At 71.5% G+C, this 114,624-nt stretch carries 95 protein-coding genes and 3 pseudogenes (2 of these 98 running past the window's edge); 50 read left to right on the top strand and 48 right to left on the bottom strand.

Features of this window, described 5'->3' with window-relative positions:
* Window positions 1–436 carry the 5' end (the start) of an MHYT domain-containing protein gene (locus ACZ7L6_RS33020; protein ID WP_471930286.1) on the bottom strand. Its footprint begins 470 nt before the window's first position, so only the first 436 of its 906 coding nucleotides appear in the window; it begins with the start codon at window positions 434–436; the stop codon falls past the left edge of the window.
* A gap of 236 nt (window positions 437–672) precedes the next feature.
* On the opposite strand from ACZ7L6_RS33020, the gene ACZ7L6_RS33025 reads away from it, so the two are divergent.
* The gene (locus ACZ7L6_RS33025; protein WP_471930288.1) at window positions 673–1,572 is read left to right on the top strand and encodes an arginase family protein; all 900 of its coding nucleotides are present in this window, start codon (window positions 673–675) and stop codon (window positions 1,570–1,572) included.
* A 183-nt stretch (window positions 1,573–1,755) separates the two neighbouring features.
* On the opposite strand, the gene ACZ7L6_RS33030 is transcribed toward ACZ7L6_RS33025, so the two are convergent.
* The 3 genes and pseudogenes from ACZ7L6_RS33030 to ACZ7L6_RS33040 all read right to left on the bottom strand — a co-directional run bounded on the left by ACZ7L6_RS33030 (window position 1,756) and on the right by ACZ7L6_RS33040 (window position 4,846).
* Entirely contained in the window at window positions 1,756–2,709 is a 954-nt protein-coding gene (locus ACZ7L6_RS33030; protein WP_471930290.1) for a hypothetical protein, read from the bottom strand.
* A gap of 150 nt (window positions 2,710–2,859) precedes the next feature.
* Window positions 2,860–3,343: pseudogene (locus tag ACZ7L6_RS33035) on the bottom strand (MFS transporter); the annotation flags it as partial.
* A 45-nt stretch (window positions 3,344–3,388) separates the two neighbouring features.
* Window positions 3,389–4,846, bottom strand: a complete 1,458-nt coding sequence (locus ACZ7L6_RS33040) for an alpha/beta fold hydrolase (RefSeq protein ID WP_471930292.1) — start codon at window positions 4,844–4,846, stop codon at window positions 3,389–3,391.
* A gap of 177 nt (window positions 4,847–5,023) precedes the next feature.
* Here ACZ7L6_RS33040 and ACZ7L6_RS33045 point away from each other — a divergent pair, with 177 nt between their 5' ends.
* Window positions 5,024–6,022: an ArsR/SmtB family transcription factor gene (locus ACZ7L6_RS33045; protein ID WP_471930294.1), complete on the top strand. Its 999-nt coding sequence runs from the start codon at window positions 5,024–5,026 to the stop codon at window positions 6,020–6,022.
* 6 nt (window positions 6,023–6,028) lie between these two features.
* On the top strand, window positions 6,029–6,430 hold the full coding sequence (locus ACZ7L6_RS33050) for a DUF2690 domain-containing protein (RefSeq protein WP_471930296.1): 402 nt from the start codon (window positions 6,029–6,031) through the stop codon (window positions 6,428–6,430).
* Here the strand turns inward: ACZ7L6_RS33050 and ACZ7L6_RS33055 are convergent.
* The gene (locus tag ACZ7L6_RS33055) at window positions 6,376–6,993 is read right to left on the bottom strand and encodes a TetR/AcrR family transcriptional regulator (RefSeq protein WP_471930298.1); all 618 of its coding nucleotides are present in this window, start codon (window positions 6,991–6,993) and stop codon (window positions 6,376–6,378) included. The two genes, ACZ7L6_RS33050 and ACZ7L6_RS33055, sit on opposite strands and share 55 nt — an antisense overlap.
* Window positions 6,994–7,100: 107 nt before the next feature.
* Between ACZ7L6_RS33055 and ACZ7L6_RS33060 the strand changes: the two genes are divergently transcribed.
* From ACZ7L6_RS33060 to ACZ7L6_RS33080, 5 genes are read left to right on the top strand one after another with little or no spacing between them, the layout of a single operon-like run.
* On the top strand, window positions 7,101–8,303 hold the full coding sequence (locus tag ACZ7L6_RS33060; RefSeq protein ID WP_471930300.1) for an alpha/beta hydrolase family protein: 1,203 nt from the start codon (window positions 7,101–7,103) through the stop codon (window positions 8,301–8,303).
* Window positions 8,300–9,721 (top strand): MFS transporter, encoded by a 1,422-nt coding sequence (locus tag ACZ7L6_RS33065; RefSeq protein ID WP_471930302.1) that lies wholly within the window; start codon window positions 8,300–8,302, stop codon window positions 9,719–9,721. Before ACZ7L6_RS33060 ends, ACZ7L6_RS33065 begins: the two co-directional genes overlap by 4 nt.
* Window positions 9,722–9,727: 6 nt before the next feature.
* Window positions 9,728–10,903 (top strand): thiolase family protein, encoded by a 1,176-nt coding sequence (locus tag ACZ7L6_RS33070; protein ID WP_471930304.1) that lies wholly within the window; start codon window positions 9,728–9,730, stop codon window positions 10,901–10,903.
* Window positions 10,900–12,843, top strand: coding sequence for an AMP-binding protein (locus ACZ7L6_RS33075; protein WP_471930306.1), 1,944 nt, complete (start codon window positions 10,900–10,902; stop codon window positions 12,841–12,843). The genes ACZ7L6_RS33070 and ACZ7L6_RS33075 overlap by 4 nt, the downstream gene beginning before the upstream one ends.
* A gap of 38 nt (window positions 12,844–12,881) precedes the next feature.
* Window positions 12,882–13,763, top strand: coding sequence for an MBL fold metallo-hydrolase (locus tag ACZ7L6_RS33080; protein WP_471930308.1), 882 nt, complete (start codon window positions 12,882–12,884; stop codon window positions 13,761–13,763).
* On the opposite strand, the gene ACZ7L6_RS33085 is transcribed toward ACZ7L6_RS33080, so the two are convergent.
* From ACZ7L6_RS33085 to ACZ7L6_RS33125, 9 genes are read right to left on the bottom strand one after another with little or no spacing between them, the layout of a single operon-like run.
* The gene (locus tag ACZ7L6_RS33085) at window positions 13,699–14,520 is read right to left on the bottom strand and encodes a thioesterase II family protein (protein WP_471930310.1); all 822 of its coding nucleotides are present in this window, start codon (window positions 14,518–14,520) and stop codon (window positions 13,699–13,701) included. The genes ACZ7L6_RS33080 and ACZ7L6_RS33085 overlap by 65 nt on opposite strands.
* Entirely contained in the window at window positions 14,517–15,626 is a 1,110-nt protein-coding gene (locus ACZ7L6_RS33090; protein WP_471930312.1) for an alpha/beta fold hydrolase, read from the bottom strand. The genes ACZ7L6_RS33085 and ACZ7L6_RS33090 overlap by 4 nt, the downstream gene beginning before the upstream one ends.
* Window positions 15,623–15,847, bottom strand: coding sequence for a hypothetical protein (locus tag ACZ7L6_RS33095; protein WP_471930314.1), 225 nt, complete (start codon window positions 15,845–15,847; stop codon window positions 15,623–15,625). Before ACZ7L6_RS33095 ends, ACZ7L6_RS33090 begins: the two co-directional genes overlap by 4 nt.
* Complete coding sequence (locus ACZ7L6_RS33100) at window positions 15,844–16,083, bottom strand: acyl carrier protein (protein ID WP_471930316.1); 240 nt, start codon at window positions 16,081–16,083, stop codon at window positions 15,844–15,846. The genes ACZ7L6_RS33095 and ACZ7L6_RS33100 overlap by 4 nt, the downstream gene beginning before the upstream one ends.
* Window positions 16,080–18,035, bottom strand: a complete 1,956-nt coding sequence (locus tag ACZ7L6_RS33105) for an HAD-IIIC family phosphatase (RefSeq protein WP_471930318.1) — start codon at window positions 18,033–18,035, stop codon at window positions 16,080–16,082. Before ACZ7L6_RS33105 ends, ACZ7L6_RS33100 begins: the two co-directional genes overlap by 4 nt.
* The gene (locus ACZ7L6_RS33110) at window positions 18,032–19,054 is read right to left on the bottom strand and encodes a 3-oxoacyl-ACP synthase III family protein (protein ID WP_471930320.1); all 1,023 of its coding nucleotides are present in this window, start codon (window positions 19,052–19,054) and stop codon (window positions 18,032–18,034) included. The genes ACZ7L6_RS33105 and ACZ7L6_RS33110 overlap by 4 nt, the downstream gene beginning before the upstream one ends.
* Complete coding sequence (locus ACZ7L6_RS33115) at window positions 19,054–22,104, bottom strand: type I polyketide synthase (RefSeq protein WP_471930322.1); 3,051 nt, start codon at window positions 22,102–22,104, stop codon at window positions 19,054–19,056. The genes ACZ7L6_RS33110 and ACZ7L6_RS33115 overlap by 1 nt, the downstream gene beginning before the upstream one ends.
* On the bottom strand, window positions 22,101–22,436 hold the full coding sequence (locus ACZ7L6_RS33120; RefSeq protein ID WP_471930324.1) for an acyl carrier protein: 336 nt from the start codon (window positions 22,434–22,436) through the stop codon (window positions 22,101–22,103). The genes ACZ7L6_RS33115 and ACZ7L6_RS33120 overlap by 4 nt, the downstream gene beginning before the upstream one ends.
* A 22-nt stretch (window positions 22,437–22,458) precedes the next feature.
* Complete coding sequence (locus ACZ7L6_RS33125) at window positions 22,459–24,276, bottom strand: fatty acyl-AMP ligase (protein ID WP_471930326.1); 1,818 nt, start codon at window positions 24,274–24,276, stop codon at window positions 22,459–22,461.
* A gap of 247 nt (window positions 24,277–24,523) precedes the next feature.
* On the opposite strand from ACZ7L6_RS33125, the gene ACZ7L6_RS33130 reads away from it, so the two are divergent.
* The 5 genes from ACZ7L6_RS33130 (at window position 24,524) to ACZ7L6_RS33150 (ending at window position 30,080) form a co-directional block, all read left to right on the top strand.
* Window positions 24,524–25,294 carry a 4'-phosphopantetheinyl transferase family protein gene (locus ACZ7L6_RS33130; RefSeq protein WP_471930328.1) on the top strand — a complete coding sequence of 257 codons (771 nt, stop codon included), beginning with the start codon at window positions 24,524–24,526 and terminating at the stop codon, window positions 25,292–25,294.
* Between the two features lie 148 nt (window positions 25,295–25,442).
* On the top strand, window positions 25,443–27,047 hold the full coding sequence (locus tag ACZ7L6_RS33135; protein WP_471930330.1) for a DHA2 family efflux MFS transporter permease subunit: 1,605 nt from the start codon (window positions 25,443–25,445) through the stop codon (window positions 27,045–27,047).
* Window positions 27,048–27,052: 5 nt separating this feature from the next.
* Window positions 27,053–27,727 carry a TetR/AcrR family transcriptional regulator gene (locus ACZ7L6_RS33140; RefSeq protein ID WP_471930332.1) on the top strand — a complete coding sequence of 225 codons (675 nt, stop codon included), beginning with the start codon at window positions 27,053–27,055 and terminating at the stop codon, window positions 27,725–27,727.
* Window positions 27,728–27,739: 12 nt separating this feature from the next.
* Window positions 27,740–28,957: an alpha/beta hydrolase family protein gene (locus ACZ7L6_RS33145; protein WP_471930334.1), complete on the top strand. Its 1,218-nt coding sequence runs from the start codon at window positions 27,740–27,742 to the stop codon at window positions 28,955–28,957.
* Window positions 28,958–29,279: 322 nt separating this feature from the next.
* A complete protein-coding gene (locus tag ACZ7L6_RS33150) occupies window positions 29,280–30,080 on the top strand; it encodes an AfsR/SARP family transcriptional regulator (RefSeq protein ID WP_471930336.1) in 801 nt (266 codons plus the stop codon).
* A 594-nt stretch (window positions 30,081–30,674) separates the two neighbouring features.
* Here the strand turns inward: ACZ7L6_RS33150 and ACZ7L6_RS33155 are convergent.
* On the bottom strand, window positions 30,675–31,088 hold the full coding sequence (locus ACZ7L6_RS33155) for a hypothetical protein (protein WP_471930338.1): 414 nt from the start codon (window positions 31,086–31,088) through the stop codon (window positions 30,675–30,677).
* A gap of 134 nt (window positions 31,089–31,222) precedes the next feature.
* Window positions 31,223–32,413 carry an MFS transporter gene (locus tag ACZ7L6_RS33160; protein WP_471930340.1) on the bottom strand — a complete coding sequence of 397 codons (1,191 nt, stop codon included), beginning with the start codon at window positions 32,411–32,413 and terminating at the stop codon, window positions 31,223–31,225.
* Between the two features lie 168 nt (window positions 32,414–32,581).
* Between ACZ7L6_RS33160 and ACZ7L6_RS33165 the strand changes: the two genes are divergently transcribed.
* The 3 genes from ACZ7L6_RS33165 (at window position 32,582) to ACZ7L6_RS33175 (ending at window position 34,093) form a co-directional block, all read left to right on the top strand.
* On the top strand, window positions 32,582–32,923 hold the full coding sequence (locus ACZ7L6_RS33165) for an ArsR/SmtB family transcription factor (protein ID WP_471930342.1): 342 nt from the start codon (window positions 32,582–32,584) through the stop codon (window positions 32,921–32,923).
* On the top strand, window positions 32,920–33,339 hold the full coding sequence (locus ACZ7L6_RS33170) for an SRPBCC family protein (protein ID WP_471930344.1): 420 nt from the start codon (window positions 32,920–32,922) through the stop codon (window positions 33,337–33,339). The genes ACZ7L6_RS33165 and ACZ7L6_RS33170 overlap by 4 nt, the downstream gene beginning before the upstream one ends.
* 139 nt (window positions 33,340–33,478) lie before the next feature.
* Complete coding sequence (locus tag ACZ7L6_RS33175; RefSeq protein WP_471930346.1) at window positions 33,479–34,093, top strand: dihydrofolate reductase family protein; 615 nt, start codon at window positions 33,479–33,481, stop codon at window positions 34,091–34,093.
* Window positions 34,094–34,105: 12 nt separating this feature from the next.
* On the opposite strand, the gene ACZ7L6_RS33180 is transcribed toward ACZ7L6_RS33175, so the two are convergent.
* Both ACZ7L6_RS33180 and ACZ7L6_RS33185 read right to left on the bottom strand, forming a co-directional pair.
* Window positions 34,106–34,861: a dienelactone hydrolase family protein gene (locus ACZ7L6_RS33180; RefSeq protein ID WP_471930348.1), complete on the bottom strand. Its 756-nt coding sequence runs from the start codon at window positions 34,859–34,861 to the stop codon at window positions 34,106–34,108.
* Window positions 34,862–34,983: 122 nt separating this feature from the next.
* On the bottom strand, window positions 34,984–35,604 hold the full coding sequence (locus tag ACZ7L6_RS33185; RefSeq protein ID WP_471930350.1) for an L-threonylcarbamoyladenylate synthase: 621 nt from the start codon (window positions 35,602–35,604) through the stop codon (window positions 34,984–34,986).
* A 272-nt stretch (window positions 35,605–35,876) separates the two neighbouring features.
* Between ACZ7L6_RS33185 and ACZ7L6_RS33190 the strand changes: the two genes are divergently transcribed.
* Window positions 35,877–37,409 carry a helix-turn-helix domain-containing protein gene (locus ACZ7L6_RS33190; protein ID WP_471930352.1) on the top strand — a complete coding sequence of 511 codons (1,533 nt, stop codon included), beginning with the start codon at window positions 35,877–35,879 and terminating at the stop codon, window positions 37,407–37,409.
* A 122-nt stretch (window positions 37,410–37,531) separates the two neighbouring features.
* On the opposite strand, the gene ACZ7L6_RS33195 is transcribed toward ACZ7L6_RS33190, so the two are convergent.
* From ACZ7L6_RS33195 to ACZ7L6_RS33220, 6 genes are read right to left on the bottom strand one after another with little or no spacing between them, the layout of a single operon-like run.
* Window positions 37,532–38,764 (bottom strand): cytochrome P450 family protein, encoded by a 1,233-nt coding sequence (locus tag ACZ7L6_RS33195; protein ID WP_471930354.1) that lies wholly within the window; start codon window positions 38,762–38,764, stop codon window positions 37,532–37,534.
* Window positions 38,761–40,002, bottom strand: a complete 1,242-nt coding sequence (locus ACZ7L6_RS33200) for a cytochrome P450 family protein (RefSeq protein ID WP_471930356.1) — start codon at window positions 40,000–40,002, stop codon at window positions 38,761–38,763. The genes ACZ7L6_RS33195 and ACZ7L6_RS33200 overlap by 4 nt, the downstream gene beginning before the upstream one ends.
* A 5-nt stretch (window positions 40,003–40,007) precedes the next feature.
* The gene (locus ACZ7L6_RS33205) at window positions 40,008–40,661 is read right to left on the bottom strand and encodes a GTP-binding protein (protein WP_471930358.1); all 654 of its coding nucleotides are present in this window, start codon (window positions 40,659–40,661) and stop codon (window positions 40,008–40,010) included.
* Entirely contained in the window at window positions 40,630–40,995 is a 366-nt protein-coding gene (locus tag ACZ7L6_RS33210; RefSeq protein ID WP_471930360.1) for a DUF742 domain-containing protein, read from the bottom strand. Before ACZ7L6_RS33210 ends, ACZ7L6_RS33205 begins: the two co-directional genes overlap by 32 nt.
* Window positions 40,992–41,414, bottom strand: a complete 423-nt coding sequence (locus ACZ7L6_RS33215; protein ID WP_471930362.1) for a roadblock/LC7 domain-containing protein — start codon at window positions 41,412–41,414, stop codon at window positions 40,992–40,994. Before ACZ7L6_RS33215 ends, ACZ7L6_RS33210 begins: the two co-directional genes overlap by 4 nt.
* On the bottom strand, window positions 41,411–42,931 hold the full coding sequence (locus ACZ7L6_RS33220; protein ID WP_471930364.1) for an ATP-binding protein: 1,521 nt from the start codon (window positions 42,929–42,931) through the stop codon (window positions 41,411–41,413). The genes ACZ7L6_RS33215 and ACZ7L6_RS33220 overlap by 4 nt, the downstream gene beginning before the upstream one ends.
* Before the next feature lie 299 nt (window positions 42,932–43,230).
* Between ACZ7L6_RS33220 and ACZ7L6_RS33225 the strand changes: the two genes are divergently transcribed.
* The 7 genes from ACZ7L6_RS33225 (at window position 43,231) to ACZ7L6_RS33255 (ending at window position 65,716) form a co-directional block, all read left to right on the top strand.
* Window positions 43,231–43,467, top strand: a complete 237-nt coding sequence (locus ACZ7L6_RS33225) for a hypothetical protein (protein WP_398826799.1) — start codon at window positions 43,231–43,233, stop codon at window positions 43,465–43,467.
* 358 nt (window positions 43,468–43,825) lie between these two features.
* Complete coding sequence (locus ACZ7L6_RS33230) at window positions 43,826–45,568, top strand: fatty acyl-AMP ligase (RefSeq protein ID WP_471930366.1); 1,743 nt, start codon at window positions 43,826–43,828, stop codon at window positions 45,566–45,568.
* Window positions 45,569–45,676: 108 nt separating this feature from the next.
* A complete protein-coding gene (locus ACZ7L6_RS33235; RefSeq protein WP_471930368.1) occupies window positions 45,677–59,434 on the top strand; it encodes an SDR family NAD(P)-dependent oxidoreductase in 13,758 nt (4,585 codons plus the stop codon).
* A 73-nt stretch (window positions 59,435–59,507) separates the two neighbouring features.
* The gene (locus tag ACZ7L6_RS33240) at window positions 59,508–62,165 is read left to right on the top strand and encodes a thioester reductase domain-containing protein (RefSeq protein ID WP_471930370.1); all 2,658 of its coding nucleotides are present in this window, start codon (window positions 59,508–59,510) and stop codon (window positions 62,163–62,165) included.
* Window positions 62,162–63,301 carry an alpha/beta hydrolase gene (locus ACZ7L6_RS33245; RefSeq protein ID WP_471930372.1) on the top strand — a complete coding sequence of 380 codons (1,140 nt, stop codon included), beginning with the start codon at window positions 62,162–62,164 and terminating at the stop codon, window positions 63,299–63,301. Before ACZ7L6_RS33240 ends, ACZ7L6_RS33245 begins: the two co-directional genes overlap by 4 nt.
* A gap of 63 nt (window positions 63,302–63,364) precedes the next feature.
* On the top strand, window positions 63,365–64,144 hold the full coding sequence (locus tag ACZ7L6_RS33250; protein ID WP_471930374.1) for an alpha/beta fold hydrolase: 780 nt from the start codon (window positions 63,365–63,367) through the stop codon (window positions 64,142–64,144).
* 183 nt (window positions 64,145–64,327) lie between these two features.
* Window positions 64,328–65,716 (top strand): glycoside hydrolase family 10 protein, encoded by a 1,389-nt coding sequence (locus ACZ7L6_RS33255; RefSeq protein WP_471930376.1) that lies wholly within the window; start codon window positions 64,328–64,330, stop codon window positions 65,714–65,716.
* 83 nt (window positions 65,717–65,799) lie between these two features.
* Here ACZ7L6_RS33255 and ACZ7L6_RS33260 read toward each other — a convergent pair whose 3' ends face one another.
* Window positions 65,800–66,522 (bottom strand): lipoprotein, encoded by a 723-nt coding sequence (locus tag ACZ7L6_RS33260; RefSeq protein ID WP_471930378.1) that lies wholly within the window; start codon window positions 66,520–66,522, stop codon window positions 65,800–65,802.
* A gap of 104 nt (window positions 66,523–66,626) precedes the next feature.
* Here ACZ7L6_RS33260 and ACZ7L6_RS33265 point away from each other — a divergent pair, with 104 nt between their 5' ends.
* Window positions 66,627–67,394, top strand: coding sequence for a maleylpyruvate isomerase family mycothiol-dependent enzyme (locus ACZ7L6_RS33265; protein WP_471930380.1), 768 nt, complete (start codon window positions 66,627–66,629; stop codon window positions 67,392–67,394).
* Window positions 67,395–67,412: 18 nt separating this feature from the next.
* Window positions 67,413–67,769, top strand: coding sequence for a hypothetical protein (locus tag ACZ7L6_RS33270; protein WP_471930382.1), 357 nt, complete (start codon window positions 67,413–67,415; stop codon window positions 67,767–67,769).
* 21 nt (window positions 67,770–67,790) lie between these two features.
* On the opposite strand, the gene ACZ7L6_RS33275 is transcribed toward ACZ7L6_RS33270, so the two are convergent.
* On the bottom strand, window positions 67,791–68,468 hold the full coding sequence (locus tag ACZ7L6_RS33275; protein WP_471930384.1) for a DUF4328 domain-containing protein: 678 nt from the start codon (window positions 68,466–68,468) through the stop codon (window positions 67,791–67,793).
* A gap of 173 nt (window positions 68,469–68,641) precedes the next feature.
* Between ACZ7L6_RS33275 and ACZ7L6_RS33280 the strand changes: the two genes are divergently transcribed.
* Window positions 68,642–68,884 carry a hypothetical protein gene (locus ACZ7L6_RS33280; protein WP_471930386.1) on the top strand — a complete coding sequence of 81 codons (243 nt, stop codon included), beginning with the start codon at window positions 68,642–68,644 and terminating at the stop codon, window positions 68,882–68,884.
* A gap of 227 nt (window positions 68,885–69,111) precedes the next feature.
* On the top strand, window positions 69,112–69,738 hold the full coding sequence (locus ACZ7L6_RS33285; RefSeq protein WP_471930388.1) for a class I SAM-dependent methyltransferase: 627 nt from the start codon (window positions 69,112–69,114) through the stop codon (window positions 69,736–69,738).
* A 322-nt stretch (window positions 69,739–70,060) separates the two neighbouring features.
* On the opposite strand, the pseudogene ACZ7L6_RS33290 reads toward ACZ7L6_RS33285, so the two are convergent.
* A pseudogene (locus tag ACZ7L6_RS33290) lies at window positions 70,061–70,324 on the bottom strand (hypothetical protein); the annotation flags it as partial.
* A 273-nt stretch (window positions 70,325–70,597) separates the two neighbouring features.
* Between ACZ7L6_RS33290 and ACZ7L6_RS33295 the strand changes: the two are divergent.
* Window positions 70,598–71,416 carry a hypothetical protein gene (locus tag ACZ7L6_RS33295; RefSeq protein ID WP_471930390.1) on the top strand — a complete coding sequence of 273 codons (819 nt, stop codon included), beginning with the start codon at window positions 70,598–70,600 and terminating at the stop codon, window positions 71,414–71,416.
* Window positions 71,417–71,711: 295 nt separating this feature from the next.
* Here ACZ7L6_RS33295 and ACZ7L6_RS33300 read toward each other — a convergent pair whose 3' ends face one another.
* Window positions 71,712–73,295 carry a glycerol-3-phosphate dehydrogenase/oxidase gene (locus tag ACZ7L6_RS33300; RefSeq protein ID WP_471930392.1) on the bottom strand — a complete coding sequence of 528 codons (1,584 nt, stop codon included), beginning with the start codon at window positions 73,293–73,295 and terminating at the stop codon, window positions 71,712–71,714.
* Window positions 73,292–73,891 (bottom strand): TetR/AcrR family transcriptional regulator, encoded by a 600-nt coding sequence (locus tag ACZ7L6_RS33305; RefSeq protein WP_471930394.1) that lies wholly within the window; start codon window positions 73,889–73,891, stop codon window positions 73,292–73,294. The genes ACZ7L6_RS33300 and ACZ7L6_RS33305 overlap by 4 nt, the downstream gene beginning before the upstream one ends.
* A gap of 73 nt (window positions 73,892–73,964) precedes the next feature.
* Here ACZ7L6_RS33305 and ACZ7L6_RS33310 point away from each other — a divergent pair, with 73 nt between their 5' ends.
* Together ACZ7L6_RS33310 and ACZ7L6_RS33315 are read left to right on the top strand one after the other, a co-directional pair.
* On the top strand, window positions 73,965–75,563 hold the full coding sequence (locus tag ACZ7L6_RS33310) for an FAD-binding oxidoreductase (protein WP_471930546.1): 1,599 nt from the start codon (window positions 73,965–73,967) through the stop codon (window positions 75,561–75,563).
* Window positions 75,564–75,668: 105 nt separating this feature from the next.
* A complete protein-coding gene (locus ACZ7L6_RS33315; RefSeq protein WP_471930396.1) occupies window positions 75,669–76,550 on the top strand; it encodes a YegS/Rv2252/BmrU family lipid kinase in 882 nt (293 codons plus the stop codon).
* A 45-nt stretch (window positions 76,551–76,595) separates the two neighbouring features.
* Here ACZ7L6_RS33315 and ACZ7L6_RS33320 read toward each other — a convergent pair whose 3' ends face one another.
* Entirely contained in the window at window positions 76,596–76,961 is a 366-nt protein-coding gene (locus ACZ7L6_RS33320) for a helix-turn-helix transcriptional regulator (RefSeq protein ID WP_471930398.1), read from the bottom strand.
* 128 nt (window positions 76,962–77,089) lie between these two features.
* Here ACZ7L6_RS33320 and ACZ7L6_RS33325 point away from each other — a divergent pair, with 128 nt between their 5' ends.
* From ACZ7L6_RS33325 to ACZ7L6_RS33335, 3 genes are all read left to right on the top strand, one after another.
* A complete protein-coding gene (locus ACZ7L6_RS33325) occupies window positions 77,090–77,869 on the top strand; it encodes an anti-sigma factor antagonist (RefSeq protein ID WP_471930400.1) in 780 nt (259 codons plus the stop codon).
* A gap of 47 nt (window positions 77,870–77,916) precedes the next feature.
* Complete coding sequence (locus ACZ7L6_RS33330; RefSeq protein ID WP_471930402.1) at window positions 77,917–78,369, top strand: flavodoxin family protein; 453 nt, start codon at window positions 77,917–77,919, stop codon at window positions 78,367–78,369.
* 185 nt (window positions 78,370–78,554) lie between these two features.
* Window positions 78,555–80,519, top strand: coding sequence for a DUF1996 domain-containing protein (locus ACZ7L6_RS33335; protein ID WP_471930548.1), 1,965 nt, complete (start codon window positions 78,555–78,557; stop codon window positions 80,517–80,519).
* A gap of 135 nt (window positions 80,520–80,654) precedes the next feature.
* Here the strand turns inward: ACZ7L6_RS33335 and ACZ7L6_RS33340 are convergent, their stop codons facing one another.
* The 3 genes from ACZ7L6_RS33340 to ACZ7L6_RS33350 form a co-directional block, all read right to left on the bottom strand.
* On the bottom strand, window positions 80,655–81,404 hold the full coding sequence (locus tag ACZ7L6_RS33340) for an SDR family NAD(P)-dependent oxidoreductase (protein ID WP_471930404.1): 750 nt from the start codon (window positions 81,402–81,404) through the stop codon (window positions 80,655–80,657).
* 139 nt (window positions 81,405–81,543) lie between these two features.
* Window positions 81,544–82,305 (bottom strand): YqjF family protein, encoded by a 762-nt coding sequence (locus ACZ7L6_RS33345; RefSeq protein ID WP_471930406.1) that lies wholly within the window; start codon window positions 82,303–82,305, stop codon window positions 81,544–81,546.
* Window positions 82,306–82,342: 37 nt separating this feature from the next.
* Window positions 82,343–83,011, bottom strand: a complete 669-nt coding sequence (locus ACZ7L6_RS33350) for a TetR/AcrR family transcriptional regulator (protein WP_471930408.1) — start codon at window positions 83,009–83,011, stop codon at window positions 82,343–82,345.
* A gap of 57 nt (window positions 83,012–83,068) precedes the next feature.
* On the opposite strand from ACZ7L6_RS33350, the gene ACZ7L6_RS33355 reads away from it, so the two are divergent.
* A complete protein-coding gene (locus tag ACZ7L6_RS33355) occupies window positions 83,069–83,755 on the top strand; it encodes a class II aldolase/adducin family protein (RefSeq protein WP_471930410.1) in 687 nt (228 codons plus the stop codon).
* Window positions 83,752–84,681 (top strand): carbohydrate kinase family protein, encoded by a 930-nt coding sequence (locus ACZ7L6_RS33360; RefSeq protein ID WP_471930412.1) that lies wholly within the window; start codon window positions 83,752–83,754, stop codon window positions 84,679–84,681. The genes ACZ7L6_RS33355 and ACZ7L6_RS33360 overlap by 4 nt, the downstream gene beginning before the upstream one ends.
* Before the next feature lie 21 nt (window positions 84,682–84,702).
* Here ACZ7L6_RS33360 and ACZ7L6_RS33365 read toward each other — a convergent pair whose 3' ends face one another.
* A complete protein-coding gene (locus ACZ7L6_RS33365; RefSeq protein WP_471930414.1) occupies window positions 84,703–85,065 on the bottom strand; it encodes a VOC family protein in 363 nt (120 codons plus the stop codon).
* Window positions 85,066–85,119: 54 nt separating this feature from the next.
* The gene (locus tag ACZ7L6_RS33370) at window positions 85,120–86,103 is read right to left on the bottom strand and encodes an aldo/keto reductase (RefSeq protein WP_471930416.1); all 984 of its coding nucleotides are present in this window, start codon (window positions 86,101–86,103) and stop codon (window positions 85,120–85,122) included.
* A 317-nt stretch (window positions 86,104–86,420) separates the two neighbouring features.
* Here ACZ7L6_RS33370 and ACZ7L6_RS33375 point away from each other — a divergent pair, with 317 nt between their 5' ends.
* Window positions 86,421–87,101 (top strand): hypothetical protein, encoded by a 681-nt coding sequence (locus tag ACZ7L6_RS33375; RefSeq protein WP_471930418.1) that lies wholly within the window; start codon window positions 86,421–86,423, stop codon window positions 87,099–87,101.
* A 320-nt stretch (window positions 87,102–87,421) separates the two neighbouring features.
* Here ACZ7L6_RS33375 and ACZ7L6_RS33380 read toward each other — a convergent pair whose 3' ends face one another.
* The 6 genes from ACZ7L6_RS33380 to ACZ7L6_RS33405 form a co-directional block, all read right to left on the bottom strand.
* Window positions 87,422–88,414, bottom strand: coding sequence for a TAXI family TRAP transporter solute-binding subunit (locus ACZ7L6_RS33380; protein WP_471930420.1), 993 nt, complete (start codon window positions 88,412–88,414; stop codon window positions 87,422–87,424).
* Complete coding sequence (locus ACZ7L6_RS33385; RefSeq protein ID WP_471930422.1) at window positions 88,411–89,829, bottom strand: sensor histidine kinase; 1,419 nt, start codon at window positions 89,827–89,829, stop codon at window positions 88,411–88,413. Before ACZ7L6_RS33385 ends, ACZ7L6_RS33380 begins: the two co-directional genes overlap by 4 nt.
* Window positions 89,830–89,837: 8 nt before the next feature.
* Complete coding sequence (locus ACZ7L6_RS33390) at window positions 89,838–90,497, bottom strand: response regulator transcription factor (protein WP_471930424.1); 660 nt, start codon at window positions 90,495–90,497, stop codon at window positions 89,838–89,840.
* A 17-nt stretch (window positions 90,498–90,514) separates the two neighbouring features.
* The gene (locus tag ACZ7L6_RS33395) at window positions 90,515–91,861 is read right to left on the bottom strand and encodes an MFS transporter (protein ID WP_471930426.1); all 1,347 of its coding nucleotides are present in this window, start codon (window positions 91,859–91,861) and stop codon (window positions 90,515–90,517) included.
* Window positions 91,862–91,970: 109 nt separating this feature from the next.
* A complete protein-coding gene (locus tag ACZ7L6_RS33400) occupies window positions 91,971–92,672 on the bottom strand; it encodes a formylglycine-generating enzyme family protein (RefSeq protein ID WP_471930428.1) in 702 nt (233 codons plus the stop codon).
* Between the two features lie 75 nt (window positions 92,673–92,747).
* Window positions 92,748–93,911 (bottom strand): FAD-dependent monooxygenase, encoded by a 1,164-nt coding sequence (locus tag ACZ7L6_RS33405; RefSeq protein ID WP_471930430.1) that lies wholly within the window; start codon window positions 93,909–93,911, stop codon window positions 92,748–92,750.
* An 83-nt stretch (window positions 93,912–93,994) separates the two neighbouring features.
* Between ACZ7L6_RS33405 and ACZ7L6_RS33410 the strand changes: the two genes are divergently transcribed.
* Window positions 93,995–94,552, top strand: coding sequence for a TetR/AcrR family transcriptional regulator (locus ACZ7L6_RS33410; protein ID WP_471930432.1), 558 nt, complete (start codon window positions 93,995–93,997; stop codon window positions 94,550–94,552).
* 175 nt (window positions 94,553–94,727) lie between these two features.
* Complete coding sequence (locus tag ACZ7L6_RS33415) at window positions 94,728–94,943, top strand: hypothetical protein (RefSeq protein ID WP_471930434.1); 216 nt, start codon at window positions 94,728–94,730, stop codon at window positions 94,941–94,943.
* A 153-nt stretch (window positions 94,944–95,096) separates the two neighbouring features.
* On the opposite strand, the gene ACZ7L6_RS33420 is transcribed toward ACZ7L6_RS33415, so the two are convergent.
* The gene (locus ACZ7L6_RS33420) at window positions 95,097–95,531 is read right to left on the bottom strand and encodes a VOC family protein (protein ID WP_471930436.1); all 435 of its coding nucleotides are present in this window, start codon (window positions 95,529–95,531) and stop codon (window positions 95,097–95,099) included.
* Window positions 95,532–95,661: 130 nt separating this feature from the next.
* The gene (pstS, locus tag ACZ7L6_RS33425; RefSeq protein ID WP_471930438.1) at window positions 95,662–96,807 is read right to left on the bottom strand and encodes a phosphate ABC transporter substrate-binding protein PstS; all 1,146 of its coding nucleotides are present in this window, start codon (window positions 96,805–96,807) and stop codon (window positions 95,662–95,664) included.
* Window positions 96,808–97,087: 280 nt separating this feature from the next.
* On the opposite strand from pstS, the gene ACZ7L6_RS33430 reads away from it, so the two are divergent.
* Both ACZ7L6_RS33430 and ACZ7L6_RS33435 read left to right on the top strand, forming a co-directional pair.
* Window positions 97,088–97,870, top strand: a complete 783-nt coding sequence (locus ACZ7L6_RS33430; protein ID WP_471930440.1) for a DUF899 domain-containing protein — start codon at window positions 97,088–97,090, stop codon at window positions 97,868–97,870.
* A 174-nt stretch (window positions 97,871–98,044) separates the two neighbouring features.
* The gene (locus tag ACZ7L6_RS33435; RefSeq protein WP_471930442.1) at window positions 98,045–98,896 is read left to right on the top strand and encodes a phosphotransferase enzyme family protein; all 852 of its coding nucleotides are present in this window, start codon (window positions 98,045–98,047) and stop codon (window positions 98,894–98,896) included.
* A 95-nt stretch (window positions 98,897–98,991) separates the two neighbouring features.
* On the opposite strand, the gene ACZ7L6_RS33440 is transcribed toward ACZ7L6_RS33435, so the two are convergent.
* Entirely contained in the window at window positions 98,992–99,390 is a 399-nt protein-coding gene (locus tag ACZ7L6_RS33440) for a winged helix-turn-helix transcriptional regulator (protein WP_471930444.1), read from the bottom strand.
* Between the two features lie 87 nt (window positions 99,391–99,477).
* Here ACZ7L6_RS33440 and ACZ7L6_RS33445 point away from each other — a divergent pair, with 87 nt between their 5' ends.
* Window positions 99,478–100,431 (top strand): zinc-binding dehydrogenase, encoded by a 954-nt coding sequence (locus tag ACZ7L6_RS33445; protein ID WP_471930446.1) that lies wholly within the window; start codon window positions 99,478–99,480, stop codon window positions 100,429–100,431.
* A 101-nt stretch (window positions 100,432–100,532) separates the two neighbouring features.
* Here ACZ7L6_RS33445 and ACZ7L6_RS33450 read toward each other — a convergent pair whose 3' ends face one another.
* Window positions 100,533–101,360, bottom strand: a complete 828-nt coding sequence (locus ACZ7L6_RS33450) for a class I SAM-dependent methyltransferase (protein ID WP_471930448.1) — start codon at window positions 101,358–101,360, stop codon at window positions 100,533–100,535.
* Window positions 101,361–101,595: 235 nt separating this feature from the next.
* Here ACZ7L6_RS33450 and ACZ7L6_RS33455 point away from each other — a divergent pair, with 235 nt between their 5' ends.
* Window positions 101,596–102,300: an alpha/beta fold hydrolase gene (locus ACZ7L6_RS33455; protein ID WP_471930450.1), complete on the top strand. Its 705-nt coding sequence runs from the start codon at window positions 101,596–101,598 to the stop codon at window positions 102,298–102,300.
* 425 nt (window positions 102,301–102,725) lie between these two features.
* Here ACZ7L6_RS33455 and ACZ7L6_RS33460 read toward each other — a convergent pair whose 3' ends face one another.
* Window positions 102,726–103,472, bottom strand: coding sequence for a squalene/phytoene synthase family protein (locus tag ACZ7L6_RS33460; RefSeq protein WP_471930452.1), 747 nt, complete (start codon window positions 103,470–103,472; stop codon window positions 102,726–102,728).
* Window positions 103,473–104,255: 783 nt separating this feature from the next.
* Between ACZ7L6_RS33460 and ACZ7L6_RS33465 the strand changes: the two genes are divergently transcribed.
* From ACZ7L6_RS33465 to ACZ7L6_RS33490, 6 genes and pseudogenes are all read left to right on the top strand, one after another.
* Complete coding sequence (locus ACZ7L6_RS33465) at window positions 104,256–104,873, top strand: hypothetical protein (protein ID WP_471930454.1); 618 nt, start codon at window positions 104,256–104,258, stop codon at window positions 104,871–104,873.
* Window positions 104,870–106,435: a helix-turn-helix domain-containing protein gene (locus ACZ7L6_RS33470; protein ID WP_471930456.1), complete on the top strand. Its 1,566-nt coding sequence runs from the start codon at window positions 104,870–104,872 to the stop codon at window positions 106,433–106,435. Before ACZ7L6_RS33465 ends, ACZ7L6_RS33470 begins: the two co-directional genes overlap by 4 nt.
* A gap of 107 nt (window positions 106,436–106,542) precedes the next feature.
* Complete coding sequence (locus ACZ7L6_RS33475; protein WP_471930458.1) at window positions 106,543–107,283, top strand: class I SAM-dependent methyltransferase; 741 nt, start codon at window positions 106,543–106,545, stop codon at window positions 107,281–107,283.
* Between the two features lie 410 nt (window positions 107,284–107,693).
* A pseudogene (locus tag ACZ7L6_RS33480) lies at window positions 107,694–107,846 on the top strand (aquaporin); the annotation flags it as partial.
* Between the two features lie 168 nt (window positions 107,847–108,014).
* Window positions 108,015–110,840: a tetratricopeptide repeat protein gene (locus ACZ7L6_RS33485; RefSeq protein ID WP_471930460.1), complete on the top strand. Its 2,826-nt coding sequence runs from the start codon at window positions 108,015–108,017 to the stop codon at window positions 110,838–110,840.
* A gap of 103 nt (window positions 110,841–110,943) precedes the next feature.
* On the top strand, window positions 110,944–111,168 hold the full coding sequence (locus ACZ7L6_RS33490) for a hypothetical protein (protein ID WP_471930462.1): 225 nt from the start codon (window positions 110,944–110,946) through the stop codon (window positions 111,166–111,168).
* On the opposite strand, the gene ACZ7L6_RS33495 is transcribed toward ACZ7L6_RS33490, so the two are convergent.
* Window positions 111,134–111,997 carry a DUF4394 domain-containing protein gene (locus ACZ7L6_RS33495; protein WP_471930464.1) on the bottom strand — a complete coding sequence of 288 codons (864 nt, stop codon included), beginning with the start codon at window positions 111,995–111,997 and terminating at the stop codon, window positions 111,134–111,136. The two genes, ACZ7L6_RS33490 and ACZ7L6_RS33495, sit on opposite strands and share 35 nt — an antisense overlap.
* Window positions 111,998–112,344: 347 nt before the next feature.
* Between ACZ7L6_RS33495 and ACZ7L6_RS33500 the strand changes: the two genes are divergently transcribed.
* Window positions 112,345–113,595, top strand: coding sequence for a PucR family transcriptional regulator (locus ACZ7L6_RS33500; RefSeq protein WP_471930466.1), 1,251 nt, complete (start codon window positions 112,345–112,347; stop codon window positions 113,593–113,595).
* Between the two features lie 673 nt (window positions 113,596–114,268).
* Here ACZ7L6_RS33500 and ACZ7L6_RS33505 read toward each other — a convergent pair.
* A protein-coding gene (locus tag ACZ7L6_RS33505) for a TetR/AcrR family transcriptional regulator (RefSeq protein ID WP_471930468.1) crosses the window boundary here: on the bottom strand, window positions 114,269–114,624 show its 3' portion. 292 nt of this gene lie beyond the right edge of the window; the window shows 356 of its 648 coding nt (coding positions 293–648); the start codon falls outside the window, past its right edge — the gene reads right to left on this strand; it ends in the stop codon at window positions 114,269–114,271.

A 114,624-nucleotide genomic window follows, 5' to 3' on the forward strand; every position in this document is an offset into this window, starting at 1 on the left:
TCAACGCGTCGTACTGGACGCTGCCGTCGAGACGCATCCCGGCCATGCCCAGATAGTGCATGGCGGCCACCCCGAGTCCGGTGATGACGCCCGCGCCGGTCAGCGCGCCCTTGCCCGCGCCCAGATAGCCGACCATGAACACGCCGATGCCGACCACCACAATGGCCACGGCCAGGCTGAGGACGGTCAGTCCCGCGTCGTAACGGATCCGGGTCTCCTCGACCTGGAAGCCGATCATGGCGATGAAGTGCATCGTCCAGATGCCGCAGCCGATCGACGCGGCGCCCAGCGCCAGCCAGCCCGGCTTCCACGTCTGCTCATCGATCAGGGACCGCACGATGCACCGCAGTCCCAACGCCCCTCCCAGACAGGCCATCAGATAGGCCGCCACAGGGGTCACCGCACCGTAGCGGAACCCGTCAACCGTGCCTTCCATGAGCCAACTCCCCCCAGAGTCTTGGCCAGTTGTCGACAAGGTGTACGGGGCAGAGTTGTGCGAAAGCAAGCCTTTACCGCCGGTAGCAGTTGAACTCGGCATCACCATGAGTGAACTCCGGTCACGTGGGGACGGGTTTCGGCCAGCCGGGGGCACGGCTCGGGAACGCCTGCTATGGGAGGCTGGAGTGAGGGCGGGTGACGGCAGGAGGCGGTCGGCGGCGGAAGGGACCGGACATGCAGGAGCTCGCGATCGTCGAGGCGCCGTCCGTGCTCGGCCTGCGGCCCTCAGGGGTCCAGGAACTGCCGACGGCGCTGCTCGACGCCGGAATGCCGGCCGGCCTCCGTGCGGTACGGGCCGGCCGGGTCGATCCACCGGCGTACGACCCGACGAGGGACGCCGACACCGGGGTTCTCAACCCGCACGCCATCGCGCGGTACTCCAGCAGCCTGGCCGACGCGGTCGGCGGTGTCCTCGACGCCGGCCGCTTCCCCGTCGTCCTCGGCGGGGACTGCAGCATCCTGCTCGGCAACCTCCTTGCCCTGCGCCGGCGAGGACGCCACGGCCTGCTGTTCCTCGACGGGCACACCGACTTCTACCAGCCCTCGGCGGAGCCGAACGGTGAGGCGGCCTCGATGGAACTCGCCCTGGCAACGGGCCGCGGGCCCCGGCTGCTCACCGACCTCGAGGGCCGCGGCCCCCTGGTGCGGGATGAGGACGTCGTCGCCCTCGGTTTCCGCGACGCCGCCGAGTCCGCCCTGGCCGGGATGCAGCCGCTTCCGCCCGGCCTGCGGGCCGTCGACCTCGACGACGTCCGCGCGTCCGGCGCCGCCGCGGCAGCGCGCGAAGCGGTCGGCAGGCTGGCGGCCGGTACGGGTGGCGGCTTCTGGGTCCACCTCGACGTCGACGTCCTGGACGACGCGGTCATGCCCGCCGTCGACTACCGCCAGCCCGACGGTCTGACCTGGGAGGAGCTGGAGAGCGTACTGCGGACGGCCCTGTCCGACCCGCGAGCCGTGGGACTCGACGTCACGATCTTCAACCCCCGCCTCGACCCGGACGGCACCATCGCCGCCCGCCTCGCCGAGTGCCTGCGCCGGGGGCTGTCGGTACGGGCCGCGCCCGCAGGTGACTGAGCACGCGGAGCGTTCTCGGAACATCGGACGTCGTACTCGTCGCGCCGACGCACACCGGGCCGGCCGACCTTGCGCGGCGAGGGGCACCGCGCGGCTCTTCGGCAGTTCTCGTCCTACGAGCAGCCGAACCGGCGGCCTCTCCTCCCGCTTGCGACCGCCCCGCCCAGGCCGCAGTGTGCCGTCCTACCGTCTGCCTTTGGCCAGGCGTTTCACCGCCTGCGCAGCCTCGCGTGCTTCCCGTTCGGCCCGGGTGAGCGCATCTGCGGTCGCGCGGCTGCGTTTCTCCGCCTGCTGCTGTTCGTCGTCGGCTCGCCGGAGCTCTTCCCGGGCCTCCCGCAGTTGCTGGTCGGCGGCCGACACCTGCTGTTCGGCCTGGTCGTGGCGGTCACGGGCCCGCTGCACGGCGTCATCCGCTTCGGCCTTTTCGGCGCGCCTGTCGTGCAGTCGCTGCGTGGCCTCCTCCGCTGCGCTCCGGGCCTGATCGAGCTGCTCCTGCCGCCGACGGCGTCGTTCGGAGAGTTCGTCAGTCGTCCGCGTACTCGTCCGCGTACCGGCCGACGCCGACGGTGCCTTCGGCCGGGTCGGCTTCGGCCTGGCGCCGGACGGTGCGGTGGTGCCGGTGGGGAAGTCCGACGGCGGGGTGAGGGCGCCGGTCAGGCGTCCGCCGGCCCACTGGTCGGCGGCCTCCGGGTCGGCGAGCACCGCGCGCAGGGTGGATTCGACGTCCTGCTGCACCGCGGCCGACACCTGGTGCCCCGCCTGACGGGCCAGCTGTGCGGCCTGCCGGGACAGCGCGGAAACCATGCGCCGTCGCTGCTCCGACAGTTCACTGATGCCGGAGGCGTCCAGAGTGCGGTACGCCTCGCGCAGCACCGGCCCCAGCTCCAGGAGCCGCCTGCTCTCCTCCGGCCGGGAGCGCAGCAGCAGGTTCGCGGTCCAGGCGGCCAGGGTTGGGCGGCGGGCGGCACGGATACGGCGTGCGTCCTCGCCGCGGCCGTCCGCCTTGGCCGCGGCCGCCATCTCCTCACGGCGCGCGACGAAATCGGCCGGAGGCGTGAGGTACAGCTCGTCGAGCACCGCCTCCACGTCGGCCTCCCGGCCGCCTCGCGCGCCCTTGCGCTTGTTCAGGGTGCCCACACCTCTGGCCCGCCTCGCCACGCCACGGCACCAGCCTCTCCCGGAGCCGGCGCCCCCGCATCCCGGATCTCGCGGTTCAGCGGTTCGCACCCCGACTGCCGATCACGTCGGCGGTCGGGGTGGGGCGGCGGCAAGGCGTGTCGGTGAGTCTCAGCAAGGCCGGCCGGTCCGCCGCCCCGGTGACCTGACCTGGTTCGCGGCGATGACCATGATGACGAGGCAGATCAGGACGATCCCGGCGCCCACGTAGAGCGGCGCCGTGCAGCCGAGGTCCGCCGTGATGGCCAGGCCTCCCAGCCAGGCACCGAGGGCCTTGCCGATGTTTGCCGCGGACACAATGGCGCCGGCGGCCACGGGCGCTCCGTGGGCGAAGTCGTTGACGCGAGTGATCACGCCGGGCACACCGGCGAACCCGAACAGCCCCATCAGAAAAGCGAGGATCATCGAGGCGACGGCGCTGCCTGCCAACAGCCCGAACAGGGTCAGGGTGACAGTCAGGCCCAGCAGGGAGCGGACCAGGGCGCGGTCAGGGTCACGGTCGGCCGCTCGCCCGCCGATCAGGTTCCCGACGACGAGGCCGACGCCGTACACCTTGAGCAGCCAGGCGACATCCGCGGGGGGAGAAGCCGCCGACCATCGACGACGCTCGGACAAAGGTTCCCGTTCAACCAGCCGGCGTTCAGCCCCGCAAGAGGAAGTCGAACACCGCCTTGCGCCCCTCGTCGCCCGCCGCCCTGCTCTGCACCGAGTGCGCGGCGCCCCGGACCACCACGACTTCGGCCCGCGGTGTCAGCTTCTTCTGGTCGTACAGCCACTCCAGCGGCGTCGACAGGTCTCTGTCCCCGCCGAGGAGCAGTACCGGTACGCCCGGCAGGCGGCGGTGCTCCGGTGGCAGGGGCGGGGCCGGTGTGCGCGGCCAGTGCAGACAGCTCAGCATCCAGCCGAGGCCCGTGGCCGTGGCGGAGTCGAAGGGGCCGTAGTCGGCCGGCGTCAGTTCTGCGGCTGCCTTGTCCAGGGCCTCCTGCCGCCCGGCCACCGGCGCGTCCGACCTGCCCCATGGATAGCGGCCGTCCAGACACAGCGTCGAGGCGTGCAGCCCCTGGCTCAGCTCCTCGGCTGTCGCCGCGTTCCCTTGCCGCGTACCCGCGATCAGGCCCCGCAGCGGTCCGGGGTCGCCGCCCGCCGCCTTGTGCAGGGCGTCGATCATCGCCGCGTAGTTCGGCTCGACGAACTCCCAGGTGGTCAGCGCGTCCAGGACGTCGACGCCGTTGTCGTAGGTGTCCACCACCTTGGCCAGGTCCGCCGCCGGGTCCGTCGTGCACGCGATCGCCTTGCACGCTGCCGTCAGCACGCGCGGTGCCGCTCGCATCGCTGCGAGGTCCATCGGGTCGCCGCCGGTCTGCGGCACCACCGAGTCCAGCACCAGCCGTGCCACACGCCGCGGGTGGGCCAGTGCGTACCGCTCGGCGGTGTACGTGCCGTACGAGACGCCGTCGAGCGTCATCTTCCGTACGCCCAGCGCCCGGCGCAGCAGCTCCAGATCGGCGACCGTGTCACCCGTACTGTAGAAGCGGCGGTCCGGACCGATGGCCGCGGCGCAGTCCGTCACCGCTTGCGCGGTGGGCGGTGTGAGGTCGGACGCCCCCATCTCCTTCTGCAGTTGCGGGCACTGCAGTGCGCCCGCGCCGGTTCCACGCTGGTCGATCATGACGAGGCGGTAGTCCTTCAGCACCGGCGCCAGCTTCTCGCTCAGCCGTCTCACGTACGGCACACCCGGTTGTCCCGGACCACCCGTCAGAAACAGCAGCACACCCTTCGGGGCCTTGACGTTGTCCGCCATCGCGACCTTCAGGCCCAGCCGGCCCGGCGTGCTGCCGCTGTGGTCGAGCGGGACCGTCAGGGTCGCGCAGGTGTAGCCCTCCAGGCCGGGGCAGGCCGCGGCGCCGGAGAGTCCCCCACTCTCCCCGGAGTGTTCCGCGGCCGCCCCGCCCTGTCGGTCCTGCGCCGCCGAGGTGCAGGTCCCCGACAGCAGCAGGACGCCTGCGGCGGCCAGGGCGATCGCCGCCGACGATCCGGGCCGTCGCGTCCCCCGTGCCCGCTGTGTTCTTCGCAGCCCCGCCACGCGTGTCCGTCGCACGTCCGTTCCCCCTCGGCTCGGCTCCATGACCAGGCCAACAGACTGCGGGAAGCGGGCCTGCCACCGCGAGCTTCCGTGCCACGATTCGAGCAGGTTCGAACAGACAGCGGGGGAGACATGACAGCAGGGGAGCGATGAGGACAGCAGGGGAGCGATGAAGGGGGCAGTGGGAGGGTCATGATCGAGCTCACCGTGGACGCCGCCGGGCTTGCCCACTCCCGGTTCGCCGTCTCGCCGTTGCACGAGGCCGCCGCCACGCTGCTGCCCTGGGGCCTGCGGCCGGGCCCGGAGGCCGATCCATGGGTCGCGCGCGCCCGCCGTGTGCTGCGGCGGGCGCGACTGCCGTTGCTGTCGGAACTGGCCCTGGACGGCGGTGGCTACGTGCCGGACTTCCTCAGCCCCCATCCGGCCGGGCCCTCGCCCACCCCGGAGGAAGAGCTGGAGCGCATCCGGGCCACTCCGCCCGAACGGGTCCTGGGCGAGCTGGAGGTGCTGCGCGACGGACGCCCGCACAACGGCTTGACGGGTGCCGAACTGCCCTCTGCCGTGCGGCGGGCGATGGCGCGCGGCGGCGGATACGTGGCCCGGCAGGCGGCCGACGAAATGCGGCGCTACTGGGACCTGGCCTTCGCCCCGCACTGGGAGGCCGCGAAAGCCGTCCTCGACGCGGAGGTCGACCGCTGCGCCGGCGTGCTGGCCCGGCACGGAGCGGCGGGGCTCTTCAACTCACTGCATCCCGGCATCCGTTGGGACGGCGGCACGCTCTACGTCGACAGCCGGTTCACCGTCGCCCTGCCTGTGCCCCTGATGGTCGTGGTGCCCTCACTGGTGGCCGCGGGGCCGGGCGTGGCCGTGGACCCGACGCGGGGCGGACGGAGGCCGCCCATGCTGGTCTACCCCGTGCGCGGCCGAGCCGTCGCCGAGTCCATCGCCCCGGCGGCCCCCTCCGCCGAGATGGCCAGGCTGCTCGGCCCGACCCGCGCCGGGCTGCTCACCGCGCTGGCGCAACCGGCCTCCACCACGCAGCTGGCGGCACGTCACTTCCTCAGCCCCGCCACCGTGTCGTACCACCTGGGCGTGCTGCACAACGCCGGTCTCGTCGCCCGCGCCCGGTCCGGCCGGTCCGTGCTCTACCGCCGTACACCGGAGGGCTCCCGCCTGGCCGGGAACCGCTAGACACGCATGCCTTCCGAAGGCCTCGCCCGGCTCCGGCACCACCGCCACCTCCTCCGTCGGCCGAAGCGACTCAGCAGGGCTCGGTCTCGCCCCGCCCCTCGCGCCAGCGGAGCGGGGATCGAGATGCGGCACAGCGCGCGCTGTGATGCGGCCTGGGGGCGGATCTGGCAGTCGCGGCCCGGTGACCGGGTCGAGGTCGCCGCGCCCGGCAGCCGCACCCGACGAGCCACGGTCGCCGACAGGTTCGACACCGAAGGGCACTTGATCACGCCGATGATCCCGGTGCAGCACCTCTCCGTGCTCCGGTCCTGCCTCCTGGCCGCGTCCGGCGCCGCGCCGAGGCGTGTCGCCGCTCAGTGGCTGGCGGCCAGCGCCGCCAGGACGGCGTGGGTGAGGCGGGTGACGTAGGCGTCGTCGGTGGGGCCGCCGACCGCGAGCATCCGGAAGTACAGCGGGGCGCCGAAGAGGTCGACGGCCAGGCCCATGTCGATGTCCGAGGGCAGTTCACCGCGGTCCACCGCCTGCCGAAGGAGCTCCGCGACCGCCGCGCGCCGGGGGGCGAGCACCGCCTGATGTAGCGCCTCCTGCAGGGAGGGGTTGCGGACGGATTCGGCCACCAGGTCGGGGATGATCCGGCCGACGAGGGGGTGGCGCAGGTCCGCCATCGTGTCCCGGACGAACCGCTCGACGTCCTTGTGCAGGGAGCCGGAGTCGGCCGTCGAGGGGAGGTGCGCGGCGGCGGCCTCGGAGACCAGCTCCACCACCATCGCCTCCTTCGACGGCCAGCGGCGGTACAGCGCCGCCTTGCCGACGTGGGCCCGTCGGGTGACGGCCTCCATCGACATCCGGGCGTACCCCGTCTCGGCCAGTTCCTCGAACACCGCGCGCCTGATCGTCTCGGTCACGGATTCCCGCAGCACCGCGGAACCCGTGGGCTTGCGGTCGAGTGCGTTCCGGCTGGTCGAGTCCACTGCGGGAGATTAACACCGGACGGAACGGTTGCGTTCCGTCCGGGCCGGGTGTACGTTCCGCGCCGAGACGGAACGGACCCGTTCCGTTCCGCAGGAGAGGGGGCCGGATGAAGTTCCTCTTCGACGACAAGGCGTTCTCCTTCCAGACACTGCGCACGGCCGGGCGTGCCGCCTACGGGGGTGCGGATCTCGGCGAGGTCCTCATGACCTGCCGGAACATCCCCGACGGGGACGAAGAGGCCTGGTGCCGGGAGTGGACCGCCACCGCCGAACGCCTGCACCGCGTGGGCGAGGAGGCGCTCGCCGCGGGCCACCGGGTCAGCGCCCGGGAAGCCCTGCTGCGCGCGTCGAACTACTACCGCACCGCCGACTTCTTCCGCGTCGACGACCGGGACGCCGACGTCGAATCGGCCCACCTGGCCCGCTGCTCGCGGGAGACCTTCGCGCAGGCGGCCGTGCTGCTCGACACGCCGGTGCTGCCCGTGCGGATCCCGTACGAGGACACCGTGCTGCCGGGCTACCTGTTCCTCACCGACGACACGGGCCGGCGCCGGCCCACCGTGATCCACCACGGCGGCTACGACTCCACCCTGGAGGAGCTGTACTTCATGGTGGCCGCCGGGGCGCTGCGCCGTGGCTACCACGTGCTCGCCTTCGAAGGACCGGGCCAGCAGTCCGTCCGGCGGGAGCAGGGGCTGGTTTTCCGGCCGGACTGGGAGCACGTGGTCACTCCCGTGGTGGACCACATCCTGACCCGCCCGGAGGCGCACCCCGAGAAGCTGGTGCTGTTCGGCACGAGCTTCGGCGGACTGCTGGCCGCCCGGGCCGCCGCCTTCGAGCACCGCATCGCCGCCTGCGTTCTGCACAACGGCGTCTACGACTTCTGTGAGGCCCCGCTCCGCGGCATCCCGCCCCATCTGGGCGAATGGGTGATGGAGTGCCGCGACGACGTGGCCGGGCCCGTGCTCGCCGCCGGCATGAGCGAGAGCACGCAGATGCGCTGGTTCCTGCGCCATGCCATGTGGGTCTTCGGGGCCAAGACACCCCCCGAGGCGCTGCGCGCCTGTGCCCCGTACAACCTCGACACCGTGGCCCAGCACATCACCTGCCCCACGCTCGTCCTCGACGCGGAGGGCGACGATGCCTTCCTCGGCCAGCCGCAGCGGGTGCACGACGCCCTGCGCTGCGAGAAGGAACTGATGGTGTTCACCTCCGCCGAAGGAGCCGGCGCACACTGCCAGGAGGGCGCCACGCTCCGCTTCCACCAGAGGGTCTTCGACTGGCTCGACGAACGGCTGGGCCGCGCATGACCATGGAGACCCGGCCGCTGGCGGCCACGGCGGACGGCACCCGGCGTCAGGCCCGTGCCGTGCTGGCCGCGCTGGCGCTGTTCATCGTGATCAACGCCGCCGACAAGGCGGTGCTCGGACTGACCGCGGACCCCATCAGGGACGAACTCCGCCTCACCGCCACCGAGTTCGGGCTGATAGCCAGCAGCTTCTACCTGCTGTTCAGCATCTCGGCGGTCGCCGTCGGATTCCTCGGCGACCGGATCCGCCCCCGGCCCCTCCTCGGCGCGCTCGCCCTGGTCTGGGCGGCGGCGCAACTGCCGATCCTCCTCCCCGCCGCAGGATTCGGGGCGCTCGTCGCCACCCGGGTGGTGCTCGGTGCGGGCGAGGGGCCGGGCTATCCGCTGGCCAACTACACCGCCTTCACCTGGTTTCCGGCGGGGCGCCGTGCCCTGCCCTCTGCGGTCGTCGTCGCGGGTGGCGCGGGCGGCACCGTGGTCGCCGCACCGTTGGTCGTTCTGGTCAGCAGCACTCTCGGCTGGCGGGCGGCGTTCGGTCTGCTCGGGGCCGCCGGGCTGGTGTGGGCCGCCGTGTGGCTGCGGATCGGGGGCGGCGGCCCTTACAGCGCCAGGCTGAGTCCCGACGAACCGTCAGACACAGACCGACCTGCAGAAACAGACCGATCGACAGACACGGACCGATCGACAGACACGGATACGACGGTGGACGTGCCCCTGTGGCGCATCGTCACCACCGGCACCTGGCTGGGCGCCACCTTCTCCACCTTCGCCGTCATGTGGACCCTGGCCCTGGGCTTCTCCTGGCTGCCGCTGTACCTGGAGGAGCAGGCCGGCTTCAGCGAGGCGGAGATCAGCGGGATCGTCGGCCTGCCCGCACTGTCGATGGCCGTGCTGGTCCTCACCGCCGGCGCCCTGGCACACAGGTTGCTGCGCCGCGGGGTGAGCGCCCGGATCGCCCAGGGACTGCTCGGCGCGCTGCTGCCGCTGCTCGCCGGGGCGTGCCTGTTGCTGACCTCTCGCCTCGGCCTCACTGTGCTCCTGCTGCCGGTGCTGGTGCTGGCCTTCTCCGCGGCCAACGGACAGACACCGCTCACCAACGCGGCGATCGCGGACATCTGCCCGCCCGGCCGGCGCAGTGCGGCCCTCGGACTGTCGTACGCCCTCGCCGCCCTCTCCAGCCTGCTCGCCCCCTACGTCACCGGCCGGATCATCGACGCGGCGCCGACCGAGGCCGTCGGCTACGGCCGGGCCTTCGACCTGGCCGCCGGACTGCTGCTCGCGGGTGCGGTGCTCTCGGCGCTCCTGATCCGGCCCGACCGGGACGCCCTCGCCCTGTGCCGTCCCGGCTCCGCACCGTCCTCGCCGCCCGCACCGTCCTCGCCGCCCGCCGCGGCCTCTGAGCCCTCAGCGAAGGAGTGACCTCCGATGCCTGTAGACATCGCCGTCGTTCAGGGGGCCCGCACCCCGATCGGCCGGTACAACGGCGCACTGGGCCTTGTTCCCGCGCACCAGTTGGGCGCCGTCGCGATCCGGGCGGCCGTCGTGCGGGCGGGCAGGGAGCCGCAGGACGTCGACGAGGTGGTCCTGGGCTGCGTGGGTCAGGTCGGTCCGGACGCCTTCAACGCCCGGCGCGCGGCTCTGGCCGCCAGGCTGCCCGTGCGGACCACGGCGTACAACGTCAACAGGCTGTGCGGCTCCGGTCTGCAGGCGGTCTGGTCGGCCGCGCAGAGCCTGGCTCTCGGGGCGGCGGACGTCGTCGTGGCCGGCGGGAACGAGTCGATGACGCGGCAGCCGCTGCTCGACTACGGCGAGCGCGCCCCCGACGAACTGTGCGGCCCCACCACCATCGACGGCACTCTTTCCCTGGTCACCGATCCCTTCGGCCACTACCCCATGGGCATGACCGGCGAGCAGGTGGCCGTGCGCTTCCGCGTCTCGCGCGACCGCCAGGACCGCTGGGCAGCCGAGAGCCAGCGCCGGGCCGCCGTGGCGGTCGACGAGGGCAGGTTCGCCGACCAGATCGTGCCGGTGGAAACCCCTGGCGGGCTCGCCGACCGCGACGAACACCCGCGCCCTTCCACGACGGTGGAGAAGCTCGCCGCCCTGCCTGCCGTCTTCACGCAGGACGGCACGGTCACCGCCGGCAACTCCGCCGGCATCAACGACGGTGCCGCCGCCGTGCTCCTCATGCGGGAGGCCGATCTCGCCCCCGGCTCGCCACCGCTGTGCCGGCTGCGCGACGTGGTCGTGCGGGCCCTGAAGCCGGAGATCATGGGGGTCGCGCCCGTCGAGGCGATCCGCGCTCTGCTGCACCGCACCTCCCTCACCCTCGACGACATCGACGTGATCGAGCTCAACGAGGCGTTCGCCGCCCAGGTCCTGGCCGTCATGGACGAGCTCAAGCTCGACCCCGACCGGGTCAACCCCAACGGCGGTGCGATCGCCCTGGGCCATCCCATCGGCGCCACCGGAGCCGTACTGCTGCTCAAGGCCGCGCACGAACTGCGCCGCACCGGGGGCCGGTTCGCGGTGATCGCCTTGTGCATCGGCGGCGGGCAGGGCATCGCCGCGTTGATCGAGAACCCGGACGTGGCCGGATGAGCGGATACGTCTGGCACCCGACGCCGGAACTCGCCGAGCACAGCAACGTCGCGGCCTTCTGCCGGGAACACGGCATCGACGGCGGCTACCGCGAGCTGCAGCGCCGCTCCGCCGCCGCCCCCGAGTGGTTCTGGAGCCGGGCGCTGGAGGACATCGGGATCGTCTGGCACGTACGTCCGCTGCGCATCCGGGACGCCGGCGGGGGCATCGCCGCGACCCGCTGGTTCCCGGGCGGGCGGACCAACCTCGTCGACTCCTGCCTGCAACGCCAGGTGCGGCACGGGCGGAGCGAGGCGCCTGCCCTGCGTTGGGAACGCGAGGACGGGACCAAGGGCGTCCTCACCTACGGCGAACTGGCCGCGTACAGCGCCCGGGTCGCGGGCGGTCTGCGCGAGCTGGGAGTGACGGTGGGAGATCGGGTGGCGGCCTATCTGCCGGCCGGTCCCGAGGCCTTCGTGCTGCTCTTCGCCTGCGCCCGCATCGGCGCCGTGCTGGTGCCCCTCTTCTCCGGCTTCGGCGCGGAGGCCGTCGCCCTCCGGCTCACCGACGCCGGGGCGCGGGTGCTCGTCACCACCAGGGCCTCCGTACGGCGCGGGCGGCGGCACGACATGGAGAGCGTCGCCCGCAAGGCGGCGGAGAGCTCCCCGTGCGTTCGGCAACTCGTCGTCACCGACGAGTTCACCGCACACCACGGCTCCGGGTCGGTGGCGACTCCCTGGCACACCCTGGCCACCGCCGAGCCCGCCGAAGCCGTCTCGGTCTCCGCCGACACCCCGTTCCTGCTGCTGCACACCTCCGGCACGACCGGCCGCCCGAAGGGCGCGGTCCACACCCATGGTGGCTTTCCGGCACAGGTGGGCTGCGAGACCCGCTACAACCTCGATCTGCGGCCGGACGACGTGGCGTTCTGGGTGACCGACCCCGGCTGGATCATGTTCCCCCTCGTCGCCGTCGGCGCCACCCTCGCGGGCGCCTGCGTCCTGACGTACGAGGGCGCGGTCGACCACCCGGACACCGACCGTTTGTGGCGGCTGCTCGACGACCACCAGGTCACCGTCTTCGGCAGCTCGCCCAGCCTCTCCCGCGCGTTGATGGGGCGCGGCCCGCAGCCGGCCGCGCCCGACCGGCTGCGGATCCTCGGCTCCACGGGCGAGCCCTGGTCGGAGGAGGCGTGGCGCTGGTACTTCGCCGCGATCGGCGGCACACGCTGCCCGGTCATCAACATCTGCGGTGGCACCGAGGTCGGCGGATCCCTGCTCGCCTCCGCGCCCACCGTCCCCCAGTCGCCCTGCGGTTTCGCGGGACCGTGCCTGGGCATCGACGCGGCGATCGAGGACGACTCCGGTGCGCAGCCTCCCGAAGGGCGGCTCGGCGAACTGGTCGTGCGGCGCTCCTGGCCCGGTATGACGCAGGGACTGTGGCGGGCACCCGAGCGCTTCGCCGAGGCCTACTTCGGCCGGAGACCGGGCCGTTGGTCGCACGGGGACCTGGTGTCGCGGGTCGGCGAGGAGTGGTTCGTCCACGGACGGCTGGACGACGTCATCAAGGTCGCCGGAAAGCGCCTGGGCCCCGCAGAGGTCGAGGACGCCGTCGTCGGGGACCCGGCCGTTGCCGAGGCGGCCGCCGTCGGCGTACCGGACGCCGTCAAGGGCGAATCCCTGTGGTGCTTCGCGGTTCCGGCGGACGGCCGTCTCCTCGGCGCCGCCGACGCCGAACGGATCCGCGGCCGAGTGGCCGACGCCCTGGGAGCCGCCTTCCGGCCCAGCAGGGTGATCGCCGTACCCGAGCTGCCGCGGACCCGCAACGGCAAGGTCATGCGGCGGATCATCCGGGACCTCGTCACCGGCGAGGCACCCGGCGACCTGTCCACGCTCGTCAACCCCGGCGGCCTCGACGCGATCCGTACGGCCGTGCACAGCACACCGGACCACCGACCGTGAGCCCTGTCGCGCACAACGCTCACCGACCAAGGAGTTCCATGCCGACGATCGACATCCTCCTGCCCGGATTCGCCATCGACACCGACCAGGGCTATCCCGCCTTCTGCGGGGTGTTCCTGGTCCAAGGGCGGGATGCCGCCGGACGCCCGCGGAACGTCCTCGTCGACGCCGCGCACGTCGGACGCCGCCCCTTCCTGTGGCAGGCGCTCGCCACACGCGGCCTGACCGCCGACGACATCGACACCGTGGTCCTCACCCACGCCCACTGGGACCACGTACAGAACATCGACCTGTTCCCGCGGGCCACCCTGGTGCTGCACGCCGACGAGCGCCGGTACGCCCACACCCCGCATGCCAACGACTGGGCCACGCCCGCCTGGACCGGGCTGCTGCTGGAGCAGCTCCCCGTCCGTGAGGTCGCCGACGGGGACGAGATCATGCCGGGCGTGCACATCATCGCCCTTCCCGGGCACTCGCCCGGCAGCATCGGCGTGGTGGTCGAGACGGAGGCGGGCCGTGCCACGATCACGGGCGACGCGCTGCACTTCGCGTACGTCGCCAGGACCCGGCGCAATCCGCTCGTCTTCTGGGATGCCGACCAGGCCGCCCGCAGCATCGACCGGGTCCTGGCCGAGTCCGACGTCATCTACCCCGGCCACGACCGCCCCTTCCGGCTCGCCGCGGACGGTGGCATCGACTACCAGGGGCGCTTCGAGCTCACCCTGACCGGACTACGCCCCGACACCCCGGGCCTCGCCTTCGCCGACGGCGCCGCACGGCCGCTGTGGACCATGCCCGGTATTCAGGAGCAGCGCTCCCTGTACGAGAAGAACGCCGGCGAAAGCCGGCGCCGTATCAGCCGGGTCCCGCGGGTGGTGCGTCCGCACGGGGAGGACGCGGGGGCGAAAGAAGCCGGGTGAGGGAGCGGTTGAACCGTTCGAAGAACGCGTCGGGGGCCTCTCGGGGAAAGAAGTGGCCGCCGGGGACGCGAGTCATGCGGAAGCTGCGCACGTACCGCTCCCAGGCCCGCACCGCGCCCGCGTCCACGAGCGGGTCGTCGGTCCCGGCGAAGCCTTCGACGTGCAGCGGCAGCCGGGCCAGTTCGTCGCCCGGGTCGGGCAGCCCCGCCCGGTGGTGGCTGGCGCAGATGCGCAGATCGTCCCGGAGGATCGGCAGCAGCACCCGAAGCCAGTCGTCGCGTTCGAGGAACAGCGGGTCCAGACTGCCGAAGTCCACGAGCAGGCGGGCCAGTTCACGGTCCTCGTACCCGTCGGGCGGCGGCAGCGTCGGCGCCGTATGGGGGGCCGCGTACGCCCCGAGGAACAGCGCTTCCGGGCCGCGGCGGCCCTGGCGCAGACGGGCCGCCGCGAGCGAGAACGCCACCAGGGCGCCCATGCTGTGCCCGTATGCCGCCCAGGGCTCCTCGTCGAGCAGCGGGCCCATCTCCCGCCCGAGGGCCTCGACCACCTCCCCGGCGTCCCGGAGGCGCGGCTCGCGGTAGCGGGCCTCGCGTCCGGGCAACTGCACGGGCAGGACGTCGACGCCGGGCGGGACGCGTGCGGCCCAGGAACCGAAGAACGAGGCGCCCCCGCCCGCATGATGGAAGCAGAACAGCCGCAGCCGGGCGCCCTCCCGGGGCGCCCGGCTCAGGCAGGGCACGGTGGCGCTGGTGGTCATGCGGGGTCCCCGGCCGAGGTACGGGCCAGCCGGTGGCGGGCGCGCAGCACCCGGGCCCGGGCCGAGGCGGCCCGACGTACGCGGCTCGCCGTACCGGCCATCCGCAGCGCCTGCGACAGCAGCCACAGCCGGGTCTCGGCCGCGCGCTCGGGCTCGGCGCCCAGCACGTCGTGTTCGACCAGGCGCAGCCGTGGGACGGTGCGCTGGAGCAGCTCGGCGTCGGAGTGCGGTACCACCTCGTCGCTCCGGCTCGCCGCGTACGCGACCGGGATCCGCAGCCGGGACAGCTCGTCCTCCTCCAGGACCCAGTCGGCGAGGGCGGCCGGGATCCGGTCCGCCGGCGTCCGCATGACGTGGGACAGGGTCGACGTCACCAGGTGTGGCAGTGGCGTGCTGTGCGCGGCCCGGACGAAGAAGTCGCGCACCGGGGCCCCGACGGTGGCCAGGCCCCTGATGCGCTCGTCGTCCAGGGCCTGGCGCAGGGCCAGATGCCCGCCCAGGCTCAGGCCCACGACGCAGGTGCGGGTCGTGTCGGCGGCGCGGCCGAGCAGGTCGACGAGATACATGAGCATGCGTGTGCTGTCCGTTCCGTAGGTGAGTGTGTTCTCGCCGACACCGGGCAGCTCGGTGACCACGACGGCCGCGCCGAACCGGTCGGCGCCCGCCAGGACCGGCGCCCACTGCTCCTTGACGGCGGTGATGCCGCCGAGGACCAGGATGAGCGGAAGCCTGTTGTGCTGGGACAGGCCGGTGGCCCAGCAGGCGAAGCCCTCGCTGCCGAAGGGCAGATCGAGCCGTGAGATGCCGCGCACCCGCTTGCGCCAGCGGTCGAAGGCCGCCACACAGGCGTCCTGTGCCTCGCGGCGGTCCGGGCCGTCGACGTAGGGGAAGCGGGCCATCGTGTAGTAGCGGACCGCGTCCAGGTCGCGGCCGCGCGCCTCGGACGCCATGGCCAGCGACGACCACTCGTGCGTCCAGGCGTCGGGGCCTTTGCCCTGGACATCCTCGCTCAGGTTCCGCAGGACGCGGTGCAGGACATCGCGGGGGATGCCCTGGGCGTGCGCGTGCGGCAGCGCGAACCTCCGCAGTTCGTGCAGGGGGATCATCGGGCCGCTCCCTTCTCTTCCGGGGCAGGTGTGGGGACATCGGAGCTGGGGGGTGTACTGCGGGCCGCGGACGCGTCACCGCGCCCGGGGACGAGACGGGCGAGGCCCGCGCGGATCCGCCTGCCGAGGGCGGGGGAGCAGACCACGTCCAGCTGCGTGTCGAGGAACAGGGCGCGGAAGTGCAGGCAGCCGTCGGGCGTGCGGTCGGGCTCCGGTGTCATCGGCCCGTCACCACCTCGTGCACCTGCCGGAACGTCCGCGCCTGCAACAGCTCGGCCACAGGGACGCGCCGTCCGCTGATGCTCTCCACGACGGTCACCAGCCTCAGCAGGAGCACCGAGTCCCAGTCGGGGAAGTCGTCCAGGGGGCGGTCGAGGTCCTCGGGCAGGACGAACAGGGCGAGTTCCTCCTCCAGGAGGGTGAGGAACTGTTCGGTGTCGGCGAGCGCGGTGGTCATGTCGGGTCTCCGTCTGACGGCCCGAACGCGGCACGCAGCCGCACATGGGCGGGGGCGGGGGCGATGTCGCTGAGGTCGTGCCGGAAGAAGACGGCGTCGGGATCGTCCGGGTCGGTACCGGCGGAGGCGAACCCGTGCTCGGAGTAGAAGGAGGCGAAGGCGGCGTTGCGTGGCGACGGCAGATAGCGGCCGGTCACGGCCGCCGCCCCGGTGTCCCGGGCGAACTCCAGTACCGCGGCGACGCAGGCGCTCTCGATGCCCCGGGAGAACACCCGGCAGCTGAGGGCGAAGTTGTCGATACGCAGGCGCGTTCCGTCGCGGCGCAGGAATACGGCGCCGACCAGGCCGTGGTCGCCGAACCGGTCGCGGGCGCGCACCGCGATCACATGGTGACCGGGCCGCTCCAGCCGCGCCGCCACCTCCGGGGCCTGCAGACGCTCGGTGGCCAGGTGGAACTGGTTGGTGCGCAGGGTGAGTTGGGACACCCGGGAGATCTCGGAGCCGTCCGGAGGGCGCAGGATCACCTCGATGCCGAGCCCGTCGAGGTACTCCTGGTAGGAGTCGAAGTCCGCGCGGAACTCCTGCCGCCGCGCCTCGGTGCGGTAGCGGCCCGTCCGTTCAAGGTCCGCCTCGGTGAGCTCGAACAGGTCGAACCAGCCGTCGGCCAGCAGGGTCGACGGATGCAGGGCCGGTTCCTCGTCGACCCTGACCACGGCGACCTCGGGCAGCTGCTCGCCGACCAGCCCGCATTCGAAGAGGCTGTCGTCGACGAAGACGAAGCTGTCCAGGCCCAGCCCGAGCCGCTCGGCGATGTCCTGCAGATTGTCGTGCTTGGCGTGCCAGTTGGCGTTGACGCACACGAAGTCGTCCTCGCGCAGCACCATCGCCGGGTGCGTGCGCAGCGTCCGACGTACCCCGTCGGCGTCGTTCTTGCTGCTCACCGCGAGCAGCACACCCTGCGAGCCGAGCTGCTTGAGCACCCGCTGGAAGGTCTGGAAGGCCTCGCCCCGCAGCCCTTGGCCGAGTTCGATGCCGTCAGTGCCGTCCTCGCCGAGTACCCCGCCCCACAGTGTGCCGTCGAGGTCCAGCACCAGGCACTTGCGGGTCCGGCCCAGCCGGGCGCGCACGATGTGGGCCGTCTCCCGGGCGTAGGCGGCCAGCAGGGCGTCGGAGAGCCGGGCTCCCGCGTACTGTGCGGTGCGCGGTTCGCACGCCGGTATGCCCTCGCTCAGCAGCGGGTCCAGGTCCACGGTGACGACGCCGGGATGCTCCTCGGCGAGGGCGAGCAGCCCGCCGTTGAACTCCCGCCAGGCCCGGCCGAGCCGGGCCCGGGAGCGCAGATCGACCAACTGGTGGGTATACGAGCGCTGCAGCGGCACCGTGTTGAGGACGAGCAGTCCGCGGCCCGCGCCCTGATGCATGCGCACCGCGCCGGCGATCAGCGGCAGCCGGGCGCGTACGGCGCCTTCGACGTCTTCGGCCCGCCACGGCACCGTGATGTCGCCGAAGACCGTGTACGGGTCGAGGAGACAGAGCGTGACCTGGGGCTCGGCGTCGCCCGTCGGAGCGTCAGGCGGTCGCATCAGGTCTTGCAGATACGACCCGTAGGGGGACACCCGAGCGTCGAGCACGAGCCCGTGCCGGGCCAGTTCGGCGGTGAGCGGAGCCACCAGCGGAGCCACGGTGGACTGGCCGGTGATCGCGACGGGGACGACACTTACGCCGGCGAGGCCCGCGAGGTCCTCCGGGGCCAGCCGGGCAAGTAGCCGGCCTGCGGCCGGGAGGTCGCCCGGGAGCATGCGGGACAGCAGCGGGCGTACCGCCGCGTACTCCGCGGTGAGCTTGCCCGACCGGGACAGCAGGCGCAGGGTGCGCAGCGCCTCCGGGTCGCGCCAGGTGCCGGACGGGCCGCCGGTGGCGGTGTCCGGGAGACGGTCCTCGGTGTGGGTCATGAACGCTCCAGCGCGATACCGGACTTGATCCACTTGCTGGACTCGACGGTGACGACGACGGCGCGGCCCGGGCCGTCCCACTGCCGCAGCAGTTCGGCGAGCTGGACGAACGGCAGCGCGTTGCCGTTGTTGCCGACGTTGCGTACCACGTTGATCCGGCGGGCGTCCGGGGCGGGCATGTCCGCGGAGATGCGGTCGCTCATCCGGCCGGACAGCTGTGGGGGCAGCAGGAAGTCCACCTGGTCGGCGCCCCAGCCCAGGTCGTCGAGGAGGTCCCAGAACATCTGCCGGGCCAGGGCCGGCACACTCTCCTCGATGGCCTTGTAGTCCTCGGCGATCGCCGTGCGGTCGCTGTGCCGGTCGCCGAGTCCGAACCAGTCGATGACCTGGCCGGGCTTCCGGCCCAGGCCCACCAGCCGGTTGAGCACCTGACGGATCTCGATGCCCTGGCCGAGCGACTCGGAGCTGAGCACGGCCGCACCGGCCCCGTCGCCGAAGAGCACGTAGTTGACGAGTTCCGCGGAGGAGCGGCGCCCGGGGTCGAAGTCCGTCTCGAGGTGTTTGGCGCACACGTCGCCGCCGATCACCAGCACGGTGCCGCAGCGCCCGCCGAGCAGCAGGGTGCGGGCCAGGTCCAAGGCCTGCACCGCGCCGGCGCACCCGGACTGGAGCTGGTATGTGGGGACGTTGTCGATGCCGAGCCGGTCGGCCACCAGGTTCACCGTGGCCGGCATCAGGTGGTCGGGGGTGGCCGTGCCCATGACGACGCAGTCGATGTCCTGGGGCTCCAGCCCGGCCTCGGCCAGTGCCTCGTCGGCGGCGGTCGCCGCGATGTCGGCAAGAGTGTGCCGCACCTGACCGGTCGCCAGGTCCATGGCGAAGTACCGGGTGGTGTTGCCGATGAACATCTCGGCCCATGACTCGTCGACCCCGATCAGTTTGGCCAGCGTCGCGAGGTCCACCGGGTCGCCCGGCAGACAGGTACCGACCGAGGCCAGGTACGCGGTGGGAGCGGTCATCAACGGATTCCTTCCGGGGTCGCGGGTACGGGGCCGCCCTCGGCGAGGTGCCGGGCGCGCAGATACCCGTTGAGGTCGCCCACGGTGCGCAGGCTGGCGAGCAGCTCGTCGACCGGGAGCGTGCCGAGTTGCGGCAGCGCCTGCTCGATCCGGGCCTTCAGCTCCACGACCTGGATGGAGTCGAAGCCCAGGTCCTCGTGCAGGCGGGCGTGGTCGGGCACGAGGGCCGGGTCGTGCCCGCCGACCCGGCACACCAACTGCCGTGTCAGGACGGCGAGGGAGTCCGGCGGGTCCCCCGCCGGGGCCGGCGGGCACGATGTCCCGCGGTCCGTACCATGCGGTACCGCGGTGTCCGCGCCAGGGGGGACGGGTGGCGCGGACGGTTCGGGGAGCCCTGGGGCGGCACCGGAGCGCCAGGCGCGGAACGAGTCGTCGAACACGTACGGCGGCAGCCGCCGCGGCGACCGGTCCGCCTCGGCGTACAGTACGTCCCAGTCCGGGGCGAGGCCCGCGCACCACAGCTCGCCGAACAACTGCTGGGGGCGGTGGCCGGGGGCGTTCTCGCCGGGGTGCGCCGCGTGCAGACAGACCGCGCGCCCGCCGGCCGCCCGCAGCCGGGCCAGCAACGGGGTGAGCACCGCACGCGGGCCGATCTCCACCACGTGGGTGACCCCGGTGGCCAGCAGCGCCCCGGCGGCCTCGGCGAATCGGACCGGCTCGGTGATCTGCCGAGCCCAGTAACCGGCGTCCATGCTCTCCGCGTCGGCCAGCTCCCGGCCGTGCACCGTGGAGAAGACCGGCAGGGCCGGGCGGCGCGCAGGCAGGTCCGCGCAGGCGCGACGGAACTCCTCGACCACGGGCCGCATCAGTGGCGAGTGGAAGGCGTGCGAGACGGTGAGGCGCCGGGCGGTCACCCCTCGCTCGGCCAACTGACGCTCGACAAGGGACAGTTCCCCGAGATCGCCGGCGATCACCGTGCTGCGCGGGCCGTTGACGGCGGCGAGGCCGAGCTGCCGCCGCCCCGTCAGCAGCGGCTCCACCTCCGCGGCGTCCAGGCTCACCGAGAGCATCCCGCCGCCCTCGGGCAGGGTCTCCATCAGAGCCCCGCGCCGGGCCACCAGCCGGGCGGCGTCCGCCGTGTCGAGCGCCCCGGCCGCGCAGGCTGCGGCGAACTCGCCGATGCTGTGGCCGATGACGTACGACGGCCGGATCCCGGCATCGATCAGGGTGGCGGCCATCGCGTGCGCCACCGCGAACAGCGCGGGCTGGGCCAGCCCCGCACGGTGGACGTCCGGATCGCCGTCGAGCACCAGGTCGCGCACCGAGCGCCCGACGTGCGGGGCGAGTTCCTTGTCGAGCTCGTCGAAGTGCCGTGCGTAGGCGGGGCATGACCGGTACCAGGACGCCGCCATCCCGGGGTGCTGAGCACCCTGCCCGGTGAACGCGAACGCCACCGACGGCGCCGTGCGGCGCCCCACGTCGCCCTGAGTCGTCTCCTCGCCGTGCTCCGCGGCCTTGCGTAACTCCGCGACCAGTGTGGGCAGATCGGCGGCGGCCACGGCCACCCGGTGCGGGAGCCGGGACTTGACGTGGTTGCTGGTCCAGCACAGCTGGGCCAGCTGGCTTTGCGGGCGGCGGGCCAGGGCGTCGGCCTGGGCGAGCAGATTGGCGCGCAGCCGCTCCGGGGTGCGGGCGGAGACCGTGAACACCCCCGGTGCCCCGGGGCGGGTCCGGGGGACGGCCCGGGGCGCGGAGGCCAGGAGCGCATGGGCGTTGCTGCCGCCCATGCCGAAACTGCTGACCGCGGCGTGCACCGGGCCCGACGGAAGCCGCAGCGGCGACTTGAGCAGAGTCAGCCGGCGCCCGGCCAGGTCGAGCTTGGGGTTCGCGTCGTCCGCGAACCGGCTCGGCGGCACCGTGCGATGGTGCAGCGCCAGGACGGCCTTGACGAGCCCGGCGATACCGGCCGCGCCCTCGGCATGCCCGAAGTTGCTCTTGACCGAGCCCAGCGCGACGCTGCCGCCGCTGCGTCCGCTGGTCAGCTCGCCGAGGGCCTGGGCCTCGATGAAGTCGCCGAGCAGGGTCCCGGTGCCGTGCGCCTCGATGAAGTGGATGTCGTCGGCCGTCACGCCGGCCTGTTGCCACACCGTCTCGATCAGCTGTTGCTGGGCCCAGCGGTTGGGCGCGGTGATTCCGTTGCTGCGCCCGTCCTGGTTCATGCCGGTCTCCTTCAGCACCGCGTACACCGGCTGCCGGTCGGCCACCGCGTCGCTGAGCCTGCGCAGCAGCAGCACCGCCACGCCCTCGGCGCGGCCGATGCCGTCGGCCGAGGCGCTGAACGGCTTGCAGCGGCCGTCCGGTGCGGAGAGGCCGGCCTGGGCGTAGAAGATGTTGATGACCGGCGTCATGATCAAGTTGGTGCCGGCTGCCAGCGCGTGGTCGCACTCGCCCGAGCGCAGGGAGTTCACCGCGAGGTGGACGGCGACGAGCGAGGAGGAGCAGGCCGTGTCCACGGCCATGCTGGGGCCCTTGAGATCGAGGTGGTACGAGACGCGGTTGGCGCCCATGAAGTAGCCGTTGCCGGAGCCGTAGCGGGCGGTGATCCGGTCGTAGTCGGCGAGCTGCAGGTACGCCCACTCGTTGGCCATCACACCGACGAACACGCCGGTGTCGGTGCCGGCCAGATCCTGTGGGGCGATGGCGGCGTCCTCGATCGCCCGCCACGCACACTGCAGCAGCAGCCGCTGTTGGGGGTCCATCGCGGCGGCCTCCCGCGGCGCGATCCCGAAGAAGCCGGGGTCGAAGGCGTCGGGGTCGTGGATGAAGCCGCCGCGCACGGTGTTGGTCCGGCCCGGCGGCCGGGCGCCGGAGGCGCTGCGCGGGCCGTCCGGTACAGCGGCGTGGTAGCGGTCGGCGTCCCAGCGCTGTTCGGGCACGCGGTCGGTGCCGTCCCGGCCGTCCATCAGCAGCGACCAGTACTCCTGGGCGTCCCGGGCTCCGGGGAAACGGCAGTCGAGGCCGACGACCGCGATGGGTTCACGCTCGTTCATGAGGGGGCCTCGCCGTGCTTCGCCCTGCCGGCCAGGCGTGCCGCGAGGTGGTCACCGATGGCGCGCACGGTCGGGAAGTCGTACGCGATGGTGGGGGAGACCGCGAGCTGGTAGTGCTCCTCGATCTCGCCGCAAATGCTGATCGCCGCGACCGAGTCGATGCCGTAGTCGGCGAGCGGCGTGTCCGGGTCGATCTCCTCGGGCGCCTTGTGCAGGTGGAAGGCCACGCGTTCGGTCAGCCACAGTTCGAGGTCCGGGGCGTCGTGGCGCGGCAACGGGTGTTCCCGGGGTTCGGCGGCGAGGGGCGTGCGGGTGTCGGGGACGATGCTCATGACGTGCTTTCCTCTCTGGATCTCAGCTGCGGGTGGACACGACGGTGGTCGGCTCGGCGGCTGCCGGCGTGGTGGGGAGCAGGGCGGCGACCGCGGGCTGAAGGCGCTGGTGCAGGACCGGCAGGGCGCCGGCGAGGAAGAGCTGCCGCATGAGCGTGCGTTGCGTCTTGCCGCTGGTGGTCTTGCGGATCACCCCGGGGCGCACCAGGACCACGCTCGCACTGGGCAGTTGGAACTGACGGCTGACCAGCGCCTGCACGCTCGAGGCCAGGTGGGCCAGGTCCTCCTCGCCGCGTGTGGCCGACCGCAGCTCCTGGACCACGACGACGTGGGCGCGCTCGGCCGCCTCGTCGGCGACCGTGAACACCGCGCCGCCGCCCCGCCGGAACGCGTCCCCGGACTCCTGTACGGCCTGCTCGATGTCCTGTGGGTAGAGGTTGCGGCCGTGCTGGATGAGCATCTCCTTGATCCGTCCGGTGACGTACAGCTCCTCGTCGAGCAGGGCGCCGAGATCGCCGGTGCGGAAGTAGCCCGCCCGGCCGTCCGCGGTCACCGCACGGAAGGTCTCGGCGGTCAGGTCGCTCCGGTTCCAGTAGCCGGCGGCCACCGAGGCGCCGCGCAGCCATATCTCGCCGACCCGGCCACCGGGCAGTACCTGAAGGGTCATCGGGTCCACGATCAGCACTTCGGTGTCCTTCGGCCGACCGCAGCCGACGAGGGTGCGGGTGGGGCGGTCGCTGCGGGCGGGCCGCAGGTCGTCCTGCTCCAGGGCGTGGGCGTCGACGGTGAGTTCGATGTGCGGGGCGTCCGGGTCGCCGCTGGAGACCAGCAGGGTGTTCTCGGCCAGGCCGTAGCAGGGCAGGAGGGCTTTGGGGCGCAGTCCGTTGCCGGCGAATCGGCGGACGAAGGCGCGCAGGGTCTCGGCACGCACCGGCTCGGCCCCGTTGAGCGCCACCCGCAGGCTGGACAGGTCCAGCCCCGCGGACTGCTCCTCGGTGACCCGCCGGACGCACAGCTCGTAGCCGAAGTTGGGCGAGGCGGTGCCCTCGACCCGGTAGTCGTGGATCATTCGCAGCCAGCGGTGCGGCTGCTTGATGAACGCGAGCGGCGACATCTGCACACTGGTGCCGCCCACCCACAGGGGCTGCAGCGTCATGCCGATGAGCCCCATGTCGTGGTACAGCGGCAGCCAGCTCCCGGCCACGACCCCCTCCGGGGTCGCCATCGCGGTGCGGATGGCCTCCTCGTTGGCGGCGAGGTTGGCATGCGTGACCATGACGCCCTTGGGCTCGCTCGTGGAACCCGAGCTGTACTGCAGGAAGGCCACATCGGTGGCGCGGACCCGAGGCGGGGTCCACAGGTCGGGATCGGTGTCGGCCTCGTCGTCCCCGCCCGTCGACAGGCATGCCACGTCGTGCTCCCCGGCGGCGGCCAGCCAGGCGCCGATGGGCTGCCGGTACTGAGGAAGCGTCAGCACCGCACCCACCTTGGCATCCCGCAGGATGCCGCTGACGCGGGCCAGCCGCTCGCCGGGTTCGTCGGGCAGCGGTGCCGGGATGGCCGTACGCCCGGCGTAGAAGCAGCCCAGGAAGGCCGTGACGAAGTCCAGCGTGGGCGGGTAGAGCAGCAGGACCGGGCGGGACCCGTCGCCCCGCGACGCGTGCCGCAGGCGGGTGGCCACGAGTCGCGCTCGCCGGTCCAGTTCCGCGTAGCTGAGCTCTTCGGGCCGCATGTCCTGACCGTCCTGGTGCAGGTACACGAACGCGGCACGTTCGGGATGGCGGTCGACGCCGGCGCGTACGGCGTCCGCCAACGTTCGGTGCTGAGGCTGGTGCGGCACAGGCTGTGTCCTTTCCGCGGTCGGTGACGGTAGCGGTGCGGAACGTTCCGGAGGCACGGGATGCCATCCGAGGGCTTCAGCCTTGAGGCGTCACGAAAAGGAGGCGTAAAGCGGCAATTGGTGAGCACGTCGCAGGTTTGGCGTTCTCCGGATGGCCGTGGGACGAGCCGGTACAACGGTGGGTGCGTGACGCGACGCAGCGCGTGGTGGCACGCGGTGCCTGCGATGGGTGGCGAAGGAGGTCGTCGTGGTCGATCACCGTGCACCGGCCGGCGGGGAGCCGCTGGGCGTCTCGGCGGGGAGCGGCCCGTGGCCGGTGGTGCGTGAGGCCGTGATGCGGCACGGCTATGCCGTCTGCCACGGACGACTCGCCGACTGGGGGAATGTACCGAGCCCGTGCCCGCGTGAGCTGCTCGGCGCCGACTGGCCCCGCTACCGCACCGCTCGCGAACCAGCCGTCCGGGCACGGCTGTCGGGTTCCCGGCTGATGCTGCGTCACATGGTGGCCGCCGTGAGCGGCACGGAACCGGGCCGGGTGGTGATGGACCGCGACAGCCGTGGGCGGCCGGTCCTGCATGAACCCGCCGGGCTCGACGTGGGCATCAGCCACACGGCAGGGGTGCTGGTGGTCGGTGTCGCTCGCCGCCGCCGGATCGGGGTGGACGTGGAGGCGTGGGACCGGTCGCTGCTGACGCCCGGGCTCGCCGAGAAGTTCTGTCATCCGCGGGAGCTGGCGGAGCTGGCCGCACTGCCGCCCGCCGAGCGGAACCGCGGGCTGGTGCGTCTGTGGACGCTTAAGGAGGCCTATGTGAAGGCACTCGGCGTCGGGTTGACCCAGGATCTCTCGCGGCTGCGTGTGCGTCCCGCCCCGGATGGCGCGGGTTGGTGGCTGGGCCCGGCCGCGCCAGGGTGGCGTCTGCGCTGTGATCTCGTCACGGGGGAGTACGTCGTTGCGTGTGCGCTGGGCCCGGACGACTGCGGGAGCTGGGGCAGACTCGCCGTTCCAGCGGCCGGCTGACGGCGGATCAAGAAGCGGCAGCAATCGAGTCAATGATGTTTCGATACACCGTTGACTCGATTGGGCGGCGGGTCTAGCGTCGGCCTCACACGGCACGCGCACGGCATCCCGATCACGCAGCACCCTCTTCTTCCGAGGAGCGGAAACCGTGACATCCCAGCCTCGCCTCACCCTCGCCGACCAGACGTCCCAGCCCGCGCACCCGCACCGGTGGCGCGTCCTCGCGGTGCTGCTGGTCAGCCTTCTCCTGGTCGTCCTGGACACGTCGATCCTGAACGTGGCGCTGAAGACCCTCGCCGAACCGGCGCCCGTGGGCCTCGGGGCCTCACAGAGCGAACTTCAGTGGGCGATCGACTCCTACACCCTCGTCTTCGCCGCCCTGCTGTTCACCACCGGCGTGCTTGCCGACCGCTGGGGGCGCAAACGCACCCTGCTGGCCGGCCTGTTCGTCTTCGGTGGCTGTTCGCTGTGGTCCGCCTACGCGCACTCCGCCGGCGAACTGGTCGTCGCCCGGGCAGGACTGGGCATCGGGGGCGCACTGGTCCTGCCCGCGACCCTGGCGATCATCATGGCCGTCTTCCCGCCCGCCGAACGCGCGAAGGCCATCGGCATCTGGGCCGGTGCCGCCGGACTGGCCGTCGCCCTCGGACCCATCACCGGTGGGGCGTTGCTCGAGCACTTCTGGTGGGGCTCGGTGTTCCTGATCAACCTGCCCATCGGCCTGATCGGCGTCATCGCCGTGCTGTACGTGGTGCCCGAGTCCAGGGACCCCGGACGCGGCGGCTTCGACCCGGTCGGCGTCGCCCTGTCCATCGCGGGCCTGACCTCTCTCGTGTACGGCGTGATCAAGGGCGGTGAGACGGACGACTGGGCGGACGCCGCGGTGTGGGGGCCGGTCCTCGGCGGCCTCGCCGTCCTTGGCCTGTTCGCCCTGTGGGAGCGGCGCAGCAGGCGCCCGGCGCTCGACCTCGCCCTGTTCACCAGCCGCCGGTTCTCGGTCGCGGTGACCGTCATCGCCCTGGTCTTCTTCGCCCTGCTCGGCGCCACCTTCTTCCTGGTCTTCTACCTCCAGAGCGTGCGCGGCTGGACCCCGTTGGAAGCCGGGTGCCTGCTGCTCCCCCTGGCCGTGGCCCAGTTGGCGTGCTCGCCGGCCGCCACGCTCGCCGCCAAACGGATCGGATTCCGGCCGGTGTGCTCCGCCGGGCTGCTGCTCACCTCGCTCGCCTTCCTCGCCGTGGCCACCGTCGACGAGCACACCGAGGTATGGGTGATCGAGACCGTCCTCTTCGCCATGGGCGTCGGCATCGCCGGTGTCATGCCACCCGCGACGTCGGCCGCGATGTCCGCCGTCTCCCAGGACCGAGCGGGCACGGGTTCCGCGGTCAGCACCACCTTCCGTCAGGTGGGCGGCGCCCTCGGGGTCGCGGTCCTGGGCTCGGTGCTCTCCGTCGCCTACCGCTCCCGCATCCAGGACCACCTCCCGCCGCTGCCCGCCCCGGTCCGCGACACGGCGGACGACTCCGTGGCGACCACCCTCACCGTGGCCGAGGAGCTGGGTCCGCGCGGGGCCGCACTCGCGGCCCGGGCCGCCGACGCGTTCGTCACGGCCATGCATCTGACGGCGCTTGTCGCCGCCGGCGTCACCTTCCTCGGCGCCGCCCTCGCCCTGCTGCTCCTGCCTGCCCGCACGGCTGCCGAGAGGTCCGGCGCCGAGGGGGCGGCCACCAGAGAAGTCCACACCACGGAGGTCTGATCCGCATGCCGCCACACGACGTCGATCAGTCGGCGGCCGCCCCGGGGCACACCCCCCGGGGCGGCCGCCAGCGCGATCCCGCCGCCGACCGGGCGATTCTGGACAGCACCCTGGGTCTGCTCGGCGACGGGTGCAGTTTCGGCGACCTGTCCATGGACATGGTCGCCCAGCGGGCGGGCGTCGCCCGCGCCACCATCTACCGCCGCTGGCGCAACAAGGAGGAACTGGTGCTCGCCGCGCTGGGCAGTCTGGACCTGCCCGTGCCGCCGCTGGACGGCCTCAGCCTGCGGGACAAGCTGGTGACCCTCGTGGACCAGCTGCGGCACCGGGGCCAGGACACCAATCTGCACCGGCTGATCGGCAGCCTGCTCGGCGAAGCGGTGCGCCGCCCCCAGCTGGTGGAGCGGTTCGAGAACACCGTCACCGCCGCACGGGGCGAGGCCCTGCTGCGGACCCTGCGGGAAGGTGTCGACAGCGGCGAACTGCGCGCCGACCTCAACCCGGACGACGCCGTCGAGCTGCTCACCGGACCGATGGCCGCCCGGCTGATCCTCAGACAACGCCCCGTGGAGTCCGCGGCGTTCGCCGAGACGATCGTCGACACGTTCCTGAACGGAACCCGTACGACCCGTGCCGGGACGTGCCCCGGCACGGCACCGGAGCACCTCCCACCAGCTTGAGGAGCCGCAGCCATGAAATTCCTCTTCGACGACCTCGCCTTCGACTACCAGGCGCTGCGCACCGCCGGCTACGCCGATTACGGCGGTGCGCAGCTCGGCGAGGTCATCACGATCGCCTCCCACGTCCCCGACGGCGACACCGAAGCGTGGCGGAACGCGTGGACGCAGCTCGCCGACCGCACCCGGCGGCTGGCCACAGCGGCCGTCGGCCAGGGACGGACGGACGACGCCCGTGCCGCCCTGCTGCGCGCGCACAACTACTACCGGACGGCCGAGTTCTTCCAGCGGGACGACCCACAGGACCTGGAAGCCCGGCGGCTGATGCGGCTGTCCCAGGAGACCTTCGCCGACGCGGCCGAACTCATGGAGCGTCCGCCCGAGTTCATCCGCATTCCCTATGAGGACACCTCGCTGCCCGGCTACTTCTACCGGGCGGACGACTCGGGCGAGCCGCGGCCGACGCTCATCCACCACGGCGGCCTCGACTCCACGGTCGAAGAGGGCTACTTCTTCGTGGCCGCCGCGGCCCTCGCCCACGGCTACCACTGCCTGTGCTTCGAGGGACCCGGGCAGGGCTCGGTCCTGCGCGACCAGGGACTGGTGTTCCGGCCCGACTGGGAGAACGTCGTCACCCCGGTCGTGGACCACGCGCTGACCCTGCCGGGCGTGGACCCCGAGCGCCTGGCACTGGTCGGGACGAGCCTCGGCGGGCTGCTCGCCGTACGGGCCGCCGCGTTCGAGCACCGGCTGGCCGGCTGCGTGGCCCACGACGCGGTCTGGCAGCTCGGTGACGTCGTGGCGCTGCCGCCGTTCGTGCTGGAGTGGGTCGACCACGGGTGCGACGACTTCGCCAACCCGGTGATGTGGGGGATCGCCGCCCAGCAGACCTTCACCCGCTGGCTGCTGCGGCACGCGATGTGGACCTTCGGCGCGGACACTCCCGCCCAGCTGCTGCGCACGATGCCCGCGTTCGGGCTCTCCGAGGTCATCGGTGAGGTGCGCTGCCCGGTCCTCGTCCTGGACGCCGAGGAGGACCTGTTCTTCGCCGGCCTGGAGCATGCGAAGAAGGTGTACACGGGGCTGAACTGCCCCAAGACGCTGCACGTGTTCACGGCGGACGAGGGCGGTGGGGCGCACTGCCACTCCGGTGCCATGCGACTCTTCCACGATCGGCTCTTCTCGTGGCTGGCGGAGACCGTGGAGGCGAAACAGGTGCCCGCGGTGGCCTGACGGCGGCGGGAAACCGTGACCCGACCTGTTCGCACAGCCCGGCCCGCCTCCCCATGGGCCGGGCTGTGCGTCGAATGCGGGCCGACGGGCCAAAGGAATTCTCGGTGGAATTTCCGCCACACGCCCGGGGTGTTCGGACTTTCGCGTCCATTTAATAACCGCGTAACGGCCAGTTATTGGTATCCCGGAACAGGCTCGCATATGCTCCACGTGCAGGTAGTAACACCGCATGTTGTGGCGCCCCGAGTGCGGGGCGGACGGGGGAATCGGAATTAGTTGAATGCGTGTCACGCATTCGGGGGGTACCGTGTCCCTGTCCTGTGTGCAGGCCGACCATCCACTGCGTTACGAGCTGCTGGGGCGGCTGCGGGTGACCCGCGGCACCCTCGACCTGACGCCGGAGCCGCCCAAAATCGCCAAACTGCTCGCTTTGCTGCTGGTGCGGGCAGGTGAGGCCGTCCCCGGTGAAACACTCGTGGCGGAGCTGTGGGAACAACGCCCGCCGCGGTGCGCCTCCGCGAGCCTGCGGGTGTACGTCTCCCAGTTGCGGAAACTTCTGACCATCCCGCAGGAAGACTCCCCCATCGTCACCGCACCGGTGGGATACATTCTCGACCTGAGCGCCGCCGGAGCGGACTTCCAGGATTTCGAGACCCTCTACACGCGTGGCCGAGAACTCTATCTCACGGCTGATTTCATGCGGGCCTCCGAACTTCTCCGCAGGGCACTGGCCCTATGGCGTGGCCCGGTCCTCGAGGGCATTCCGGCCTCCCTGGATCTCGCTGCGTTCAAGGCCGTCCAGGAGGAGAGGCGGCTGAATTGTGCCGAGCTGAGTTTCGACGCCGCGCTGGCCCTCGGCCATCACCATGTAGTGATCGAGGACCTGAAGGGACTGATCGTGCGCCATCCCCTGAGGGAGCCCTTCTACCGTCAGTTGATGATCGCCCTCTACCGCGCGGGGCGTCAGGGGGACGCGCTCGACGTGTACCGCAGGGCCCGCCGGGTGATCAGAGAGGAGCTGGGCGTCGAACCGGGGCCGCCGCTGAGGCTCGCTCAGGAAGCCATTCTCCGGGCCGATCCGGCGCGGCTGGAGGCCGCCGGATTCCTTCCCGCCGTCCACTGACCTGGTCCCGAGCGTTCACAGACCTGCTCCGACTCCCATGCGCTCAGCGGCTCGTGGAGCGAGTCCCACGTGATGGCCGGCAGCGGATCCTCTTCCGCAGCCGGCCGGTGGAGCACATGACCGGTGACGGACGGCGTGAGGCGACCGCGCCGACGATCACTCGGCAGCTGGGAAAGGCGAGCCGGAACTGCCCGCCCGTGTCGGAGCCGACGGCGCTGAGGCGTGGCAGGCCAGCCATGCCGTTCAGCCGATGACAGGGACTGTTCGGAACCGGCAGGCCCCTGCTCCGGACCGCTTCGAGGGCGTCGGACCCGAAGATCAGATTCCTGCCCCCGAACGCATGGACAGTGCGATCAGGGCGTCTGGTCCGTGCCGGCGGACGGTTCCGGCACACCACGGCGGTTGCTGCGCGACGCCCATTCCCCCGCCGCGCTCCGCTGAACATCCATGTACGCGAACCTGAAGAGACGGAGAGCGCCGGTGCTCCTCCCCGTGAGGTCCTGGCCGGCGCTCCTTGGCTCCTCCTACCGGCCTGACCCGCACGCTGCGCTTTGCCGTCCTGGATGCACCGCCGGTCTCGCCCCAAAGCCCTGCCTACGCCTGTATCCACCGCCTGAGTGCATCGACCGTGTTTTCAGGCGTCGTGTTGAAGCACAATCGGATCCCGGGCGCTTCCTCGGTCAGGACGTTGACCAACCGCTCGAACAGCAGGGTGTTCTCCGGCAGCATGCGTACGCCGCCGCCGATCATCGCCAGGCCGAACGTGTGCTCCTGCAACTGCTTACGGACGGTCGCCTCGGCGTGGTCCGGAGCGATGCCGATCAGGCACGGAACAGCATCGAATCCCGCCTCGCGCAGGGCCGCGTTCGCCGACGTGATCCGAGCGGCGAGCGCCGCCTCGTCGACTCCGTCCGGCATCCGGGTGTAGTCGAGCGCGCTCGGATGCAGCCCGATGGACAGGACCTTGGTGTTGCTCGGCAGCGGACTCGCGGTCGTCGGTCGGCCCATGTGCGGTGCCCTCTCTGCTCGCGTCGGGGTGATCTTCCCGGTGTATCACGGAAGTTGGGCAGAGGGCCCACCAGATGACGGCACCTCAGGTCCACCTAGCGTGACCATCAATCGGCCACCGCCTCCCTGCGCGCTCACGTCCTCGCCGGTACCGGCCGCCGGAGCAGATAGGCGGCTGCAGTGGAGACCAGGACGGCCATGCAGGCGATGAAGACCAGCCCTGCCTTCTCCAGGCCGATCGTTTCCGACAGGATCCCCACACCGATCACCGGCACCGAAATACCCGCGTAGGCCACCACAAACAGCGTCGAGATCACCGCCGCGCGCCGGTCCGCCGGAGACGCCCCGGCGACCGCGGCCAGCGCCCCGCGGAAGGCCAGCCCCTGCCCGCCCCCGCCGACGAGGGCGCTCAGCACCACCAGCGACATCAGGTTCCACCGCAGCGCCCCCGCGAGCAGCGCCAGCCCGGCGAGGAGGGCGGCGCAGCCCAGCGGCAGCGACCGCCCGACTCCGACGCGGCCGACCGCCAGTTGCCCGGCCGTCGAGGAGAAGAAGGCCAGCGCGACGACCAGCCCGCTCACGGCGTGGTCGTGCACGTCCAGGGACTGGGCGAGGAACTCCGGGCTGACCGAAGTGAACACCCCGAACAGGGCGAACCCCACGAAGGAGGCGATCGCCGCGGGCCCGAACACCGCCCGCACGGACGCGGGCAGAGCGGGCCGCTGCGGCCGTACGGTGCTCAGGGGCACCCGTTCCCGTACCGTCTCCGGAAGCCGCAACAGGACGGCCGCCGAACCGGCCACCAGTGCCAGGTGCACGGCGAACGGCAGGTACAGCGGCCAGGCTGCGTACTGCGCGAGCACCCCCGCGAGCAGCGGACCGCAGCCCAGTCCGCCCATGTTGGCGGCCGTCGCCACGAACGTGGCCCGCGAGGCGCCGCCGTACGGCGCCAGCTCCATCACATACGCCGTCGCCGCCCCGGTGAACAGCCCGGCGGACAGCCCCGAAAGCAGCCGCCCCGCATAAAGCCACCCCAGGCCGGTGGTGCACAGGAAGCAGACAGCGCTCGCCGCCGCGAACCCGAGACCGCACATCAGCACCGCCCGCCTGCCCACGGCGTCAGAGGCGTTGCCCATGAGCAGCAGCACGCCGATGACCCCGAAGGCGTAAAGGGCGTACACGACGGTCACCGTCAACTCGGAGAACCCGAACTTCTCCTGGTACAGGGGATAGAGCGGAGTCGGCAGCGTGGTGCCGGCCATGCAAACGGCGAACACCGCCCCGCCGAGCAGACACGCCCGCCACCCTCGCCGATCACCGTCCATCCCGCCGACGATAACGCCGCAAGCGGTACCTCTCGCACATTGAAGGCACCGAAGGGAATCGAAGGCACTGAACGGATCCAAGGCATCGAAGGCACCGCAGGCATCGAAGGGCGGCTGACGCGTCGGAAAAAGTTGACACGTCGGAGACTCCCGACGCATTCTGTGGGCATGCCACCAGTCGACGTGTACAGCGCACTGGCCAACCCGGTCCGGCGCAAGCTGCTCGAAGGCCTGATAGGAGGAGCGCGTGCGGCCGGGGACCTGGCCGGGGAGTTCTCGCTCAGCCGTCCCGCCGTCTCTGAACACCTCTCCGTGCTGAGGAAGGCCGGACTGGTTCGTGAGGAACCCCGTGGCCGCCACCGCTACTACCACCTGCAGCCCGAGCCCCTCGCCGAGGTCGGCGCATGGCTGCACCCCTTCGAGCGCTACTGGCGGGCGCGCATGGGCGCCCTGAGCGACGTACTGGACGAGATCAGCACCACCAGCGACAGCAAGGACGACTCCCCATGACCGTGGAACCCCGGACCATCCACTGCGACCAGTTCATCGCCCACCCTCCCCGGGCCGTGTGGCGTGCGCTCACCGACCCGGAGCTGCACGCGCGGTGGTGGGCCGCCGGAGACGTACGCCCGGAAGTCGGGCACCGGTTCACCCTGGACATGGGGCCGTGGGGCCATCAGGAGTGCGAGGTGCTCGCGGTGGAACCGGAGCGTCTGTTGCGTTACAGCTTCGCCCCGGGCACCTTGGACACCACCATCACCTGGCGCCTGGAGCCCGAGGGGACGGGCACGCGGCTCTTCCTCGAGCATTCGGGCTTCGATCTCGACTCGCCGCTCGCCAAGACCGCATACGACGGCATGGGCAGCGGCTGGCCGGGTGTGCTGGAGCGGATCGAGCCCGCGCTGGACGCTGTGGCCGGCCGATAGCCCGCGCGTGATCGGCCGACGGGGTCCTCAGCCGCAAAGCTCACTGGCCGACTGAAGTCAGAGGCTTGTCGAATTCGCCGATTCTCGATCGACGGGAGAGTGAAGGCATCACATCCCACGACTTCAGGAGCGTCCCATCATGACCGTCACCGCGGATATGGCCATCTCCGTCGACGGCTACGTCGCCGGCACCGACGTCACCATCGACAACCCGGGTGGCGACGGTGCCGAGCCGCTCTTCGAGTGGATTCACAACCTGGCGAGCTGGCGGGAGCGTCAGGGGATGACCGGTGGCGAGGAGAACCGGGACTCTGAGCTGATGCGCGAGTGGTTCGATGCCACCGGAGCGGTGGTCATGGGCCGGATGATGTACGACACCGGGGAGGAGTTCTGGGGGGACAACCCACCGTTCAGGACTCCTGTGTTCGTTCTCACCCACCGCCCGCGGCCGACGCTCGTCAAGGAGGGCGGCACCACCTTCACCTTCGTCACCGACGGCATCCACAGTGCCCTCGACCGGGCGAAGGCCGCCGCCGGTGACAGGAACGTCGACATCGCGGGCGGCGCGAGCACGGTGCGGCAGTACCTCCGGGAAGGGCTCATCGACGAACTGCAGCTGCACGTGGTGCCCGCGCTCCTCGGTGGGGGACTGCGGCTCTTCGAGGGACTGGGCGTCCGGCTGCGGCACCTTCAGCCGGTCAGGGTGGTCGACACGCCGCTGGCCACCCACGTGAAGTACCGCATCCCGAAGTGATCGCCGAGTCGCTCAGAACGTCCGCCTGAGCAGGTCGAGCAGCGCCGCCCAGTGCCGCTCGGCCGCGGCCTCGTCGTACGCGGAGGTGTCGGCCTGCGTGTAACCGTGGTGGGCACCTTCGTAGACCTCGTACCGGTGACGGACGCCCGCCGCGGTGAGCGCGTCGGCGAGGCGTTCAATCTGCTCGGGAGGCATCGACTGGTCCGCGTCGGCGTGTCCGAAGTACAGCTCCGCGGTGATGTGTTCGGCGACCAGATGCGGGCTGTCCGGCGCGTCGGTCGCCAACTGCCCGCCGTGGAAACCGGCCGCGGCGGCCACCCGGTCCGGGTAGGTACCGGCGGTGCGCAGGGCCAGCCGTGCGCCCATGCAGTAGCCGGTGAGGGCGACGGGACCGTCGGCGACCTCGGGCCGCTCGGCCATCCAGCGCAGATAGGCGCCGGCGTCCCGCATCGCCGGTTCGGGCGTCAGGGACCGCATGACCGGGACGATCTTCTCCCACAGCTCCGGCCGCGCGGCGGGGTCGATGAACTCGGGCAGTTCGAAGACGGGGCTGCGCCCGTGACGGTAGAAGACGTTGGGGACGAGGGCCGTGTAACCGGCCTCGGCGAGCCGGTCGGCCATCGACCGCAGATGGGGGCGCAGCCCGAAGGCGTCCTGGTAGAGGAGGACGCCCGGCCGGGGAAGACCGTCGCGCGGGTGGGCCAGGTAGGCGTCCGCCACGCCGTCCTCGGTGGGGATGTCCACGTCTGTTGCCTGTACGGAGGTCATGGGGGTGCCTCTCTGTGCAGTCCACGGCGAGCAGCTCGCCGACCCGGCGGAACCGGGCCGTCGGCATGGTTACACGCACCATGCAACCGGGCCGCGGCACCCCCTGCCGCTTGGCGACGGCTTTACTCGAACCGGGACGTGTCGCCCGCTCCCTTCCGGACGATCTCGGCTTCGCCGCCCGAGAAGTCGATCACCGTGGTCGGCTCGGTACCGCAGTCCCCCGAGTCGACGACTGCGTCCAGTACATGGTCGAGCCGGTCCTTGATCTCCCAGCCCTGCGTCATCGGCTCCTCCTCGTCGGGCAGGAGCAGTGTGCTGGACAGCAGCGGCTCACCGAGCTCGGCCAGCAGCGCCTGGGTGACGACGTGGTCGGGGATGCGCACGCCGACCGTCTTCTTCTTCGGGTGCTGAAGCATGCGCGGCACCTCCTTCGTCGCGGGCAGGATGAACGTGTAGCTTCCCGGCGTCGACGCCTTGATCGCGCGGAACACGTCCTTGTCGACCAGGACGAACTGGCCGAGCTGCGCGAAGTCCTGGCAGACGAGGGTGAAGTGGTGCCGGTCGTCCAGGCGGCGAATGGTCCGGATCCGGTCGATGCCGTCACGGCTGCCCAGCCGGCAGCCCAGCGCATAGCAGGAGTCCGTGGGATACGCGATGAGCGCACCGGAGCGGACGCTGTCGGCGACCTGAGCGATGGTGCGCGGCTGAGGATTGTCGGGGTGCACGTCGAAGTACTTCGCCATTGGACGAGCCTATGCCCTGGACACCCGGCAGCCGCGCATGCCATGACAGGTACACCCACGGAGTGCGGCCTTCGCCGGCGCCTGAGTCGCCGGCAGGCTGAGCGATCTCCCGTGCGGCCGTCCGGTCAGGCGGTGCCGTGAACCGGTCGGGATGAGCGCCGAGTTCCGGGGAACCCAGTCCGGAACGAACGTCGGCGTACGGGCTGGGGCGGGTGAGGTAGCGTACCGAGCGGTATGTCGTGAAGGAAGTGCAGGACGAGGTGAAAGCCGACGTGGCTGGCAGGGAGGACGCGGGCCGTCAGGCGGGGATGAGGAGGGCCGACGGTTCGGCGTGGGCGGAGGAGTTGCTGGACCATCTGCGGCCGACCGGGCGCGACGTCCGCCGGGTCGTCGCCTGGCTCGCGAACGCCGTGGAGGGAACCGCCGCCCTGCGGGACGACAGCGGCACGCTCCTGTCCGGCACGTCGATGCCCCTGGACGACGACCTCGTCGCGGCCGTCGCCGCCGGCCGCATCGCCTCCGCCGCCTGGGAGGGTCAGGGGCGTCACCTGCGTCTGGTCAGGGTGGAGTGGCCGAACCGGCCGTCGGCGGGCGTCCTCGCGGTGTCACGGGAGGCGCCCTTCGACCGGCGCGCCTCCGACATCGTCACGCGCACCGTGCAGGTGATCGAACTCCTGCTCAGGGCGGGCGAGACGGCCGTCGCCGGACGCCGGCTCGCACAGGCGACGTCCGATCTGCGGCTGGCGATCCTGCAGTTGCTGATGGTGGAGGACACCGTCTCCGCACGCCGCGTCGCCGCGGGACTGTGGCCCGGCCTGCTCGACACGGACACCGCCTGCGTCTACGTCGTCGAGGGCACCGCGGAGGATCGCGACCGGCTCGCCGAGGAGTGCGTCGACGCGACGGGCGAGCGGGCGCTGGTCGTGCTCTGCCCGGCGGTCGAGGAGCATGTGATCGTCGTGACGCCCGGCGAGGCCGAGGCCCGGGAACTGCGGTCGCTGATCGGGCCGCGCCCGCACACGTTCCTCGGCGGCAGCGCCCGGCAGAACCTGGCCCGCACCGCCACCGCGTACGGGCAGGCCGTGAGCGCCCTCGCCGTCGCGCACTTCCGCCCGGACAAGTCCGCCGTCTACGCCGAACGCACCCACCCCGAGCGCCTGATCGACCCCACGGCACTGCGCGGCTGGACGGACCGGCTGCTGCGCCCGCTCGACACCCTGCCGCACCACACGCGGGCCGAACTGCTCGCCACCACCCGGCTGGGCCTGGAGTTCACCGCGGTGAACGCGGCCAAGGTCCTCGGCGTCAGCCGCAACACCGTCCGCGCCCGCATGGAGCGCGTGGAGGCCCTGTTGCGCGTGGACTTCGCCGACCTCACCGCCCGCGCCGTGGTCCACCTGGCGCTGAACATCCAGGTGAGCCTGGCCGACGTACCGGCCGGCACCGGCGCGTCGGACGCGTCCCCCGTCTCGCTGTGCGACCTGCTCTCCGGGCCCGCCATGCGAACCTGGGCGCAGGACCTCCTCGCCCGCCTGGACCGGAACACCCGGGACCTGCGCCGCACCGTCCGCACCTGGATCGCCGAAGGCGGCAACGCCGAACGCGCCGCCCAGACCCTCGGGGTCCACGCCCAGACCGTGCGCGAGCACGTCCGCAGCGCGGAACCCGTCCTCGAACGGCAGCTCCTCGCCGGGGGCACCGACCTGTACGAGGTGGTCCTGGCCCATCTCGCCGTGGGTGACCTGGATCAGCCCGCCCTGCACGGGGCGAAATCGGGCCTTCCGGACTCACTTGTGCACAGGTGAGCCCTGAGGAGGGTCCAGCGGGCATAAATGCGATACCAATCCGGCCGCCCTAGACGTAAGTTCGACCTGCCGCGGGGGCACGACCGGAACGGGGGACCGGTCGCGTCCCCGCACCCGGGCGCTCAGGCCCCGAACCGCACCGGAATCTCCTGCCAGCCGAACGCGATGAACGACGGCACCTGACGCAACTCGTCCTCCCCGACGGCCAGCCGCAGGTCCGGGAAGCGGTCGAAGAGGGCAGGCAGGGCCGTCAGGGCCTCGACCCGGGCCAGCGGAGCGCCGATGCAGCGGTGCGCACCGATCCCGAACGCCAGATGGTCGTCGGCCCCGCGCGAGGCGTCGAAGGTGTCCGCGTCCGGCCCGTAGTGCACGGGATCCAATCCGGCCGCGGCGTACGTCGTGATGATGGCGTCCCCTGCCGGAACGGTCACGTCGCCGACCTTGAGGTCGCTGACGGCGAACCGCAGGGGCAGTGACGCGATCGACGGGTGCACCCGCAGCGTCTCGTCGATCACCGCGTCCCAGCCGATCTCCCCGGATCGCACCGCCGCCAGCTGCTCGGGGTGGGTCAGCAGGGCGACGACCGCGTTGCCGATGAGATTGACGGTCGTCTCGAAACCCGCGCCGATCACCAGCAGCAGCGTGTACAGCAACTCCTCGTCGCTGAGCCGGTCACCGTCCTCGTCCCGCACCCGGATCAGCTCGGTCGTCAGATCGTCCCCGGGCCGCTCGCTGCGGTGGGCGATCAGCGCTCCCAGCACCGTACCGATCTGCTGCTGCACGAACGCCGCGTGCTCCGGACTCGGGTCGGAGGTGTCCATGATGGCCGCGATGAGCGTCCTGGTGGCCTCCCTCAACTCCTCCGGGACGCCGAAGAGTTCGCAGATCATCCGCATCGGCAGGGGATGGGCGAAGGAGGCCTTCAGATCGACCACCGCACCACCCTTGTCAAGCGCGTCCAGCAGTTCCGCGGTGATCGCCTCCACACGCGGACGCATCATCTCGGTGCGCCGCTGGGTGAAGCTCGGCGCGACCAGCTTGCGCAGCCGTGTGTGGTCGGCGCCGTACGTCGAGAGCATGTTGACCACGCCGACCCAGCCCAGGATCCACTGCCAGGAGGGGTGTTCACCGATCTCGGGCCACAGCTTCCCGTGCAGCCGGGGGTCCTTGCTGACCTGCGGGTCGAGGATGAGTTCCTTGAGGGTGTCGTAGTCCGTCGGCGCCCAGGCGGGGATGCCGCCGGGCAGCTCCACGGGCACGATCGGGCCCAGCGCGCGCAGCCGGGCGCTCTCCCCGGCGATGTCGGCGCCGAACGGGTCGATGGCGAAGCGGTCGATGCGGTCGGTCACGGTCACGTCGGTACTCCTGGCTGGTCGGGGGAGCGAGGGCTGAACCGGACGGGCAGGGAGGTCAGCGAGCGGTGGAAGGGGCCGGGCCGCCAGGTCAGGCGGTTCCGGGGCAGGACCGGCTCCAGGTCGGGAAGCCACTGCGTGAGCCGCTCGATCGCCTCGGTGGCGATGAGCAGCGTGTGCTGCCGGACCGGGCAGGCGTGCGGGCCGGCCGACCAGGACAGGTGCGAGGCGTCCTGGGGGTGACGGCCGCTGGTGACCTCCCGCTCGGCGAAGTACGCGAGCGCCCCGTACGAGACCACCACCGGCACCGCGGCCCTGATCCACGTCCCGTGGAAGGACACGGGCGTGCGCGCGTAGTGGATGCCGTAGTTGGCCAGCGGCGTCTCGTGATGGAGCACCTCCACCACCGCGTCCGTCACGGGGCGCGCCCCGCTGGTCAGCGTCGAGTAGTACTGGGGGTTGCCGAGGATGCGGGACAGCGCGTTCGACACAAGGTTGGCCGTCGGCTCGTGCCCGGCCCCGAGGGTGAGGAACACCTGCCAGGTGACCTCCTCCGGGGTGAGCCCGGCAGGATGGTCCAGCAGCCGACTCGGCAGGTCGTCGCCCCGCCGCTCGGACTTGGCGGCGATCAGCTCCAGTACGTAGCCGCCGAACTCCGCCTCGCCCTCGGCCGCTTCGTCGCCGCCCTCCATCATCTTGCCGAGCGCCACGTGGAGCCGGTCGCTCCGGCTGTCCGGCAGTCCGAAGAGGTTGTTGAACACCAGCGCCATCAGCGGCCGCGCGAACTCGCCCACCAGATCGGCCTCGCCCTTCGGCCCGATCCGGCCCACCAGTACCCGCACCGCGTGGTGCACCCGCGCCCGCAGATCGTGCGGCTCGATCAGATCGAACGTGTCGATCAGCGAGGTGCGGTAGCGGACATGTGCGGTGCCGTCGGCGAACAGTGTGTTGGGCCGCCAGCGCATCATGCCCAGGACCGGCGAGTCGTCGGCGACCGTCGCCTCCCACGGCCGGGGGTCGTGCGAGAACGTGTCCGTGTCGTGCAGCAGATCCAGCGCCGCCCGCCGTTCGGTGACGACATACGCCGGCACGCCCGGCGCCAACTCCGCCCAGCCGACCGGGCCTTGGGCGCGCAGGTCGTCGTAGTAGCGACACGGATCCAGCGCGAAGCCGTCCTCCCACAGCCGCACGGGCGCCGAGCGGGAGAAGGCCTGCCCGTCGGGGGAGTGGGTGGTCGTCATCCGGGTCACCGGCCTTCCGGAGCGTGACGGTCGATCAGGTGCTGGACCAGCGCGAGCAGCGCGTCGACGGACGAGTCGGCGTCCCGCGCGTCACACGTCACCATCGGCGTGCCCGCCTCCAGATCCAGGGCGGCGCGCAACTGCTCCCCCGTGTGGTGCCGGGGCGCGTCCGGGAACGCGTTGAACGCGACGGCGTACGGCAGTCCCGTCTCCTCCACCAGCCCCAGCACGTCGAAGGATGCGTCGATCCGACGGCCGTCGACCAGGACCAGGGCACCCAGCGCGCCGTACGCGATGTCGTCCCAGAGTGCCCGGAACCGCTCCTGCCCGGGCGTGCCGAACAGATACAGCACGACCCCGCCCGGCAGGCTGATCCGCCCGAAGTCGACGGCGACGGTCGTCGTCGACTTGTCCCGCACCCCGGCGAGATCGTCCACCTGCGCGGACGCCTCGCTGAGCGGCTCCTCGGTGTGCAGCGGCCGGATCTCGGAGACCGAGTCGATCAGGGTCGTCTTGCCCACCCCGAAGGGCCCGGCGACCAGGATCTTGACCAGGTCGCGGGCGGTGTCGGGCAGGTGGACGTCCGCGGTCCTCCCGCGTGCCGTGTCGCGGGCGCGGGCGCGGGTGTCACTGGGTGTGCTTGAGGGCGCGAAGGCCATCGGCCACTCTCTTCAGCAGGTCGGGGTCGAAGCGCTCGGCGGGCGGGATCGGCGCACGGGCCAGCACCAGGTCCCGGTCGATCAGCTCGGCCGCCAGGACGCGCACCGCGGACACCGGCAACCGCAGCAGCGCCGCGGCCTCCACGACCGTCAGTGGGCCCTCGTCCAAGGCGTCCAGCAGGGCGAGTCGGGCGGCGGGCAGATCGGCGGGGGCGGGTGTGCGGGTGGTCGTGAGCACCGACAGCCGCTCCAGGTGGGTCCGGCCGGTCCGGGCCACGCCGCCGGTGGACAGATACGCGGGGACCAAGGGGCGGCCGCCACGGCGGCCGGTCATGCCGGCGCGCCGCCGTCGGCGCCCCGGGGCGCGGCGACCATCGCCTTCTCGCCCAGCCGGGCCACCTGCGAGTGCACCCGGTGCGCGAGCAGATCCAGGCGCACCTCCCCGTCGCCGTACGCGGCCACGCACGTGCCGTGGTCCGTCGGCACGATCAGCACATAGCCGTGGTCCGACTCGATGACGACCTGCCGCACCTCGGCCCGCTCCCGGTCGGCGAACGCGGCCGCCGCGGTACGGCATGCCCCCTGCACGGTGCTGGTGATCGCGGCCACCCGCTCGGCCGAGGGCCGGCTGAGCGCGTCCGTGTAGCCGGTCACCAGGCCGTCCCGCGTGAGCAGCACGGCGGCCACCACGTGCGGCACCTGCAGGATCGGTTCGAGCACCCATGCCGTGTCTCCCGCGTCGCGGCTGGTCATCGAGCCGTTCCTCCTTCGTGGTCGGTGTGCTCGGTGTCGTCCGTGGCGGCTTCGGCCCGCTGCCGCGCGGCTCGCGCGGTTTCCGGTACGGCGGTGGCGGCGTCGGCCGCTCCTTCGCCGGCCGCGGACCGGGCGGCGGCGGTCCCGGCCTGCAAGGCGCCCAATGCGGCGGCGGCCTGCTCCGGGCTGCGTTCAGCGGGCCGCGGGGCCGGCGTGTCGGCGGAAGCGGCCGTGACCCGAGTGCGGCGCCGGCGCTGGGGCAGACCGCCGGCGTCACGCCGAGCGTGATGCCCGGGTACGGCGCCGGAGGCATCGTCGTCATGGTCGGCCCCGTATCCGTGCGAGGGGGCGGACGCCTCGCTCGGGGAGTCGACGGATGCCTCGCCCGGGGAGCCGACGGGTGCCGCGTCCGGGGAGCCGGCGGACGGCGCGTGCCGGGAGGCCGAGCGCGTGGAGCGTGGCGCGCTGGCCGCGGGCGGTCGCTCGTCGGGGTCGATACGGCTGAGCAGGTGGCTGTCGATCCGCAGCACCGCCCGCACCCCGCCGTACGGCGACGGCGACGACAGGTCCACGCCCAGGTCGAACTGCCGGGTCAGCTGCCCGATCGCGGCGAACCCCATGCGCGGCGGATCGCCCAGCTCGGTGAGGAGGATCGGCTCGGAACCCGCCACCAGCTGCTGCGCCCGGGCGCGTTCGTCCTGGGTCATGCCCAGCCCCGCGTCGTCGACCGTGACGCAGACGCCGTGATGCACATGCTCCAGGTTGACCACGACGTCCGTGTCCGGCGCGGAGTGCCGCAGGGCGTTGTCGAGAAGTTCGGCGACGATGATCGCGACCGGCTCCACGGCGTGGGACACCAGCCCGGTCCCCGCCTCCAGGTGGTTGTGGATCCGGACCCGCCGGTAGCCGGCGAGCCGGGCCTGGCCGCCGGTCACCGCGTCCACCAGGTGCGACTCCTCGCGGGCGAGCCCGACCCATGCCCCGCACACCACGGCGGCGACCTGCGCGCGCCGCAGCGACTGCTCGTTCTCGTGGTCGAGCCGGAACAGGGTCTGCGCCAACTCGGGGTCGTCGTACGTCTGCTGAAGCCCGCGTAGCGCGTCCTGCAGCCGGTACAGGGCCGCCTGGATCTCGCGTGTCGCCCCGCGCATACCGGCCTGTGCGGCCGCGTCGATCCGGGTGCGCTGTGCGGCCAGCTCGGTGCGCAGCCCGGCCAGGACGTGCTCCAGCGCGAGGCCCAGCGGTGTGTCCGCGGTCTGCGGATGCAGCGGACCCGGCTCGGTGACATGGGGATGCGCCGGCTGCCGGGCGGCGGCCGGGACACGCCGCGCCGCAAGATGCTCGACCTCGGCCGTGAACACCCGTAGCGCTCCGTCGACTTGGCGGCGCAAGGCGGCGATCTCGGCGCGCTGACGCGCCTGTTGCCGCTGCGCGTGCAGCAGGCCGCCGCCCAGGGCGAGCGCGGACACCATGCCGACGGCGAGAGCACCGGTCGCCAGGTCCGGTAATTCGATCATCGAGGCGGTTCCCAGGGGTCGGTTCGGGAGCGGTCGGGCAGGGCTGGTTCCGAGGCCGTGGGGCGAGGCGCTCGGAGCACAGTACACACCGTCATCGACCGGTCTCGCACGGTCGATCGATACTTCGTTCCGAAAGTGCCGGGACTCTGCTCGCTTCTGTGTCGAGTGTCTGAATTGCGTACGGGGTGGGGGAGTTGGCGCAGGCCCCCGTCTTCGGCGGGGCGGTGTGTGTCCGGGCCGACGGCGGGTACTCGGCGAGCTCAGGAACGAGAACGCGAGAACGCCGGAGGAGGCCTAGCGTGACCAGTGGCACCGAGACCGGTGGCGTGACCGGTACGCAGGACAAGGACTACAACCTGATCTGGTACGTGGAGGCGTGCCTGAGCAACGCGCTGCGGCTGGAGACCTACATCGAGGACGCGGAACGCGGCAAGGACACCGAGGTGGCCGACCTGTTCCGCAAGGCCCAGGCGGACAGCCGCAAGGGCGCCGAGATGGGCAAGGCACTCCTGCGCGCGCGACTGAACGGCGGCTGACCAACCCCGCCCGCGCGGCCCGGACACCCGGGGAAGCCGAGGTGTCCGGGCTTTCGCCTGTGCGGGCGCCGAACGGCGCGCGTGCCGCACCCTCGCTTGGTCAACAACCTTTGGACACGTAGGGTTTACATCCGTTCGGCCTGCCGGACCGAACGGAGTTGCTATGGTGCTACTCGCCGGTAGCAAGTTGTACGGGGAATGCGAGGAGTCTGCCGCCCGGCGGCACAGCTCCTCGACGGGGTCGAGACGGAAAGTCCGGCAAGGGGGCCGGCCGGCCGTGGTGTCCGCGGGCATCCAGCACATCCCGCTCGAACTCCAGTTCCCCTCGCCCACGGATCCAGACAGGTGAGACTCGTACATGGTTCGATCACTGGTCGATCTGCTGACCAAGCATGCCGCGCACCACCCCGACCGAACCGCCTACCGCTACCTGGTCACCGGCGATGCCGACGGCGAGACGCAGGAGCTCTCGTACGGCCGTCTCGCCCGGCGTTCCCAGGCCGTCGCGGCCTGGCTGCAGGAGCGCGGCCTGGCCGGTGCCCGCGCCATGCTGCTGTACCCGCCCGGCCTGGAGTTCATCTGCGGCTACCTGGGCTGCCTCGCGGCCGGCGTCGTCGCCGTACCGGGCGTCCCTCCGCAGGGCCGCGCGCAGAACCACCGGGCCCTGATCCGGATGAAGCGCCTCATCGCCGACGCCGACGCCAAGGTGATCCTCGGTGGCCGCGAGGTGATCACGGCCCTGTCCGGCATGGCGGAGTTCCTGCCGGAGCTCGACGGCATCACCTGCGTCGCCACCGAGGACATTCCCGACGAGGCGGCCGCCTCCTGGCGCGAGCCCGACCTCACCGCCGACTCGGTCGCCTTCCTCCAGTACACCTCCGGTTCCACCTCCGCCCCGCGCGGTGTGATGGTCACCCACGGCAACCTGCTGGACAACGAGCGGGTCATCACCGAGCGCATGGGCCACACCCCGGACGCCATCGCCGAGCACGGCCATGAGATGTTCGTCAGCTGGCTGCCCGTGTACCACGACATGGGCCTCATAGGACCGGTCCTCAACACCGTCCATCTCGGTGTGACCGCCACCCTCTTCTCGCCGCTGCACTTCCTGCAGCAGCCCCGGCGCTGGCTCACCGCGATCAGCCGCTACAGACCGCACACGAGCGGCGGCCCCAACTTCGCCTACGAGCTCTGCCTCAAGCACGCCGGACCCGACCTCCTCGACGGCCTCGACCTCAGCAGTTGGAAGGTCGCCTTCAACGGCGCCGAACCCGTACGTGCCGCCACCCTGCGCCGCTTCGCCGAGACCTTCGCCCCGGCCGGCTTCCGCCGCGAAGCCCTCTATCCCTGCTACGGCCTGGCCGAGGCCACCCTCATGGTCACCGGCAGCACCGTCCACACACCGCCCACGCTGCTTCACGCCCCCGCGTCCGGCCCGCACGCCGGGCAGGCCGACGCGGCGGCCGTCAGCTGCGGCCGGCCCGGCCCCGAGGTCACCGTCGCCATCGCCGACCCCGAACGGCACGAGGAACTGCCCGAGGGCGAGGCCGGCGAGATCTGGGTGCGAAGCGCGAGCGTCGCCAAGGGCTACTGGCGCAACGCCCTCGCCACCCGCGAGACCTTCCGCGCCACCCTGACCGGCCACGAAGGCCGCTTCCTGCGCACCGGCGACCTCGGCTTCCTGCGCGACGGCGAACTGTTCGTCACCGGCCGCCTGAAGGACCTCATCGTCATCGACGGACGCAACCACTATCCGCAGGACCTTGAACTGACCGCCGAGATGGCCCACCCGGCCCTGCGCCCCGGCTGCACCGCCGCGTTCTCCGTCGACGGGAAGGGCGCCGAGGACGGGGGAGCGGACGGCGAACAGACCGTCGTCGTCGCCGAGATCGCCCCGGACGCGGCGTCCGAGGCGGAGAAGATCATCGACGTCATCCGCAGCGGGATCGGCGAGTCCCACGGTCTGTCGGTACGCGACGTCGTCCTGGTCCAGCCGGGCACCATCCCCAAGACGTCCAGCGGCAAGATCCAGCGCCATGCCACCCGGGCGGCGTACCTGGACGGGACCCTCGCCGTGGCCGACGCGCCCGCTCTGAGCTGACACCGCCGGTCCACCGTCGTCGCCGACGCCTCCGCTGTACCGCCACGCGAGCCCTACGAGCCGTACGGCCACCCCGACCTGCCCGAATCCATGAGGACGCCTGTCTAGATGCCTGCGCACGAGTCCCCGAAACAGTCCCCCGAGCCGTCACTCACGACACCCGACGGCGTGCGGGCCTGGCTGGAGTCGGCCGTCGCCGAGGCGGCCGGGCTCGACCCGCTGACTGTCGACCCGGACCGCCCCGTCGCCGAATTCGGCCTGGGATCCCGGCAGTTGGTGGCCCTGGCCGTAGAGCTCTCGACGGCTACGGGCAGGATGCTGGACCCCTCACTGATCTTCAACCACCCCACCATCGCGGCACTGGCCGAGGCGGTGTTCGACGACGGACCCTCGCGCCCAGGGACACCGGCCGCTGCTCGGGCCGAGGCGCCCGCACGACCGGACGACGACATCGCCATCATCTCCATGGCCTGCCGTTTCCCGGGCGGCGCCGACAACCCCGAGGCCCTCTGGCAGCTCCTGGCGGCCGGTGAGGACGCCATCACCGAGGTTCCGGCGGGCCGTTGGGACACGCAAGGGCTGCACGACCCCGATCCCGAGGTCCCCGGCAAGGCGTACTCCCTGCACGGCGGCTACCTCTCCGCCATCGACCGCTTCGACGCGAGCTTCTTCGGGATCTCGCCGCGCGAGGCCGCGGCCATGGACCCCCAGCAGCGGCTGCTCCTGCAGACCGGCTGGGAAGCGATCGAACGCGCCGGGATCGTCCCGGAGACGCTGAACGGCAGCTCCACGGGCGTCTACATCGGCCTGTACGACAGCGGATACCTGGCCTCGGCCGCCCTGGACCAGCTCGACGGCCACGTCGGCACCGGCTCGGCGTCAAGTGTGGCGTCCGGCCGCATCGCCTACACCCTCGGCCTCCAGGGCCCGGCGGTCACCGTCGACACCGCTTGCTCCTCCTCCCTGGTCGCCCTGCATCTGGCGGCGCAGGCGCTGGCGGGCGGCGAGTGCGACCTGGCGCTGGCCGGCGGCGCCACACTGCTGGTGACCCCGCGCGGGCACGTCGAGTTCAGCAGGCTGCGTGGCCTGTCGCCGTCCGGGCGGTGCAGCCCGTTCTCGGCGGACGCCGACGGCGTGGTGTGGGCCGAGGGCTGCGGCGTGGTGCTGCTCAAGCGGCTCGCCGACGCGCGCCGCGACGGGGACCGGATCCTCGCCGTCGTCAAGGGCTCGGCGATCAACCAGGACGGCCGCAGCCAGGGACTGAGCGCCCCCAACGGCCCCGCCCAGGAGCGGGTCCTGCGCGCCGCTCTCGACGCCGCCGGGCTCCGGCCGCACGACCTGGACCACATCGAGGCGCACGGCACCGGCACCCGGCTGGGCGACCCCATCGAGGGCCGGGCCCTGGCCGCCGTGTTCGGACCGGACCGCCCCGCCGACCGCCCGCTCGGCGTCGGCTCCCTGAAGTCCAACATCGGCCACACCCAGGCCGCCGCGGGCATCGCCGGCGTCATCAAGACCGTACTGGCGCTCCAGCACGGGCGGATACCGGCGTCCCTGCACGCCGAGACCCCCACCGAGCACATCGACTGGGCGCACAGCGGTCTGCGCGTCCTCGGCGGGGCTCAGCCCTGGTCACGGCACCCCGAGCGGGTACGGCGGGCCGGGGTGAGCGCCTTCGGGATCAGCGGCACCAACGCCCATGTGGTGCTGGAGGAAGCGCCCGAGGAACCGGCGCAGCCGCTGGTGACGCCGGGGGAAGCACCTGAGGAGCCGGCGCCCTCACTCACCGCCCCCTCCGGCAGGACCCTCTTCCCGCTCTCCGCCCGCTCCCTCCCCGCACTCCGAAGACAGGCAGGCCGCCTCCTCGAAGCCCTCCGTCAGCGGCCCGAGTTGCCGCTCCCGGCCGTGGCCGCGACCCTGGCCCACCACCGCACCCACTTCGAGCACCGAGCCGTCGTCCGGGCGAGCGACCGCGCCGAACTGCTCACCGCCCTGCACGCCCTCACCGAGGACCGGCCCGACACCGACCTGACCGTCGGCCCCCAACAGGCGGCCCCCGCAGGCAAGGTGGCGTTCGTCTTCCCCGGGCAGGGATCCCAGTGGCCCGGCATGGCGCGCGATCTGCTCGACCGCGACCCGGTGTTCGCCGACGAACTCGACCGCTGCGACGCCGCCCTGCGCCCGTTCACCGACTGGTCGGTGACGTCCGTGCTGTGCGGCGACGCGGGAGCCCCGCCCCTGGACCGTGTCGACGTCGTCCAGCCGGTCCTCTTCGCCGTGATGGTGTCCCTTGCAGCCGTCTGGCGCGCTCGCGGCATACGGCCGGACGCGGTCGTCGGACACAGCCAGGGCGAGGTGGCCGCGGCCTGCGTCGCCGGAGCGCTCAGCCTCAACGACGCGGCAGCGGTGGTCGCCCTGCGCAGTCAGGCCCTGACCGAACTGTCCGGCACCGGCACGATGGCCGTCGTCGCCCTCCCGCACACGGAGGTCCAGGACCGACTCGCCGACCACGGCGGCACCGTCACCGTCGCCGCCGTCAACAGCGGTCGCTCGACCGTCGTCGCCGGTGCCGTGGACGCGGTGGAAGCCCTGCTCGCCGACCTCGACCGGCACCAGATCTTCGCCCGCCGCCTCGACGTCGACTACGCCTCCCACAGCGACCGGGTCGAGCCGGTCCGCACGGCGATCCTCGACGAACTCGACGGAGTCACCACCTGCCCCACGTCCGTCGCCTGGTACTCCACGGTCACCGGCGAACCGGTCACCGAGGAACTCGAAGCCGACTACTGGTACACCAACCTGCGCGAACCCGTCCGCTTCGCGCCCACCGTCGAGCGCATGGCCGCCGACGGCTACCGCTGCTTCGTCGAACTGAGCCCGCATCCCTCGCTGCTCACCGCCCTGCGCACCATCGACGAGGACCTGACAGCGGTCGGATCGCTGCGCCGCGACGAGGACGGCCCCGCCTGCCTGGACCGCGCCGCCGCCGAACTCCACGTCCACGGACGGCGGATCGACTGGCGCCGCCTGGTTACGGACACCGCTCCCGCGGACCTGCCGACGTACGCCTGGGACGCACAGCGGCACTGGATCGAGCCCGCCGCCTCCGCCACCGGCCCCGGCCTTTTCGACCGCGCCGCCCACCCGTTGCTCGGCATCCAGCTCCAGTCGGCCGACGAGACCCGCTGGACCTTCCGCGGCGAGTGGTCCCGGGCCACCGCCGACTGGCTGCCCGACCACGCCGTCTTCGGCCGGACCGTCGTCTCCGGCACCACCCTGATCGAACTCTGCCGCGCCGCCCTCGCCGTGGCCCGCCCGGACACCCCGGCCGATGTCACCGACCTCCTCCTCCTGGCCCCCCTCACCCTTCCCGACACCGGCACGGTCGAGGTGTCCGTCGAGGTGGTCACGGCTGGGAGTGCACCGGAGATCACGGTCCACAGCCGTCCCCGCGGCAAGGACGCCACGGACTGGACCCTGCACGCCACCGCCTCCGCCGGCGACTCCACCCCGGCCCCGGCCGACGAGCCACCCACATGGCCCAAGACCGCCGAACCTGCCTGGGACGAGGACACCTACGAGCGACTGACCGCACTCGGCCTCGCCTACGGTCCCGCCTTCCAGGGCGTACGACAGGCCGCCGCGACCGGCGACGGCACCGTGCTGGCCCGCCTCTCGCTGCCGGCCGTGGCCCGCGACGCGGCCGACCCCTACCCGGTGCACCCGGCGCTCCTGGACGCCGCCCTCCACGTCGCCGCCGCCCTCGACGCCTCCGACCAAGGCGTGCTGTTGCCGGTCGCGGTGGCACGCTGCGTGTTGCCGCCCGGCGGCGCGACGGACCTCATCGCATCCGTACGCCGGACGGCCGCTTCCGGGACGGACCTCACGCTGGACGTCAGCCTGTGGGACGCGGACGGCTTCCCGGCAGGCCGCCTGGAGGGTGTGCGCCTGCGGGCCGCGCACCCGGCCGACCTGAGCAGCGAATCGGAGAACGGCCGGCACCTGTACGAGGTGGCGTGGACGGCCGTACCGGAGAAGCCGGCCGAAGCGCCCGGCACCCGGTGGGCCGTCCACGGCGACCCGGATGACCCGGCGGTTGCCGCGGCCGTACGCGAGCTGCGTGCGGCGGGCGTCCAGGTCACCGACGAGGGCGCCGAGACCGTCGTACGGCTCTGGCCCCGACCGGCGGCCGACACCGAACCGGTCGCCGCAGCGCACGCATTGGCCGCGTCGGCCCTGGCCGAACTGCAGGCGCTGATCGCTCTGCCGTCGGACGAGGCGCCCGCCCGCACGATCTGGGTGACCCGCGGGGCGATCGCAGCCGCTGACGGGGACACGGTTCCCGGGTTCGCCCAGTCGGTGCTGTGGGGCCTGGCGCGCAGCGCCCGCACCGAACATCCGGACCTCGGGCTGACCTTGCTCGATCTCCACGGCGACGAACCGCTGCCGCTTTCGGCTCTCACGTACGCCGACGAGCCGGAACTCGCCGTGCGCGAGGGTGAGTTGCTCGTACCGCGCCTCGTGCGTGCCCGTCCCGCCCCCTCCGCCCGCCCCGCTCGGATCCCCACCGAGGGAACCGTGCTGGTCACCGGGGGCCTGGGCGCGGTGGGCCGTCAGATTGCCCGCCTGCTGGCCGAGAACGGCGTCCCCCGCCTGCTGCTGACGTCCCGCCAGGGACCCGGCGACCCCCGCACAGCCGAAGTCACCGCCGAACTGACCGCACTCGGCGCCGAGGTCGAGGTCGCCGCATGCGACGTAGCGGACGCGGCAGCCGTGGCCGACGTGCTGGCCCGCATCGGCGACGAGTCGCCCCTGCGCGGCGTCGTCCACTGCGCCGGAGTCCTCGCCGACGGCGTGGTGGCCGAACTGACCCCCGAGCGTCTCGCGCAGGTGCTGGCCCCCAAGGTCGACGGCGCCGCCCACCTGCACCGGCTCACCGCCGACCACCCGCTCGACCTCTTCCTGCTGGTCTCCTCCGCCGCCGGAGTCGTCGGCAACGCGGGCCAGGCCAACTACGCGGCCGCCAACGCCTTCCTCGACCAACTCGCCCACCACCGCGGAGCCTTGGGCCTGCCCGGCCTCTCGGTCTCCTTCGGCGCATGGGCGGGAGAAGGGCTCGCAGCCGAGCACGCCGACCTGGAGCGGATGGCCCGCGTCGGCCACCGCGCCCTCACCCCCGACCAGGGCCGTGAGCTGACCGCACTCTCCCTGCGACGCGACGTTCCAAACCTGGTCGCCTGGGCCCTTGACCTGCCGCGGCTGCGCGCCGCCGCACCGACGGCGGCACTGTGGCGCTCCCTGCTCCCCGCACCCCACCCCGGCCGCCCCGACGGCCACACCCTGGCGGACCGGCTGGCCCGGCTGCCGGAGCCCGAACGCGCCGCACGCGTCCTCGCCCTGGTCCGCGAGGAGGCGGCGCACGCCCTCGGCCTGCGCTCGGCGGAGTCCGTCCGTGCCGACCAGCCGCTGCGCGAGCTCGGCATGGACTCCGTGACGGCGGTCGACCTGCGCAACCGCATCAGCGCCCGCCTCGGCAGCAAACTCCCCGCCACTTTGCTCTTCGACCACCCCACACCCAGCCGTCTCGCCGAGTACCTGCTGACCAGTGCCCTGGCGGCAACCGGCCGCGGGAGCCGCGAGGCCGCGCCCGTGTCCAGGCCCTCCGCGGAGGAGCCGGTGGCCCTCGTCGCCATGGCCTGCCGTCTGCCGGGCGGAGTGAGCGACCCGGAGGGGCTGTGGCGCCTGGTCGCGGAGGGACGGGACGCGGTCGGACCGTTCCCGGCGGGCCGGTGGGACGTCGAGGCGCTGTACGACCCCGACCCCGACGCGCTCGGCAAGTCCTACGCCCGCGAGGGCGGTTTCCTCGACGACATCGACTCCTTCGACGCGGGCTTCTTCGGCATCACCCCGAAGGAGGCGGCGGCGATGGACCCGCAGCAGCGGCTGCTGCTGGAGACGGCCTGGGAGTCGCTGGAGCGCGCCGGAATCGTGCCCGCCGACCTGGCGGGCAGCGCCACGGGCGTGTACGTCGGCATGTTCGGCAGCGACTACCTCTCCGGCACCCGGCTCGACCAGCTGGACGGCTACGTCGGTACGGGCTCGGCCCTCAGCGTCGCCTCGGGCCGCCTCGCGTACACACTCGGGCTGAACGGTCCCGCCCTGACGGTGGACACCGCGTGCTCGTCGTCGCTGGTGGCCGTGCATCTGGCGGCGCAGGCGCTGCGCGCGGGGGAGTGCGATCTGGCGCTCGCCGGCGGTGTCACGCTGATGGTCACGCCGCAGACCTTCGTCGAGTTCAGCCGGCTGCGCGGCCTGTCGCCGACGGGGCGCTGCCGCTCCTTCTCCGACGCCGCCGACGGCGCCATCTGGGCCGAGGGCGCCGGCATGGTCGTACTGAAACGACTGAGCGACGCCCGGCGCGACGGTGACCCGGTCCTGGCCGTGCTGCGCGGCACCGCCGTCAACCAGGACGGCCGCAGCCAGGGACTGTCCGCGCCGAACGGGCCCGCGCAGGAGCAGGTGATCCGACGGGCGCTGGAGCGGTCCGGGCTCGGGCCCGCCGACATCGACCACGTCGAGGCGCACGGCACCGGCACGACCCTCGGCGACCCGATCGAGGCGGGTGCCCTCGCGGGGGTCTTCGGCGGCTCACGCCCCGAGGGCCGCCCGCTGTACCTGGGCTCGCTGAAGTCCAACGTCGGGCACGCACAGGCGGCTTCGGGCGTGGTCGGCCTGATCAAGGTCGTGCAGTCGCTGCGGCACCGGACCCTCCCGCGCACCCTGCACGCCGACACACCCAGCCGTCACGTCGACTGGGCCGACAGCGGACTGCACCTGCTGTGGGAGGAGGTGGCCTGGCCCGCGTCGGCGGAGCGGGTGCGGCGCGCGGGGGTGAGCGCCTTCGGGATCAGCGGCACCAACGCGCACGTGATCGTGGAGGAAGCCCCGTCCTCGGCGCGTGAGCCCGCGGCCGAGCTCCCCGGGGGCAAGCACCTGTTCGTCCTCTCCGCCCGCAGCGAGGAGGGCCTGCGCGGACAGGCCGCGGCCCTTGCCCGCCACCTCGCCGACGACTCCGCCCCGCTGCCGGACATCGCCCACACGCTCGCCCGCCACCGCAGCCACTTCGAACGGCGTGCGGCAGTCGTGGCCGAGGACCGTGACGAACTGCGGGCGGCACTGGGCGAGTTGGCGAACGGACGGATCACCCTGCCTCCGCTCCGGGAGGAGCAGGCGGGCAAGGTCGCCTTTGTCTACGCCGGGCACGGCGGTCAGTGGCCCGGCATGGCCCTGGACCTGATGGCCGAGTCGGAGGCGTTCCGCGAGGAGCTGACGCGGATCGACGAGGCGGTGCAACGGCACGTCGGCTGGTCCGTGCTCAACGCGCTGCGGGCGCCTGAGGAGTTCTCCCCGCTGGAGCGGACCGAGTATCTGCAGCCGACGCTGTTCGCGGTGAACGCGGCACTGACGGCCGCCTGGCGCGCACTCGGCATCACCCCGGACGCCGTCACCGGCCACAGCCTGGGCGAGATCGCCGCCGCCTACACCGCGGGCGTCCTCACGCTGGACGACGCCGTGGCCGTGGTGACCGGGCGTGCCCAGGCGGTCGTATCGCTGGCGGGCAAGGGCGGCATGCTCTCCCTGGACCTGCCGCGTCCGCGCGTCGAGGAGCTGCTCGCCCCGTATGCCGGGCGGCTGTTCGTCGCCGCCGTCAACAGCCCGCACTCCACGGCCCTCTCCGGCGACGGAGACGCACTGGCCGAACTGCGCCGGAGCCTCGACGGCCAGGGGATCGAGGCCCGTTCGCTGTCGACCCCGTTCGCCTCGCACACCCCGCTGATGGCCCCGCTGCGCGACGAACTGCTCGACCGCATCTCCGGTGTGCGAGCCACCGCGCACACGGCGACTCCGCTGTACTCGACGGTGCTCGCGGAACCCGTGCCCGGCGACCGCCTGGACCCCGCCTACTGGTACGCCAACCTCAGCGAGCCCGTCCGCTTCGCGGACACGATCACCCGCATGCTGGACGACGGCTACCGCTACTTCGTCGAGCTGAGCCCACACCCCTCGCTCGGCTCGTCCATCGAGGCGGTGGCCGCCGAGGCCGGAGTCGACGCGGTGAGCGTCGGCTCGCTGCGTAGGCAGCAGGGCGGGCGGGACGTACTGCTGCGCAGGCTGGGGGAGTTGTACGCCGCCGGCCACACCCCCGACTGGGCGGCGCTGTTCCCGGCGGGCCGCCGCGTCGACCTGCCGACCTACGCCTTCGCCCGCGAACGCCACTGGCTCGCACCCGCCCCGCCCACCGCGACCGGCGCCTCGCCCCTCCTCGGCACGCATGTCGAGGCCAGCGACGAAGCCGGCCGGCACCTGTTCCAGAGCGAGGTGGACCTGCGCGACAGCCGCTTCGCCTATCTGACCGACCACAAGGTCACCGGCGAGGTGTGGCTGCCCGGCGCCGCCTTCCTCACCATGGCGCTGGAGGCGGGCTCGGTCGTGCAGGGTGGTGGCGCCGTACGACTCGCCGACGTCAGGTTCGTCCGGCCGCTGCGCCTCGACGAGTCCCGGCCGACGCGGCTGCAGCTGGTCCTGCGCCCCGCCGCCGACGGCTTCCGGGACTTCACCGTCGCCTCGGCGTCCACCGGGCGCGGCCGGCGCACGCGCTGGGAACAGCACGTCAACGGACGCATCGCCGTCACCCCCGCCGAGCCCGACGCCGCCCCGAGCGACGCGCCGGCCGCAGTGCGCGCCCGGTGCACGGAGCAGGTCGACCTACCGGTCGTCTACGCCGCTCTCACCGCCCTCGGCATCGACTACGGCCCCGCCTTCCGGGGCCTGGAGTCGGGCCACCGCACCCGCTCGGCGAGCCTCGCCCGACTGGCCGACCAGCCCGCCGCGGGTCATCTGCTGCACCCGGCCGTCCTCGACGCCGCCTTCCACACGGCCGCGCTGCCCGGCGACGCACCCCAGGGGCGTGCGTTCGTGCCCGCCGGGGTCGGCCGCCTCCGCCACACCGGACTGCGCACCGCCCCCGCATGGGTGACATGCCAGCTGCGATCCGTGTCCGGCGACACCGCCACGCTGGACCTTCGGCTGTACGACGAGCGCGACCAACTGCTCCTGGAGGCCGAGGAGTTCCAGCTGGCCGCACTCTCCCCCCTGGACGGGGCGCTGTTCGAGACCCGTTGGCAGCCCCGCCCGGTCGCCAACGAGCCGTCGGGTCAGGGAAGTTGGCTGATCCTGGCCGACGAGTCGGGTGTGGCTTCCGAACTCGTCGAGCGGCTGGGCACCTCGGTGCCGTGTGTGATCGCCCGCAGGGGTGCCGAGTTCGCCGCCGAGGGCCTGGGACGTTACGTCCTTGACCCGGCCGACCCGCAGCACCTGACCCGCCTCCTCGACGAGGCCTTCGCGAGCGGCCCACCCGAGCGAGTCGTCCAGCTGTCGGCACTCGACGCGCCCCCGATCGGGAACGCCGACACGGCCGAGGAGGCCGCCCGGCTGTGCTGTCTGAGCACCCTGCACCTGGTGCGCACGCTCGCCGCACGGACGCAGGGCCCGGCGCCCCGCCTCTTCGTCGTCGCACGGGGCAGCCAGGCCGCCGGTGACAGCACGCAGGTGACACACCCGCAGCAGGCCCTCGCCTGGGGCTTCGGCCTCGCGGCGGCGCAGGAGCACCCGGAGTTCAGGACCACCCTCGTCGACCTGCCGCCGACCGACGGTGTCGACGCCCTGTGGACCCAGCTGCGGCACGCCGACGACGAACGGCTCGTCGCCCTGCGCGAAGCCGGACGACTGGTACCCCGCCTCACCCGCACCCGCCCGGACGACGGCGGACAGGGCGCCATCAGCCCGGACGGCGTGTACCTGATCACCGGTGGCATGGGCGGCCTCGGACGCGTCGTCGCCGAGCGGCTGGTCCGTCGCGGCGCCCGCCGACTGGCCCTGATGGGCCGGAGCACGCCCATCGCGGACGCCGTGGGCTGGATCCGGGATCTGGAGGAGCGGGGTGTGAGCGTGCACCTGGCACGCGCGGACGTCGCCGACCGCGACAGCCTCAGCGCCGCTCTGGACGCCGTACGCCACGCACTCGGCCCGATCACCGGGGTCGTCCACGCGGCCGGCGTCCTGGACGACGCCACGATCACCAACCTGACCGACGAGCGCGTCAGGCGCGTCCTCGCCCCCAAGGTCCTGGGCACGGCCCTGCTCACCGAACTGGCCCCGGACGCACAGGACTTCATCCTGTTCGCCTCGGCGGCCGGACTGCTCGGCTCGGCCGGACAGAGCCCGTACTCGGCGGCCAACGCCTTCCTCGACGCCTGGGCCCACCACCTCTCCCGCACGGACCGCCGGGCACTGAGCCTGGACTGGGGCGCCTGGTCGGGCGTGGGCATGGTGTCCGAGTCCGACGCGCGTGAGGCCGAGACGACCCGCTCGGGTCTGGTCGCCTTCTCCGCGCAGGACGGCGGTGAGCTCTTCGAGCGCGTGCTGACCACGGCCCGCCGTCAGCTCGCCCCCTTGGCTCTGGACTGGGAGATGCTGGCTCTCGATCCCGACGCGGCCCGCACCCGCCCGATCCTGGCCGACCTGGTCAGCGCCCCCACGGGCACGCCCGGCACGGACGACCTCGTCCAGAAGGTGTTCGCCGCGACGACCGACGCCGAACGGGCCGTACGACTGGAGGCATACGTACGCGCCCGGGTCGGCGAGGTCTCCGGCGGGGCCGTCCAGGTCTCCGCGACCACGGCCCTGAAGGAACTCGGCCTCGACTCCCTGATGCTCGTGCGGCTGCGCAACGCCTTCGCCCGCGAACTCGGCGTGGAACTCCCCGCCGCGACCGTCTTCTCGGCCGCCGACGTCCGCGGTCTGGCCCGGGCCCTGGGCGCGGCGTTGCCCGAACAGGACACCCAGGCACCGGACGAGCGGCAGAGCATGGCAGCGGCGCAGCCGCGGCACGACACCGACGTCCCGGCAACCGAACTGCACCCCGCGACCCGCGACGTCGTACGGCTCCTGCGCAGCGCCCAGCCCGGCATGCCGGCCGCCGCCCACGCGGTCGGCCTGGCCGTACGCCTCACGACGCCGACCACCCGCGGGACCCTCACCGGCATCCTCACCCGTCTCACCGCACGGCACGCGGCCCTGCGCACCGCCGTCGTCACCGCCGCCGAGGGCGGACGGCAGCTGCGGGTCGACCGCGACCTGCCGGAACCGCTGCTGCGCTGGACGGTCGTGCCGGACGACGCCGACTTCGACGCGGCCGACCTGCTGCGCGAGCTCCTGGAACCCCCGTTCGACCTGGCGACCGCGCCCCTGTGGCGATTCGAGCTGCTCGACGGCGGGGAACGCGGCCAGATCCTGGTCTACGGCGCCCACCACGCCGTCAGTGATCTGCAGTCGCTGCTGCTGGTCGCGGGCCAGATCGACGCCGAGCTGTCCGGCCACGCGCTCGGCGACACCGCCACCAACCGTGACATCACCCTGCTGACCGCAGCCCAGCAGACGGACGAGCAGGTCACCGGGCAGGCCAACGGGCGAGCTGACGCGGACGAATGGCGCGAGGCGTTCCAAGGCAGCGCCCGCCTCGACCTGACCCTGAGCCGACCGCGCCCGCAGACCCGTACCTACCGCGCCGGCAGCGTCACCGTGCCGATCCCCGACGGCCTCATGGACCGGATCTCGGCCGCCGCGAGCCGCCTCGCGGTGACCCCCGCTGCCTTCTGCCTCGGCACCCTGACCGTCCTGCTGGCCAGGAAACGCGAGCGCGAACGCTTCGTACTCGCCGTGCCGGTCGACACCCGCATCCACGCCGACGCCTACGACGCGGTGGGCTTCTTCGGGGTGCCGGTGCCGTTCCCCGCCGAGGCGAACGCGCAGGAGCGGGTCGAGGAGGTGCTGCGGCGCACCGACGGGCGTCTGCAGAGGGTGCTGACCAAGGGCGCGATGTTCTCCGACGTGCTGCCGGTGCTGGCCGGACAGGGCCTGTACCGGGCGAACGCGCCGCTGGTCGAGGTGTACTTCAACTACGTACGCGCCGCGGGCCGGTTGGCCCACCTGGAGGTGCTCCCGGCGGGAACGGGCCACTCCGATCTCGACCTGATGATCACCATGACGCCGGACGCGGGCCGGATCCGCCTCGACCACAACCTCGACATCCTGGACGCGGCGACGGTCACCGGGCTGGGGGAGGAGCTGCTGCGGCTGCTCGCGGAGACGGCCGAGGATCCGACAGGACAGGTCCGTACGACGCGGACGACATCCGAGGAAGACCGCACGGTGCCGTCCCGCACGCTCGCCCTCGCCGCCACTTTCGCCCTCGGCAACCTGCCCCTGATGTGCGAGACGGCGCTCGACGAGTCGGCGCGGGACGGCAGCGTGACGACCGTCGCGGAAGCTCCGTACCACCATGTCCTGGCGAGCCTGCGCGACCCGTCCGGCGTGTTCGCCGACCCGGCCACCACGGCCGGCGCCGTGCTGCTGCGGGCGGCGGACCTGCAGCGCTTCGGCCCGGTGGACGACGCGGTGCTCGCCGAACTGCGCACCGCCTACCCGGCCGCCCTGCGCGCGGTGGCCGAGCGCACCCGCAAGCCGCTGATCGTCGGCTTCCTGCCCACGGCACGAGGCGAGGACCGCTTCAGCCGGTGGGAACAGGAGATCGCCGCCGAGCTGGCCGACGTACTCGGCATGGCTGTGCTCGGTCCCGACGACTGGACCCGCCACCATCCCGTCGAGGAACGGTTCGACGAGCGGACCGAACGCCTGGCCCACCTCCCGTTCACCCCGCGGTTCCAGGCGGCCGTGGCACTCCGCCTCGCCGAGACCGTCCAGGCGGTACGGCGCCCCGCGCCGAAGGTGATCGTGGTCGACGGCGACGAGACGCTTTGGGGCGGCGTGGCCGGGGAGCTCGGCCCCGAGGCCGTCGACCTGACCGGCCCACGTGCTCAGCTCGCCCGGAGGTTGTTGCAGTGGCGGGCGGCGGGCGCGCTGCTCGTGCTGGTCAGCAACAACGACGAGGCCACGGTCCGCGCCGTACTGGAACGCCCGGACAGCCTTGTGAAGGCGGAGCACTTCAGCGTGCTCTCCGCGGACTGGGGCCCGAAGCCGGCCCGCCTGGCCGAGGCCGCGCGCACCCTCAACCTCGGTCCGGACAGCTTCCTGTTCCTGGACGACAATCCAGCCGAGATCGCCAAGATGCGCGCCGCACTGCCGCAGGTACTGTCGGTGACGTGCCCGCCGAAGGACGAACTGCCCGAGTTCCTCGGCCGGTTGTGGCCGCTGGTTCCTGTGGCGGCGACGGCCGAGGACGCGCTGCGGGCGCGGTTCTACGAGCAGGAGCGGGAGCGGGACGCCGTACGGGAACAGGCCGGTTTCGAGGAGTTCCTGGAGCAGCTTGAACTCGAGGTCGACATCCGGGCCCTGTCCGCTGCCGATGTGCAGCGGGCCGAACAACTCGTCCGCCGCACCAACCAGTTCACCCTCCGCGCCCGCTCCGCCGACGGCGGCGACGTCGCCCGATGGCTTGCCCAGGGCGAGGTCTGGACGGCTGCGGCGCGCGACCGCTTCGGCGACTACGGCCAGATCGGCCTCCTTGCCCTGCGCCGTGAAGGCGACCGACTCGAGGTCCTCGCCTGGCTGATGAGCTGCCGTGCCCTCGGCCGGGGCGTCGAGGAACGCCTGCTGCAGTGGCTGGCCGACCGCGCCGAGGAACTGGACTGCGCCAAGGTCCGCCTGACAGCGGAACGCACCCCGCGCAACACCCCGGCCCGCCGGCTGCTGTCGGCACTGGGAGGCGGGGACCAGGACGACGACCGGCTGGAGACCGTGGTCACGCCGGAGCAACTGCGGGCGTTCCGCTCCTGGCGGCGGCAATGACGGCACCGGGCAGTGCCGGGGACGGTCCGGACAGCAGCGATGAAGGGGCAGGGCAACACCGTGAAGGGCTCTCATGCGTGAGGTGAACGAGAACGTGTCGGCAGCCGCCGACCAGCGGGCGACCGCGGAGGCGATCGAGCGGGGTGGTGTCGGCCTGACCGTGACCGACCTGCTGGCCAAGGTCACGGCATCGGCCGTGTCCGCGCAGCCCGATGCCGCTGATCCAGCGACGCGGCAGCGGATCAGCCCGAGCGTGGCTTCGCCGGACGACAGCACCCCGCTGGTCGACAACACTTCGCTGGCCGACAGCACCACACCGCCGGCCGACAGCGCTCCGTCGGGCGACAACACCCCGCCGGGCGACAACACCCCGCCGGCCGACAACAGTCCGCCGGCCGACGGCGCTCCGCCGCACGACAGCGCCCCGTCGGCCACCAGCGCCCCGTCGGCTGACCTGGTGGCACTTGCGGCCACCATCGCGGCCATAGCCGGTCGCCATGTCCCCGCAGGACACCTCCCGCCCGAGGCGGACTTCTTCGACGCCGGGGGCACCTCCGTGAACGCGGTGGAGCTCGTTGCCGCGCTGGAGGAGGAGCTGGGGATGGAGGTCGACCTGGACGAGGTGTTCGCCGATGCCAGGCCGATCACCTTGGCCCGGCGCCGGCTGGAGGGCACCGGAGCCGGAGCCGCCGTACCGGCGACGGCCGCCTCGGGGATCCCGGCGGCGCAGGATCCGGCAGTGAGCGCGTCCGACAGGCCCCTGGCTTCCGGCGCCCGCCCGCTTCCCGCCCCCGGCGTGCCATCGGCCCTTCCCGCGCCCACCGCCCTCGCCACCCCACCCACCACTGCGGCCCCCGCCCCCGACGCCCCCGACGCCCCCGGCACCCCCGCACACGCCACGGCCCGCCCCGAGGACCTCACCCAGATCCTCGCCGACCTGGCCCTCGCCGACCGCCTCCCCTTCACCGCCTCACCCGACCCCCTGCCACCCCGCCGCGTGCTCCTGACCGGCGCCACCGGCTTCCTCGGCAGCCATATGCTCCTGGACCTGCTGCGCCACAGCGACGCCCATGTCTACTGCCTGGTCCGCGCGGCGGACGAAGAGGCTGCCGTCGCCCGACTCGGTGAAGCCCTCAGGAGCTACGCGCTGCCGTGGTCCTCGGAGGTCCGCCGCCGCATCACCGTGCTCCCCGGCGACATCCGCCACCTCCACCTGGGTCTGACCGACGACGTCTGGAACACCCTCGTCCACGAACTGGACAGCGTCGTCTCGGTCGCGGCCGCCGTGGACTTCCTGCGCGGCTACCAGTCCCTGCGCGCCGGCAACGTCCTCGGGGCCCTCACCCTCGCCGAACTCGCCGCGACCGGCCGCCCCAAGCCCCTGCACCACATCTCCTCGATCGCCGTCTTCAACGAGGTCGGCATCCCCTCCATGGGCGAGGACGACCCGCTCGCGCACATCGACCGGCTCATCGCCGGCTACGACCAGACCAAGTGGGCCGCCGAGGTGGTCCTGCGCCGCGCCCGCGACCACGGCCTCGTCGTCACGGCCCTGCGTCCCGGCGGCATCGGCGGCCACACCAAGACCGGCGCCTACAACCCCCAGGACCTCAGCAGCGGCCTCATCTCGGCCTTCGGCCGCTTCCGCACCGTCCCCGCCTTCCGCCACCTCAACGCCGCCCCCGTCGACTGGGTCAGCCGGGTCGCGGTCGCCGTCATCTGCGAACCCGACGCCTGGGGCTTCGACTACAACCTCACCGGCGTCCCCAACACCCTCGACGACGTCGTACGGGACATGGCGCTCGGCGGCATGCACGTGCGCGTACAGGACTGGGACGAGTGGCGCACCGGCACCCTGGCCCGCCTCCAGGCCGATCCGGTCCCCGAACTCGCCTTCCTCAACCGCGTGTTGCAGAGCCCCACCGCCCTGAAACTGTGCGAGGCGACCCTCACGGGCCCGGCCGCCACGGCCGACCGCACCACCGCCCTCGTCGAAGCCCTCGGCCTCCCGTCGGCCGCCCGCTACGACGCCCGAGCCCAGCTGAAGACGTTCGAACGCCTCGCCGACGACGGCCTGGCCCGCCTCCCGCACAAGGACGACCAGCCCTACCTGTGGTTCACGGAGACCACCGAAGGCACCGTCGGCCCTGTCGGAGCCACCCCCGACACCCCCTGCTCGATGTCCCTCACCCTCTCCATCGCGAGCATGCACCAGCTGGTGACGGACCGCCGCGTCGACGTCCGCGGTGAACTCGCCTGCCCTGCCCTGCACCCCGAGCCGCTCACCGTGACCCGCGGCGACATCTGGATCCGCCCCGACGAAGGCATCCCGCACCGGCACGGCCTGCGTCACCAACTCCTTCGCTACCGCCTTGAGTTGACCGACGTCGACGGCGGCCGCTGGTGGCTGGAGGGCCACAAGTACGCCCGCGCCCGCCGCGATCTGTGGCGCCAGACCCGTGCCCTCACCGTCGAGCTCGGCCGTGAGGGAGCACCGGCGAGCCTGGCCGGCGAGGTCGTCGTCCCCGCCGACTCCTACGTGCGCGACCAGATCGACGGCATCAAGGTCGACCCCCGCCTGACCAGCCAGGAGAAGCGGGCCGCCAAGCTGACCTGGCTCGCCTGGTTCGGCCTGGAGATGGGGCGCGGCCTGCTCGGCCCCTTCGCCCGGGCCGCCGCGGACCTCCTCGACCTGCGCCGCACCCAGACCCCCACGGAGTACCACCGATGATCTTCCGGACGACGAGCCCCAGAACCACCAGGCCGGCCCTGCGCAAGGTCAGGACCACCACGGCCCTGCGCCCCCTCCACCACCGCCTCGCCCCGGCGACGGTCGAGGAGATCCCGTTCCACGCGTCCGACGGCGTACGTCTCGGCCTGACCCGTATCGACACCGGCGACCAGGGCCGCCCGGCCGTGCTGCTCCTGCACGGACACACCGCGTCAGCCGACATGTTCCTGCTGCCCGAGACCCGCAACCTCGTCGACGTCCTCCTGGACGAGGGCTACGAGCCCTGGCTGCTCGACTGGAGGGGCAGCTGCCGCCTGCCGTACAACGAGACGGGCCGCCGCTACACCTACGACGACGTCGCCCTCTACGACATCCCCGAGGCCGTCCGCCACATCCGCACCCGCATCGGCGACCGCCCCCTGTTCGCCGTCGCCCACTGCATAGGCTCCCTCGCCCTGTCCCTGAGCATGACGGCGGGCCTCGTCTCCGGTCTCGCGGGAGTGGTGTCCCAAGGTGTGTTCCTCACACCCAAGCTCGCCGGCCGCACCTCCCTGCGCATGACCCTGGCCGGAGAGCTCCTCAAATCCCGTATCGACCACATCCCCGTCGACTTCCGCAAGGTCGGCCTGTGGTCGAAGTACACCCCGCTGTTCGCCCTGGCCTCCCGCAAGGCCACCTGCCCGGACCCCACCTGCCAGATCCTGCACAACTCGGCCTGGGGGACCGGCGCCTCCCTCTTCGTCCACGAGCACCTGACCGACACCACCCACGGCCGCCTCGCCGAACTCCTCGGCTCCGCCCCGCTGTGGATCCTGCCGCACCTGCGCCGCATCGAACTGGCCCGCACCGTGGTCCGCTGGCACGACACCGACCACCGCTACCGGGCGCTCCCGCAGAACGCCCTGGACGCGGCCGCCCGCATCGACACCCCGGTCCTGCTCCTGGCGGGCAGCGAGAACGGCCTCTGGCTGGACTCACAGAAACTCTGCCGCGACGTCCTCGCCCACCGCCAACCGCAGTTGGACGTGACCTACACCGAGATCCCCGGCTACGGCCACTTGGACACGTTCCTCGGCAGGGGCGCGGCCCTCGACGTGTACGGGCACATCCTCGATTTCCTGGGCGAACGCCGATGACGGCGGCCGGTACGGCCGGATACCGTACCGGTGAGTAACCGGACCGCACTCCAGGAGGAACCCATGTCGCAGCTCGAAGTCGACGGCGCGATGCTGACGTACGACGACGAGGGCCCCCGCGACGGTGACGGCGTGCCCCTGGTGTTCGTCCACGGCTGGACGGCGAACCGGCACCGCTGGGACCACCAGGTGGCCCACTTCTCCGAGAAGCGGCGGGTCGTGCGGCTCGACCTGCGCGGGCACGGCGAGAGTGGCGGGGCGGGCGTGCGCACGATCGACGAGCTGGCGAAGGACGTGCTGGCCCTCCTCGACCACCTGAAGATCGAGCGGTTCGTGATCATCGGCCACTCGATGGGCGGCATGATCGCCCAGACCATCACCCTCGCCCACCCCGAGCGGGTCGAGCGCATGGTGCTGGTGAACTCCATCGGCCGGATGGCCTACAGCCGGGGCCGCGCTCTGCTCATGGCCGCCTCGACGCTCGCCCCCTTCAAGCTGTTCGTCGCCGCCAACATCCAGCGCGCCTTCGCTCCCGGGTACCCGCGCGAGGAGATCCGCGAGTACATCCGCGCCTCCGCCGACACGCCCCGAGAGGTTGTCATGACGCTGTACGGCGCCATGCGTGCCTTCGATGTGCTGGACAGGGTCGGACGGATTCAGGCGCCCACCCTGATGGTGCACGGCTACCACGACATCCAGCTGCCCGTCGCCCAGATGCTGCGCATGGCCAAGGCGTATCCGGACGCGGTGATCCGCATCCTGGACGCCGGCCACGAACTGCCGGTGGAGAAGCCGGCCGAACTGACGACGGCACTGGACCGGTTCCTCACCGACCGCGGTTAGGCAGGCCGCAGCAGTCGCAGAGCGGGTCGAAACTTTCGCACCCTCAGGGGTGCCCATGGCGCTTCTTGAGTCAACTCGGGTTCATGGGTGCGCAGGCTGTTGACGGCAGACGGTTGCGCTCTTACCGTCTGCCGCGCGATTCGGAAACGTGTCCGAAACTTTCGAGCCTGAGAAGGGGACAAGATGGCGACCCCCACTTCCATCGACCCGCCTCCCGAGCGTCGTCCCCGGCGCCCGCGCACCCGCACCCGCACCGCACTGGTCCTCGGCATGGCCGGCCTGCTCGCCGCAGCCGGCGTCACCGCCCTCGCGGGAACCGCCGGAGCCGCCAGCACCCTTGGCGCCGCGGCCGCCGAGAAAGGCCGCTACTTCGGTGCCGCCGTCGCCGCGAACCACCTCGGCGAGGCCCCGTACGTCTCCACGCTCAACACCGAGTTCAACTCCGTGACGCCCGAGAACGAGATGAAGTGGGACGCCACCGAGCGCACCCGCGGCACCTTCACCTTCGGCTCCGCGGACCAGATCGTGAACCATGCCCAGGGCAGGGGCATGAAGGTCCGCGGTCACACCCTGGTGTGGCACTCCCAACTGCCCGGCTGGGTGGGCGGTTTGGGCGCCGCCGACCTCAGATCGGCGATGAACAACCACATCACCCAGGTCATGCAGCACTACAAGGGAAAGATCCACTCCTGGGACGTCGTCAACGAGGCCTTCCAGGACGGCGGCAGCGGCGCCCGGCGCAGCTCGCCCTTCCAGGACAAGCTCGGCGACGGCTTCATCGAGGAGGCGTTCCGCACCGCGCGTGCCGCCGACCCGGCCGCCAAGCTCTGCTACAACGACTACAACACCGACGGCGTCAACGCGAAGAGCAATGCCGTCTACAACATGGTCAGGGACTTCAAGGCCCGCGGCGTACCGATCGACTGCGTCGGCTTCCAGTCCCACTTCAACAGCGCCTCCCCGGTCCCGTCCGACTACCAGGCCAACCTGCAGCGCTTCGCCGCCCTCGGTGTCGACGTGCAGATCACCGAACTGGACATCGAGGGCTCGGGCACCGCACAGGCCAACAGCTACAGCAACGTCGTACGGGCCTGCCTGGCCGTCTCGCGCTGCACAGGCATCACCGTCTGGGGCGTCACCGACAAGTACTCCTGGCGTGCCAGTGGAACGCCCCTGCTCTTCGACGGCAACTACGCCAAGAAGCCCGCCTACAACGCGGTCCTGACCGCGCTCGGCGGCTCCTCCTCCGGCGGCGGCACCCCCGGCGCCGCCTGCACGGCCACCTACAGCAAGGCCGAGGAATGGAGTGACCGCTTCAACGGCAAGGTCACCATCACCGCGGGGAGTTCCGCCATCAGCACCTGGAGCACGACCGTCACCGTGACATCCCCGCAGAAGATCTCCGCCACCTGGAACGGCACGCCCACCTGGGACAGCAGCGGCAACGTCATGACGATGAGGCCGAACGGCAACGGCAGCCTGGCCGCCGGAGCGTCGACGAGCTTCGGCTTCACCGTCATGAAGAACGGCACGGGCACCGCCCCGGCGATCGGCGCCTGCACGGCATCCTGACCAAGCCCGACTCCGGGCCCTGGTCCGTGTCCGGCGCGGCACCGTCCCGTCGGGATGCCGTCCGCGCCGGACACACCCGTTGCTCAGGCGGTGGCGCGCAGGGTCCGCTTGGCGAGTTCGTACGCCGGCAGCATCGCCCGGTGCTCCTCGGTGTCCATCCCACCGAGATGTATGACGACGGGGCCCTTCTTGGTGGTGACAGCGAGGGCGGTCTCCTCCTTCGTCTCCTCCAACAGCTCGCTCGTGTAGAGGTACTTCACCTCGGCTCCGGAGAGGCCGCCCGCCGTGAACGTGCTGTACTTCGCCTTGCTCGTGTTCTTCTCCGCCGCGACGAAGGCCTCCAGCACCCCGCGCGCGTCGTCGCTGCCCGGCTCACCCGTCCAGACGCGGAGGAAGCCGATGTTCCCCGCCGGCTTGGCGTCGACCTCGCACGCGGCCGTGACCGGACCCTGGTGCAGGATCGCGTCGGCGATCTCCTGGGCCAGCTCGTCCTCCTCCGGGTCGGCGGAGCCGCCACCGCTGTCGGCGGCCTTCTCCTTCGCCTCCCCGGCGTCGACGGCCTCCGCCTCCCAGTACTCGGCGATGTCGAAGGTGACCGGCAGTTCGCAGGCCGAGCCGGCGGCGCCGATGGTGCCGCCGCTCTTCACCGCCGTATCGCTGTCACTCGCCGACCCAGCCGAAGCGGAAGCGCTCGCCGACGGCTTCGCGTCGTCGCCGTCCGCCGCCCCCGCGCAGCCCGTCAACACCCCGGCCAGCAAAGCCACTTGGGTCAGCCGAAGCCGCACCTGCCCCGCCCCCACCAGCATTGTGATCTCTCCCCACCCGATCCTGCTTCTGATCTTGCTCAGACGGCACACAGTATCCGAGGCCACTGACAGAGCGGATCCGTGCCCTGCGGCATCATGAGGCGATGACCTCGCTGACCTTCGACCGCTACTGCGACGAGATCGTCACCCAGACCGAACGGCTCACCGCTCACGTACGGGGCGCGGACATGACCGCGCAGGTGCCCTCCTGCCCCGGCTGGAACCTCGGCCAGCTGCTGCGACACGTGGGCGGCGACCACCGGTGGGCGGAGGAGGTCGTACGGACCGGGGACGCCCGTCCGTTCCCCGAGGACCTGTCCGCCCACACCCACGAGAAAGAGTCCTTCCTGACTCCCTGGCTCACCGAGGGCGCCGCCGCCCTGAGCACCACCCTCCGCTCCGCCGGCCCCGACGCACGCGTGTGGACTCCGGCCGAAGACCGGGACTCCGCGTCCTTCTGGGCCCGGCGCATGACCTACGAGACGGTCGTGCACCGGGCCGACGCGGCGTTCGTCACCGGCACGGACTTCACGCTCGACGACGACCTCGCCGTCGACGCGGTGCAGGAGTGGCTGGACTTCTCGACGGTCTCCGAGGCGTTCGAACCCCACCCGGACCTTCCCGACCTGCTCGGCCCCGACCGGACGCTCGGCTTCCACACGACCGACGCCGGAGCATGGCTCGTCGATCTCACCGGCGACCGACCGGCCTGGCGTCCCGGCTCCCACGGCGCCACCGTCGCCGTAAGCGGTCCGGTCACGGATCTGCTCCTGTTCCTCTACCGGCGACCCGCCCCCGCCATCCAGGTGCAGGGCGACATGGCGCTGCTCGACCTCTGGCTGACCCGCACTGGTTTCTGGCTGGAGGCGTGACGCGGGGAGGCCTTCGCGTTGCCCAGCGCCGGAAGGGGAGCTTCGTACCTGGAACTCGGCCGGATCAGCGACACCTTCCGCGTGACCGTCAACGGCACTCGCCTGGCACCCGTCCGCCTCCGTCCCGTGGCCGACGTCGGTCCGCTGCTGCGGCGCGGAGACAACGTCGTCGAGGTGGAGGTGGCGACCCCGCTCGTCAACCGTCTCCGGGCGGTGCGGCCGCAGGTGTTCGGCGCGGTCGAGCGACAGGCGTACGGACTCATGGGACCCGTTCGCCTGGTGCCGTACCGGCAGGCGGTCGTGGAGTGGGAGGGTGCGGCGCGCGGGGTGCTCGCGGGGACCACCGGTCGTCCATGGAAGCCGGAGGTGAGCTGACCCTCGTGACAAGGGCAGGCGTCAGGAGGGCAGCGCAGGGGGTGTCGGAACCGTCCGAGTCCCCTGCACCTCTGAACGCGCGGACTCTCGGGAAGTGAGCGACCGGCTCAGCTGCCACACGAACACGATCGCCGCGAGGCCGGCGAATGCACCGAGAACGTCTGCGAGGATCCCGGCGTGCAAGGCCTCCCTGAGGGCGTCGGCGCTCTCGGCCCTTTCATAGCGGGACTTGGCCGAGCCGCCGACGTACGTCCACGACACGAAGGTGGCCCACCAGACGACGACCCACAGCGGAGAGCGGCAGCGAGCCGTGGCCCGGGGCCGGGCCGACCACATGTCGAGAGCGAGCAGGAGCGGAATCCCGAGGTTGGCTGCGGGGACGAACCACCCGGCCAGCGCCCAGGTGCGGCTCCGCCACCACCGGCGGACGGGGCGCAGGCGTTCGGCCCCGGCATGCTCCCACGCCTGAACGAACCACCCCACGAACACAATGCCCGCCCCTGCGAAGGCGGCCGTCTGCAAGCCCGAGAGGTTTCCCACCCACATCTGCGCTCGCACGACGGGTTCGCCGTGCGCCATGCGCCCGAGGACGGCGTACAGACGCACCTGAGCCATCAGATGCGCCGCCGCCAAGGCGATGTTCGCCCCGAGTGCGGCACACACGACCGCGCCCAGCCCCTTGCCCACCAGTGCCCCCACATTTTCTGCGGCCGATTCCGGTCGGCTTGAGGACGAGCAATGTAAGAGCCGGGGAGAGGCCGTGTCCAGCGGTCACCTGGTGGTGGCCTCCGGCCCGCAGCCGAACGGCGCGGCTGCTCAGCGGGCATGCCGGGCCGGGAACCAAGGCAAAAGCCAAGGCATTTGCCCGCTATGTGAGCGACAACGCGACCAGGGCCGGCTACTCAATCAGCTCTTCGTCAGGAGAAGGCAAGGCCAAGCTGGCCGAAGCGGCGGATGTGTCGGAGGCCGACATATCCAAAGTCCTCGCCGGAGAGTACGAGGTCCCAACCGACCGTGAGCTCGCAGCGCAGCGGCTCGGCATCAAATCCCCGAAGAACGTGGCGGCCTTCGAGACCCTGGTCGCGGCTCTGCTCGACGCTGAGAAGCGGCGATGACCTGGTGAGGGATCACTGAAGAGCTGGGCTCCGCCGTATTCCCCCCGTAATGCCACTTTCCCGCCACTCCGGCGACGTGGCCGAGGGATAGCCGGGGCAGAGGCTTTGCTGAAGCGGCAAGTTGGTTGGCCGTCGTCGGAGCGCTCCCGCAGGCTTCTTCAATGGGGACCGCACAGCCTCCGCGCCTGTCCGGTCCCCGACGAAACCTGCTGCCCTTTGGAGATGCCATGCGCTTGCAAGCCGCCGAGTTCTGGGAGACCCGTTACCGGGACGGCAGCCGTCTGTGGAGCGGCCGCCCCAACGCGCTGCTCGTTCGAGAGGCCACCGACCTCGCGCCGGGCAGCGCGCTCGATCTGGGATGCGGTGAAGGTGCCGACGCGGTGTGGCTGGCGACCCGCGGCTGGCGGGTGACCGGCGTCGACATCGCGCACACGGCTCTGGAGCGTGCCGTTCTGCACGCCGCCGACGCCGGCGTGAGTGACCGTACGGTCTGGGAACGTCACGTGCTGGGAGAGTCGTTTCCGGAGGGCTCCTTCGACCTGGTGAACGCGCAGTACCTGCAGTCGCCGGTCCCACTGGACCAGCAGCGGATTCTGCGGGAGGCCGCGGCGGCGGTCGCCGTGGGCGGCACTCTGCTGATCGTGATGCACGCCGGCTGGCCGTCGTGGCAGAGCGAGCCACCCTTCGAGGCGGAGTTCCCGACACTGCGGAGCGTTCTCGACGAACTCGCCCTGCCGCAGGGCGACTGGACCGTGGAGACGATGGAGACGGTGCGCCGTGTGAGCGTGTCACCCGAGGGCGTGGAGGGCTTCCGCGACGACCACGTGTGGCGGATCCGACGCGGCGACGCCTGACGGAGAGCGCTCCAGACTGCCGCAGCCGCCCCGACCACGGTCTGCCGTTACGACCACGACTACGCGTGTGTTTACGGCAGCCCGCCGGCAGCAGAACCCGCTGGTCTCTGAGCGATTCCGCCCTCCCGCGCCGACCGCCTGCCGCAGCGCTCGCCCTCCGGCGGCCACCGATCGTCCCTCACGGACCTCCCTGGGCCGATCCCGCGGAGCGCATCCACCGGTCCTGGCGCACGAGCTGTTACCAGTGATCGTCCCGCCGCCGTGCTCGTGCGGGCCTCACCCGGTACAGGTGACCGTCGCCCGGCCGCCGGGCGCCGGGGAATCAGGGCGTCAGAACGATCTTGAAGAAGATGATCAGCAGACCGAGCAACAGATTGACCGATGCGGTGGCGGCCAGGAGCGGGCTGACGGTCACCGCGGCGGCCCGCGGGACGGCGACCTTGACGATCGGCCACTCGTCACGGCACACGTGCGCCACGACCTGGCGGTCCGGACTGGAGCCCGCGCCGATCACCACAGAGGCCGCGAGCACGGATCCCCAGACGCCGCCCGTGTAATCCGCGCCGGCCCGGCGCTCGGCGCGGCGCGCCCCGCCAAGTTGCGGGAGCGATACCGCCGTGTGTGCGAGGGCTTGGGAGGGAGGGGAAGGAGGGGAGAAAAGGGTGGGAAATCACTGTGAACTATGGATTGGGGTGATTCATGTTAAATACGGTCTGTGCCACACCTGGAAAATCCGAACACTGCAGGTTCCCGTAAGGAGCCCTCCCCGGAACGCTCGCTGCTGGCGTCAGTCGTCACCGATCCCGAGCACCTCCCCGAACTTCTCGCCGAATTCGCCGTTCGACGCATCGGTCCTACCGTGCCCGAAGCGATCGCCTCGCTTCGGCGGAACCATCCGGACGCCACCGAGGCGGAGCTCCGGGCAAGGGTGGTCGATCGCGGCCGACGGGCCGTCGTATCGGAGGGATCTGTTGTTGGCGGCCCGTTCCTCGTCCTCATTCCCGTCGCGTTCTGTGCGGCGTTGCTCCGCCAGGCGCGTACGGCCCTGGAGCTCGCCGCACTCGGCGGCCGCGACCCCACGGCGAGCTCCCGCGCCTGCGAACTCCTCGTCCTCCAAGGCGCGTACGAGGACACCCGGCAGGCGCAGGAGGCGCTCGCCCGGACGGTACGCACCACCGACGCGCCCACCCGATCGAGGAGATGGGTGACCCTGTGGGACGTCACCCTGCGCATGGCCCACCTCCTCGGCCTGCTCACACCGGGGGAAGAGAGCCAGGCCGCAGGCCGACGCCTGCACCGGCTCGCCGTCCGGACATGGCGGTGGCTGCTCCTCGGCGTGGTCTTCCTGGTCGGACTGGTCGCCCCCCTCGTCTGGCTCCCGTACATGGCGATGGCCTACCAGCGCGCTGACGCCCGCCTGGCAGGCCGTGCCCTCGCCTTCTACTTCGCCGACACCGCACCCCCTTCGCGCCACCGGATCTCCCGCCTCTCACCGGAAGCAGGGGCGGCCGCACTCCGCGCGCTCCTCTCTCTCCTCGTGCCGCTCATCCTGATCGCCGTGACCTTCCTGACGGGTCTGCGCGTCGCCGACAGCCGATGGCCCGTCCTCGGTGTCGTCCTGGCCGCGGCCTCCGCCACGGTCGGCGTGCTCTGGTACTGGCGCCGCCACCGACCATGAGACGTGCAAGCAGCGCCCCACCCGGCGTGTGCTGCCGGTGCGAGACGGCAACAGCCCACTTCCTCGGCCATCAAGACCGCGGACGGCAATCTCATGAGCACGCCACTGGTGCGTGGCCGGCTGGCCGGCATGTTCATCCGGCTGGTGCACCGCACTCCGAGGGCCCACCCCACGGGGCGGCCGCGCGCGCCGGGTCGCCCCGCATCGAGCTGGTGGCCGGCGTTGTGGCTGCAGCGCCCGCAGCTGCCCTCGGGGAAGGCTGCGGGCCGGCTGACCCGCCGGCCCCTCAACGCCCTCAACCCCGCGAGGCCAACGCCTCTCCGAGCACCCCCCGCGCCACGTCCAGCGCCGCCGTGCGATCGGCGGGCACCAGTCCGATCCGGGTGCGCCGGTCCAGCAGGTCGGCCTCGTCCAGCGCGCCCTCGTGGCGTGCGGCCCACAGCAGTTCGGCGGCGGTGACGGGATGCCCCGGCAGCACAGGTTCGTTGAGGCGGGGATCGCGCGCGCCGAGCGCCAGGACGGCCGGGGCCTCGATGCCGTAGCGCTGGACGAGGCGGCGCGGCGCCCGGACGGAGCCGAGCGCGTCGGGCGACGCGGCGCCGACGAGGGGCAGGGCGGCGGTCGGGGAGGGGCCGGCGGTGAGCCGGTGGGTGGCGACGGCGGCGTCGACGGCGTCCTCGGCCATGCGCCGGTAGGTGGTGAGCTTGCCGCCGACCACGGTGATCACGCCGTCCGGCGAGGTGAGGACCGCGTGCCGACGGGAGATGTCGGAGGTCCTGGGCGCCGCCCCGGAGTGCGCGTCCGATGACGTGTCGAGGAGCGGTCGCAGGCCGGCGAACGCGCCGACGACGTCCTCGCGTTGGACCGGGACGTCCAGGACGGAGCCGAGGACGTCCAGGAGGAAGCCGATGTCCGTCTCGGGTACTTCGGGAACGTCCGGGATGTCGCCCTCGACGGGCTCGTCGGTGAGCCCGACGTAGACCCGGCCGTCGCCCTGGGGCAGGACGAGCACGAAGCGGTTGGTCTCGCCGGGGACCGGGACGTGCAGCCCCGCGGGCAGGGGGCCGAGGTGGTCGGAGCGCAGGACGAGGTGGGTGCCGCGTGAGGGGCGGATCCGGATGCCGTCCACCAGGCCGCCCGCCCAGACACCGGACGCGTTGATCACGGTGCGGGCCCTGATCTCGCCTTCCTCGCCGGTGAGTTCGTCACGTATGCGGGCGCCGGACGCGGTGAGCTCCAGCGCCCTGGCACGGGTCAGGATGCGCGCTCCACGGGCGGCGGCGGTGCGGGCGATCGCGGTGACCAGGCGGGCGTCGTCGGTGAGCCGGCCGTCCCAGGACAGCAGGCCGCCGCGCAGGCCCTGGGTGCGCAGGGCGGGGGCGAGGTGCCGGGTCTCCACCGCGGAGAGGCGGCGCGGGGCGGGCAGGGTGGCGCGGGCCGTGCGGGCCGCCAGGCGCAGGGTGTCGCCGGCCCGGAAACCGGCCCAGGCCAGGGCGGACTGACCGCGCGAGACCAGGGGAGTGAGCGGGAGCACGAAGGGCTGGGCCCGCACCAGATGCGGTGCCGTGCGCTCCATCAGCACCCCGCGCTCGACCGCGCTCTCGTGGGCCACGTCGAGCTGGGCCGAGGCGAGATAGCGCAGGCCGCCGTGGATGAGCTTGCTGCTGAAGCGGGACGTGCCGAAGGCCAGGTCGTGGGCGTCGACGGCGGCCACCGTCAGGCCCCGGGCCGCGGCGTCCAGGGCGGCTCCGGCGCCGGTCGCGCCCAGCCCGACGACCAGGACGTCCACGGCCGGACCGCCGACGGTCTCGGCCAGTTCGCGCGAGCGCCGGGCGGCGGACAGCGACGATCCGGGAACCGGGGGAGTGGCTGTGCTCATGGGGTGAGGGTCCTCTCCAGGATGCTGCGCAGTTCCGCCAGGAAGGCCTCACTGCTCAGGTCGGGGTCGTCCTCGTCGGTCATCGTCCGCAGGGACAGCGTGAAGGACTGGACGATCAGCAGCAGGGACCGCGCCTGCCGCTCGACGTGGCCGGCGCGCACCGACCCGTCGGCGTGGCCCTCCCGCAGGGCGTCGGCCAGCAGGGCGATGAGGGCCTCCTGGCTCGCGCCGCGGCGGTCGAGGACGTAAGGGAGGAGCAGTTCCGGATCGACGTCGACGATCTTCTGGAAGAGCGGGTGGACGCGGAAGGCCTCGACCCCGGCCACGAGCCCGTCGACGATCAGGCCGCGCGTGGCCGTCCCGGGCCGCCGCTCGGGCATGGCCCCGGTGGCCGCGGCGACCCACTCCCGGGTCATCAAGTCCCCCACGAGTGAGCGCACATCGGGCCACCGCCGGTACAGCGTCATCCGGGAGACACCCGCGCGGCGGGCCACGTCGGTCAGCGTCGTACGGCGGACACCGACGGCCAGGACACAGTCGCGCACCGCGTCGAGCACCGCATCGCTGTCCGAGTGGTTGTGACGAATAGGCGTCATGTGTCACAGTGTAACGCCTGCGAGGCCGTCCGGGACACGGCATCGCTCGAATCGACCGGTGAGGACGACAGTCATGGACATGCTGTGGAGCGGCTGGGGCGACCCGGCCAAGGCGGCGCCGCTGCCCGAGACCGTGACCGGGCTGCTGCGCGATCTGCTCGGCGTCAAGCCGCGCGCCGCCGGGGTGGTCGCTCTTCAGGACATCGCCGTACCCGAGCCGCGCCTCGAACCCGCCGCCCGCCAGGCCCTGTTCACCGCCGTCGGCGGCGAGGAACACGTCCGCTTCGACGCGGAGACCCGCATCCGGCACACCCGCGGGAAGTCCACCCCCGACCTGTTGCGGATCCGTGAGGGCGAAGTCGACGACATCCCCGCAGCCGTCGTGCTCCCGGCCGAGCACGACGAGGTGCTCGCCGTGCTGCGTGCCTGCGCCGAACACGGCCTGTCCGTGGTTCCGTTCGGCGGCGGCACCTCCGTCGTCGGCGGTCTCGCCCCCACCCGGCGCGGCCCCTTCGTCGCCCTCGACCTGCGCCGCATGGACCAGTTGCTCGCCCTCGACCCGGTCTCCCGCACCGCCACCCTGCAACCGGGCCTGCGCGCCCCGCAGGCCGAGGCACTGCTGGTCGAACAGGGCTTCACCCTCGGCCACTTCCCCCAGTCCTACGAGTGGGCCACCATCGGCGGATTCGCCGCCACCCGCTCCAGCGGCCAGGCGTCCGCCGGCTACGGCCGCTTCGACGAGATGGTCCTGGGCCTGACCCTCGCCACTCCCGAGGGCACCATGGACACCGGCCGCGCACCGCGCTCGGCAGCGGGACCCGACCTGCGTCAGCTCCTGCTCGGCTCGGAAGGGGCGTTCGGCGTCATCACGTCCGTCACGGTGCGGATCCGCCCCGTCCCCGAAACCCGCGTGTACGAGGGCTGGCGCTTCGCCTCCTTCGAGGAAGGCGCCACCGCCCTGCGCCGCCTGGCCCAGGACGGCCCCCGCCCGACCGTTCTGCGGCTGTCCGACGAGACCGAGACCCTGATCGGCCTCGCCCAGCCCGACGCCATCGGCGCGGACGGCGCCGGGCTGCAGCCCGCGGGATGCATGGCGATCGCCGGCTATGAAGGCACGGACGAGGACACCGCGCACCGCCGGGAACGGGCCGCCGCCGTCCTGCGCGAGTGCGGCGGCACCCCGCTGGGCGAGGAACCGGGGCAGCGCTGGGCGCACGGCCGCTACTCGGCCCCCTACCTGCGGGACTCCCTGCTGGACGCCGGGGCGTTCGCCGAGACACTGGAGACGGCGACCTTCTGGTCACGGGTGCCCGAGCTGTACGCGTCCGTCCGCGACGCCCTCACCACGACACTCACCGAGGCCGGCACCCCACCCCTGATCATGTGCCACATCTCCCACGTCTACGAGAACGGCGCCTCGCTGTACTTCACCGTCGTCTCCGCACAGGGCGACGACCCGGTGGCGCACTGGGAGCGCGCCAAGCACGCCGCCAACGAGGCGATCCTCGCCGCGGGCGGCACGATCAGCCACCATCACGGTGTGGGCACCGACCACCGGGACTGGTACGTCCGTGAGGCGGGCCCCCTGGGTATCGAGGCGCTGCGTGCAGTCAAGCGCCGACTGGACCCGGCAGGCCTGCTCAACCCCGGCGTCCTCCTGCCCGGCGACTGATCCTTCGCCTACGGGCTCCCCAGCCGCTCGACCCCTTGCCACTCCTGATTCCCCACACCGCCCCGCCTCCGGCAGCTCCCTCCCGTCGGCCCGAAAGGCACACCGATGCGTCAGTTCACCGCCATCGTCAACCCCACGGCGGGCGGATCCGCCTCAGCGGCCGCGTTGCTGCAGGTGGCCCGGCAGTTGCGGGAGGCCGGGGCCGGCCTGGAGACCGAGTACAGCCGTAGCCTCGACCACGCCCGGGAGCTCGCCCGGGACGCCGGGCAGCGGGGCCGGGTGGTGCTGGCCGTCGGCGGCGACGGAATCGCCGGCGGCATCGGCGGCGCCCTCAGCGGCACCGACGCCCTGCTCGGCCTGGTTCCGGCCGGCCGCGGCAACGACTTCGCCCGGGCGCTCGGCCTCCCCACCGACCCCACGGCACTCGCCCAGGTACTGCTCCACAACGAACCCCGCGAGGTCGACACCATCGAAGTCGAGTCTGCCGTCCACCACCGCACCGTGGTCCTCGGCAGCGTGTACGCCGGCGTCGACGCCCTCGCCAACCGCCATGCCAACAACGCCACGCTGCTGCGCGGCGCGGCCTCGTACTACGCCGGCGGCCTGCGTGCCGTCACCACCTGGCGCGCGGCACGTTACCGGGTCACCGTCGATGGCGAGGAACACCCGCACACGGGCTACACGGTCGTCGCCGCCAACTCCGGCTACTACGGCTCCGGTCGCCTCATCGCCCCCGACGCCCGCGTCGACGACGGCCTGCTGGACGTGGTGATGATCCGCGAGGCGCCGCGCCGGCTGTTCTTCGCGCTGATGAACGACCTCAAGACGGGCGCCCACGTCCACCGCCCCCAGGTCCGCATCCTGCGGGGCAGGGAGATCCGCATCGAGGCCGACCGCGAGGTGCCCTACGGCGCGGACGGCGAGGTCGAAGCGGCCCTCCCGGTCACGGTCAGAGTCCTGCCGGGAGCGCTGCGCGTCCTGTGCTGAGCGCCGGCCACGGGTGTCGCGTCCGTGACCTGGTGCTGCGACCGCTCATCGGCCGTCCACCGGCATCCGCGGGCGCGTGGCTCTCAGCGGCTCCGAGGCCGTGTTGCGATCGGCCTCGTCCTGCACGAGGAGCGAGAGCAGTGCGGCCACCGGCAGGCCGGCTTCGGCGGGGTGACGCAGCACCTTGTCCGGCTCGACCCGGTAGATGTTGGTGCGCCCCTCGCGGACGTGGGAGAGATAGCCGTCCTGCTCCAAGTCGGAAATGATCTTCTGGACGGCCCGTTCGGTGAGTCGGCAGTGCGCCGCGATATGTCGAATGCGGACGTTCGGGTTGTCGGCGATGGCTGCCAGTACGCGCGCGTGGTTGGTCAGAAACGTCCATCCGGTGTGCGGCTCAGGGACTCCATCCATGTACCAAGACTACGACTGACCGTTCACGTATACAAAAACACGCACTGCATTTCATGTATCTATTGACGTGTCACGCAGTTCCGGTTCACTCTGGTGGGGAGACGGGGAGCACCGAGGGAGAGGCGGTCATGGCGGAGCCCGCGTCCTCTGCGCACCCCCCTACCGGGGGCGCTGCCGACCATGCCGAGACCACAGGCGCACCGGCGGCCGGTTCGCCGTGCCTGCTGGTCACACACCTCTGTCCGGACGGCGACCGGATCCTGGTGAGGGTCCGCGGCGAACTCGACATCGACACCAGCGAGCAGTTCCGGCGCGTCCTGCGTGAAGCCCTGAGCCGCGCGGTCCGCGGCATCGACCTGGATCTCGGCGGCGTCGCCTTCTGCGACTGTTCCGCTCTCAATGTCCTCCTGACCCTGCGGCACCGAGCTTTGGAGCAGGACAAGACCGTGACCATCCACTCCACCAGTACGGCAGTCGATCGCCTCCTCGACCTGACCGGCACACGGACGCTGTTCGACGGCTCGGGCTCGGACGGGCAGGGCGCGCCGGCCCAGCACACTCGGGGCGCGGAGGTCTCCGACGTCACCGATGAGGACCTGCGGATCGAAGTCGCCCAGTTGCGACGGGCGATGCAGACCCGGCCGACCATCGACCTGGCCCGGGGCATCCTGATGGCCTCCTTCAGTCTGAGCTCCGACGAGGCCTGGGCGGTACTCGTCGCGGCCTCCCAGAACACCAACACCAAACTGCACGCACTGGCCGGAGACCTGGTCACCGCGGTCAAGGGCGACGCGTTGCCGGAAGCGGTACAGGAGCAGCTGTCCTCGGCGGTCGCCAGGGTCCACTCCTCCTCCACGGCCTCGCAAGAGGGGCCCGAGGAGCCGGAGCGCGCACCGGCCGCCAACTGAACCGTCGCGGTTGCGTCGATCGGCGGCAGGGCGGCAGGGTTCGGGGTGTGCCTACCTTGCTGATCGTGCATCACACCCCCTCGCCCAACTGCCAGGCCATGCTCGAAGCCGTCATCTCCGGTGCCACGGCACCGGAGATCGAGAACGTCGAGGTCGTCCGGCGGCCGGCGCTGTCGGCCACGCCCTCCGACGTGCTGAACGCCGACGGCTACCTGCTGGGCACCCCGGCGAACCTCGGCTACATCTCGGGGGCCCTCAAGCACTTCTTCGACCAGATCTACTACCCCTGCCTGGACGCGACCCGGGGCCGGCCGTTCGGCTACTACGTGCACGGCGGCAGCGACGTGACCGGGGCCGTGCGGGCGATCGACTCCATCACGACGGGCCTGGCCTGGCGACGCTCCGCGCAACCCGTGACGGTGACGGGCGAACCCGCCAAGACCGACGTCGAGGCCTGCTGGGAACTGGGAGCCACACTCGCCGCCGGCCTCATGAACTGACCTTCGCGATAAGAAATTTCTGTGAATCAGCGAGACGATTGAACACAACGTGGCGCCTCTCCGTATGGGACCGGGGGATTTTCATGCCCTGACCGACCACGAGGCGTAGGAGTACTTCCTTGGGACGCAGCACGCGAAGACGCCCCACGGGCGCACGGCGCGCGACCTTTGCAGCGGTCGCGCTGATGTTGGGCGGCGGCGGCCTGGTTGCGGCCAACGTCTATGCCTCGGCCACCGAAGACGGCGGAGCGGAACCCGCTCGGACCCTGTCCTCCCCGGCCGGCACCATCGACTGCCCGGATGTCGGCAGCAAACTGACGGCCGTCCCGGACGGGGCGAAAGAGGACGTCGCGAAGGAACTCGCGCTCCTCGACGAGCAGATCGCCGAGGCCTACCAGCGGCTGCAGGAGTCCGCGCAGGCGATCCAGCAGGACGCGGGCTTCGCCGACAGCTCGATCATGAATCCGCTGAAGGACAAGCGCACGGCGACGATCGAACGCATCGCCATCGCCATCGACCGCGCTGGAGACCGGCCGCAAGGCCTGGAGACCCTCGCCCCCTGCACCCTGCGCGCGGCCGACAGCGGCACCGGTGACAAGGGCGACGACGGCGCACAGGACGACGGCGGCGACAACCAGAACGGCGCCGACCAGGGCGGCCAACCGCCCGCGAACGGCGGCCAGAACGGCAACGGCGGCCAGGCCGGCAACGGGCCCGTCGCCGCGGACTACGTGGACATCAAGGCCGTACAGCCCAACGTGCAGAACCCGGCCCCGCAGTCGGACGCCTCCCGCGGCACCTTCGTCACGAGCTGCGGTGTCAACGACAACGGCCTGTTCAACTCCGACAACGTCATCGTGGCCCCCGGCGTCTCCAACGGCGCCCACCACTTCCACGACTACATCGGCAACCAGTCCAACACCGCCTTCGCCAGCGACGAGGACCTGGCGAACGCCGAGACCAGCTGTGTCGACCAGGGCGACAAGTCCACGTACTACTGGCCCGTGCTGCGCCTGCAGAACGGCACGCAGGAACAGGACGCCGACAAGCCGGGCGGCGGCATCGAGGGCAACGCCGGTGAGATCGTCACGCCCAAGGACGTGACGCTGACCTTCGTGGGCAGCCCCCGCAGCAAGGTCACCGAGATGCCGCGGCTGCTGCGCATCATCACCGGCGACGCCAAGGCCTTCGTCAACGGCACCGCCAACGCCAACGCCTCCTGGAGCTGCACCGGCTTCGAGGACCGGCAGCTGAAGGACAAGTACCCGCTGTGCCCGCAGGGCAGCGACGTGGTCCGCACCTTCAGGTTCCAGAGCTGCTGGGACGGACAGAACATCGACAGCGCCAACCACCGCGCCCATGTGGCGTTCGCGGCCGCTGACGGCAGCTGCCCGAACGGCTTCAAGGCCATCCCGCAGCTGGTACAGCGCATCGTGTACGACGTCGACGCGCCGAGCCTGCAGGACGGCGGCCGCACGACCCCGCTGTTCGCGGTGGACTCCTTCCCCGAGCAGCTGCACAAGCCGGTCACCGACCACGGCGACTTCATCAACGTCTTCGACGAGGACCTGATGGGGCAGATGGTCGACTGCATCAACGAGGGCCGCAAGTGCGGCGTCGGTGCCGACGAGGGCGGCGACCCGGGCGAGGAGGAGCCGACCGAGCAGCCGACGCAGGCGCCCGGCGACGGAGGGGGCGAGGAGACGGAGCCGCCTGCGACGGAAGAGCCCGCGACCGAGGAGCCGCCCGCGACCGAGGAGCCGGCCACCGAGGCACCCGCCACCGACGAGCCCGCGCCTGACGAGCCCGCGAACGAGGCGCCCGAGACCGAGCCGGCGAAGGACGACAAGCCCACCGTGTCGAGCACGGTGGCGCCCAAGTCCTACGGCACTCCGACGGCCGACGAGGACACCACCGCCCCGGCACAGGGCGGCACGGCGAACGACGACGCCGAGACGGGAAGCACCCCGGCGCAGTCGCAGCCCGCCGCGGCCGGCGACGACTCCGACACCGGAACCGGAACTCAACCGCAGGCAGTCGGAGGCGACCTCGCCGAAACGGGCACCACGCTGTGGCCCGCCGCGGCCGGCGCCGTCCTCCTCATCGCGGGCTTCCTGCTGCTGGTGCGCACGAGGCGCCGCTCCGCATGACGGAGACGACACCCCGGACGTGCGCCTGACGCGGTGGCGCTCCACTGGGGCCCGGACCGGTCCTCCCGGTCCGGGCCCTTCGCGTGCGCAGGTACGGCCAAGGGGCCCTGCTGCCGGTGAGGCGCGGCTGCCGTCCTAGTCCACGATGGCGCCGCAGGAGATGTTCACGTCCGTCGCGGTGAGCGTGCGGGCCCGGTCGGAGGCGACGAACGCGGCCACATCGCCTACGTCCGCGAGGGTCGCGCAACGCCCGAGCTGCGTCGCCTCGACCAGACTGTCGACGATCGCCTCCCGGCCGGGGAACCCACCGGGGAGGGATTCCGGCACGCCGCCCGACTTGAGCGTCACCACCCGCACACCCTGCGGTCCCAGCTCGACGGCCCACTGCCGGCGCAGCCCCTCCAGCGCGTCCAGCGCGATCTTGAAGCCGCCGAGGCCGGGCAGCGTCTGCGGCCCACCGCCACCGAAGGCGAGGATCACGCCCGTGCCGCGTGCGGTCATGTGCCGGGCGGCCGCCCGGGTCGTCAGGAACTGCGAGCGCATCGCGGTCACGATGGGCCGCAGAAAGTCCGCGACGGAGATCTCCGACAGGGGCTCCTGGACATCCCCGTATCCGATGGCGTTGAACGAGATGTCGAGGCGCCCGGCCCGTGCGGCGACGCCGTCGACGAAGGCGTCCACCGCCGCCTCGTCCAGCGCGTCGGCCACGGCCCCCTCGGCCGTGCCGCCCTCGGCGCGAATCTCCTCGGCGAGCTTCCCGAGCGGCGCCCCCGTGCGCCCGGCGAGGAAGACCCGAGCCCCCTCACGGGCGAAGGCACGCGCTGCCGACCCGCCGATGGAACCGCCCGCGCCGTACACCACAGCGACCTTGTCCTTCAGCAACATGATCGATCTCCGTTCCAACCGGCTACCGGCTGTCCGGCCGCAGCACGCGGCCGAAGCCCTTCATCCGATACGTCGGCACCGAAGGCCCGATCTCGACACTTCCCACGTCCGGGTCGTCCGCGGCTCCCGGGCCGCAAGATCATGGAGTGGGAATACCCGCGGGGCGGGCCGGGCGGCCGAGGCGGACCGGGACGCCGGGGGAGTACAGGACGCTCACCGGCGCGGCGTTCGGAACGGGCAGCCCGGCCGCTGCGACGAGGTTCTCCTCGCAAGCGATCAGCTCGGCGCGGTACAGCGGCCAACGGGGGTGGTGGTTGGGCAGGAACGCCAGCGGCTCGGCCCCGCCGAAGAACGCGTTGTGCATGCCCCAGCGCGCGGTGAGGAAGTGCTCCAACTCGGTCGGCTCCTCGATGCGCTCACCCCTGCGCACGGTGATCCGGCTGAACGCGCCGCGCGGACCGGGCCAGCGGCGGGAGCTGGTGTAGGTGACGGTGTCGCCGGCCGTACGGACGGTCATCCGGGACCACAGGTACGGCAGCCGGAAGCCGACGCGCCCCATCACGACTGGGATCAGCCGCGCGGCGTCCATCGACCGGAACACGACGCCGCGCCGCCCGTGCGCGTCCACGGAGTACAAACGCACGTTGGTCTCGGGAAAGGTCCCGAGATACGGCACCCCGGGCAGCCGCAGCCAGCCGACCCGATGCATCCGGAAGGCGACCAGGCCGACGTACGTGACCCCGTCGTGCGTGTCCGGAACGGTCCCTCTCGGCAGCAGCCCCGCCACCACGTCCGGGTCGACGGCCCAGTGGATGAAGGCGAGGTCAAGCCACTGCTGGGTGAGCAGCGGGGTGGGTATGCGGGCGGGGGCATCCGGGGTGACAGGAGAGGGCTTCGGCACGAGGCCAGCATGGCAGAGCCGGGCGAAGCCCCGCCGCTCACCTTGGGGTGTGCTGGCCCTCATAGCGCGCGGCGAGAGCGGTCAGATACCCGCGCAGCATGATCTTGCTCTCGTCGAGGAGGCCCGGATCACCCTCGGGGTCACGCCGGAAGGCCTCCTGTGCGAGCGCGTCGGCGGCCAGGACGGCGGCGTGGCAGGCGAGGCCGAGTGCCTCGTCGTCGCGGGCGATGCCGAGGGCGAGCAGGATGCGCCGGATCCCGTCTGCCATCCGGCGTTTGTGCTCGCGGTCCGCGACGCGGGTCTGCTCGGTGAGGCTGCTGCCGAACCACAGTGCCCGGAAGCCGTGTTCGGTCCGGTAGATCGCGGCGTAGGCGTCGATGAGCACGCCGACCGGGTCGTCCCACCGCTCGGCCGTGGCCGTGCGGACGAGGTCGTCCATGGTGGCCTCGAGGCGGTCGAGGTAGCCGGCCGCGAGGGCGTCGATGATGGCGTCGCGGTCGGGCAGGTACTGGTACAGCGAACCGACCGAGACGTTCGCCTGAGCCGCGACGCGGGTCGTGGTCAGTGCCTGGACCCCTTCGCCGATCAGGACGCGCTCCGCGGCCTGAAGGACCCGGGCCAGGCGGGCTTTGCTGCGCGCCTGCTGGGGAGTGCGGCGCAGCGCAACGGGCCATGTGCCGCCGCGCTCCGGGGCCGGATCGCCCATGCACAGCCTCCGAACCTGAACGTGACTTTGTTTCAGGTTTACGTTACCGTCGCGTACATGACCGACTCAAGCTCAGCGCTGGGTCAGGAGCGCGCCGCCGTGGCCGAGGCGTGCCGCCGACTGGGCGCTGAGGGGCTGCTCATCGGTACGGCCGGCAACGTCAGCATGCGGGTGGAGAACCAGGTCGCGATCACGGCCACCGGCGCCGTGCTCGCCGACCTGACGGCCGACCAGGTGACCGTCGTCGACCTCGACGGGAACGTCGTGGCCGGGACGTTGCAGCCCACCTCGGAACTGGACCTGCACCTCGGTGTCTACCGCCGCTACGGCACGGGCGCGGTCGTCCACACCCACGCCCCCATGGCAACCGCACTTGCCTGCGTACTCGACGAACTGCCCTGCATCCATTACCAGTTGCTCACGCTGGGCGGCTCGGTACGCGTGGCGCCGTACGCCACGTTCGGTACGCCCGAACTCGCCGACTCCGTCCTCACGGCACTGGAGGGCCGCAGTGCAGCGCTGATGGCCGGCCACGGCGCCCTCACCCACGCTCCGACGCTGGCCAAGGCCGTCGAGCACGCGCTGCTGCTGGAGTGGGCGTGCGGCGTCTACCAGCACGCGGCCGCCCTGGGAACGCCCCGTGTCCTCGACGAGCACCAGCAACTCGCGGTCATCGAGGCCGCGCTCGCCCGGAACTACGGCACCACCCACCCCGTACCACCCGTGCAGGAGGGACACCGATGAAGGTCGTCACGATGGGCGTACACGTGCTGGACGTGCTGGTACGGCCGGTGGAGGAGATACCCGAAGGCCAGGGCGCCACGCTGGTGGAGGACATCAGGATGACCGCGGCGGGGACAGCGGGCGGCACCGCGCTCACTCTCGCCAAACTCGGCGCCTCCGTACGCAGCGCCGGGGCGATCGGCTCGGACCCCACGGGGGACATGCTGGTCCAGCTCCTCAAGACGGCCGGCATCGACACCCGATTCCTCGTCCGCCGCACGGACACCCCCACCTCCGCGAGCGTCCTGCCCATCCGCCCCAACGGCGACCGCCCGTCGCTGCACCTCCTCGGCGCCAACATCACCTACGGCCCCGACGACGCGCCCTGGGACGCGATCGCCGAAGCGACTCACCTCCACCTCGGCGGCCCCGAACTGATCGGCGTCGACACCGCCGCGCGCATCCTGTCGTACGCCAAGGAGCACGGCGTGACCACCTCGGTGGACCTGCTCGCCCCCGGCGCGCTGGGGAGCTTCGAGCAGATCGCGGCACTGCTGCCGCACGTCGACTACATGCTGCCGAACGAGGACCAGGTCCTCGGCTTCACCGGCGAAGAGGACCTGATCGCGGGCGCACAGAAGCTCCTGGCTGCCGGAGCCGGCCTGGTCGCGGCCACCCGTGGCGGCGACGGCGCACTCCTCGTGACCCCGGAGGGCACCGAGAACGTGCCCGCCTTCGCGATCGACGTGGTGGACACGACCGGCTGCGGCGACGCGTTCTCGGCCGGCTTCCTGCGCGGCATGAGCCTCGGCCGCACGCCGTACGACTCCGCGGTTCTCGGCAGCGCGGCGGCGGCACTGGTGGCCCAGGGACTCGGCAGCGACCACGGAGACTTCGACCTCGCGGCCGCCGACGCCTTCGCCGCGACCCACAAGCCGCGCTCGTGAGGTGAGTGCAGGAGGCCGCCCTCAGTCGTCGCGATGGCTGACGATGTTCAGGACATTGCCGTCGGGCGCGCGGACGAGGAAGCGGCGCAGGCCCCATGGCTCCTCGGTGAGCGGGTGCACGATCTCGTACCCGCGTCGGCGAGCCTCGGCGTAGGCGCGGTCGACGGCCGCGCCCACCCGCACCGAGACGGCCGCGAGCTCCGGTGCGGTCGCGTCGTGGGTCACGAGCTGGATCTGGGCCCGCCCGTCGGGCGTCCGGTAGCGGGCGACCCAGCCCATGTCGAGGGCCTCGACGCTCAGGCCGAGGTAGTCGGTGTGGAAGCCGCGCGCGGCCGCGATGTCCGGGACGTGGAGGTTGGCCGTGATGCCGGTGGGTTCCATCATGACTCCTTGTGCGAGCCTGCCTGCCGCGCCCCGACGCTACTGCGTTCCCCGGCGTTACGCGTGCACCGGCGCCCGCTCGTCCAGCAGGCCCTCGCCGCGCAGGTCGCTCCACACCTGCGCCGGGATCTCCCTGCCGAACGCCGCGATGTTGCGCCGTACTTCGTCCGCGGTGCGCATGCCGACGACGATGCCCGCGACGGCCGGGTGGCGCAGCGGGAAGGCCATGGCCAGTTCGGGGAGTGTCACCCCGTGTGCCTCGCAGACATCGGCGATGCGATGCGTGCGTTGCAGCAGGTGCGGTGCGGCGGGCGCGTAGTCGAAGGTGGCGCCCTCGGCGGGCCGGGCCGTGGCGAGCAGCCCGGAGTTGAAGATCGACGCTGCGAGGACCGAGACGCCGCGCTGGGTGCACGCGGGCAGCAGGTCGTCGAGGGCGCTGTGGTCCAGCAGCGTGTAGCGGCCGGACAGCATCACCACATCGACGTCCGACTCCTCGACGAGCCTCGTCAGCTTGCCGGGGTGGTACATTCCGGCGCCGATCGCGCCCACCACACCTTGCGCGCGCAGCTCGGCGAGGGCCGGGTAGCCGCCGCGCAGTGCATCCTCGAAGTGCTCCTCCGCGTCGTGCAGAAGCAGCAGATCGATACGGTCGACGCCGATGCGCTCGAGTGAGTCCTCCACGCTGCGCAGCACACCGTCCCGCGTGAAGTCCCACATTCGCCTGTGTGTCGCCGGCACCGCGAAGCTCTCGTCCATCCGACCCGCCGGATCCTGCGGCACCAGCAGCCGGCCGACCTTCGTCGACAGCGTGACCTCCCCGCGCGGCCTGCCGCGCAACAGCGCGCCGATGCGGCGCTCCGAGTGCCCGATGCCGTAATGCGGCGAGGTGTCGAAGTAGCGGATCCCGCCGTCCCAGGCCGCCTCCAGGGCGCCGGCGGCGGTCTCGTCGTCCAGTGGCGCGAAGAGCCCTCCGAGCGGGCCGCCGCCGAAGCCCAACTCCGTGACCTGGACGTCGCTTTTCCCGAGCCGGTTCCGCTTCATCGACCTTCCCCTCGTATGGCTGGTGACGCGTGGCCATCCTGCCGGGGCGCGTGTCAGTGACCCAAGTGGATATCCGCCAAGGTGGGCTCATGAGGGGGCCGTTTCCATGCGTTGAGCGGTCGAACGGCAGCGGTCTTCTGCCCCACCGCCACCTGGTCAGCGATCACCCGCATGACTCTGCGCCTGACTCCCAAAGGACCCGATACCGGTTTCATCAGCTCACACCACGATGACGCCCCCACCGAGGGTGTGCCTGGGCGCGGGGACGCACAGGGAACCCAGCGTGTCCCGCATCCCCATCGAGAAAGGGCAAGAAGATGGACGAGCCGACACGTGACGAACTGCAGCTCGCTGCTGGGGAGCGATTGGACGGCGTCGCCAAGATGCTCGCCGGTGCCCTGGTCGCCGTAGCGGGGATCATGACGGCGCTGGGCTTCACGAGCGAGTTCGTGTTTGTCGCCCTGAATAACGAGTCATGGCCCATCGTCGTCGCCTCCACCTGCGGCATCCTCTCCATCGTGTGCAGCATCGTGGCGCTGCTCATCCGCCCCACCTGGCGAGGCGCGTTCTGGGAGACTGGCGTGCTCGCGCTTGGCGTGGTGTTCTACATGGCTGCCCTGAGCGTGGCGGTAGTCGGTGCCGCCAAGGCGGCAGGCGGCAACGGTCGTCCGACCATCAGCCAGATCGTTTTGAAGGACTCCGGGGCCGACCGCCGCCTGTCGTTCAAGGTCCGCGCCGACGGCGTCAAAACATCGGACAGCATCGAACTGAGTGTCAACAGCCTTGACACCGCCGAGAAGCGGACCGCTCTGTACTGGAGCCAGCTCAGACCAAACGACAAGGGCGTGATCGAGCAACGAGTCGACCTGCCGCTGGTCGTTGATGACGAGGCGGTCGGCATCGACATCTTTGCCGCGACGGGAAAAGAGGATCAGGCGGTCACGTGCGATTCTCGATCCCGACGCGGTCCAGCCTGTACGCGCATTTTCCTCCCATGAGACGGCTTCCACCGGAACACTCACGTGCGCTCCAGCGCTGCCGGGAAGGCATTCTGGGGACTGAGATTTACCATTCAGGAGTTCAGGAGGCATGGGCGGGGCCACAAGCCCGAACCGCTCTGGCAGATCCCGACCGTGCGCCCCGGTCCGCACCCGGGGCAGAGCCCGTCGATCACCTGCCGATGATCTCGCCACCGGCCGCAATGTCCTGGTCGCTGACCGGTAGGAACGGCCGCAGCCGTTTCCATTCCGCGCCGTCCTCGCCCTGCCCGCATCAACGATCCGACCACAGGGCGATCAGGTGATCGCCCGGACAGGTCCTACCCGTGCAGTTCGCGATAGGCGACGACCGCCCCGGGATGCAGAGGCACGACGCCGGTGGAGATCAGGCTGCGGGCGTCGAGGAACTGGGTGCCGAGGGCCGTGGTGGGGACGAGGCGGGTGGCGTGGCGTACCAGGACGTGGGTCAGGGCGGCGGCGATGGGCGCGGGCAGGTCGGGGCGGCACAGGAGCAGGTTGGCCACGCCGATGGTGGCCACTTCGGGAGTGCCGCGGTATGCGCCGGCCGGCACCGTCACCGCCTCCAGACCCGATCCGGAGCGTCCGGTACCGGCCCGCAGACGGGGCAGGAGGTCGGCCAGCGGCAGGAGGCGGATGCCGGGCCGGGGGGCGAGGCCGGAGAGCACCGGCAGGGGTACGCCGCCCGCGACCAGGAGGGCGTCGATGGAGCCGTCGCGCATCGCGTGGGCCGCCTGGGGCATCAGCAGGTGGCGTACGTGGACGTCGGTGCCCGGGGTCAGGCCCGCGGCGCGCAGCAGGCGGTCGCCGAGCACGGCGCCGCCGGATGCGGGTGCGCCCAGGGAGACGGTGCGCCCCGTCAGGTCGGCGACGGTGTGGATCGGTGCGTCGGAGCGTACGGCCAGTTGGATGTAGTTCTCGTAGACGCGGCCGATCGCCCGGAGGGGGACGCGAGTGCCGAACGGTGGTGTGCCGCCGTGCGCGGCCCACGCGATGTCGGCCAGGGCCAGCGCCACCTCGGCCCGACGCGCCTGCAGCAGCCGTACGTTGGCAACGCTGCCCTGGCTGCCGAGCACCTCGCAGGACAGCCGGGGGTAGGCCGACGTCACCTGTTCGGCGAGGAGGCGGCCGAAGGCCGTGTAGAAGCCGTCGGCCTCGCCGGTCGCGATCCGCAGCCTGCCCGCCGGGCCCCGGTCCGGCTGCCGGGAATCGGCTGTCCCGGCGGCCGCGAGCAGTCCGGCGCAGGCCGTGCCGAGTGCGGCGCGCAGGGCGGTGCGGCGGGCGGGGCGGGTCATGTCGTACGTCCTTTCGGGCACGGCGCCGTGTGCTGCGCCCGGGGGAGTAGGACCCGGACGCGCAGGCCATGCGGTTCGGCCGGGGTGACCTCGATGCGTCCGCCGCGGCCGGCCGCCAACTGCTCGGCGATCGCCAGACCGAGGCCGCTGCCGCGTACGTCGCGGTGGCGCTCGGAGCGCCAGAAGCGGATGCCGGCCTGGGTGAGTTCGCCGGTGTCGAGGCCCGGGCCGTCGTCCCGTACCTCGAACACGGCGTCCCGTCCCTCGGTGAAACAGCGGGCCTCGACGCGGGCGCCGTCCCCGGCGTACTTGATCGCGTTGTCGAGCAGGATGTCGGCCACCTGGGCCAGTTCCCCCTCCGCGCAGGCCATGGGGACGGCGGGGCTGGAGACGAACTCCAGGTGCACTCCGGCCTGTTCGGCCACCGGCCGCCACAGCTGGGCCTGGGCGGCGGCGACCGTCGTCGCGTCGCAGCACGCTGCGCGCGCGTCCGTCACGGCCAGTTCGCCGGCGCGGTGTTCGGCGCCTGCGAGGGCGAGCAGGTCGTCGAGGAGGTGTTCCATGCGTTCGAGTTCGGCGGTCACGCCCGTGTACGTGCGGGTGGCGGAGGCGGGCAGGCGGGGCTGGAGGGAGTCGATGCGCAGGCGCAGGGCGGCGAGCGGGTTGCGCAGCTGGTGCGAGGTGTCGGCGACCAGTCGGCGCTGCTGTTCCAGCGCGGTGGTCACCGCATCCGCCATGCGGTTGAAGCCGGTGGCCAGCTGGCGCAGTTCGGGCGGGCCGCCGGCCCGGGCGTGCTCGGCCGGCAGTCCGGCGGCCAGTGCGCCGACCGCACGGTCCAGGCGGTGCAGGGGGCGTACGACCCACCGCGTGGCGGCGCGGGCGAGCAGCACACACGCCACGGCGAACAGGCCCGCGCCGAGCAGGACGAGCGCCCAGCGCAGTGCGATGTCGTCGGCGGCGGTCCGCACCGAGGCGCGCAGCACCACGGCGCCGGACACCCGGGTTCCGGTGCCCACAGGGCGGGCGAGCAGTTGGTCGCCGCGTGACCAGGGGCGCAGCGTGCCCCCGGGCGCGACGGGCTGGTTGCGCAGCGCCGCGTCGACGAGACGGGCTACGGCCGGGTCGGCGGCGCGCATGCCGCCGGTCTGTACGACCGGCGCTCGGCGGGCGTTCACGACCACGACCGCCTCGCCGTACAGCTCGGTGTACCGGGTGACCTCGGCGGTCAGCGCGCCGGTGTCGCCGCTCTCGGCTGCCTGGTCGGCCAGCGCGGCGAAGCGGTCGAGGTCGGCGGCGCGTGCGGCCACGAGCTGCTCGGTGCGCTGGGTGGCGGTGACGCCCAGCAACGGGACGGCGAAGCCGGCCACTGCGAGCACCGCGAAGGCCAGGACGACGGTCAGAACCCGAGTGCGCATGGGACCGTTCAGCCGCCGAACCGGTAGCCGAAGCCGCGGATGGTGGTCAGCACCTCGGGGCGGGCGAGCTTGGCCCGCAGCTGGGTGAGATGGACGTCGAGCGAGCGGGACACGGCCAGGTAGGCGTCGCCCCAGACCTCGTCCATCAGCTGCTGGCGGCTGACCGCGGTACCGGCCCGGGTGGCGAGCGCGGCGAGGACCGCGAACTCCTTCGTGGTCAGCCGCACCTCGGCACCGCCGACCGTCACCCGGCGCGCGTCGAGGTCGACTTCGACGTCGCCGGCGCGGACCGTACGAGGCGCCGCGGCGGCCGGTGTCGCGGCGCGGCGGGTCACGGCCTCGATCCTGGCCAGCAGCTCGGCCAGCCGTACCGGCTTGACCAGATAGTCGTCGGCACCCAGCCGCAGGCCGCGCACCACCGACCGTTCGTCGCCCCGCGCGGTGAGGACCACCACCGGCAGGCCGCTCACCGCGCGCAGCTTGCGCAGCACCTCCAGGCCGTCGAGGTCGGGCAGGCCGAGGTCGAGCAGCAGCAGGTCGGCCTGGCGGTGGCGGGCGAGGACGTCCTCGCCGCGCCGCACCCGGGTGGGCAGATGACCGTGCTCGTACAGGACCTCGGTCAGCGCACCGGCCACACCGTCGTCGTCCTCGGCCAGCAGCACCCGCACGGTCGCCACCCTTCCCGTCAGTCCCGAGCCTCGCTCTCCAGCGGCGATCCGTCCGACGTCTCGCGCATCCGAATGTAGACGAGCAGCGAGATCAGGACGCAGGCGGTGACGTAGTAGAAGTACCAGCTCTCGTGGCCGGCGTTCTTGAACCACAGGGCGACGTACTCGGCGGTCCCGCCGAACAGGGCGACCGTCAGCGCGTAGGGCAGGCCGACGCCCAGCGCCCGGATCGAGGTCGGGAACAGCTCGGCCTTCACGACCGCGCTGATCGAGGTGTAGAGGGAGCTGACGGCGAGCGGCCCGACCATGAGCAGGAAGGCGTAGAGCGGGTCGCTGGTGTGGGACAGCAGCGTCAGCGAGGGCACCACCACCACGGCGCCCAGCGCCCCGAACGCGATCAGCATCGGACGCCGCCCCACCCGGTCCGACAGCAGCCCCATGACGGGCTGCAGCACCACGAACACCAGCAGCGCGAAGAAGTTGATCCACGCCGCCGTCGGTTTGGCGATGCCGCTGGTGTTGACCATGAACTTCTGCAGATACGTGGTGTACGTGTAGAAGAACAGCGTGCCGCCCATGGTCAGCCCGACCACGACCAGGCACTGCCGCGGGTACGACAGGAGCATCCGCAGACTGCCGCGCGCCGGCCCGTCGCCGTCCCGCTTGCCGCTGTCCTCGGCCGCCGCGCGCTCGAAACTCTCCGACTCGTCCATGCCGCGCCGCAGCCACAGCACGACGATCGCCCCGGCGGCACCGACGACGAACGCGACCCGCCAGCCCCACGCCTCCATCTGCGCGCCGCTGAGCACCTGCTGCAGGACGATCTGCAGGCCGAGCGCGGTCAGCTGCCCGGCGATGAGCGTGACGTACTGGAAACTCGAGTAGTAGCCGCGCCGCCCGGGCGAGGCCACCTCCGACATGTAGGTGGCCGAGGTCGAGTACTCCCCGCCGACGGACAGGCCCTGCAGCAGCCGCGCGGTCACCAGCAGCACCGGCGCCGCGACACCGATCGCGCCGTACGACGGGGTCAGCGCGACGATCAGCGAACCGGCCGCCATGAGCGTCACCGACAGCGTCAGCGCCGCGCGTCGCCCACGGCGGTCGGCGTACCGCCCCAGCACCCAGCCGCCGATCGGGCGCATCAGGAACCCGACGGCGAACACCGCGGCGGTGTTCAGCAACTGGGCGGTCTGGTCACCGGACGGAAAGAACGCGGCGGCGAAGTACACGCTGAACGCGGTGTACGCGTACCAGTCGTACCACTCGATCAGGTTGCCGATCGATCCGCGCAGGATGTTGCTGACAACCCTGCGCTCACTGCGGCCTGCCTGGTGCCCTACGGCTGGCGTGGTCTGTGTGGCCATCGAAAACTCCCTTGTCTGCGGCCCGGGAGCACAAAGAGTCGACGGCGCGGAAGTGCCGTTCAACATCGCGAGCGAAGTCCTAACAGTCCCTTAGGGATGAGGCTCCCTCTCAGGGCGCCATGGAGCGTGCGACGCGGAATCCGACGTCGTCGACCTCGAACGTGGGATGGCTGCGGCGTCTGACGGAGGCCCTGCAGCTCCAGTGCTCGTCGAACCAGCCGCCACCGCGCAGTACCCGGTAGCTGCCGTAGATCTCGGCGTCGTAGATGTCCCAGCACCACTCCCACACGTTGCCGAGCATGTCGTGAAGGCCCCACGGGTTGGGCCGCTTGCCGCCCACCTCGCGGATCCGCCCGCCCGCGTTGCCTCGATGCCAGGCGATCTCGTCGAGCGGACCGTAGCGCGGCCCGCTGGTGCCGGCCCGGCAGGCGTGCTCCCACTCCGCTTCACTCGGCAGCCGGTACCCGTCGGCCGATGGGTCCCACGCGATGTCGTCACCGTCTTGGCCCCCTTCGCCGTCTTCGCTGTCGGCCCGGAAGTGGTAGGCGGGCATGAGCCCGTCACGTCGGGACAGGGCGTTGCAGAAGCGGACGGCGTCCCACCAGGAGACGCCCTCGACGGGCAGCTGATCCCCGCGGCTGGTGCTTGGGTGCTCTCCGGTGACCTGCGCGTACACCGCCTGGGTGACCGGGTGGGTTGCGAGCCGGTAGGGCGAAAGCTCGACCGTCCACCTGCGCTGTGTCCGGCGGTCCGACAGAGTGACCTGCCCCGCCGGAATCGCGATCATCTCGGGCTCTGCGCTCGCATCCATCAGGAGATGACACTACTTTGCGCGGCGGCGCCCGGAAGAGCGCCGGCGACCGGCCGCGGAGCGCGCCCGGTGCCGTCAGCTGAGGCCCGGCGGTGTCCAGTCGGCGTGCCGCAGGATGGCGCGGACGGTCGTACGGGCGGGGGCCAGCCGGAGGGCGGTGTTCCGTACGGCGACGGCCAAGGGGTGGGTCAGTTGCTGACCCATGCGGCCGGCCTGGCGGGCGGCGCGTGCGACGGACTGGCTGCGCGGGCATCGCTCGGCGTCGTACCGGGCCAGCGCCGCCTCGACGGTGGGTTCGGTGGCGAGCGCGGCGGTGAGCACGGCCGCGTCCTCGAGTGCCTGGCAGGCGCCCTGGCCCAGGTTCGGGGTCATGGCGTGGGCGGCGTCGCCGAGCAGGACGATCCGGCCCGCGGTGAAGGCGGGCAGGGGGATCGCCAGCTCGTGGATGTCGTGGTGCAGTACGGCGCCGGGGGCGGTCGCGTCCAGCAGCGCGGGGATGGGGTCGTGCCAGTCGCCGAAGCGGCGGCGCATGGCGGCGAGGGCGTCCGTGTGCCGCACGCCGGGCGACGAGTTGAGCACCGCATGCCACTCGGCCCGGCCGTCGGCGAACGCGATGTGGCCGAACTCGGCTCCCTTCCCCCAGGTCAGTTCGAAGTCGGTGTCCAAGTCGACCGGGCGCTCGGTGATCGCGCGCAATACGGTCGACCCGCTGTAGGCCGGGCCGGGGTGCCGGGGGAACAGCTGGGCGCGCAGTCGGCTGCCCACTCCGTCGGCGGCCACGACCAGGTCCGCCTCCAGGACGCCGTCCCCGAGCCGCACCCGCACCCGGCCCGGTCCGGTACGGTCGACGGACACCGCCTCGGCCCCGACCACCAGGCACTCGGACGGCAGCGCCGCGCGCAGCAGGCGGTGCAGCACGGCCCGGGGGATACCGACGATCGGCGTACCCAGCTCGCGCTCGAGAGCGGCCCCGTCCATCCGGGCCAGCCAGCCTCCACCGGGGACCCGGGTACCCCCGCTGTACTGCGGTCGCGCGGCGGCGCGCACCGCCTCGCCGACACCGAGAAGGTCCAGGGCACGGATGCCGTTGGCGTGCAGGGAGATACCCGCACCCGCATCGGCGAGGACGGGGGCGCGTTCGACGACCGTGACCTCCCACCCGAGCAGACGCAGCCCGATCGCGGCGGCCAGCCCGCCAATACCTGCGCCCACCACCACCGCGCTGCCGCTGCCACCCATACGGCCCTCCCTGGCCCGCCCGTTCATGCTTCTACAGATGTAGAAGGAGAGTACCCGGCTCCTCTACAGGTGTAGAAAGGGGTGTGCCCACAGACCGACGTACCGTCCTCGCCGACGCGGCCATCGACGTGCTCGCCGATACCGGAATCCGGGGACTGACCCATCGCGCGGTGGACCGGGCGGCAAACCTGCCACCCGGCACCACATCCGCCTACTACCGCACCCGCCAGGCCCTGCTCACCGCACTGGTCCGGCGGCTGGTCGCCCTCGACCAGGCGGAACTCCAGACGATCGGGGAGCGGACGCCGGCGCCGCGGAACGCCGAGGAACTGGTGGCTGGCATCGCTGCCTTCGTCGAGCAACGACTCACGGGCGACGGACGCCGGCGTTCCCTCGCCCGCTACGCGTGCGCCATCGAGAGCGTGCACCATCCCGAGCTGCAGGAAATCCTGGTGGCGCGTCAGAACGCGGCACGACACGTCGTACGCGACTTCCTGGCCGGACAGGGCGTCGCGGACGCCGAGGACCGTACCGTCACCCTGCTGACCTGCGTGGACGGACTGGTCTTCGACCGCCTGGTATCGGGCGGAACCGTCGCGCACCAGGAGATCCGCTGGCTGGTGGCAGCGGCGCTTCGGTAGCCCCTGCTGCGGGCACCGGCCGCGCCGAATGGCCGCACGCTCCTGAGTCCACAGGCAGACAGGGGGGGGGCAGGGGGCAGGAGGCCGTGCGCTCGGCCCGCGACGCGACGTGTCCAGTCGAGGAGCCGCCGAGCCCCCGCATGCGCGTGAGCGTCCCTGGTCGCACCCTGGTGGCATGGCAACCACGCAACCCGTCGTCGTCTACCCACCCGCCGAGGACGGCGGGCGGCGCGTGCGGGCGGACGATCAGTTCCTGGGCATGGCGTACGGGCTCTTGGACGTTGCCGAGTTCCTGCGCCGGGCGGGAATCGAGGACGCGGATCCCGAGTACGTGCGGGCATCCGCGCTGATCGAGTGGCGTGGTGGCGGCCCGGACGTGTGGGGACGCTGAGCGGGTCGCCTCGTGTCCGGGGTGTCCAAGTCGGCGCCGCTGACGCATCATCAGCCAGGTGGGGCCGTCGCTCGCGCTCCAGCCCCGCAAGCGAGCAAGAGACCGGGGAGATCCAAGGAAGACGGCTCCCCACCTCGCCGGCCCTAAGGATGCTCAGTCCAGACAGAACTCGTTGCCCTCGATGTCCTGCATCACGATGCACGACTCATTGACGCCATCCGCACGCAGGAGGCGCACGCGTACCGCGCCGAGCGCGACCAGTCGTGCGCATTCGGCCTCAAGGGTGGCCAGCCGCTCTTCCCCCACGAGTCCGGTACCGACCCGCACACACAGATGCAGCCGATTCTTGGCGACCTTACCTTCGGGGACGCGCTGAAAGTACAGTCGCGGCCCGACCCCTGAGGGATCACTGCAGGTGAACCATGAACCCTGGTCCTCAGGAGACTGGGACCGGTTGTAATCGTCCCAAGTGGCGAACCCCGCCGGTGGCGGCGGTACGACGTACCCCAACACCTCGCACCAGAAGCGAGCGACGCGCTCCGGTTCTGCGCAGTCGAAGGTGACCTGGAACTGCCTGATCGATGACATCGGCGCACCCTACCAGGGGGCTCAGCTGCTCATTTCCCCAGGCAGATCCGCGAGTTGTCGAGAGGTGCACGAGACAGGCGACAGCTCAGGCCCTCGTCCCCGCATCGCATCGGAGGTACTTGAAGTTGCGTCAGGACAGGCTGTCGATCTTGCTGCGGACCTTGTTCACGATGGCGGCCGGAAGCGTCGCGTAGCCCTGGAAACTCAGGTCTTCCTGCCCCTTCGTGCCGGCGATGTACGTCAGGAACGCCTTCGTGGCGGACCACGTCGTCGGCTTGTTGCCCTTGTCGCAGACGATCTCGTACGTGACCATGTCGATCGGGTAGGCGTCCGGGGCCTTGGTCGTGTAGTCGAGCTCGAGCACCAAGTCGTCACCCGTGCCGGCGACTTTCGCATCGGCGATGGCCTTGGAGGCCGTGAGGACGCTGGCGTCGACCGGAGCGGGGGCGCCGGTGGCGATCGAGGCCGTGGGGACGGTGCGGGCGAGCGCATACGACAGCTCCACGTACCCGATCGCACCCTCCGTCTTCTTCACCTGATCGACGAGGCCGGAGGACCCCTTGGCGGATCGGCCGCCCTTGGCCTTCCACTCCTTGTCGTGCCCGTGCGGCCAGGCGCTCGGTGCGGCCGCGCTCAGGTAGGAGGTGAAGTTGTCCGTCGTGCCGGAGGAATCGGACCGGTGTGACGCTCGGATCGGCGTCGACGGCAGCCTGGTGCCGGGGTTGAGTTTCGCGATCGCGGGATCGTTCCACTTGGTGATCTTCGAGTCGAAGATCTTGGCGAGTGTGGGGGCGTCGAGGACCAGCTTCTTGACCCCTGGCAGGTTGAAGGCGATGGCGATCGGGCCGCCGAGCATCGGCAGGTGGACGGCCTTGCCGCTGTTGGAGCAGGCGCTCTTGGACTGGGTGATCTGGGCGGCGCTCAGTGCGGAGTCGGACCCGGCAAAGGCGGTTCTGCCGTCGAGGAAATCGGCCTGGCCGGCACCGGAGCCGTTGCCTTCGTAGCTGATCCGGGTTCCGGGGCAGGCCCGCATGTAGTTCTTGATCCAGAACTGCATCGCGAACTCCTGCGCAGTCGAGCCCGAGGCCGACAGTGAGGCCGCCTTGCCGCACTTGATATCGCCGTCGCCCGTGGGGGCGGGCGAGGTGGGCGTGGGTGATCTGCCGGAGCTCTGTGCGCTGCCGTTCGAGCCGCAAGCCGAAAGGAGGAGCACGCCGGAGACGACTGCCGAGCCGATCGCCAGGGTGCGAGGTCGGCTCTTACGCTGACGCTTCACTCTTCGGTGCTCCTTCCGGGGAGGCGGTGCCCGTCCACCGTCGAGACTATAAGTAACAAATCGATCGCTCTCGGTAATGACGCCTTGTTATCGAGCAGCTGTGCCGCCGGCCACCCTGATCGCCCAGCCTCGCTGTTTCGATGCGGGCCGGGGCGCGGCTGCTGAGGAGCCGGGCACGAGCCGATGACGCGATGAGTTCCGGCCGGGACGGGAGTCTGTTCTGGTGACCGTCGTAGGACGTCTACGACGCTGCCTGGCACGAGACACCACGGAGGACACCATGACGATCACGCCGGACGACCCGACCACCGCGCTGCCCGGCCGCCCGCCCGTCGTGGACCTGGCCACCTGGCAGACCGCCCGTGACGAGCTACTGGTCCGCGAGAAGGCCCACACCCGCGATGGTGACGCCATCGCCGCGGCCCGCCGTCGGCTGCCGATGGTGGAGTTCGACGGGGCGGTCGAGGTCGTCGGGCCTGACGGCCCGGTCCCGTTCCTGGACCTGTTCCAGGGTCGCGACGAGCTCGTGGTCTACAAGCACATGTGGTACGACGGCGCCCCGCACCAGGGGCAGTGCGAGGGCTGCACCACCACGGCCTGGCATCTGAAGGACGCCGTCTACCTCAACGCCCGCGGCGTCTCGTTCGCCGTCCTGACCACCGGCCGCTGGGACGAGGTGGCCTCCTACGTCGAGTTCATGGGCTACACCCAGCCCTGGTACTCGGTGCGCGACGTGGACGCGCCGGTGGGCGGCGAGATGGGGTACCTCACCTGCTTCCTGCGCGACGGCGACCGCGTGTTCCTCACCTACTCCACCACGGGCCGTGGCAACGAGCGGGTCAACGGGTCCCTCGGCCTGCTCGACATGACGCCCTACGGCCGCGGCGAGGCGTGGGAGGACAACCCCGAGGGCTGGCCCGAGGGGCGCAGCCCGTGCTGGTCCTGGCGCTCGGACGCCGACGGAAACGCCACCTGGGGCCCCACCAGCCGCCCCGTTCCGCAGTGGACCCGCCCCGGCGCGACCCCCGTGCAGACCCTCGGACGGCACGGCCACCATCACTGACACGCCGTCATCGACGGGGTCCGCATAGAGCGTCAGGAAGGACTCCTGGTAGGAGAGGGCTGTCAAGGCTGCTTGCCCGTCCTGCCATGAGTCCGTCCGGCTGCACGTATCGTCCAAGTAGGTAGGGCAGTGCTCTAGGTATGGCAGTGCTCAGGGGAGAGGGGCCAGGCGACGATGCAGGCGCCAGAAGTCCAGCGTGCGGTGGCCGCGGCCATGTCGACCGCCTCATCACTTGGCCTGACAGCCGACGACGCGATCGTTCTTCACGACTCGAACAAGCTCACTGTGCGTCTGCTGCCCTGTGACGTCCTGGCCCGGGTGGCACCCGTAGCCCAACACGTCTCACAGTTCGAAGTCGAGCTGGCTCAGCATCTCGCCGCATCCGGCTGCCCTGTGGCTGCGCTCGATCCTCGAGTGGAGCCACGCGTCTACGAGCGCGATGGCTTCGTGATCACACTGTGGACCTACTACGAACCCGTGACACCCGGAGAAGTCTCACCCGCCGACTACGCCCATGCGCTCGAACGACTGCATGCCGGCATGCGCAGGGTCGAAATCCCGACACCGCACTTCACGGACCGAGTCGAGCAGGCTCAACAACTCGTGGCGGACCGCGACCGCACTCCGGCGCTCGCCGACGCCGACCGGGCACTGCTCGGCGACACGTTACGACGCGGGCGACGAGTGATCGGCGAGCGCGGCGGCGCCGAGCAGCTGCTGCACGGCGAGCCCCACCCGGGCAACCTGCTCACCACGAAGAACGGGCTGCTGTTCATCGACCTCGAGACGTGCTGCCGTGGGCCCGTCGAATTCGACATCGCCCATGCACCCGAAGCAGTCAGCGAGCACTATCCGGGTGTCGATCAGGACGTGCTGCGCGAGTGCCGGATCCTCATGCTGGCGGTGATCACAACCTGGCGCTGGGACCGAGACGACCGACTCCCCAACGGGCGCCGGCTGGGCACGGAATGGCTCAGCCAGCTCCGGGCAGCACTCGATGGCAACGGCCTGCAGACCCATGGCTGATCGCGGACCTTCGAGACCGTAGCCGCCGGCCGCACGACCACGCGCTCCCGTGGGCTGGTGCGGAAGCGCAGAAATGCGTGCTGCTCCGGGCCCGTTCAGTCGGCGTCGGCTCTCTGCGCGGCCGCGGTGTCGTAGGCGGCGCGGGCCTCGGCGATGGCGGACCGGTGCCGCTCGGCCCAGTCCACCAGACCGGTCAGCGACGCGTGGAGCTCCCGGGCCATGGGAGTGAGGCTGTACTCGACCTTGGGCGGCACGGTCGGATGCACGGTGCGAACGAGCAGTCCGTCCCGCTCCAGCCTGCGCAGGTTGAGGGTGAGCATCCGTCGGCTGATGCCCTTAATGGCGCGTTCCAGTGCGGTGAAGCGGACCGGACCGTGGGCGGCGGCGATGAGGATTCCGATGCTCCATTTGCCCGCCACGCGGTCGAGCACCTCGGTGACCGGACAGGCTTCGTCCCTGAGCGCTTCGGTAACACGGATGTGACTGCGTGACACGAAAGTGCCTCCTTCCGATGAGCGGAATGGTTACCGATGATGACTGCAGTTACAAGTCGTCACCCGTCGTCAACCAAGGGGGAAAGCATGCCTGTTCACGCTCTCGTCGTCGACCCGTCCACATCCACCGCCGTCCGCCTCGCCGAGGTGCCCGATCCCGTGCCCGGGCCGGGGCAGGCCCTGGTGGACGTCTCCCACGCCTCGTTGAACTACGGCGACCTCAACGACGCCCGCTCCGGGCGGGTCGCGGTGGGTGCGGTGCTCGGTTCGGACGCCGCCGGAGTGGTCGTTCAGGCCGCAGCCGACGGAACCGGACCGGCGGTGGGGACCCGGGTGGTCGCCCTGACCGCGGGGGCGTTCGCGGAGCGCGTCGCGATCGACGTGGGCGCGCTCGCCGAGGTGCCGAAGGGACTGGACCCGGCACAGGCGGCCGCTCTGCCGGTCGCCGGAGTGGCGGCTCTGCGCTCGCTGCGGGCCGCCGGCCTCGGGCCGGACAAGAGGGTGTTGGTCACCGGCGCCTCCGGCGGCGTCGGCCGGTTCGCCGTCCAGCTGGCGGCGCGGGCCGGTGCTCATGTGATCGCGTCCGTGGGCTCGTCTTCCCGCGGGGAAGGGCTGGCCGAGTTGGGCGCCGACGAGGTGCTGATCGGACTGGAGGGACTCCGGCGACCGGTCGACGTGGTCATCGACAGCGTCGGCGGCCCTCAACTGGTCGCGGCATGGAAGCTGCTCGCGCCTGGGGGCAGCGTGCAGAGCGTCGGCTGGACATCCGGGGAACCGGCGGTCTTTCCACCGTATGCGACCGTCGGACCGGCCAAGTCGCTGACGTCCTTCGTCATCGAGGGCGACGTCGGCGAGGACTTGGCCATTCTCACCGAGCTGGCCGCCGAGGGGGCCCTCAGCGTCGAGATCGGCTGGCAAGGATCCTGGGATCACTTCGACGAGGCGGCGACGGCGCTTCGCGGACGTCGGATCTCCGGAAAAGCCGTCCTGGAGATGGCATCTGATCAGCTGCACCTGCCGGCGCCTTCTCCGCGGGAATAGGGACCGTCCGATCGGCCGGCGGATGGCCCCACGGGCGACCCATTGGACTCCCATGACGGGGCGAACCGCCAGCTGCGCGGAGGGCAAGGCGTAAGCCGTGCCTACCGGAGAGCCGGGGCCGCTCGTGACACCCGCAGTTCCGTGAGATACCGCTTGGTGACCTGGCCGCCGTACCGCCCGTCGATCAGCCCGGCGATGCACTCCAGCAGTCCCTCCCTGGCCTCCGGCGACAGCGCCCGGTGGCCGGAGTAGGTCCGCAGCACCTCCAGATACTCCGAGGTGGTGTACGTCAGGTCCCACTCGTAACGCCGGAAGAGCACGGGGCCGAACCGGCCACTGCGTGCGACCTCGTCCGCGTGATCCGACGTGTCGACGTCATCCGCGGCAGGAAGCCGCAGCGCCGGAGGGGTGGCCGGATCGAAACGCTCGTAGCAGTCCTGGGCCTCGACGAAGAACTCTTCGCTGCCGCCCGCCACATGCTGTGTGGCGACCACGGCGAGAGCGCCACCGGGCCGCAGCGCGTCGGCGGCTTTTGCCATCCGTACCGCTGGATCAATCCAGTGGAACGCCGTCGCCGAGACGACCGCGTCGAACGGCTCCTGCGGCAGCGGCCAGGTCTCGAAGTCCGCCGTCACAATCTCCACTGCCTCGAACGCGCCCAGGTTGCGCCGGGCGACAGCGGCCATGGCCGCGCCCAGCTCGACGGCGGTGATCCGGCAACCGCGCTCGGCGAGCGGCAAGGTCGCCTTGCCGGTGCCCGCCCCTACCTCCAGGACACGACAGCCGGGGCCGATGCCGGCCACCTCGGTGAGGTCGTCGAACAACTCTGGCGGATACCCGGGCCTGGCCCGGTCGTACAACTCCGCGTCCTCGTCGAAGGTCCGGCTCAAGTGGACACGGCGCGTTTCGTCAGGCGTGTCGTCGCGCATGGCAGCACACTAGGGCCTCCCGGCGCGTCAGGAGCCAAGCCGAAGACGTGCCTGGTTCCGCTGATCCTGGCAGGTGTCCGCTTCCAGGGTGCCTCCTGGTTGACCGGCCTGAAATGATCTCGGCGTGACAACCAACTCACCCGAACGATCTGACGTGCCTCCACGCGAAGTCCGCATTCCTACGTCCGACGGCGGTCGACTGTGGGCTGAGCGCGATGGCACCGGAAGCCCGGTCGTGCTACTGCACGGCGCCGGCATGGACTCTCGCCTGTGGGACGCAGTCGTTCCCGAGCTGGCTCGCCACCACGACGTGATCCGCTATGACGCCCGCGGCCTGGGACGCTCCTCACCTCCAGGCAAGCCGTTCAGCGACGTCGAGGATCTGCGTACAGTCCTTGACCACTTCGGCCTTCGTCAAGCCGCGCTGGTCGGGTTGAGCATGGGCGGGGAGACCGCGCTGGACTTCGCCCTCGCCCACCCGGAGCGCGTCGCCGCACTGGCCCTGGTCGGTGCCTCGGTCAGCGGTCACGTCTGGCCGCAGAGCCCCGAGTTGTCGGCCTATGCCAGGGCGCGGCGCGAGCGTGAGCCGGCCACCCTGGCTGAGCTGGAACTGACGATCTGGGCAGCCATGGGCCGTACGGCTCCTGGAGGAGAGCTCATCGAGACGATGGTCGCCTCCAACGCCAAGCGGCGAATTGTGAGCGAACATCACTGCGTTGTCTCCGCGGGCCGTGATGCCGAACCCCACCTCGGAGACATCACCGCGCCGACGCTGGTCATCCACGGCGACCACGACCACCCGGAGATTGCGGTGATCGCCGAACGACTTGTCACGGACATTCCCGGCGCCTGCGGCGAGATGATCCCGGACGCCGACCACTACCTGCCGCTCCGTACACCCGAACGTCTCACCAAGCTGCTGCTGTCACACCTGGGCTGACACGCAGACCAGCAACGATCCACATCTATTGGACAGTTACTCCCACGCGGACCGGAACGACCAGTACCGCTCAGAGTCACGTGGCAAGGGGAAGGTGCGATCATGGCAGCAGGTCCGTCTGGTTTTCCGAGACCCCGCTTGAGAGGAATTGGCCTCGGTGTCCTCGTCGGCGGGCTGACCACAGTGGCTTGCACTGCCACGATCGGCAGGGCCTGGACTGCTTGTGACATCGGAAGCAGTGCATCAGCCAACAGCATGACCTTGCTGTTTCTCGCGCCTCTCATATGGATCCCTGCTGCGGTCCCGTGGGTCATCCTGGAAAGCACCCTCGGACGACGTCACCGAGGGGCAGCTCTCGCCGCAGGGCTCATCTTCACCCTGTGGTTCACCTGGTTCCTCGTGACATGGCTCGGCATGCCGAACTCCTACCCCGCCGCCCGCTTGTGTCCGGACAACGTCCCACCCTGGTGGCCGAGTTTCATCCCTGCCTGACCGCGCGGCTCTTGCTGATCTGCGGCCAGTGTCCCCGGAAGCATGCGTCCCTTGTGCACCCGACGCCTTCTGCCGAGACGGCAGCCAGAGCCTCCTCTTCTCCGGCCTCCTCCCGGATGGCTTCGCCCGTCGCCGATCTCCCGAGCGTTCCCCAGCGCCGTAGTACCCGCACGACCGAGCGGAAAGTCGCCTTCGTCGTTCTCCGGGCCCAGGAGGGATGCGACCAGCATGAAGGCGGGCAGCGAGTAGGCGTCCACGTAGGCCTGATAGTCCGCCTCGGTGGCGAAGCCGGTGAACTCCAACTCGGCGGTGGCGGTGGACAAGTACTGCTCCACCACGCCCCGGAGCTGCGGGTGGGCCGCCGTGGTGTGCAGCAGCGTACGGATCAACGGATCGTCGCTTGTCCCGCTGTCCAGCGCCTTACGCACCTCCTGCTCCCACCGGGCCCACGCCGCGACCCGTTGTGGCTTCGTGCCGGTGTCCAGGAGGTTGTCCCCGTGATGCATCACTGCCGTCGCCGCCATCACATGGGGCAACAGAGCCTTCGGCAACAGCAGACGAGTCGCGAGGTACGAGGCAGGTCTAAAACGCGCGACTGACTTTCGTTGGGCGCCGTAGTCCCGTCGGAGCTCTGGCTCCCGTATTTCCGCAGCATCCAGGCTTTGATTCCACGCACTCACGTGCCGATCTTAGGGGGGAGCCGGCGCCAGGGCCGCTGCCGCGGTGATGGCCTCCAGCCTGCGGGTGGAGACCTCGGTCGTCGAGGCCTCAAGTGTGCCGAGCGGCGTGGATGGCGCTGCGGATCGCTGTGTGTGCGTCGCCGGGGATCGGGGCGTACGACGGACGTTGGGCGGCCGTCACTCTTCGTTCGCTGCCGGGCGCAGCCAGTCCAACCACGTCCGAAACGCCGCGCCATAGCGTTGCGTGGCATGCCCGCCTCGGCACGCTCGACCTGGCGGGCGTGCAGGTGTTGCAGACCTTCTTCGGCCCCGCGCGCGTCCACGGCACCGAGGTGCCCCTCGTGCCCGTGGCGGTCCCGACGTACTGGCACGGGCCCGTCTTCATGCGGGGTCCGGACGGTGGCCGCTCTACTGGAGGCGCAGGCCGACTGCCGCCGGCCGCTCGGTCAGCTGCCTCTGGCCTGAACACCCTGAGCCGGACGAGGGTTTCGAGCATGTCGTCGGTGACCTGGAGGTAGCCCGCGCGAGTGCGGTGCTCATCCGCGGCCGCATCAAAGACGTAGATCAGGAGGGGAACTTCCTGCGCATCGGCTGGCCGCTGTCGTCCGACGCGCAGGTCCCGATGTCCGTCCTCAATCATCGCCGCTCCTCGGCAGAGGGCTGCCTTATGCATTGACTCAACGCACTATGCATTGATTCAATACACTAACTGTTGTGCTGCCACAGCAGCGGAAGCACACACGTGCCAAGTGAGGTTGATCGGTGCTGCCGTCCATCGAACTGGTGGAATCCGAAGACTCCGCCGACGAGGTGCTCACCCGCAGCCAGGCGGCGAACGCCCTGGGCCTGTCGCCCAACACCGTCAGCAAGCTGCTCGACAGCAAGTTCCTTCGGGACCTGCAGGCGACACGAGTGCTCACGCTGGCCCGCGCCCCGCATGTGAGCGTCGTCGAGGGCATACTCCCGGTGCTGCGCACGGCGGCGGCCGCGCCTCCCGCCCGCTTGGATGACGACCGCGATTTCATCGGCGACTCGCCCCACTTGACGGACGAGCAGTTTCTCGAGGCTTCCCGTCAGTGGTGGCGGTGCGAGCCCGAGATGATCGTGAAGGCCGGGGTGTTGCCGGTGGCCGTGGCCGGGTGGGTGACCGGCGTCCTCGCCATCCACGGGATCGACGACACCCGGCACCTGGGACGGGGCGAGGTGCGCCACTCCTTCACCGCCACCGTCGCCGGCCGGGTCACAGCCCTCGACACCCCCGAGACCTTCCGGGTCCTGGCCACGGACAAGGCTGTGGCGGACCTGACGCGCAAACTGCTCGGCGCCCGCGTGCACACCGCCGTCTCGGGCGGCCCGATCGCCTATCTGAAAGCAGACCCCGCCGCCCGGGAGAACTCGTGAGCGACTTCGACTCCATCGACGCCCTGGTGGACGGCGCCCGCCAGCAGGTACCGCTGCCTCCTGCAGACGAACGGCGCCGCCTGCGCGAGGGGTTGAACCTGTCCCGCGCTCAGGTGGCGCAGGTCCTCGGGGTGAGCCCGTCCACGGTCGGCGGCTGGGAGTCCGGCCGGGACCCGAGCGGCGAACTCAGGGAGAAGTACGCGTACTTCCTCGACAAGGCGTGCGCCAAATTGCAGGCCCAGGCACAGGAGGCAGCCGGAGCCGAGGACGCGGACGCTTCGTCCGGCGGCGACCAGTCGCACGCCGACGTCCCGAACGGGGAGGCCGACGCGGACGAAGTCGAGGCCCTTCCAGCGGCTCAGCCGTGCGTGCTGTGCGGGGCACCCGCCCGGCACCAGGTCGCCGGCTTCCCCCAGCACCTCGACCCCACCGAATACACGGCCGCTGCCAGCGCCCCCGCCGATCCCGCCACCTCCGCACCGGAACCCGCGGTCCAGCCTGCTGACCGGGAACGACGGCCAGCACCAGGGACCCGGCCGCGTCCTGCTGGTATCGGCAGCGGCGTCAAGATCGTGCCCGTCGGACGCCGCGCCCAGCCGGCGGCCGACATGCCGGACCCGATCGGTCAGTCCGTGTCCGAAGCCCTCGCCAAACACGGCGGTGACGTCGAGAAGGCAACGCAAGCACTCATCAAGCGGGCGATCCCGGACGCCATGAAGCTGCTGGACACCACCCGCATCGGCGGACGGTACGAGATCGTCGCCCACCCCTGGCTGCCCGAGATCCTGCGCAAGCAGAGCTCCCACGGCTCCGACCAGATTTGGGAGGCCCGCCCCAAGTGGACGAGGCCCGAACTGCCGCCCGGCGAGCACGAGGTGGCCGCGCTCGACATCAACGGCGCCTACCTGAGCGCACTCAAGACGTGGCTGCCGCTCGGCCAGCTGAACCACTCCACCGGCAACCACCACGACCGCCGCCGAGCCGGCGTCCACCTGATCACCCCGCCGGAGTGGCAGCACGACGCCGTGCTGCCCAACCCCATCGGCAACCGCGACGAACCCGGCCCGCTCTGGGTCACCGAACCCACCCTGCGCCTGCTGCTGCGCCTCGCCGGCCCGAAGTACGGCCTGTGCGACCCGCCAGAGATCCACGAGTCCTGGACCTCCGGAGCCACAGAGAGCCTCCTGGAGAAGTTCCGCATGACGATCAAGGACGCCCGGGACAAGGCGATCGCCGAGGACGACGAGGTGACACTCGCCTACGTGAAGGCGATGTACTCCAAGTTCGTCTCCACACTGGGCGAGTCCAACTTCAACCGCGAGATCTACCGCACCGACTGGATGCACATCATCCGCAGCCAGGCCTTCGTGAACCTATGGCTCAAGGCGTATCGGGCGCACGATGAGGGCCTGATGGTCGTCCGCGCGATGGGCACCGACGAGCTGCACGTCATCGGCGACTGGCGGGCGGTGTTCCCCGAAGGCCGCGGCGTCACCGAGGTGAAGATCAAAGACCTGTACACCGTCGGGACTGACGCTGACGACGCCGACACCAGCGACTAGGGCTCGTTCGGCGGGTCATGGGCCGAGCCGGGGCCGGACCGAGGCGAGGGCCGGCCAGTTCCCTAATCGTGTTGACCGCCCCCGGCAGGCAGTGCTGGAGTCGGCACGTGGACAGCATCCCCGCCAACCGGCGGTTCTGGAACCAGATCAGCAGCGCCTACCAGCACGAGCACGACCCACAAATCGGCGCCACACCCCGCCTGTGGGGCATGTACTCCATCCCCGACGCGCACCTGCACGCCCTGGGTGACGTCACCGGCAAGCGCGTCCTCGAACTCGGCTGCGGCGCCGGCCAGTGGTCCAGGGCGCTCGCCGCCGAGGGCGCCACCGTGGTCGGGCTCGACCTGTCCGAAGCCCAACTTGCCGCAGCGGCCCGCGCGATGGGAGCGGCCCGCTACCCGCTGGTGCAAGGCGCTGCGGAACAACTCCCCTTCGCCGCCGACAGCTTCGACCTGGTGTTCTGCGACTTCGGTGGGCTCAGCTGGGCGCCCCCGCACCTGGCCGTCCCGCAGACCGCACGCGTCTTGGGCCGAGGCGGGCGCCTGGTGTTCAACGTCGCCAGCCCATGGTTCGAAGCCTGCTATGACGAAGCCGCCAGCCGCGTGACCACGACGCTGCAGAAGGACTACTTCGGGCTGAACACCATCGCCGAAGACGACGGCGCGACCAGCTATCAGCTCACCTACGGCGACTGGGTCAAGGTCCTGCGCGGCGCGGGCCTCATCATCGACGACCTCATCGAGCCACGGCCCGAACCCGGAACACCCAACGGCTACAACGAAACCGACCCACCCGACTGGGCACACCGCTGGCCGGCGGAACTGCTCTGGGTAACCCACAAACCGTAAACAGCGGCAACAGCGCCGAGGCGCTGAAGGCCGCGATGCTGGGGCGTCACTGGGACCTGGGTCTGCTGGGGGCCCTGGACCTGGGCACCAAGGTCGCCGCCGGCGAGACGGCCTGGGGCTGACGATGCTCACCGGCACCCGTGCCCCCGCCGGACGGGCACCCGGTACGGTCTCCTGCGGCGCGTTGTCGCCGCCGGACGGCCCGCTTCCTCGGGCGGCAAGACCGTCCGGGCGCCGACCGCGGTGGACTTCGCTCTCACGGGCAGCGCGCTGTTGGTCCTGGTCACCGCCGTCCGCTGGGTGATGACCTCCCCGCTCAGCCGGTTCCGGCCCGGAGTGCACCTCCAACTCGCAGCCGTAGCCGCGATCGTCGGGGCGCGCTCGCGTAGGCACAGTCCTCCTGCTGGGGACGGTGCTCCGGTGGACACCTCAAACCGGCCCTCACCCTCGCTCTGTGGCGGACCGGCGTCTTCCCCGGCCGAGGCGTCCTGCCCTACGTCGCCGCCCAGTTGACCGGATCCATCGCAGGGGCCGGCCTGGCCCGGCTCGTCTGGGGGCCCGGTCGTCGCGGGCCGCATGGCCTACGGTGCAGTCGACCGCACTGCCGGTCGAACCGCCTGCCGCAGAGGCCGTACTGCTTGCGATTCTTGGTGCGCGCTGTCCTGGCCGCTGTCACAGTAAAAGTGGGTGTCCAGCACCAGGGGGGTGGCGCGGTGGCTCAGGCCCCGAGCATGCAGGAGCTGATCCGGCGCCGACGGCAGGCCGGCTTTGTGGGTCGGCAGAGTGAACTCGGCGATTTTCGTGCGAACTTCGGGGCTGCTGACGAGCAACGACGGTTCCTGTTCAGCATTTACGGTGACTCAGGCGTTGGGAAGACCCTGCTGACGGAGCAGTTCCAGCGCGTGGCGAGGGAAGAGGCGGGAGCACTGACGGCGCGAGCGGACGAGACGTCAGACAGCCTGGCTGCCACCCTGGAGTCGTTGGTCGGCCAGTTGGCGCCGAAGGGCACATCGAAGGCCTTCGGCAAGGCACTCGCGGCGCACCGTCAACAACAACGGGAAGCCCAGAACGTACCGGACCTTGCTGCGGAAGGCCCCTCCGCGACGGGACGGATTGCGGCCGGGGTCGGTCTGGCGGTGGCGCAGAGCTTGCCCGTCGTCGGGCCGCTGGCCGGCGCCGTGACCGCGGAGGAGGTCAGTCAGGCCGCGAGCCGGGTGGGAGCGGCGTTGTCGGAGCGGGTCCGAACTGCCGAGAGTATGCCGCTGTCTCCCGCGGAGGCTCTCAGCGGAGCGTTCGTGGATCTCCTGCACCGGCTCTCGGGGGATGCTCCCTGGCTGGCCTTGTTCTTTGACACCTACGAGCGCACCGAGGTGTTCCTCGGCAGGTGGCTGCTCGACCTGGTGAGCGGCCGTTACGGGGACTTGCCGGCGAACCTGGTGCTGACCGTCGCGGGACAGCGCCGCCTGCATCCCGGAACCTGGGCGCCCTACCTGGATGCCATCGCCTATCTGCCGTTGCAGCCGTTCACGGACGAAGAAGCACGCCTGCTGCTGGCCGCCAAGGGTATTACGGCAGAGCCCGTCGTGGAGGCGATCCTCGAGGTGACCGGGCGCCTCCCCGTACTGGTGGCCATGCTGGCCGAGAGTCGGCCGGCCGACATCACCGCGGTGAGTGATCATGCGGGCGACGCCGTCGACCGGTTCTTGAAGTGGGAGCCGCCGGAGCGCCATGCGGCGGCTTTGGCCTGCGCGTTGCCCCGTGTGGTCAACCAGGATGTGATGGACGTCCTGCTCGGTGAGCCTGCCAGCCGCGAGCTGTACCCATGGCTGCGCACGTTGCCTTTCGTCCAGGACGATGCCGGGCAGGTGCGATTCCACGACGTGGTGCGCACCGCGATGCTACGGCTGGAACGCAGCCGCTCACCCCAGCGCTGGCGACAGCGGCACCATGACCTGGCAGACGCATGGCGCAGCTGGCGCGAGAGCCTGGGTATGGACGAGCGGGACGGCTGGTGGGATCCGAACTGGCAGGACGGCGCGGTGGAGGAGACCTACCACCTCCTGTGCGCCCATCAAGAAGGGGCCACCGCCGGTGCGTTGTGCGCGGCCGTGCGGGCAGCCGAAGTCGGCACGGTCATGGCACGGCGGCTGGCCGACGCGATCGCCCGAGCGGGCGAGGACTCCGACGCCGCTCGAGTGGCAAGGCTCGGCGGATCGCTCGCCGCCACCGTGGGCGACGATGCAAGAGACTGCGCCGACTTCCTCTCCATGCTGCTGGAAGACAGTCGCCTGGACCAGCGGCATCGGATCGCCGCGCTCGCCGAACGAGCCTGGCTGCACCAACTCGCCAACCGACTGGAGCCCTGTCTGGCGGACGTCGATCGCATGCTGCAGCTCCAGCCGGACAACGCGGACGCTCTGACACGCCGCGGCTATGTCTACCGACTGATGCGACGGCATCACGACGCCCTGGACGACTTCCACCAGGTTCTTGCGGCCGCGCCTGACCATGTCCAGGCACGCGTCTTCCGCGGGCTGACGTTCGAAACACTGGGCAGAGACGAAGCTGCGCTCCAGGACTTCAACCATGCGGTCGAGACTGCCGGCGACCATCTCGGGGCGCGCCTGCACCGAGGACGGCTTCTGCGTCGCAAGGGACACGTTGCCCAGGCCCTGTCCGACTTCGACCACGCTGTCGAGCAACATCCCGCATCGGCATGGGCCTTGGTGGAACGGGCCGCATGCCTGTACCGCGCCGACCGCGCCGTAGAGGCCCTGGAAGCAATTGAGCATGCGCTCGAGCTGGAGGACGACACAGCTTATGTGCACGCCAATCATGGCTTTGTGCTGTGTCGGCTGGGGAGGCTCACGGACGGCGTAGCCGCTCTTGACCGTGCGCTGGAAATCGAGCCGGAGAACGTCTGGGCCCTCACCTGGCGGGGCTGGGCGACTGGGCGCTTGGGCCATGCTGACGAAGCCCTCGATGATCTCAATCGGGCAGTGGCCATGGGGCCCAACGACTCATGGCCGAGTGCCGCCCGCGGCTGGCTGCGCTGGGCAGCCGGCAAGCCGGCGCAGGCGCTGCCCGATCTGGAACGCGCGGTTGCTCTGGAACCCGACTATGAGTGGGCACAGCTTGGCCTCGCATTGACACTGCTGTGGCTGCATCGCCCCACCGAGGCCCACGAGGCTCTCGGCCGTGCCGCGGACGAATGGAGCAGGCACGCGCCTTACGCGCAGGAATTGGCTGACCGCCTGTTCGACGTCCTGCAGCGGCACTACCGGCGCGACGACGAGGTGATACGGGATGCGGTCCACAACGCACCGGTCTGGATTCACCAGACCAGTCGATGGCACAGCATTCGCCAGTTCGCACTGCCGCTCCTGCGCAGGAGCAGCCTGCCCCTCATGCGGGACAGCGTCAGGTTTCTTCGCTACGCCAGAGCCGTCATACGAGACCACCCCGATTCCGGCCCACTCGAGAGCAACCAGTTGACTGCCCTGGCGGACGAGGTGTTCGATCACTTGCCACAACTGGACTTGGGCGAAAGCGGCTGAGCCGCCGTGGCCACCCCCGCGCTACATCGACCCGCCTCCCTGATCCTCGACGTCGCCTGAACTCCGTGATGCCAACGGTCACTTTGATGAGTGTCCTGAAACTGTGTTCCGGCGTCATGCCGAGGTCGCAGCCGGGCGCCACGGCGTCGACGCCCGCACGCTGTTGCTGGAGGTCGGCCGCCGTGGTCCGGTCGGTGCCCAGGAGGACGTGATCGTCGACATCGCCCTGGATCTCGCCGCGAACCGGGAGCGAACGGCCCGGCCGCGGCGGGAAGGCGCTGTGCGCGAGGGGATCAGCTGCCGGTCAGGGAGATGGCGATGTCCGTGATGTTCAGCGGGAACTGGTAGATCGGGGTCACCGCGCCCGTGAACAGGTTGACCGTGTAGAGCGTCGGGGTGCCGGCGCCGTACGGCGTGAGGGAGGCGAAGGCGGTGTTGTCGACCGTCTTGCCACCGCTCAGGGTGCTGTAGATGTCCATGCCGGCCTTGAGCTGGGCGTCGATGCCGAGGCTGCCGGTCGGTGCGAGTGTGCCGTTGTTGGCCGGGGACTGGATGACGACCTGGTCGCTGGAGGTGTTGACGTCGAACAGGGTGGTCGCGGTGGCCGCGTTGAGGTCGTTGTTCGTGTACGCGGCGGCTGTGACGCCCTTGGTCGTGCCCTCGGTCGGCGGGGTCGTGAGGTTCAGGTCCTGGATGGTCGTGTGGTCGTTCAGGTTGTGCCGCAGGTTCTGCCCGTTGTCGCTGATCACGCGGAGCCGGTCGGCCGCGGGGTTGAAGTCGACACCGAACGTCGTGCCGTTCAGCGCGTACTGGAGCTGGGACACCTTGGTGACGACGACGTCCGTGGTGGCCGGCGGGGTCTTGATGGTGTAGATGCCGCCCTTGTTGCCGACGCCGTACATCAGGCCGTCCTGGACTCGGAAGTCGATGCCGACCAGGGCGGTGTCACCGCTGAGCCCGGTGATGACCCGCACCCAGTTGAGCACGTCCGGACGGTCGGTCGTGAACGTGGCCATCAGGGTGCCGTCACCACTGATGCCGAACGCGCGAAGACTGGGGGTGGCGGCGGGCGCGGCCGAGGCGGAGCCTGGTGCGCTCAGCATGAGCGCCGTCGACGTGGCCAGGACCGCAAGCGCCGCCGCGATTCTCTTTCTCATGCCTGCTTTCATCGGTCTTTCCCTCCCGTTTGAGAAAACGCCAACGTGCGGCGTCACGAGTGACGTGCGGATGAGAAATTGCTGTACCCAGCCCGTACCGATGGCCGGAAACGTGCCGGAATGATCGCCGTGGTGCTCCCCCCATACGGCGGGTACAGGCTCCCATCAAAGCCGCTTCACTCCGCCTCTACAAGCGGAACCTGTCGCAAAAACGCCCGGGTCCGGGAAGTTTGCGCACAGTGACAAAAGCGTCGACGATGCACCCGTCATGGATTTATGCGAAGTGATAAACGGCGTCCGGATTTCGTCTGTCCGCCCGTTCGGTCGGAATGGCATGCTCGCCGCTCATGGGGAGCCTCTTCGCCGAACTGGCCCTGCGGGCGACGACCAACGCCCGCAGGGAGGTCGAGACGTATGTGCGTGAGATTCCGGAGTTCGGGATCCTGCACACGGATCCGCGCGCCATGGCCAAGACATTGGAGTACGCGGTCTGGTTCCGTCGTCGCACCATCGAACTGTCGCCGGACAGCAGCGAGTTGCGCGACGACGATCTGCGCTACATCTCCGCGATGGGCGAGCTGCGCGCCGGGTCCGGCATGTCGCTCAACGCGCGACAACAGGTGCTGCGGGTGCACACCGCGCTGATGCTGCGCGAGATCAACGAGGCCACCGACGCCCAGCGCGGCGGCAGTGTCGACGAGTTGATGCGGATGATGGCCTGGTTCGCTCCGCAGGGCGAGCGCGGCATCGGCGCCTATCGCCAGGGATTCGTGAGGGTGCTGAGGCGCCGGCTGCCGTATGCCGAGCAGGTCGCCCTGCTGGCCCGGTCATTGCTGGCCGGGGATTCCATGGTCGCCGAACTCGCCTCCGTGGTGGACATGGATGTGTCCGACTATTACGCGGTAACCGTCTTCCGTGTGCCGGACCGCCCGACCGTCGCCGATCCCGCTCAGGAAAACGAGATCGAGACCCTGGTGAAAACGCACCGAGTACTTGTGACCTGGGCCCCGGAAAACGGCTACGAGGGCGGCGAACTGGTCGTTCTGGTTCCTCGCCCGTCCGGTGCCGGGAAAACGGTACCCAACCTCTTGCCCGGTCCATCCGACTCCCTCGACCTGTTGCCCCACGGGCCGGATTTATCCGCACTCGTACGGGACTTCGCCCAGGCCCTTGCCCGCCCCTGCGCCGTCGGCACCGCCACCGCGCCGCTCGCCGATCTCGCCGAGGCCCTCGAACGCGCCCGCCGGATCAGCAGGGCGGCCCCGCTGAGCCGACCGTCCGCCCGGTTGCGGGCGCACACCGTGGCGGACGTCTTCGTCGAACTCGCCGTCGCGGACGTCCCGTTCGTCGACGACTGGCTCCGCACGGTGGCCCGCCGCCTGGAGGACGGCCCCGACCTCCTTGTCACACTCGACGCCTACTACCACCACGACATGCACCGGGGCAGCACGGCCACGGCCCTCAACGTCCACACCCGCACCCTCGACTACCGCCTCCGCCGAGTACGGGAGCTGACCGGCATCGACCCTGGCTCGACGCACGGCGTGCGCGTACTGAGCGCGGTCGTGGCCCGGCGGCTGTCGGGGGCATGGGAGTGAGTGCGGGGCGAGATGCGGCCGTGGGGGTCTCCGGTGCGCTCCCCGAGGGTGGGTGCGCGACGCTGCACGCGGGCCGCGAGATCGCGGAGCGGGTGTTCGATGGGGCAGGCTGTGACGGTTCGCGAGGCCGATGACTCTCTCGCTTCATCTCCGCTTCGAGTGCCCGCGCGGCCGGCACCTGACCAGGGTCTGGCCAAAGCCACGCACGACTCCCAGCGGCTCACCGTAGGGTGCCCGTTCCGCAATCCGGCGCGAGAATCCTGCACTTCCCGGATCCTGGCCAAGGAGGGGCGACCGAGTGGATCCACTGGCAGTCCGGCGCCGCCCAACTGCTGCCCGGCTGATCGTCGGCCGTAGCCGCGGTCCGCTTTCCTCACCGGCCGCAGGGCTCCCGCCGGAACGGCGACCCTGGAGGGTGCCGAAGTCCGGCCGGGCCCGGCTCTCCTAGCGTCGGGCTGAGAGGCTCTTTGACGAAAGCACCCGCCTGTTGGGCCAACCCCCCTCGCCTTACTCGAGGACATCGAGGACCTGCACCGCTGGACCCTGCACAGGCTCCGCCACAGTCCGCTCACCCACAACGCCGAGGGCGGCACCTCGCCCCGATGCCGCTGGCCCGCTCTCGTCACGCCACCGTCCGCTCCTGTAGGTGAACCCTCACAAGTTGACCTCGCGGCTATTTGCTCCCTCGTGTCGGAACCAGGGGCTCATCCCGACGGACGGAGAAGGCACCCGCGGCAGCCGCCAGGACTGCCGCCTCCGCAGCCTGTTCCGGGAGTTGCGGATCCGGATCGGTACGCAGGAGCACCAGCTGGTGGTAGAGCGGCGCCGTGGCGGCGATCAGCAGGCTCCGCGCGTCCGTGTGCTGTGCGGGGAGTTCACCGCGCTCGATGGCGCGCTCGACGAGGATCTCGCACTGCGTGTACCGGTCCGTCCACAGCTGCGTCTGGGCCCGCGCGGCCTGTTCGGAGTGGAACGAGGCGGCCATCAGGGCAACGGCGAACGACGGCTGCACGACCAAGGATTCCTGGA

It is taken from the genome of Streptomyces sp. NPDC107522 (assembly GCF_055657525.1).

Excerpts from the sequence above, each read along its gene's own strand:
- ACZ7L6_RS33025 (WP_471930288.1), top strand. The coding sequence starts at position 673 with ATGCAGGAGCTCGCGATCGTCGAGGCGCCGTCCGTGCTCGGCCTGCGG.
- ACZ7L6_RS33045 (WP_471930294.1), top strand. The coding sequence starts at position 5,024 with ATGATCGAGCTCACCGTGGACGCCGCCGGGCTTGCCCACTCCCGGTTC.
- ACZ7L6_RS33050 (WP_471930296.1), top strand. The coding sequence starts at position 6,029 with ATGCCTTCCGAAGGCCTCGCCCGGCTCCGGCACCACCGCCACCTCCTC.
- ACZ7L6_RS33060 (WP_471930300.1), top strand. The coding sequence starts at position 7,101 with ATGAAGTTCCTCTTCGACGACAAGGCGTTCTCCTTCCAGACACTGCGC.
- ACZ7L6_RS33065 (WP_471930302.1), top strand. The coding sequence starts at position 8,300 with ATGACCATGGAGACCCGGCCGCTGGCGGCCACGGCGGACGGCACCCGG.
- ACZ7L6_RS33070 (WP_471930304.1), top strand. The coding sequence starts at position 9,728 with ATGCCTGTAGACATCGCCGTCGTTCAGGGGGCCCGCACCCCGATCGGC.
- ACZ7L6_RS33075 (WP_471930306.1), top strand. The coding sequence starts at position 10,900 with ATGAGCGGATACGTCTGGCACCCGACGCCGGAACTCGCCGAGCACAGC.
- ACZ7L6_RS33080 (WP_471930308.1), top strand. The coding sequence starts at position 12,882 with ATGCCGACGATCGACATCCTCCTGCCCGGATTCGCCATCGACACCGAC.
- ACZ7L6_RS33085 (WP_471930310.1), bottom strand. The coding sequence starts at position 14,520 with ATGACCACCAGCGCCACCGTGCCCTGCCTGAGCCGGGCGCCCCGGGAG.
- ACZ7L6_RS33090 (WP_471930312.1), bottom strand. The coding sequence starts at position 15,626 with ATGATCCCCCTGCACGAACTGCGGAGGTTCGCGCTGCCGCACGCGCAC.
- ACZ7L6_RS33095 (WP_471930314.1), bottom strand. The coding sequence starts at position 15,847 with ATGACACCGGAGCCCGACCGCACGCCCGACGGCTGCCTGCACTTCCGC.
- ACZ7L6_RS33100 (WP_471930316.1), bottom strand. The coding sequence starts at position 16,083 with ATGACCACCGCGCTCGCCGACACCGAACAGTTCCTCACCCTCCTGGAG.
- ACZ7L6_RS33105 (WP_471930318.1), bottom strand. The coding sequence starts at position 18,035 with ATGACCCACACCGAGGACCGTCTCCCGGACACCGCCACCGGCGGCCCG.
- ACZ7L6_RS33110 (WP_471930320.1), bottom strand. The coding sequence starts at position 19,054 with ATGACCGCTCCCACCGCGTACCTGGCCTCGGTCGGTACCTGTCTGCCG.
- ACZ7L6_RS33115 (WP_471930322.1), bottom strand. The coding sequence starts at position 22,104 with ATGAACGAGCGTGAACCCATCGCGGTCGTCGGCCTCGACTGCCGTTTC.
- ACZ7L6_RS33120 (WP_471930324.1), bottom strand. The coding sequence starts at position 22,436 with ATGAGCATCGTCCCCGACACCCGCACGCCCCTCGCCGCCGAACCCCGG.
- ACZ7L6_RS33140 (WP_471930332.1), top strand. The coding sequence starts at position 27,053 with ATGCCGCCACACGACGTCGATCAGTCGGCGGCCGCCCCGGGGCACACC.
- ACZ7L6_RS33145 (WP_471930334.1), top strand. The coding sequence starts at position 27,740 with ATGAAATTCCTCTTCGACGACCTCGCCTTCGACTACCAGGCGCTGCGC.
- ACZ7L6_RS33155 (WP_471930338.1), bottom strand. The coding sequence starts at position 31,088 with ATGGGCCGACCGACGACCGCGAGTCCGCTGCCGAGCAACACCAAGGTC.
- ACZ7L6_RS33160 (WP_471930340.1), bottom strand. The coding sequence starts at position 32,413 with ATGGACGGTGATCGGCGAGGGTGGCGGGCGTGTCTGCTCGGCGGGGCG.
- ACZ7L6_RS33165 (WP_471930342.1), top strand. The coding sequence starts at position 32,582 with ATGCCACCAGTCGACGTGTACAGCGCACTGGCCAACCCGGTCCGGCGC.
- ACZ7L6_RS33170 (WP_471930344.1), top strand. The coding sequence starts at position 32,920 with ATGACCGTGGAACCCCGGACCATCCACTGCGACCAGTTCATCGCCCAC.
- ACZ7L6_RS33175 (WP_471930346.1), top strand. The coding sequence starts at position 33,479 with ATGACCGTCACCGCGGATATGGCCATCTCCGTCGACGGCTACGTCGCC.
- ACZ7L6_RS33180 (WP_471930348.1), bottom strand. The coding sequence starts at position 34,861 with ATGACCTCCGTACAGGCAACAGACGTGGACATCCCCACCGAGGACGGC.
- ACZ7L6_RS33185 (WP_471930350.1), bottom strand. The coding sequence starts at position 35,604 with ATGGCGAAGTACTTCGACGTGCACCCCGACAATCCTCAGCCGCGCACC.
- ACZ7L6_RS33200 (WP_471930356.1), bottom strand. The coding sequence starts at position 40,002 with ATGACGACCACCCACTCCCCCGACGGGCAGGCCTTCTCCCGCTCGGCG.
- ACZ7L6_RS33205 (WP_471930358.1), bottom strand. The coding sequence starts at position 40,661 with ATGGCCTTCGCGCCCTCAAGCACACCCAGTGACACCCGCGCCCGCGCC.
- ACZ7L6_RS33210 (WP_471930360.1), bottom strand. The coding sequence starts at position 40,995 with ATGACCGGCCGCCGTGGCGGCCGCCCCTTGGTCCCCGCGTATCTGTCC.
- ACZ7L6_RS33215 (WP_471930362.1), bottom strand. The coding sequence starts at position 41,414 with ATGACCAGCCGCGACGCGGGAGACACGGCATGGGTGCTCGAACCGATC.
- ACZ7L6_RS33220 (WP_471930364.1), bottom strand. The coding sequence starts at position 42,931 with ATGATCGAATTACCGGACCTGGCGACCGGTGCTCTCGCCGTCGGCATG.
- ACZ7L6_RS33230 (WP_471930366.1), top strand. The coding sequence starts at position 43,826 with ATGGTTCGATCACTGGTCGATCTGCTGACCAAGCATGCCGCGCACCAC.
- ACZ7L6_RS33235 (WP_471930368.1), top strand. The coding sequence starts at position 45,677 with ATGCCTGCGCACGAGTCCCCGAAACAGTCCCCCGAGCCGTCACTCACG.
- ACZ7L6_RS33240 (WP_471930370.1), top strand. The coding sequence starts at position 59,508 with ATGCGTGAGGTGAACGAGAACGTGTCGGCAGCCGCCGACCAGCGGGCG.
- ACZ7L6_RS33245 (WP_471930372.1), top strand. The coding sequence starts at position 62,162 with ATGATCTTCCGGACGACGAGCCCCAGAACCACCAGGCCGGCCCTGCGC.
- ACZ7L6_RS33250 (WP_471930374.1), top strand. The coding sequence starts at position 63,365 with ATGTCGCAGCTCGAAGTCGACGGCGCGATGCTGACGTACGACGACGAG.
- ACZ7L6_RS33255 (WP_471930376.1), top strand. The coding sequence starts at position 64,328 with ATGGCGACCCCCACTTCCATCGACCCGCCTCCCGAGCGTCGTCCCCGG.
- ACZ7L6_RS33260 (WP_471930378.1), bottom strand. The coding sequence starts at position 66,522 with ATGCTGGTGGGGGCGGGGCAGGTGCGGCTTCGGCTGACCCAAGTGGCT.
- ACZ7L6_RS33265 (WP_471930380.1), top strand. The coding sequence starts at position 66,627 with ATGACCTCGCTGACCTTCGACCGCTACTGCGACGAGATCGTCACCCAG.
- ACZ7L6_RS33285 (WP_471930388.1), top strand. The coding sequence starts at position 69,112 with ATGCGCTTGCAAGCCGCCGAGTTCTGGGAGACCCGTTACCGGGACGGC.
- ACZ7L6_RS33300 (WP_471930392.1), bottom strand. The coding sequence starts at position 73,295 with ATGAGCACAGCCACTCCCCCGGTTCCCGGATCGTCGCTGTCCGCCGCC.
- ACZ7L6_RS33305 (WP_471930394.1), bottom strand. The coding sequence starts at position 73,891 with ATGACGCCTATTCGTCACAACCACTCGGACAGCGATGCGGTGCTCGAC.
- ACZ7L6_RS33310 (WP_471930546.1), top strand. The coding sequence starts at position 73,965 with ATGGACATGCTGTGGAGCGGCTGGGGCGACCCGGCCAAGGCGGCGCCG.
- ACZ7L6_RS33315 (WP_471930396.1), top strand. The coding sequence starts at position 75,669 with ATGCGTCAGTTCACCGCCATCGTCAACCCCACGGCGGGCGGATCCGCC.
- ACZ7L6_RS33320 (WP_471930398.1), bottom strand. The coding sequence starts at position 76,961 with ATGGATGGAGTCCCTGAGCCGCACACCGGATGGACGTTTCTGACCAAC.
- ACZ7L6_RS33325 (WP_471930400.1), top strand. The coding sequence starts at position 77,090 with ATGGCGGAGCCCGCGTCCTCTGCGCACCCCCCTACCGGGGGCGCTGCC.
- ACZ7L6_RS33335 (WP_471930548.1), top strand. The coding sequence starts at position 78,555 with ATGTTGGGCGGCGGCGGCCTGGTTGCGGCCAACGTCTATGCCTCGGCC.
- ACZ7L6_RS33340 (WP_471930404.1), bottom strand. The coding sequence starts at position 81,404 with ATGTTGCTGAAGGACAAGGTCGCTGTGGTGTACGGCGCGGGCGGTTCC.
- ACZ7L6_RS33350 (WP_471930408.1), bottom strand. The coding sequence starts at position 83,011 with ATGGGCGATCCGGCCCCGGAGCGCGGCGGCACATGGCCCGTTGCGCTG.
- ACZ7L6_RS33355 (WP_471930410.1), top strand. The coding sequence starts at position 83,069 with ATGACCGACTCAAGCTCAGCGCTGGGTCAGGAGCGCGCCGCCGTGGCC.
- ACZ7L6_RS33360 (WP_471930412.1), top strand. The coding sequence starts at position 83,752 with ATGAAGGTCGTCACGATGGGCGTACACGTGCTGGACGTGCTGGTACGG.
- ACZ7L6_RS33365 (WP_471930414.1), bottom strand. The coding sequence starts at position 85,065 with ATGATGGAACCCACCGGCATCACGGCCAACCTCCACGTCCCGGACATC.
- ACZ7L6_RS33370 (WP_471930416.1), bottom strand. The coding sequence starts at position 86,103 with ATGAAGCGGAACCGGCTCGGGAAAAGCGACGTCCAGGTCACGGAGTTG.
- ACZ7L6_RS33375 (WP_471930418.1), top strand. The coding sequence starts at position 86,421 with ATGGACGAGCCGACACGTGACGAACTGCAGCTCGCTGCTGGGGAGCGA.
- ACZ7L6_RS33380 (WP_471930420.1), bottom strand. The coding sequence starts at position 88,414 with ATGACCCGCCCCGCCCGCCGCACCGCCCTGCGCGCCGCACTCGGCACG.
- ACZ7L6_RS33385 (WP_471930422.1), bottom strand. The coding sequence starts at position 89,829 with ATGCGCACTCGGGTTCTGACCGTCGTCCTGGCCTTCGCGGTGCTCGCA.
- ACZ7L6_RS33395 (WP_471930426.1), bottom strand. The coding sequence starts at position 91,861 with ATGGCCACACAGACCACGCCAGCCGTAGGGCACCAGGCAGGCCGCAGT.
- ACZ7L6_RS33400 (WP_471930428.1), bottom strand. The coding sequence starts at position 92,672 with ATGGATGCGAGCGCAGAGCCCGAGATGATCGCGATTCCGGCGGGGCAG.
- ACZ7L6_RS33405 (WP_471930430.1), bottom strand. The coding sequence starts at position 93,911 with ATGGGTGGCAGCGGCAGCGCGGTGGTGGTGGGCGCAGGTATTGGCGGG.
- ACZ7L6_RS33415 (WP_471930434.1), top strand. The coding sequence starts at position 94,728 with ATGGCAACCACGCAACCCGTCGTCGTCTACCCACCCGCCGAGGACGGC.
- ACZ7L6_RS33420 (WP_471930436.1), bottom strand. The coding sequence starts at position 95,531 with ATGTCATCGATCAGGCAGTTCCAGGTCACCTTCGACTGCGCAGAACCG.
- ACZ7L6_RS33430 (WP_471930440.1), top strand. The coding sequence starts at position 97,088 with ATGACGATCACGCCGGACGACCCGACCACCGCGCTGCCCGGCCGCCCG.
- ACZ7L6_RS33435 (WP_471930442.1), top strand. The coding sequence starts at position 98,045 with ATGCAGGCGCCAGAAGTCCAGCGTGCGGTGGCCGCGGCCATGTCGACC.
- ACZ7L6_RS33445 (WP_471930446.1), top strand. The coding sequence starts at position 99,478 with ATGCCTGTTCACGCTCTCGTCGTCGACCCGTCCACATCCACCGCCGTC.
- ACZ7L6_RS33450 (WP_471930448.1), bottom strand. The coding sequence starts at position 101,360 with ATGCGCGACGACACGCCTGACGAAACGCGCCGTGTCCACTTGAGCCGG.
- ACZ7L6_RS33485 (WP_471930460.1), top strand. The coding sequence starts at position 108,015 with ATGCAGGAGCTGATCCGGCGCCGACGGCAGGCCGGCTTTGTGGGTCGG.
- ACZ7L6_RS33495 (WP_471930464.1), bottom strand. The coding sequence starts at position 111,997 with ATGAGAAAGAGAATCGCGGCGGCGCTTGCGGTCCTGGCCACGTCGACG.
- ACZ7L6_RS33500 (WP_471930466.1), top strand. The coding sequence starts at position 112,345 with ATGGGGAGCCTCTTCGCCGAACTGGCCCTGCGGGCGACGACCAACGCC.